Source organism: Bacillus sp. AFS018417, assembly GCF_002560985.1.
GTDB lineage: Bacteria > Bacillota > Bacilli > Bacillales > Bacillaceae_G > Bacillus_A > Bacillus_A rhizoplanae.
Window position 1 is genome coordinate 57,672 of sequence record NZ_NTTM01000003.1, and the last position, 90,850, is coordinate 148,521.

Here is a 90,850-nt window from a genome sequence, read left to right on the forward strand (position 1 = left end):
ATAACGCTCAGCTATATCTGAACAAACAACTGCTTTCGCTAATTGTTCGGCTTCATCTAGAATCATTACGCTCTCAAGCGTCGCTAGTATCATAAGAGACACCTCCGAATACTAATCATATCACATTTATAACGGAACTACTAACTTTGCTTCCCATCTTGAAAACAAATTATAAAGAGATGTGTTCTGCAATATTGTATCTTAATACGGTCCATTTCCCTTTTGATTGTTTTACATAACTCATACACGCATTTTTTAAAGACGTTGTAAACGTAATTTCCTTTGGAACAATCGCATGAAGAATCGCTTTAATTGCATGAGAGTGCGCAACAATAATAATTCGTTTCCCATCATACTGATAAGCAACATCTTTTAATGCAGAAAAACAACGCTCTACAATTTCTTCCTCTGTTTCCAGTCCCTCGACATTCCCATCAGCAATGAGCTGCCTTACTTCATCAACTGGTTTCCCTGACGCTGCACCAAAATTACGTTCCATAAAACGTTCATCATGCTGAATTATATTTATCCCGATCGCATCAGCAATTGCTTGTGCCGTCTCGTGTGCTCTCACTAAGGGACTACTAATGATTACATCCCATGTTTCAGCTCGTAATGCTTCTGCACTCTGTGCCGCTTGTTGTTTTCCAATTTCATTCAAAGGAATATCTTCTCTTCCTTGAATAATCTCTTGAAAATTCCAATCAGTTTGTCCATGTCGTACTAAACAAATTTCCGTCATGCTGTAACTCCTTTTTCCAGAATTCTTTTTCATTGTAACAAAAGTTTCGCATGACGGACACAATTTTTACTTCCAACTAATTAACGTTTTGCTGTTTCATATATTGAAACATATCTATCATTATAGAAGCAACCGATAACTGATTTTGAAACTTAGCTACCTTGTCTGGAATAGTCTTTTTAAAATATTGCATGGCCGCCAATTCAAATGCATCTTTTTCGCTTGGATCTCTAGAAAGTTTCCGATACCAAGACGGTTGCTCCCGAATATATTTCTGTAAATCTTCATTCGACCTTACAAATTCGATGAGTTCTTTTCTCATCACTTTTCCTCCTAATCTTTTTGAAAGAAAAACGGATTATTTTCAGAATTACGCTGCTGTTTTGTTGCCTGGTTCCCTTGAAACTGTTGAATAACTTGCTGCACGCTTCCAAGTGCAGTCGTCATATTCGCTAAATGTTGCTGCACCTGTTCCACATCTAACTTTTTAAAAAACGATACCATTTGTCCCATAAAGTCTCCAGAATTTTCTTCGCGATCTTCTTGTACGGAAGAAGAAGTTGCCTCTCCATTCACCTTATAATGATTCCATACATCATCTTGTTCTCCAAGTAAATACCACTCTTCATAAAATTGTTGCCACGATTTCTTTCCATTTCGAACATCATGAACCATCTTTGGATGCTGGCGCACAAACTCTTTGAATTTTTGAATAGAAGGATGTAAATCTCCTTTTACCACTGTCATTACAATCACCTCACCAGATGTATCTTCTATTATATTGTAAGAAAAAAAAGGCGCATGGTTCGCCTATTTTTAGGCAATTCATACACCTTACTTTTGAATAAAATTTTGTGTATAAAAATTATCATACACTCCAATTCCTAAACCAGTGAATTGTTCGTTTAGTAAATTCTTTCGATGGTCCTCGCTATTTAACCACCCTTGCACTGCCGCAATTCCATCACTATACTGCGTCGCGATGTTTTCTCCTGCTAGTTGGAATGATACATTTCCTTTTTGCAAACGATCACCTAATGTTCCAAACGAAGGCGAATCATGCGAAAAATAATTGCTATCTTTCATATCTTTACTATGTTCATATGCTACTACCGCCGTTTGTTGATCCCATACTAATAATGGAAGGTGATAACGACTACGAATTATATTTGTCAAATCTAAAATTTGCTGTGCATTTCCTTGTTCGACCTGCTTCATTTGCTCTGGTGATAATGGTTGTGGATTCGTTAATTCTCCAGAATAAACAAGTTGATATGGCTTTTGTTTTATTAATGTTTCATCATCCATATAACGAACACCGACAAGCTTATGTGTAAAATGGTCAAAATATAATTGCGCCCACCCTCCTTCTATAGAAACAAGTGGTTGTTCTGTTACTTCAACATCGGACAATTCAAATTGATAACTATTTTTTCCCATTTTAAGTGAAATTTCATATGAAAACGGATTCCTTTTATAAACATCTTCATACTTTTCACCAATATGAAATGGTGAAATATTCACTTTCTCTCCGCCAACATAAATCGTAACAATTTTATGATCTATAATTCCAAACTGCACATAGTGCGATAAGTCTTGATTATATACCCACCATTCATAACCATAAGCAGATGGTTCAATTCGCGCCGGTTCGCCCCAATTCGCTAATAAATTTTCAGGGTCACTACCTAGGAGCTGTGAAATTGTTTCTGGCACACCTTTATTTTCTTTTTTCATTTTCACAATTTTATGCTCTGATTTTAAATGAGGGGATTGTAATATATATTGAGAAACGAGTAATTTCCCGTATAAATCAATCGCTAAAATAAGAATAGTAATTACTATAATACGGAACAACATTTTCAAATTATATACCTCCTGAATACCCATGAAATTGAGGTATACACAAACAAAACTGTTTTTTCTCCATTTTGTGTGTACCACACTATGTTCACTATATCATATTTCTTGCATAAAAGTAGACATTCTACCTTTTCTCTCCATATGAATTGTATTTTTTAACTATTCGTACTATTATAAATTCAAGGGGATTTTACGTTTATTATAAGGAGGCTATTTCATGCAATTTACAAATACGAAACTTGAAGGTACAGTTGTCGACTTCACACTTCTAACTGAGGTAATGGACAAGCATCATTTTGTACTAGCTGGACAATGGGATTACGAGAGAGTTACATACGACTATAAATTTGAAATGCTGAAAGATGTGTATTATTTACGTATACAAGGTTTTGCCATAGAAGGAGATGTTGGAGGACGACATGCCCAAATTAAATTATTGACACCTCTTCTCGGTAAACATTATTATCCACATGGTGTAGAGTACGGGGAAGAAGAAAAATTCCCAAAAAATGTTCTTCAAAAAAGTGAACAATTACTTCAAAACATCGAAAAAGAGTTGCAAGATTTAGCGATTATAGAATAATAAAATGAAACTTCCGTGAATGGTGATCTGCATTCTCCACTCATGATTTGCCCAAACCATGATACTCTCATAAGCAGCGAGGTTCCCCCTTGAAAGAAGGCTTACTACCAGTTACAACAAAAAGAAGATGTACATAACAATACACCTTCTTTTTATTTTGTAAATTTATCTCACTATTCGTAGACAGGAAGCTCCCACCTCAAGACTCAAGGAAATCAAAGAAGACAGGTCATGAATAACTACTAGCATGCGTTCGATTGGTGAGAGCTTTCCATAAGTGTGGGGATGAAGAATCCCCACTTATGAAAGTTTACTTTATTTTGACTGCAAATACGGGGGTAATGCTTGAATCTGTTCTGCATCCTTTTTTCGTTCTTTACGCGCCCATGAGAAGAAAACATACCCAATCACTGTTCCGTACACAATTTCTTGTACAATCTTCATTATAATGCCTCCTGTTTTCTGATCCTCTAGAACAGGAAGCCAATGTAAGAAATCAGGACCTGTAATATTTAAGTTAGATAACGTTCCAGCTGGTACACAAAGTTCCATTGCCTTCATCCATGCACTTGGATCTGTATAGGTCGCAAACAATGGCACATTTGCAAAAATAATAAGTGCACAGGCTGGCGTTAATAACATACCATTAGCAAACATGTAACCGATTTTTTTAATATCACTTAGTGTTTGATATTCTGGTAATGGATTAAATATGGGCCACCACAGCATCATAGCCGCAAAAAATAATACAGCAAGAACAACTGGATGTCCAATTTGGCTTTGCTTTACTGTATCGAACACAACCGGCAAGTGATACATAGAAAATAGTCCGTTAAAAACAAGTAAAGCTACAATAGGATTTGCCCATATATGTAACATCATACGAATGAATCGAAATGATGTTATGTATTGAAACAACCAATTCGGTAATCCAAGTAATAACAGTGGAGGTACAGCCATATACATGATTGCCATTTCAAACATATGTGCACTAAACACAATATGTCCAAGCAAATCAATTGGCCCTCCTTTAACAAAATACAAAAGTAACATACCACTTATAAAATAAAAGATTTTCCGTTTACTTACTTCTTCGCCATTTGGGAAGCGATATCGATACTTTCCAATAATTAAAAGATAACCAATCACAACAGCTAACATAAAAAGAAAAAAGATTGGGCTCCACAGTGCTTCAAAACCAAATATCCATAAGTTGCTCACTTTTTTACACCCTCCCTTTTATAAAGTGAAACTTCCATCAGTGGAGAGCTTTTTCATCTCCCACTGATGGTTAGTTGAACCAATCGAGCTTTTACGGGCAGTTATCCCCCACCTACCTTCCTCGCTTCTCTCTGAATCTTGAGGTGGGGGTCTTACTGCCCGCGAATAGCGGGATAAGTAAAAGGGGATTGATGAAACATTCAATCCCCTTTCTTTTTAAAGCCAAATAAGTGTCGTAAAAGTTAAAATCGTTATTAACCCAACTAGTAAACCTGAATACAAAAACATCGATGGGGCTTCATGCCCTTTATGACTCATATGCATAAAATAATACAATTGAAAAATAACTTGTACAGCAGCTAACAATAAAATAAGTGGTACGGAAAAAAGCGGACTAAATGTTTTTGGATATGCGACTGCTACAAATGCAATGACTGTCAAAAAAATCATTAATCCAAAAGTAATGACTTGATGCTTCATTTCTTCCGCACTTTTTTTTCTGCGATATGCAAGATCAACTTTAGGATTATTTATATTTGTTTGTTTTATTGCCATTGTTTATCCCACCATTCCCATCAAATATACTACAGTGAAAATAAACACCCAAACTACGTCGATAAAGTGCCAATAAATTGATGCAACGTAAAACTTTGGAGCATTGTATAAATTTAAGCCACGCTTCGCATTACGGATTACTAAAGTTAAAATCCAAAGTAGTCCAAATAGTACGTGTAACCCGTGCGTACCAACTAACGCATAAAATGCAGAACCGAATGCACTACTTCTCATCGTATGTTTAAACTCATGAACGTAATGATTAAATTCATAAATCTCAAAGCCTAAAAATCCAACCCCAAGCAATACAGTGATAATAAGCCAAAGCTGCATTTGCTTAAAGTTAAAATTCTTCATATGATATATTGCATAAACACTTGTTAAACTACTCGTTAAAAGAAGCATTGTCATAATGAACACAAGCGGCATTTGAAACATTTCTTGTGATGACGGTCCACCATTTGTTGAATTTTTCAGTGCTAAATATGTTCCGAACAAGGACGCAAATAGTACTGTCTCGCCTCCTAGAAACAACCAAAATCCAATAAATTTATTCTTTCCTTCAAGGGTTGCTTTTTCAGGCTCTGCTGGAAAGGTTTCATTTGTTAATTTTTCCTCTGCATGCATTACGCCTTGCCCCCTTTATCTTCTAAATCTTCTTTATGAATATGGTATCCATGATCATCAATTACAGATCGTAAGAGCATTGCTCCAAATGTAATAATAAGACCAATAATCGCTACTACTAGCCACATTTTCTCTTTCCCCGCGTGCATATACATCGCTCCAAATGCTGCAGTAAATAAACCTAAGGAAATGACAAATGGTAGGAAAGATCCGTTTGGCATGTGAATATCCCCAACCGGTTCTGCTGGCGTCATTTCGTTTTTCCCTTCACGTTTTTCAATCCAGAATGGATCTAATCCACGTACAAACGGTAATTGCTTAAAATTATACTCAGGTGTCGGCGCTGGAATTGACCATTCTAATGTACGACCATCCCAAGGATCGCGACCAGCTTGTTTTTTAGAAAAGGATGTTTTTACAACATTAGCTAACAGTACGATTGTTCCGAGAGCCATAAATACTGCCCCTACCGTACTAATTAAGTTCCCAACTTCTAATCCTTGTCCTGGCAAATACGTAAAATAGCGACGCGGCATACCCATTAAACCAAGGAAGTGCTGAATAAAGAACGTTAAATGAAAGCCAATAAAGAACAACCAAAATGTAATTTTACCAAGCGTCTCATCTAGGAGTTTATTAAACATAAGCGGCCAAAAATAATGAGCACCTGCAAATAATCCGAACACAACCCCACCAACAATTACGTAATGGAAGTGAGCTACAACGAAGTAATTATCGTGAAATTGATAATCAGCAGGAGCTGATGCAAGCATAACCCCTGTCACCCCACCCATAACGAATGATGGAATAAAACCAAGAGCCCACATCATTGGTGTTGTAAAGCGAATGCTTCCACCCCACATCGTAAAGAGCCAGTTAAAAATTTTAATACCTGTTGGAACAGCAATTGCCATTGTAGCTACAGAAAAGATCGCATTTGCTACTGGACCAAGACCTACTGTAAACATATGATGTGCCCATACCATAAATCCTAAAAATCCAATTAATACCGTTGCAAATACCATAGATGAGTATCCGAATAAACGTTTTTTAGAGAATGTCGCGAAGATTTCTGAGAATATTCCGAAAACAGGGAGTATAAGAATATATACTTCTGGGTGACCGAAGATCCAGAATAAATGCTCCCATATAATCGTATTTCCTCCTAAAGCTGGGTTAAAGAAACTTGTGCCAAATAAACGATCTAACATTAACAGGGCTAGGCCTACTGTAAGTGGTGGGAATGCAAATAATATAAGTGCAGATGTTACAAAAGTTGTCCATGTAAACATCGGCATCCGCATATATGTCATTCCAGGTGCCCGCATATTAATAATGGTAACAAGGAAGTTAATTCCTCCTATTAATGTTCCAATACCCGCAATTTGCAAACCAAGGACATAGAAGTCGATACCGTGTCCCTTTGATGCGAGTGATAACGATGCATACGATGTCCAACCTGCATCAGGCGCCCCACCTAAAAACCAACTTAAGTTTAAAAATACGCCCCCAAAGAAAAACAGCCAAAATCCAAGAGCATTAATAAATGGAAACGCAACGTCTCGTGCACCAATTTGAAGTGGTACCGCCGCATTCATCATTGCAAATACAAGTGGCATTGCCGCTAAGAAAATCATTGTTGTTCCGTGCATTGTTAACACTTGGTTGTACATATCCCCAACGAGAAAAGCATTGTTTGGAATCGCTAACTGAAACCGAATAAATAATGCTTCTATTCCCCCGATGATAAAAAATAACCCACCTGCAATTAAATAGAGAATGGCAATTTTTTTATGGTCTACTGTCGTTAAATAATCCCAAATTACAGAGCCCACTCCCTGTTTTTTTGCTACAGAACTCACGTTTTCAACCTCCCCTTCGCAAATAGTTTCTCTTTACTTTTCAACTTTTAATGTTTTTAAGTATGCGTTTAATGCATCTACTTGATCGTCAGTAAGATTACCGTATTTTCCAGTCATTTTGTTTCCTGGTTTCATGCTTTCAGGGTCTTTTAACCACTTCTTCACATTTTCCTCATTATTTTCAGCAATACCTGCAACCATATCACGATCTGCGAAGTTGGCTAAATTCGGTGCAATACGTGCAGTAGGCGGTCTGCTATCATTTGATCCAACAGCATGACAACCGATGCAACTCTTTTCAAAGATTTGTTTACCTTCCTGCTCTTGCGTAGAAGCAACAGCTTTCTTGCCATCTAAGTCCTTCATACTAGCAACCCATTTTTTGTACTCGCTTTCATCAACAGCTTTAACTTTAAACTGCATTAAAGCGTGAGATGGTCCACAAAATTCTGCACAAAAACCGTTATATGTGCCCGATTTGTCTGCTTTAATCCACATTTTGTTCGTATTATCCGGATTCGTATCCATTTTCCCCGCTAAAGATGGGACCCAAAATGAATGTTTAATATCAGAACCCTTTAAATTTAAATACACTTTTTTACCTGTAGGGATGACTAAATCTTGCGAAGTTACTAATTTTTCATTATTGTAAGAAAATTCCCACCAATAAAGATTCGCTGTTACATCAACAACGATTGTATCTTTATCAATATTCTTTTTCTCCATTGCACTAACGTCAGCAAGTTTAAACGTATATGTAACAGTAGGGACAGCCAATACCAATAAAAGTAAAATCGGAATGACTGTCCATATAATTTCTAGCTTGTGATTTCCTTCTACTTGCTTCGGAATATAGTTTTCCTGTCCCTTTCTTTGACGGAAACGCACAATTACATATAAGAAAATAATCGTAACAACAAGAACGACACCAACCATGATTGCACTGGCTAATAACAATAAATCATATTGCATTTTTGCTACTTCACCCTGTGGAATCAAAGTAGATTGAAAGGCTTTACCGCATCCCCCTAACAGTAAAGCCACTAGTGAAACGAGCGAAAGCAATCGCCACTGTTTCTTCATGCAAACAACCCCCACTTTCTTTGTTATTTAGATTGTACTTTATAGTAAGTAAAGTAAATCTCAATGTAAAGAAATCCCCTTATGTCGTTGTCTTAGAAGAATGTTACAACAATCATTGAAATAAATAAGATTGTTAAGTAATTCAAGGAGTATACAAACATTTGCACGGACCATTTGATGTCATCTTTCTTACGGTAGCCATAAAACCCTAACACGATCCAACCGATGTTAAGCAATGTTGCAATTATCATAAATGTTACTCCAAGTGCACTCATATAAAATGGCAGTGGCAATAAGCATACTGTCCAAATCATAATTTGACGTTTTGTAATATCAAATCCATACACAACAGGAAGCATTGGAATACCTGCATTGCGATATTCTTCAACACGTTTCATCGCAAGAGCGAGGAAGTGTGGGATTTGCCAAATAAACATAATTAAGAATAACATCCAAGCAATAGGATGATTCAAACTTGGATCAATAGCTGCCCAACCAATTAAAGGTGGAACTGCTCCTGATACACTACCTACTACTGTATTAAGTGTGTATGCTCTCTTTGTCCATAATGAATAAAGAACAACATATGTGAAAGCTCCAATAAAACCAATAAATGCAGCCATCGGTGTTGTAAGAAGCAAGAATACGAAACCTAATAATAATAGTACAATACCAAATGTTAATACAAAATTTGGTTTCATTTTTCCAGTTACTGTCGGACGATTTTTTGTTCGTTCCATTAAATGATCAATATCACGATCAATGTAGTTATTCAAACTACATGATCCTGCCATAATAAGTGCAGAACCAGCAATTGTGAAAAACATTTTATCCAGCTGATCCACAAAGTTTAATCCATTAAAATGTAGAGCCAACCAAAAACCAGTAAATACCGTTAATGTATTTGAATTTACAATTCCCATTTTTACAAGCGCTAACAAATCTTGTACACGACTTGTTTCCGGCACATCCGTTACGGTTGATTCCTCATGCAATTGACTTGTTGCATGGCTCATCGTTTCAACCCCCTCTAAAACTTTCATCATAATTACTCTGCAATGAGCATTTTATTCGAAATAAAACACTCTTTAGCTTCTATATAACAATATTATTACAGTAGAAATGTTGTTTTATGGTTCTGCTATTAATATACACTTCTCACTCGAATATATTAAAACATATTTCATGAAAAAATTGTGAAGAAAACATGAACTTTTTGTGTCTATGATTAAAAAAGTTTTTCCCTACTCACTTCATAATAGCACGTAATTACCTTTTATAATAAACCATTTTGTCAAATTCCGCATGTATTTCCGTTTATTTATTTATAAAATCCCCTAATTTTGTTAAAATAAGCAATTTATTTTCTGGATTTTAGTATTATTTCATCTTACCTTCTCCTTTCCTGTCCCCCTTTGCTATTTTATAAGATTTTATATATCATAGGACTGTAGTGCATTTCTGTTTCTATAATATTTATTTCATTAAAATATTGCACAATAACTTTAGAATAGAAAGCTGGTGAAAAGGATTGCAACGTTTTATAAAATGGTTAGCAGTCATTACGAGTTTTGATTTATTATGTGTTCTCCTTGGCGGAGCATTAGTTACTAAGACTGGTTCAGGACAAGGGTGTGGTAAATCTTGGCCGCTATGTAACGGGGAATTGCTTTCCTCGCACCTATCAATGCACACAATTATTGAGCTGAGTCATCGCCTTACTTCAGGCTCTGCAGGGATTCTTGTTACACTACTATGTGTCTTAGCTTGGAAATACTACGGACATGTTCGGGAAACAAAAACCCTTGCCATTCTGTCTTTCGCATTTTTAGTAGCTCAAGCACTCATGGGAGCAGCTGCAGTTGTATGGGGACAAGTTCCAGCTGTATTAGCAATTCATTTCGGTATCTCTCTTATTTCATTTGCTGCTGTTATTTTATTGACACTCCTCATCTTTGAAATTGATAAAAAGTTTGATGTCCACTCACTTAATATTGATAAGAAGATGAAATTTCATATTTACGGTGTAACAATTTACAGTTACATTGTTGTCTATACAGGGGCATTGGTACGTCATGAACATGCAAGCTTAGCATGTCCAACTTTTCCATTATGCAGCAGAAACAGTCCATTTCCAACGCAATTTCATGAATGGGTACAAATGGGACATCGATTTGCCGCTACATTAATTTTTGTTTGGATTTTATACGCAATGATTATAGCTATCCGGCAATATAAACAACAAGCTGTTATATATTATGGGTGGATCACAGCATTTGGCCTTGTGATGTGTCAAGCAATCTCTGGTATTTTAGTTGTATTCACAGGGGCAAGCTTAACGATGTCACTTCTACATTCACTCTTTATATCATGCTTATTTGCTGTATTATGCTATTTAGTTATGCTAGCAACACGTAGTAAATCAAACATACAAAAAACAGAAATGAATCATACTACACAGCAAAAGAAACTAATATAATAACTTTTCTATTGCGACAAGTTATTATTTTCAAAAAGCAAAAAGAGCTGCTTGATGCAGCTCTTTTTTATTTTTATCTTTTACAACTGCCAAATGAGTAAGATATGTAAAAAATCGTACACATAGCAGTTTCATCCCACATTAACGGGCCGTAAAAGCCCGATTGGTTCAACTAACCATCAGTGGAGGATGAAGACCCCCCACTGACGGAAGTTTCACTTTATTTTATTGTTCCAATTCAATCAACAAATCACCTGTTTGAATTGCCTCTCCATCTTTCACATACACTTTTTTCACCGTACCAGTAAATGGAGCTTGTACAGTTGTTTCCATTTTCATCGCTTCTGTAATTGCCATGGAATCACCTTTTTTTACTGTATCTCCTTCATTGACTACTACTTTAATTACAGTTCCCGGCATTGTTGCATTAATATGATTTGGGTTTTCGCGATTCCCCTTCACTCGTTGTGAAACTGTTGCTTTGATACTTTCATCTTTTACAACAATTTCACGAGGTTGTCCGTTAAATTCAAAATAGACAACACGTGTACCATCTAATTGTGGTTCTCCAATCGAAACTAATTTCACAATTAATGTTTTACCACGTTCAATTTCCACACCAAGCTCCTCACCAAGCCTCATACCATAGAAGAATGTTGGTGTATCAAGAACAGAGATATTTCCATATTGCTCTGCAACTTTTTGATAGTCCATAAATACTTTCGGATATAACGCATACGCTACAATATCAAACATCGTTACTTCACGACCAAGCTTATGGAATAACTCTTCTTTTACCCCTTCAAAATCAATTGGTTCTAACAGTTCACCTGGTCTTACTGTTAAAGGTTCTTTTCCTTTTAAAATAATTTCTTGTAACTCTTTCGGGAAACCACCGTACGGTTGTCCAAGATCACCAGAGAACATTTCTACAACTGATCCTGGGAAGTCTAATGCGTGACCACGCTCATAAATATCTTTCTCTGTTAAATGATTTTGTACCATAAATAGAGCCATATCACCCACTACTTTTGACGATGGAGTTACTTTAACAATATCACCAAACATATCGTTGACACGGCGATACATCACTTTCACTTCATCAAAACGATCTCCTAAACCGACAGCTTTTGCTTGTTGCTGTAGATTACTATATTGACCACCTGGCATTTCATGCATGTACACTTCTGTATGCGGTGCATTCATTCCACTTTCAAATGAAGAATAATATTTACGAACATCTTCCCAATAATGAGAGAGCTTCTCTAAAGATTTCACATCTACATTCGGTTGTCTTTCATTTCCTTCTAATGCATAGTACAACGTATTAGCGCTCGGCTGAGATGTTAATCCTGCCATAGAGCTTACCGCAACGTCTACAATGTCAACTCCAGCTTCAATTGCTTTCGCATATGTTAATACACCGTTTCCGCTCGTATCATGCGTATGAAGATGAACTGGAATCGATACCGTCTCTTTTAATGCGGAAACTAAATCATATGCTGCATTTGGTTTTAATAATCCTGCCATATCTTTAATACCTAAAATATGAGCACCTGATGCCTCTAACTCTTTTGCTAAGTTTTTATAGTAATTCAAATCATATTTACTGCGCATTGGATCATGGATATCACCTGTGTAACACATTGTTGCCTCTGCAATTTTACCGTTTTGACGTACAGCATCAATCGCAACGCGCATACCTTCTACCCAGTTTAGACTATCAAAAATACGGAATACATCAATACCAGCTTGCGCAGAACACTCTACAAACTTTTGAATTAAGTTATCTGGATAGTTTTTATATCCTACTGCATTTGATGCACGAAGAAGCATTTGGAATAATACATTTGGCATGCTCTCACGTAATTGTAATAAACGTTCCCATGGATCTTCTTTTAAGAAACGATACGCGACATCAAATGTTGCTCCGCCCCACATTTCTGCCGAAAATAAATTCGGTAGCATTCTTGCTGTTGGTTCAGCAATTTTTTCTAACTCTTGTGTACGGATACGTGTTGCTAATAATGACTGATGCGCATCACGGAATGTAGTATCCGTTAATAAAACTTGTTTTTGTTCTTGAACCCATTTTACTAATCCATCAGCTCCGCGCTCATCTAAAATTTGCTTCGTACCAGTTGGAATCGGTTCAGTATATTTCACATTTGGAACGCGCGCTTCTGCAAAAATCGGTTTTTCTTGTTTTCCTACTCCAGGAAATCCGTTGACTGTTACTGTGCCAATGTATGATAGCATTTTTGTACCGCGGTCTTTTCGTTTCGGAAATACAAATAATTCCGGTGAAGAATCGATAAACGATGTATCATATTCTCCTGTTAAAAAGTTCTTATGTTTTACAACGTTTTCTAGAAACGGAATATTTGTTTTAATACCACGAATACGGAATTCCTTTAAATTACGTTCCATTTTAGCTGCTGCTTGTTCAAACGTTAACGCCCAAGTTGTTACTTTTACAAGTAATGAGTCATAATACGGTGTAATAACTGCACCTTGGAAGCTGTTTCCTGTATCTAAACGTACACCAAAACCACCACCAGAACGATATGCCATAATTTTCCCTGTATCTGGCATGAAGTTATTAAGCGGATCTTCTGTTGTCACACGAGATTGAATCGCAAATCCGTGTGTAATTATATCTTCTTGTTTTGGAATACTTACTCTTTCGCTATGTAAAGCATAGCCATCAGCAATCAAAATTTGTGATTGAACGATATCAATGCCTGTAATCATTTCTGTAATCGTATGTTCAACTTGGACACGTGGATTTACTTCAATAAAATAGAAATTGTTTTCTTTTACAAGAAACTCAACTGTCCCTGCGTTCACATAATTGACATTTTTCGTTAATTGAACTGCAGCTTCACAAATACGATTGCGAAGTTCTTCTGAAAGAGACACACTTGGTGCTACTTCTACAACTTTTTGATGACGGCGCTGCACCGAGCAATCTCTCTCATATAAATGAACGACATTACCTTGTTCATCTGCCAATATTTGCACTTCAATATGCTTTGGGTTTTCAACAAACTTTTCAACATATACTTCATCATTACCAAACGCTGCTTTCGCCTCGGATTTCGCACGGTTATATGCTTCTTTTAATTCATCTTCGCTGCGTACGACACGCATTCCACGACCGCCACCACCAAGAGCTGCTTTAATAATAATCGGGTAATCATACGCTTTAGCAAAACTCTCTATTTCTTCAATTATACTTATCGGACCATCACTACCAGGAATGACAGGAATATTGGCTAATTGTGCTTGTGTTCTTGCCTTCACTTTATCCCCAAACATATCTAAATGTTTACTCTTTGGACCAATAAAGATAATACCTTCTTCTTCACAACGTTTTGCAAATTCAATATTTTCTGACAAAAAACCATATCCTGGGTGAATTGCATCAACATGATTGCGTTTTGCGATTTCAATAATACCTTCAATATCAAGATATGCATCGATTGGCTTTTTACCCTCTCCTACCAAATACGCTTCATCTGCTTTATATCGATGATATGAACCGCTATCTTCTTTCGAGTAAATCGCAACTGTGCGTAGTCCTAATTCTGTACAAGCTCGAAACACACGAATCGCAATTTCACCGCGGTTAGCTACTAATACTTTTTGAATACGTTGCAGCTTTTTCATGATTTTCCCCCTCTATTTTTCTATCATTCATAACAACATAAATTTGCCCTGCTTTAGCAGGAATAAGTACCTTACTTCTAGCAGTGGTATTCACTATCCGAAAGTTGCACTTTATTTTTATTCATCATACCTTATTTTTAGACAAATGATAAGCTTTCTGTCCAATTTGTCTCACAAAATTAGTATAGCATAAATTTCAATACGCAACCAAGCTTTTTGTAAAACACATTTAATTAAATGTGATATACTTTTTAATCAAAAACAGAAAAATAGGTCCTTTTTTCTAAAATTATGCACAAAAAGAAGCTTTGTACACTTGTACAAAGCTTCTTTATTTTACAACAACGAGGTGTCTCTCTTGTTTAGGCTGTTGCTGTTGCTCCCGCCCTTGTTGTTCTCTTTTTTCTCTCTGTTTTACAGAGCTAGCTACATTTAATAAAATCCCCATAGCTAGTAAGTTTGCTACTAAAGAAGTACCACCATAGCTAACAAATGGTAAAGGCACACCAGTAAGCGGCAAAAATCCAGTAACTCCGCCTAAGTTTACAATTGCTTGCACACCAATCATACTACCTATTCCGATTGCAAGTAGACTCCCAAAAGGATCTTGACATTTTTGTGCAACTCGAAAAGCACGGACGACTATGACTAGTAAACATATTAAAATAATCGCTACTCCAACGAAACCTAATTCCTCAGATACAATTGCCATAATAAAGTCTGTATGTGGCTCTGGTAAATACCCATACTTTTGGATACTATTTCCTAACCCTCTACCACTTATACCACCAGAAGCGATTGCAACAAACGAATTAATTAATTGAAATCCTTTTCCCTGCGGATCCGCAAATGGATTCCAAAATGTGGTGAAACGTGCGATTTGAACATCTGTTAAAACATTTTTCCCTATGAAATATCCCAAGGGAATCCATATAATAGATGTAAGGGCAATTCGTTTCATCCAAAGTTGAAACGGTATGCCCGAACAGAACGTCATGATTCCAATCGTTGAAAGAATTAATAATGTTGTTCCTAAGTCAGGCTGTTTCAAAATTAAATAAATTGTAATTGCTAAAAAAGCAACTACTCGACCAGCACCGTGCCAAATTGGTCCATCTGTCGTTTGCTTTTTTGCATAGAAACGCGCTAATACAATGATAATTCCTACTTTGATAAACTCTGAAGGCTGCATCCCAAATACCCATGATTTTGCATTGTTTACAACCGTTCCCCATTTTAATACTATTAGCAGCATACCGATGCTACCAACAACAATTAAAACGGTAACCATGCGCTTCCTCCATACTTGAAAAGGAATAAACATGATAACAATCAACCCGATTGTCCCAACTAACATTGCTTTTAACTGCGATCGAAAAAAGTGATCGCTCGTCCATCCATATTTCGGATAATACTTTGTAATCGCAACGATAGAACTGGCACTATACACCATAATGACTCCGAGCACGCATACGATAACAAGAGGAAGCACTAAAGAATAATCTATGGACTTCCAGACTCTTTTCATTCAAAATCCTCTTTCTCTTTTCTTTTTTAACAGTTGTATTCCATATGTATTTGTGTTCTTCCTGCTTTTCAGGAAAATCATTTTTTTGCACAAAAAAGCTCAAACTGATTCAGTTTGAGCTCCTTATTTGAACCAGCTATTATTGTTTGTTTGTAGAAGCTTCATGCAGTGCCGATAGCTCTCGTTCTAATTCTCCTAATATTTCCCTACCTTGCTCTTCCGCAATGAGACCAAGACGAACCGCAAAATCAACTTCACGGGATAAGCCAAACATTTGTGTGTCGAGCACCTCTTCGTATAATGGACATTGCGGCATCGTAAGGTTATCCATTTGCACCTTAATAAGTCTTAGAATTTTCTCTGCATCAGCTTGTAGAAGGGCAAGTGCCTTTTCCTGATGATTTGTTACTGTCTCAGACGTCAAATTGGTTCCCTCCGTTTCCGTCCTACTCTCCTATCCTATCTATTAATATTAGCGATAGTTTTCATAAATTGCAATAGAAACATTTCCTGTGACAATTGTCCCTAGTCCTATTATACTGAAAAGTGGGAGTATAAGACAAATGGGGGAACAATAATGAGTGAAATTTTATTTATTAACGGAAATGTACGCTTTCCAATTACAATTGATCCAAGTGTCTGGATTTTTGATGATCGAAAAGTTGACTTAACAACATACTTTACAAATCCAAAAGAAACAACAAATGAATTAGAACACTATACGAAACAAGCATCTAAACATTGGGATCGTGAAATTAGAGAAGGAGCTATTTTCCCGCCTGTCAATAAAAGCATTGCAAAATTTGAAAAAGAGAAAATCATTACAGGGACATTTGGTATACCGCTCGCTCCCTTTTTACAAAATTCCGAAATTTCCAGCGATGCAACTCATGTAGAAATTCATACAGAAACCGGCATCACAACTATTTCATTACAAAAAGCAAAGGATGCTATTCTCGGCTTTTCTAAAAACGGAAAGCCACTAAAAGAAGATGGTCCTGTTCATCTTTATTTCGGAGATAGCTCTAATATCAATGATCCAATTCGATATATTCGAAAGTTTACCATCGTGTAAAGTGAAACTTCCATCAGTAGGGCCCTCCTCACCAATTGGACTTTTACGGGCCGTTATCCCGCTATTCTCAGGACCTCTTCCGAGAATAGCGGGATAAACAAATAAGAGTGGCTTTTCACCACTCTCTCCTACAATAAATCCGCTGCTAGTTGCGCTAAATTAGAGCGCTCACCTTTCACAAATTTCACATGCCCACTAATTTTTTGTTCTTTAAACTTTTCTACAACATATGTTAAGCCATTATTATATTCATCTAAATACGGATGGTCAATTTGTTGCGGATCTCCCATTAAAACAATTTTACTTCTCTCTCCAACACGCGTTAAAATTGTCTTCACTTCATGTTTTGTTAAATTTTGCGCTTCATCTATAATAATAAACTGCTCTGGGATACTCCGTCCACGAATATACGTTAAAGCTTCCACTTCAATAGAACCCATTCCCGCTAAAATTGCATCTAATTCTCCAGGTTTTTTTGTATTGAATAAATATTCTAAATTATCATGAATAGGTTGCATCCAAGGCCTTAACTTCTCTGCTTTCTCTCCTGGTAAATACCCAATATCTTTTCCAACTGGAACAATCGGTCTTGCTACAAGTAGCTTTTTATACATTCCCAAATCTTCTGTTTGCATAAGCCCTGCAGCTAATGCTAATAATGTCTTCCCAGTCCCTGCTTTTCCAGTTAATGTAACAAGAGGAATATCTTCACGTAGTAATAATTCCATCCCCATAATTTGCTGTACATTTCGAGGACGAATCCCCCAAATTTGCTCATTCGGAAAAATAATCTTTTTTATTTTTTTTCCTGAATGATCAACAATACCGAGAGCTGAGCTTGACCCCCCTAAAGCATCCTTCATCACAATAAATTGATTTGGATAAAACGGATGATTTGCAATTTCAGAAAGAGGCAGCTCTCCTTTTTCATAAAAACGGTTTAAAATCTCTTTTTGTATGTAATACTCTAAAAAGCCCGTATATATGTTTTCTACTTCCGTAACACGGTCACTCAAATAATCTTCAGCTTGTAAATCTAGAGCATCAGCTTTTACTCTTACAAGTACATCTTTACTTACAAGGATGACAGATTTTCCATCTTCTTTTTCTTGCTCTTCTACTGATAAATTTTTGGCAACAGCTAAAATACGATTATCATTTGTTTTTTCTACGAAAATATCTTGTAATTGAACAAATGAACGATGATTTAGCTCAATCCGAAACGTCCCTCCATTCTCGAGAGGAATACTTTCATGCAGTTTTCCAAGTTCACGAAATTTATCTATTAGTTTTGATACGTAGCGTGCGTTCCTTCCAACTTCATCCATATAACGTTTCTTTGAATCTACTTCTTCTAGCACAACAGCCGGAATGACTACATCATTATTTTCAAAAGAAAAAATAGATAACGGATCCTGCAAAAGTACATTTGTATCTAGCACATAAATTTTATTCAACCTGTTACCCCCTGACTCCACCATGAAATTTGTAGAACAAGGGTTTCATCCATATTATGGACGAACCATTGTTATAATTATATGTACGGTATAAACGAGATAGAATAGAAATCACTTGAAATATAAAGTGAAACTTCCATAAGTTGATTTTTTCACCCTCCACTTATAGTTAATTGAACAAGTCGGATGTATGCCAGCAGTTCCCTCACCTACCTTCTTGGTTTTCTCAGAATCTTAAAGCAAGAGGGTTATCACCCGCAAGTAACGGGATACAGAAAAAGGATGAACAACTTTCTTTGCTGCCCATCCTTTTTTTCACACATCCTTCATCGCCGATAAAACTTGGTTATCTAACTTTGCCGCAGCACGAAGATCGTATGTTTTTTCATATTTTGGTTCAATAGCAAGCTTAGCACCGTAAAACATTACGTCACGCACCTCTTGCACAGAAACTTCAATTAAAGTTAATTTAAGCGGAACACCTTCCATCCGCTCTGATTTTATAATCGCTTCACCACTAATAGAATATACAGATTCATTCGCCATAACAGTAAGAACAAGTCCTGCACGATGGCGTAAATTCTCTACAATACGCGAGCGTTGATCCACTGCAAAACGGATAGATTTTTCATCCATTGCATATACCCATGAAATTGCATTTACATTTGGAACATCTTTTTCAAAATCAGTCGTTGCAATTGTGACAATACGTTCTTCACGCAACGCTTGCACTAAGATAGCTGTTAATGTTGGTTCTACTATGTTTGCCATGTTTCCACCTCCATAATCATCCATACTGATTCTGCTCTAACAGGCAATAAGACTCTCATTATAAGAATGTAAGAAACCAAGAAGGTAAGACTCTGCCCGTAGGGTTCAACTAGCCATCAGCAAAAATTCAAGCTCCTCGCTGATAGTTGTTTCACTTTATATAATAACTTATTTTTCGAATTGCGAAAATATTTATTTTTTCTTCTATAGTTCAAAAATATCTAGCACCCATGATATACTAAAGTACGATAGAACTTGTGCTGAGGTGAAGAAATGAGAGTCAAATGTATTCTTTGCGATAAAAAAGAAGATTTAAATGACGAAAATCCAGTGGCGAAACGGCTTCGTAACCGTCCTATTCATACATATATGTGCAAACAATGTACAGATCGGATTACAGAACGTACTTTAGAACGAAAAGCAACAGGGCATTTTAGATTGTATCGTGATAAAACAGTAGAAGATGAATGGTAATCTATTACAAGAAGTATATGCTGAATTTACAAGTGGAATAACCATGGAAATTTTGTTAAAAACAATTGTGCACATAATGTAATACTGGTATTTATTATAGACTTTATTCCTATCGTTAGGGCCATTCGTTTTCCAAAATAGATTTTCCCCTTACCATCTTTCTCTGTTCCTCTTGAACAATGGTAGCAATAAAGTGAAACTTCCATCACCAACCGGGCCCTTGCTATCCTGAAATAGCGAGATAAAACAAACATCACTCTATAGTAGACCGACGTCCATCTCCTATATGATGCAATACTATGTGCAACATACAAATAAGCCCTTATCAAATACGATAAGAGCTTATTTATATTTTTCTGGCTCACGGTTCATCTGATCTAGAAAACAATCGATCAGTTCAAGCGGAAACCTAGTTGATTTCTTTTCCCCTTCTTTTTCATATGTAACAAAATACATATCTTCTTTTTTTTCTACCATAATATGTTTCAACTGATGATCTTCATGTAACATATTATGAAAGAACATATATGTTTCTTGCGCAGCCTCATCATACGGACGAGCTTCTGCAACAATTTTAATCGTTAACCAATTATATATTGCATCTTGCACAGAACGCATCTTCATTACCCCTTTAGCTTGCTTTTTGATGTTTCGCTTGACGCAAACGCAATTTATATATACCAAGTATAATAATCGCTACAACAAGTCCCTCTCCTATTGGTAGAAAGATAGCAAAAAACGTTAAAATAGTACAACCAAGTATTAATACAGTATAAATTACTACATTCTTTAATAAAGGTAATTTTCTAGCAAACCCTAAATTATAAACAATAATGCTAAATATAATAATGGTACCGTAAAGCAACCACATCCCCACTTCTGGATTGACATCTACATTGTACAACTTCGCAAAAAATGACATTTTTTCAAGCACTACACTTTCCCCCTTACTCACGCAGATGAATAACAACTCATTCTATTTCATTTCCAATTTACCTACTATAAGAGTACCCTGCAAAAAAAGTACTGTCCACAACAAAAAGAGAATTTTCAAAAAATAATCACAATAAAAAAGCTGCCTTTTATCAAAAGGCAGCTCTATATTACTTAAGCTTCTACAGATTTCTTTTTCTTAGCAGCTCTTTCGCGCTCACTCTTATCAAGAATCTTTTTACGAAGACGAATTGATTCTGGAGTTACTTCACAGAACTCATCATCGTTTAAGTACTCTAATGATTCTTCTAAAGTCATTAAGCGTGGTTTTTTCATTGTTGAAGTTTGATCTTTCGTCGCAGAACGAATGTTAGTTTGTTGTTTCATTTTTACAACGTTAACTGTTAAATCATTCTCACGTGTATGTTCTCCAACAATCATACCAGCATATACTTCTGTACCTGGTTCAACAAAGATTACACCGCGATCTTCAACTTGCATAATACCGTATTGTGATGCTTTTCCTGTTTCAAGTGAAACAAGAACACCTTGGCGACGTCCACCAACTTGTCCAGCATGTACTGGTTGGTAGCAATCGAATGTATGGTTTAAAATACCATAACCACGAGTTAATGTTAGGAATTCTGTCGTGTAACCAATTAAACCACGTGCTGGAACCATGAAAGTAAGGCGAACTTGACCGTTTCCGTTATTCACCATGTCTAACATTTCACCTTTACGTGCACCCATTGATTCCATAATAGAACCAGTGTATTCTTCAGGCACATCGATTTGTACGCGCTCTACAGGCTCACATCTTACGCCATCAACCTCTTTAATAATTACTTCAGGCTTAGATACTTGAAGTTCATAACCTTCACGACGCATGTTTTCAATTAAGATAGATAAGTGTAACTCTCCACGTCCAGATACAATCCATGCATCAGGAGATTCTGTATTATCTACACGTAAACTCACATCTGTTTCTAATTGTGAACGAAGACGCTCTTCAATTTTACGAGATGTAATATATTTACCTTCACGACCTGCAAATGGGCTGTTATTTACAAGGAATGTCATTTGTAGTGTCGGCTCATCAATACGTAATAACGGCAATGCCTCTTGATGTTCAACTGGACATACCGTTTCACCAACGTTAATGTCTTCCATACCAGAAACAGCTACTAGGTCTCCAGCTTTTGCTTCTTCAATTTCTTGACGTTTTAATCCCATGTAACCAAATAATTTTGTTACACGGAATTGTTTTACACTTCCATCAACCTTCATTAATGCAACTTGTTGTCCTACTTTCATTGTACCGCGGAATACACGACCAACTCCGATACGACCTACATAATCATTATAATCAAGAAGTGCTACTTGGAATTGAAGTGGCTCTTCACTGTTATCGATTGGTGCTGGAATATGATCAATAATTGTATCAAATAATGATTTCATATTCTCTTCTTGGTTTGCTGGATTTGAATCTAAGCTCGCTGTTCCGTTCATTGCTGAAGCAAATACAACAGGGAACTCTAATTGATCTTCACTTGCACCAAGTTCAATGAATAAATCGATTACTTCATCAACTACTTCATCAGGACGAGCAAAGTCACGGTCAATTTTGTTTACTACAACGATTGGAGTTAAATTTTGCTCAAGAGCTTTCTTTAAAACAAATCGTGTTTGTGGCATACAACCTTCATATGCATCAACAACAAGTAAAACACCATCTACCATTTTCATGATACGTTCTACTTCACCACCGAAGTCAGCGTGTCCAGGTGTATCTAAAATGTTAATTTTTTTATCTTCATAATGAATCGCTGTATTTTTCGCTAAAATAGTAATACCGCGTTCTCTTTCTAAATCATTTGAATCCATTGCACGTTCTTCAACGTGCTCATTTGCACGGAACGTCCCCGCTTGACGTAATAATTGGTCAACAAGTGTTGTTTTACCATGGTCAACGTGGGCGATAATTGCTATATTTCGTAAATCTTCTCGTTTTTTCAACATGTCCAACTCCTAGTGTCTTTTTAATCCTTCTCTATTATAAGAGCGAAGGGATACAATGGCAAACAAAATAAAATCAAGGATGAAAATATAGTTGTATTCTCACTTTTGTGAAAGTACAATGAAATTGGAGGGTGAAATATATGGAACAGATTCAATATCGCTTTTTATTCACAGCTATCATTGGCGTTATTTTTATGATTGGTATCGGAATTATGATTGCTGAGAACAGCCCAATCGGTGTTATTATTTGCATTATCGGTACGATTTTTACAATCGGATACGGATTTATAACAAAACGAAAAATGCGTAAACTACGATAACAACAAAAAGTAAGAAGCGATTTTCTATGCCTCTTACTTTTTTGTTTTTTCTATGGATTTTATACTCTTATTGTACATATTGCAATACCTCTTCATATACACCTGGTCTTGCAACGAGAACGCTGCTCTTCTCAATAATTCGAAGTGGATCGCCATTAAAGGTCGTTACTTTGCCTCCAACCTCTTCTACAATAATCATTCCTCCGCCGAAATCCCATGGAGATAACCGAGGCGTCACATATGCATCCAATCTTCCTGTCGCTACATATACCATTTCAAGTGCTGCACAACCATACGAACGTGTTCCTCTTGCCTCTTTTACAAGCTGTGCCATCTTTCTCATATCAAGACGAGGATTATCAGTAAGCCACGTTGCATTTACAGCAATAACTCCTAAGGATACTTGACTCGGCTGTAACAACGGAATTTCTATATCATTACAAAATGCTCCTGCACCCTTTTGCGCATGATATAACTCATCATGAACTGGATCATATACGAGACCAATTTTTCCGATACCGTTCTCATAGATGCCGATTGAAATTGCAAAATTTCGCTTTTGATGAACAAAATTCATCGTACCATCAATCGGATCAATTAACCACACAATCCCATCTGATGAAGCTAACTCATCTCCATATCCTTCTTCTCCAAGAATATAATGTTCCGGAAAGGTATCTTTAATTTTCCCAATAAAAAACTGTTCAATTTCCCGATCCATATTCGTTACTAAATCCGAGGCATTTGACTTCGTTTCGATAATAAGAGATTGCTTCAATGATGAAACCAGGTGCTGTCCAGCCTCTTTTATCCATTGTTTTGCGTACGCATCAATTTCTTTCCACACCTCTTGCATATTTAAACACTCCGATCTGTACAGTTCACAGAAAAAACGAACCCTTTATAAGGTTCGCACCAACTAAATTTTTATACATACACTATTATTACGCTTCTAACCGAATCATTTCAAGTCTTAACACTTCTAATTTTTTCATACATTCTTCTTTTTTCATATCATCATTTTCCATCATCGCATCATATAGAGTTGCTAATTCATAATCTAACTCTAAACGTAACACCGGAATTCTCTTCTCCGCATCTGTTCTTTTTAACGCATTAATTACCTGTCTCATATTCGTTTGCCTCCTCCCAATATTCGTTTGCCCTCAATCGGAAAATTTACTTAATTTTCTGATTTTTTGTTTTATACTATATTATGTGGGATAAATCATCTATGCAACTAATTTGTATTTTTATCTGAAATTTTTTTATAAGCATCTTTTTTATGAATTGTACAAGCTATGCTAGAATAGAAACAAACTAGGAGTTGGGGGAACAACCATGACATCAAAAATTTTCAAAGAAAAAGATTTTACAGTATTCTCTGTGGATGGTCTGGAAGAAAGAATGGCTGCAATTAAAATGAATATTCATCCGAAGTTAGAGGCTCTCGGCGAACAATTTGCTCATTTCTTAACGAAAGAAACTGGTGAATCCTTTTTCTATCATGTAGCAAAACACGCACGTCGTAAAGTCAATCCACCAAACGATACTTGGGTTGCATTTTCAACAAATAAACGCGGATATAAAATGTTGCCACATTTTCAAATTGGATTATGGGGTACACATGCTTTTATATACTTTGGTTTAATTTATGAGTGCCCACAAAAAATGGAAACGGCTCATGCCTTTTTAAAACATTTAAATGATTTAAAAGCAAATATACCAAATGATTTCGTTTGGTCCATTGACCATACTAAGCCTGAGGTAAAATCACATGATACCCTTCAATTAGAAGAGTTACAGAAAATGATCGAGCGGCTATCTACCGTAAAAAAAGCAGAGTTATTAGTAGGAGTTCATATGTCTCCAGAAGAGTTTACAAATCTTACTGATGAACAATTTATCAAAAAAATCGAAGCGACGTTACACTCACTCCTTCCTTTATATAAAATTTGTAATCGATAAAGCAAAACGGACAATACATGTATTGTCCGTTTTTTGTTGTTATCCCATTATAACACTTCATGTTCTATTTTTCAAAATTTTTTTACATTTTCACGATATCTTCTTCTTCTAAATTTTTCGCCTTTTGAATTGTTCGATAAATGGAATAACCACTCACTTCTTGAAATTCTTTGTCGATTTTCTTTTCTTCTGCTTTCCCTGGTACAATCTCTTTAAAATGGCGATACAAACTCATAAGATTTTCTCTCTTCAACCCTTTCTCATAAGCTTGCTCAATTGCTTCATAAAATTTAATTACTGCAACCATTTCTTCCGTTGACCAATCATAATCAATTGGATATTGATATTCCATGATAACACCTCATTTATTCCATTTCGATCTTACTTGTCCCACTCTTTGCATTATACACTATTTCTTATTTTTTACGCATTGACCTTCCTGCGTAAAAAAAAATGATAATTACCATTATTATTTTTCTATACATCTTCCAATATAGGTGATATAATGCTTTTGGTTTGTAGAACATAAAGTGATCATTCAATTAGTAGCGTAGACCTTCTCTCTACTATTGTTTAGTGAAACAGGATAAACATAAAACAAAACTAATAAATATTAATAATAATGAAGAAGGGGTGTATAAGTTGTCCCAATACGAAACACCATTGTTTACTGCTTTAATAGAGCACAGCAAGCGCAATCCAATCCAATTCCATATCCCAGGCCATAAAAAAGGTCAAGGAATGGATCCTGAATTCCGCGAATTTATTGGGCATAATGCATTATCAATTGATTTAATTAATATTGCACCGCTCGATGATTTACATCACCCAAAAGGTATGATTAAACAAGCGCAAGATTTAGCAGCAAAAGCATTCGGTGCTGATCATACATTTTTTTCTGTACAAGGAACAAGTGGAGCAATTATGACAATGGTGATGAGTGTTTGTGGTCCTGGGGATAAAATTCTTGTACCACGTAACGTTCATAAATCTGTTATGTCAGCGATTATTTTTTCAGGTGCAAAGCCGATTTTTATTCATCCAGAAATTGATCCAACATTAGGAATTTCACATGGAATTACTATTCCTTCTGTAAAAAAAGCACTTGAAGAACATCCTGATGCAAAAGGATTACTTGTCATTAATCCAACATATTTTGGTTTTGCAGCAGACCTGCAACAAATTGTCGACTTAGTTCATTCCTATAATATACCTGTTTTAGTGGACGAAGCTCATGGTGTTCATATTCATTTTCATGATGAACTACCGATGTCAGCAATGCAAGCTGGTGCCGATATGGCCGCAACAAGTGTTCATAAATTAGGCGGCTCATTAACACAAAGCTCCATTTTGAATGTAAAAGAGGGGCTTGTAAATGTGAAGCATGTTCAATCTATTATTAGTATGCTTACAACAACTTCAACGTCTTACATTTTACTAGCTTCGCTGGATGTCGCAAGAAAACGTCTTGCAACAGAAGGACGAGAGATTATTACGAAAACAATTCAATTAGCAGAAACAGTTCGAAAACAAGTAAATGATATTGAACATCTATATTGCCCTGGTAAAGAATTACTAGGAACAGATGCAACTTTTAATTATGATCCAACAAAACTCATCATTTCTGTAAAAGAATTAGGAATTACAGGACACGATGCCGAGCTATGGTTAAGAGAGCAGTATAATATAGAGGTAGAGCTTTCTGATTTATATAATATCTTGTGCCTTGTTACACTTGGAGATACAGAAGAAGAAACAAATCTATTGGTACACGCTCTACACGATTTGTCAACTACATTTAAACATATGGCAGAAAAAGGCGTACAAGTACAAGTCGAAATTCCAGCAATTCCTGTACTTGCGCTATCTCCGCGTGATGCCTTTTATTCTGAAACAGAAGTTGTTCCTTTTGCAGAAGCGGCCGGCCGCATTATAGCAGATTTCGTTATGGTCTATCCACCAGGCATTCCAATTTTTACACCTGGTGAAATTATTACACAAGAAAACTTAGACTATATTCAAAAAAATTTAGCAGCAGGATTACCAGTGCAAGGACCTGAAGATATGACATTACAAACATTGCGTGTCATTAAAGAATATAAGCCAATTAGCGAATAACGCCCTTCCCACTTCATATCTTTGAAGTGGGATTTTTTCTTTACAATTATATACCTCTTTATTTTCACAGTATTTTTCTTATGCACCCTTTACTCGCCTATTCATACGATATAAGGTGAAACTTCCATTAGTTTGTTTTTTACTGATGATTAGTTGAACCAATCGGGATCTTAGGTTTTCCTCTTGAATTTCTCAAAACTTTCATCAGTGGTAGTTTGAGGGATTAGACACGTCTCAGTAGCACTCTTCTTTATTTCTTCTTAATTTTTGGGATAAAATCTCACTATCCGTTAATTCCAAATAAAATGAATGTAAATATATAGGTGGGATCTTATGATTGTAATTGGCCGTTCCATTGTACATCCATATATAAAGAATGAAAACGACCCCTTCTTTTCGGAAAAACAACAAATTTTAGAAATCATGACAGGAAATCAAGAAGTATATAATTTTCAATCATTACAAGAGTTAAATTTTGATATAAATATACGTGTTCATATTATTACTTCCGCTTTAGAGTTGTTTCAGAGCGGATTACAATTCCGTACATTTGGGCAATCTTACTGTAATCCTGAATTTTGGGAACGCACTCATTTAGGAGGCTTTCAACTTCGCCCTAATATGTTACCCTCTTTCGCGATTCGTGATATTTTTGTAAATGGTAAAAAATACGGAACAGAATGTGCAACTGCGATGATTATTATCTTCTATAAGTCACTATTAGCTCTATACGATGAAGAAACGTTTAATCGCTTATTTGCAAACTTGCTTTTATATACATGGGACTATGATAAGGATTTGAAACTAATTACAAAAACCGGAGGAGAAATCGTTCCTGGTGACCTTGTTTATTTTAAAAACCCACAAGTAAATCCGGCAACAATTGAATGGCAAGGAGAGAATGCAATTTACTTAGGAAATTTCTTTTTTTATGGGCATGGAGTCGGTGTAAAAACAGAAAATCAAATTATAGATTTGCTCAATCAACGACGTATTCCTTTCGCTTTTTTATCAGCATACTTAACAGACTCTCTAACACGTATAGATAGCCGTATGATGAGTCGATTTGCTTCTGAGAAGAAAATACAAACACAACTTGAACTCATTCCAATTCGAGATGATGCCATTATTGCAACAGTTGGTCATACAACTTCAATTCACTAAAAAACGCCTGCATATGCAGGCGCTTCCTTATTTATTGGGCTTTAGTATGCTCTTTATGCTCACAATCGCATTTAGAGCTACATTTTCCGTATAATACCGTTACTTTTTCATCCTCAAAATGTGCAATTGTGCTCTCACAAACTTGACATACGATAGTTCCCATTTTAAATTTCCCCCTATTATTGTAATCCCCAAGACCTTTTTGTAACCGCTTAACTTTCTGTCTTTATTTTAATATGTTATACTTTTTTCGTCAATAGTTTTTAAGTATGACACATTAATTATTTTTTAATTTTATTAGTATGAAACATTTATAATTAAAAAGCAGCCGTATATTTTATAATTACGACTGCTTTTTAACAATTATTCCTCATATTCAGCATGCACGGATGTAGGTGGTAGCAGAAACTTAAAAAACTCTGCAAGATCTGCTGCTTCTTCACTCGTTTTTAATTTAAAGACAGCTTGTAAATGTTGCACATCCTCAATATCATCCTGTCCAAGGAGAGTTGCTCGACCAGTTTGCATACAAACGACAAGCGGTTTACCAAAAAACATAGTCGTATACACTACACCAAAATCATACCGAGTCTCATTTGTCATGAAACCAAGAAAACGGACTTTTGCTTTTTCATGTTCATCATATAATTTTTCAAACATCGTCTCTCGCTCTCCTTTCTTCTTGGTTTTTCCATATTGTATATATTAAACAAAAAAGGAGATATCCCTTTTTAATTGTCAAAAAATTTACAACAATGTTAAAATAGTGATATATTATGTCATTAGGAGGCTTATTATGCAGGATGCATTCATTAAACTTGTCCCAAAGTCAAAACAGCAATCTATCTCATTAGACGATGTAAAACAACTCTTTCATTATTATAAAACGATTACAGCCAAAACAGGCCAACAAATCGGCTTTACATACTCAAGTACTGCCTTTCCATACGAAATGGTTGATACATCTGACACAACTCTCTATCTAAAGTCTAATCATGAACGCTACCATTCCATTTATGTAGGAATAGGTATAGAAAACGAACAATCTTTTGTGCAAATTACATTACCGCCTTCTGCAACATTTGGGGATAAAGGAAAAGCTAATGAATTTTGTAGATTTTTAGCAAAAAAATTAGAAGGGGAATTACAGCTTTTTAATGGAAGAACAATGTACTTTTATAAACGTTAACCAGTAAAAAATAATAGCTTACTCATAAAAAAGAGCACGCTATTTACAACAGTGAAAAAAAACGCCTCTTTTCTAGAGTGCAACATAATATTGGCAATAATATAAGCTAAATAAAAAAATACAAAAAAGAGCAACACTTTGTAATGCAGCTTATCACGGTCTGATAATAATAATACAATTGAAAATCCGCTCCATATGATGAAATGGAGGAATGAAACCAATGTTATTCTCATGGCATTGCCTCCTTTCGCACGTCCTATTTTATTACAATATATGGGCGCCATAAGAAATCATTACATAATATAAAGAAACACACTTTAACTATCCTAAAAACGAGGATAAGTAAGGTGTGTTTACTTTTTTAAACGAACTATCATATGTAACTAACAGTATATACAGAACTGAAATAAAACAAAACTTCCATCAATACGTTTTCTGCTCATGGTTAGTTAAACCAATCAGGCTTTTACGGGCAGTAAGACCCACCTATCTTCCTCGCTTCTCTCTGAATCTTTAGGTGGGTCTTACTGCCCGTTAATGCGGGATAAAACACATAAGAAATAAGAGGGACTTTAAGTCCCTCTTATTTTTATAATGAAATTTCTTTAATTCTACATTATTATCCAATTTATTGAGTAAAAAAGAGGCATGATACAATTACAAAGCACTTATTAAAGCCATTTTGAAAAACTAAAGGGGAAATTAAAAAGAGTGTTAGTGCCTAAATCTGAAATTAGATTTAGGCTCATTTCTTCTAAATAAAACAACCGCCTCCTAGATACTAGAAGACGGTTGTTTTATTTATCTTATATTATTTTACAATGTGAATTGGCATTCCAAGAGCAACTTCAGCTGCTTCCATTGTAATTTCACCTAATGTTGGGTGAGCGTGGATTGTTTGAGCGATATCTTCAGCTGTCATTCCAGCTTCAATAGCTAAACCAATCTCAGAGATAATATCAGAAGCGCCTGCACCTGCAACTTGTGCACCTACAAGAAGACCATCTTCTTTACGAGTTACAAGCTGTACGAAACCGTCTGTGCTATTTAAAGATAATGCACGACCGTTAGCAGCGAATGGGAATTTAGACACTGCTACTGTCATTCCAGCTTCTTCTGCTTGCTTTTTCGTATAACCAACAGATGCTAATTCTGGATCAGTGAAGCATACTGCTGGAATTCCGATGTAATCAATTGCTGCTGCATGGCCACTAATTGCTTCAACAGCTACTTTACCTTCGTAAGAAGCTTTGTGAGCTAATGGTGGTCCAGGAACGATATCACCAATTGCATAGATATTTGAGACGCTTGTACGGCATTGCTCATCAATTTCGATTAGACCGCGATCAGTCATTTTAATTCCAACTTGCTCAAGACCAATTTCTTGAGTATTTGGACGACGACCTACAGTTACCAATACATAATCAGCTTCAACAGTTTGTACTTCGCCTTTTACTTCGAAGCTAACTGTTACGCCATTTTCAGTTTCTTCAACGCCTTTAGCCATAGCTTTTGTATGGATTGTTACGTTTCCTTTTTTCTGAAGCGCACGTTTTACAACTGTGCTCATTGCTTTTTCGAAACCAGCTAAAATTTCGTCGCCAGCTTCTACTACAGTAACTTCTGTACCGAAGTTAGCATACGCAGTTCCTAATTCCATACCGATGTAACCGCCGCCGATTACAACAAGTTTCTTAGGAATTTCAGGTAAGCTTAATGCACCTGTAGAGTTGATAACACGTTTAGAATATTTGAATCCAGGAATTTCGATTGGTGTAGAACCAGTTGCAAGAACAGCATTTTTAAACGTATACGTTTGAGCTGCTTCTTCAGTCATTACACGTAATGTGTTTGCATCTACGAAGTAAGCTTCACCGCGAATGATTTCAACTTTGTTACCTTTCAGAAGGCCTTCTACACCGCCAGTTAATTTCTTAACTACGCCGTTTTTCCATTCTTGAACTTTTGTGAAGTCAACTGTTACGTTTTCTGCAGTAATACCCATGTCATCAGAATGTTTTGCATTCTCATAACGATGTCCTGCATTGATTAATGCTTTAGAAGGAATACATCCAACGTTTAAGCATACACCACCAAGGTTAGCTTTTTCAATAATAGCTACTTTTTGTCCTAATTGTGCTGCACGAATTGCTGCAACATATCCACCAGGACCTGCACCAACAACGACTGTATCTAATTCAATTGGGAAATCTCCTACTACCATTGTTTATTACGCCTCCATTACTAATAATTGTGGGTCGTTTAATAGACGTTTAATTTGGTTTAATGCTTTCTGAGCAGTTGCACCGTCGATTAAGCGATGGTCAAAGCTTAAAGATAATGCTAATACTGGAGCTGCAACGATTTCACCGTTTTTCACAACTGGTTTCTCAGCGATACGGCCGATACCAAGGATTGCTACTTCTGGGTGGTTGATAACTGGAGTGAACCATTGTCCACCTGCAGAACCAATGTTTGTAATTGTGCAAGAAGCACCTTTCATTTCAGCTGGAGCTAAGCGACCATCACGGGCTTTACCAGCAAGTTCATTGATCTCGTTAGAGATTGTGAAGATAGATTTGCGATCTGTATCTTTAACAACTGGTACTAATAGACCTTTGTCTGTATCAGCTGCGATACCGATGTTGAAGTAATGTTTATGAACGATTTCTGAAGATGCATCATCTAAAGAAGTGTTCATCATTGGGTATTCACGTAATGCAGATGTTAATGCTTTTACAACGTATGGAAGGTAAGTTAATTTAATACCTTTTTCAGCTGCAACAGCTTTGAATTTCTTGCGATGAGCAACAAGTTCAGTTACATCTACTTCGTCCATTAATGTTACGTGAGGAGCTGTATGTTTAGAGTTAACCATTGCTTTTGCAATTGCTTTACGGATACCGCTCATTTTCTCACGAGTTTCTGGATATTCACCAGCTGGAATTGGTTGTGCTTTTGGAGCTTCTTCTTTCGCAGCTGCTGCTGGAGCTTCTGCCGCTACTGGAGCTTCAGTTGCTACTACTTGTCCACCATTTGCAAATGCATCGATGTCAGCTGTTACAACACGGCCGTTTTTACCAGTACCAGCTACTAGACGAATGTCTACACCTTTTTCGCGTGCATATTTACGAACAGATGGCATAGCAATTACGCGCTCATTAACTACTTCTGCAGTTGCTGCTGGAGTAGCTGCTGCTGGAGCTTCTTCTTTTACTTCTTCAGCTTTTGGAGCTTCGGCATGATCGTCACCTTTAAATTTAAGGTTTTCATAACCAGGAGCGTCAAATTTAACAAGAACATCTCCTACTACTGCTACTGTACCTTCTTCTACAAGAATGTCAAGTACTTTACCTTTAACTGGAGAAGGAATTTCTACAACAGCTTTATCATTTTGTACTTCAAGAAGTACATCATCTTCGTTTACTTCATCGCCTGGTTTAATAAACCATTTTACGATTTCACCCTCGTGGATACCTTCACCAATATCTGGTAATTTAAATTCAAATGCCACGGAATTCAGCCCCCTGATTCATATCATTATTATTGGATAATGCAAAAGAAATCAGCATGTGCTAACTTCTTTTGCACATAAAAGTAAAAGTCAAATTAAAATTAGAAGTTCATTACTTTGTTAACAGCTTCTACAATATCCTTGTGGTTTGGTAACCATACACTCTCTGCTTCAGAGAATGGGAATACTGTATCAGCAGCTGCAACACGTACAACTGGAGCTTCTAAGTTTAAGATTGCACGGTCATTGATTTCCGCTACAACGTTAGCTGCAATACCAGCTTGTTTTTGAGCTTCTTGAACTACAACAACGCGGCCTGTTTTTTCAACAGAAGCAATAATTGTTTCGATATCTAATGGTTGAACTGTACGTAAGTCAACAACCTCTAAAGAAATGCCTTCTTTTTCTAGTTCTTCAGCAGCTTTTAATGCAGCATGTACCATAGCACCGTACGTGATAACAGATACATCTGTACCTTCACGTTTTACATCAGCTTTACCAAGTTCAATTGTGTATTCACCTTCTGGTACTTCTTGACGGAAAGAACGGTATAATTTCATGTGCTCTAAGTAAATAACTGGATCGTTATCACGAATTGCAGAAATTAAAAGGCCTTTTGCATCGTATGGAGTAGATGGAATAACAACTTTTAGACCAGGTTGTTGTGCAACTAATCCTTCTAAGCTATCAGCGTGTAATTCTGGTGTATGAACACCACCACCAAATGGAGAACGAACTGTAATTGGAGCAGTCCAACGTCCACCAGAACGGTAACGCATACGAGCCATTTGACCAGAAATTGAATCCATTACTTCGAAAACGAAACCGAAGAATTGAATTTCAGGAACTGGACGGAAGCCTTCAAGTGCTAAACCAATTGCAAGTCCGCCGATACCAGACTCTGCAAGTGGAGTATCCATTACACGGTCTTCACCGAACTCAGCTTGTAACCCTTCAGTAGCACGGAATACACCGCCGTTTACACCAACGTCTTCACCAAATACAAGTACGTTAGGATCGTTTTTCATTTCAACGCGTAAAGCATCAGTGATTGCTTGAATCATTGTCATTTGAGCCATGGCTTACTTCGACTCCTTTTCTTTGTAAATTTCATACTGTTCAGCTAAGTTGTAAGGCAATGTTTCGTACATGATTTCCATTAAATCAGTAACTTTTTGTTTTGGAGCTTGGTCCGCTTTAGCAATCGCTTCTTTAATATCTTCTTTAGCTTGTTCGATTACTTTTTCTTCTTCTTCTTGAGACCAGATGCCTTTGTTTTCTAAGAACGCACGGAAACGTACGATTGGATCTTTTTGTTCCCATTCGTTTTCGATATCTTTTGTACGGTAACGAGTTGGGTCATCACCAGCCAATGTATGTGGACCGTAACGGAATGTTAAAGTCTCGATTAAAGTAGGGCCTTCACCATTTACTGCACGCTCACGAGCAAAAGCAGTTGCTGCGTATACAGCTAATGGGTCCATACCGTCTACTTGGATTCCGTAAATACCTGCTGCAACTGCTTTTTGTGCTACAGTTTTTGCTGCAGATTGTTTTTCTACTGGAGTAGAGATTGCATAACGGTTGTTTTGAACAACGAAGATTGCTGGAGCTTTGAATGCACCCGCAAAGTTCATACCTTCGTAGAAGTCACCTTGAGACGCTCCGCCGTCACCAGTGTAAGTAATTGCAACAGATTTTTTACCACGTAATTTCATACCTAACGCAACACCAGCAGTTTGGATGATTTGCGCACCGATAATAATTTGTGGAGAAAGTGCATTTAAATCTGCAGGCATTTGGTTACCCATGAAATGTCCGCGAGAGAATAAGAATGCTTGGTATAGTGGTAAACCGTGCCATACTAATTGTGGAACATCACGATATCCTGGTAAGATGAAATCTTCTTTTTCAAGAGCAAAATGACTTGCTAATTGAGAAGCTTCTTGTCCAGCTGTTGGCGCATAGAAACCTAAGCGACCTTGACGGTTTAAAGAAGTAGAACGTTGGTCTAATACGCGAGTATACACCATACGACGCATTAATTCTTTTAATTGATCATCAGTTAATTCTGGCATAGCTGCTTCATTCACAACTTCGCCTTTTTCATTTAAAATTTGTAATGTTTCAAATTGAGCTGCGATAGCTTTCATTTGCTCATCAACATTAAATAGGGCCTTTTTTGTTTTAGTACCCATTCCGTTCACCTCTTCCTCTCTTACACCATATTCTTAAACGCTTTCACTAGCTCTCGCTAAAATGAAAGCATAAGCGCGAAAACTGACGCACCATTCATCAGTTATTGAATAATTTGTGCACCTAACAATCTGTACTAATGTTTTTGTTTAAACAAATTAATACAATCTTGATCACGTTTTTTAGTTTACAACTATTCTAATCACCATGTCAATCACTTTGATTTCGAAATTTTTTTCGAAAATCATCGAGGTTTTCTTAACAAATACACGTTTTCAAAATACGATCTGTATTAGTGAACAAAAACCTCCTGTTATATTATTCCCTTTTCACACATATTTTGATCATAGAATAATATGTAAACGATTTACTTCACTCTTATTTTTTGTCCTATGCTAGTAAAAATATGCAGCATCTATCTCCTTTTAGGCAAATAACTATAACATTTTTCTTCTTTCTTCCATACATTATACTAACCGCAGCATTCGCGGAAATGGTAAAGGAGGTCAAACCATGTATAAAGGAGGTCAAACCATGTACGGATACACTCAATGTTATTACCCAACAGCTTGCCCATATCCTACGTATGGATATGGGGGATATGGGGGATATGGGGGATATGGTGGTTGCGGCGGATTTGGAAGCGGCTTTGCTTTAATCGTTGTATTGTTTATTCTTTTAATTATCGTCGGTGCTGCTTGCATCCGTTAATGTAAAATGAAACAACCATAAAAGAACAAGGCTGTTTGGCCTTGTTCTTTATCATGACTTTTTTCATAACCTTTGGTAGACTAAATATGAAAGGAGAGATTGCATATGCTTACAATGAATGATGTGATTCGTGAAGGAGATCCTATTCTACGAACAGTTGCTGAAGAGATAGCTTTGCCAGCAAGCAAAGAAGATGCACATATATTACGAAAGATGATTGAATTTGTTATTAACAGTCAAAACCCCGAAATGGTTGAAAAATATAATTTACGTCCTGGAATTGGTTTAGCAGCGCCTCAAATCGGTGTTTCTAAAAGAATGATTGCTGTTCATGTAACGGATAGAGATGGGACATTATATAGCTACGCTTTGTTTAACCCGAAAATTATCAGTCATTCTGTAGAACGTACATACTTACCAGGTGGCGAAGGTTGTCTGTCAGTGGATCGCGAAATTCCTGGTTATGTGCCTCGTTATACTCGCATTACTGTAAAAGGAACAACAATAGACGGTGAAGACGTGAAACTACGTTTAAAAGGTTTACCAGCAATTGTTTTCCAGCATGAAATTGATCACTTAAACGGCGTTATGTTTTATGACCATATTAATAAAGACAATCCATTTATCATTCCAGAAAATGCAACACCTTTAGAAAGATAAAATGAAACTTCTATCAGTGAGGACCTTTACTGCCCGCTAATAGCGGGATAAAAAATTAGTCTGTTTTCACTGAAGTTAATGAAAACAGACTAATTTTTAAATGGAATAGTTTTCATACCAGTCCTTTATAATAATCCTGCCCACTGCAATCCATGCAGAATACCATCTTCTGCAACATCTTTCGTTACATAATTCGCAAGTTTCTTCAAATCTTCATGTCCATTTCCCATAGCAATTCCTGTCCCTACGGTTTCAATCATTTCTAAATCATTTAACCCGTCCCCAAATGCATAAACTTGTTCTCGAGTGAATCCAAGCTTTTCAATAAATTTTTCAATTCCGTTCGCTTTCGATCCTCCCATTGGAATAATATCCATGGAATACGCATGCCAGCGAATAAAATGAAATTGCGGATAGTCGCTGATAAACTTTTCTTCTTCTCCTGCCCTGCAAAATAAAAGCGTTTGATAAATGTCACGCTTTTCATAAAAACTAGGTTCAAACACAGGATGGCTCATGCGAAGACTAGCAAAGCTTTCTGTTACATAATGATGTGATGCCACCGTTGCTTTCATATCTTTATGATCTAAATAAACAAGAGGATAGCTTGCCTCTTCTGAAAACTTTGTGAAGGCATGTAATGCCTCTGGATGTAAAGGATTTTTATATATAACTTCATCTTCAAATACAACATACTGCCCATTGAAACTTACGTAATTATGAATATTTAGCTCTTGACGAATATCTTCAAACATAAATGGTGCACGTCCTGTCGCAATTGCTACATGTACCCCATTTTCTTGAAGGCGACGTACAGCTTCTTTTGTAGATTGTGGTATTTCCTTGTTATGATCTAACAATGTTCCGTCAATATCAAAAAAGACAATTTTATCGTTCATTTCCATAACCCTTTCTACTTCATCGATTCAAACGTATCGCTTTATGATCTGAATATCTTTTTAAATACTAAAAAAGTATAACATATTGATGAATAAAGCGCTTCTCATCTAACCTTCCTGCCTAACCAGGCATATACTGAAATAAAAACAGTACTACGGTTCAACACATGAATTTTCTTTTCTATTCTATCTCATACTATAAGTTGAACGAAATATTTTCTTATAAGTAGTTCATTTTTTGAAACTTAATTCTTATTGCACATCCCAATAAGATTATTTGCATGTTTTGAGCTAGGAAAGGAAGGGACAATCGTGCTAAAGAAACTGAAGAAAAAGTTAAAAGTATATTGGAACGATTTGCTTCGTAAAAAAACAATTGCTTAAATCGTGCCCCTTTCGGGCTTTTTTCTTCATTCTTATTCGAAAAAACATGAAAATCATAACCGTTTGCTTTATAATAGGTAAAAGATAGCCTAAAACATAGACAAGGAGAGATTGTTTTAATGATTTTTAAAGTGTTTTATCAAGAAAAAATGCTAGAAGTACCTGTACGTGAAAATACTAAGGTGCTATATCTAGAAGCTGAGTCTGAAAGAGAAGTTCGCACAAAATTACACAAGTTCGCATATAATATTGAGTTTATCCAGTCTGTTACTGGTGCTCATCTTGAATATGAAAAGCAATATGCAAATTTCAAATTAGCGGAGAACGTTTAATTTATGAAATTCTTAAAAAATGATCAAACTGCTGTTTTCGCGCTTGGCGGACTCGGTGAAATCGGCAAAAATACATATGCTGTTCAATTTCAAGATGAAATTATTATTATTGACGCTGGGATTAAATTCCCAGAAGACGAACTTCTTGGGATTGATTATGTCATCCCTGACTACACGTATCTCGTACGTAACGAAGAAAAAATTAAAGGACTCTTTATTACGCATGGTCACGAAGATCATATCGGTGGAATCCCTTATTTATTGCGCCAAGTAAATATTCCAATTTACGGTGGAAAACTAGCGCTCGGACTAATTAAAAACAAATTAGAAGAGCACGGATTACTGCGAAAAGCACAATTGTATGAAATTAAAGAAGACGATGTGATTAAATTCAAAAAAACATCCGTTTCCTTCTTCCGCACAACGCACAGCATTCCTGATTCATACGGTATTGTTGTAAAAACACCACAAGGACAGGTTGTTCATACGGGAGATTTCAAATTTGATTTCACACCGGTTGGTGAGCCGGCAAATTTAACAAAGATGGCTGAAATCGGAAAAGAAGGTGTCCTTTGCTTACTATCTGATAGCACGAATAGCGAAGTCCCTCACTTTACGATGTCTGAACGACGCGTAGGTGACAGCATCCAGGATATTTTCCGTAAAGTAGAAGGACGCATTATATTCGCAACATTTGCTTCTAATATTCATCGACTGCAACAAGTTGTAGAAGCTGCAGTAGCAAACAATCGAAAGATTGCTGTTTTTGGTCGAAGCATGGAAGCAGCAATGGAAATCGGACAAAATCTTGGCTATATTCGCTGTCCAAAAGATACAATTATTGAACCATCACAACTAAATCGCATACCAGCAAATCGAGTTGTGATTTTATGTACTGGAAGTCAAGGTGAACCAATGGCTGCATTATCTCGCATCGCTAACGGTACACACCGTCAAATTCAAATTATTCCTGGTGATACTGTTGTATTCTCGTCTTCTCCAATACCTGGGAACACAGTAAGTGTAAGCCGTACAATTAACATGTTATATCGAGCAGGTGCTGATGTAATTCACGGACCATTGACTGACATTCATACAAGCGGACACGGTGGACAAGAAGAACAGAAGCTAATGCTGCGTCTCATTAAACCAAAATATTTCATGCCAATTCACGGTGAATACCGTATGCAACGTATGCATGCAAAATTAGCAAATGATTGTGGCATTCCAGAAGAAAATTGCTTCATAATTGATAACGGCGATGTACTTGCGCTTCGTGAAGATGAAGCAACAATCGCAGGAAAGATTCCTTCTGGTTCTGTTTATATTGATGGAAACGGCATTGGTGATATCGGTAATATTGTACTTCGCGACCGCCGTATTCTTTCGGAAGAAGGACTTGTTATCGTTGTTGTTAGCATCGATATGAAGGAATTCAAAGTGGCAGCCGGACCAGATATCATTTCTCGTGGATTCGTTTATATGCGTGAAAGCAGCGATTTAATCAACGATGCACAGACATTAATTACAAATCATTTAGAAAAAGTAATGGAACGCAAAACGACACAATGGTCTGAGATCAAGAATGAAATTACAGATACATTGGCTCCATTCTTATACGAAAAAACGAAACGCCGTCCAATGATTTTACCAATCATTATGGAAATTTAAATAAAAAGGACAATGCAGCTATATTGGCATTGTCCTTTTTATTATTTCGCTAAAAATATTTCGAATCGATCCACATCATTATCATGACCAATGACTATCAAAATATCTCCAATTTGAATATTTTCTGTCGCACGTGGTGAAACGAGAACTTCCTTTCCACGTTTAATTGCCACAATGTTTAATCCAAACTTCGCACGAATATCTAATTCAATTAACGAATGGCCGTCAATCTTTTCATTCGCAATAATCTCAACGATGCTATGTTCATCTGAGAGTTCTAAATAGTCTAAGACACTACTTGAAGCAATATTATTCGCAATTCGTTTCCCCATATCACGCTCAGGATGAACAATATGGTCAGCGCCGATTTTAGTTAAAACTTTTTCATGGTAATCGTTTTGCGCTTTCACAGTAATATTTTTCACGCCTAATTCTTTTAAAATAAGAGTCGTTAAAATACTTGCATTAAGATTATCCCCAATCGCTACCACAACATGATCAAAATTACGGATTCCTAGACTTTTTAATACCATTTCATCTGTAGAATCGGCAATTACAGCATGGGATGCAATATTTGCAAATTCATTTACACGATCTTCATCCATATCAATTGCCATAACTTCCATTCCTAGCTGCGCTAATTCCCGGCAAATGCTGCCGCCAAATCGGCCGAGACCAATAACAGCAAACTCTTTTTCCTTCGTACTCACACAAATTCCTCCAATAATATTGAATCGTATAAAGCGAAACTTCCATCAGTGGTTTTTTCATCCCTCCAGTGATGGTTAGTTGAACGAATCAAGCTCTTATGAGCAGTTATTCTCTTATCAATTCTTTGTCTCTTCAAAAACTGGATGTAAAGGCTTTACTGCCTTTTGATTAGGATCAACTATCATTGTAGCATATTTTGTAAATTGAAACTTCCATCAGTCAGTTTTTTTCACTCCTCACTGATGATTAGTTGAACCAATCGGGCACATGCCAGCAGTTATCCTCACCTATCTTTCTCGCCTCTCTCTGAATCTTGAGGTGGGGGGCTTACTGCACGTTAATACGGGATAAACATTACAATAAATTCCTCCTCACTCTTATTTCTGTTTTTGAATATAGAAAAATTGTTGTAAATAGAACGCAAGCATACATATTAACATACCGAAGATAAATATGTTTCCAAATGAACTGAACGTCTGAAATACAAACACTAAAGTTTCTTGTCCAAAAAAAGCAAATAGTAACTGTATAAAAGCAAATAATAATGCAAATTGATAGTGCTGCTGATGAAATAAATAATGAGTAGCTCCTAAAAAACCAACAAAAGAAACAATAAATACCCACCATATTTCAAACATCTTTTGCCATCCTACTAGTTCATATCCGTTCACAATAATAGCAATTGCCCCTATGACAAACATCGTTGGAACACTCCAAAATAAAGCCCACTTTCGAAAAAGTAATACCGCTTGCCTGTCTTCTCGTTTATATGCGCAATACGTTAAAAAAGTCGCACTTATATATAAAAGCGATACAATTGTTAGAACAATAATTAACCAAAAATGAAGCTGATTATACTCATTTTCTATATTTGTAACAATTGCAGCTATCAAACCCGGAATGCCGATGCTAGTATATCCCTCAACTAGACCGTTATTCCAAAATACCATATTACAAATTCGAATTCCTAATAACATAAAAATAATGGCACCAAGGATAAATAAAGTCGTTTTATTTCCAACTAAGCTCGTGGAAAAAGCAATTAACCCAACAAATAAGAATAGTACAAACGCATTCATAATTTCTGCAACGGGTGATACATACACTCTCACCCACTCATATGTGTTCGCATAGCTTTCTTTTTTTGCTAAACAATATGTATAGAAACTAACACCAAAATATATTGCAGCTACGATTACATATGTATATAAAAAGAAACATAGTATAGTACTTCCGATTTGCACGCTATCCCCTACCTTTTTTCTCTATGTAACACATTGATTTTACACATTTCTTATGTGAAATGTAAACTAAAAACCTCCCTATCACGAGGGAGGTTTTCCATTATTCAGCTGCTTTTTCAGCTTCATCAAGAACACGATTTACTCGTTTTGTTAGCATTTGCATTCCACTACCACCAGCTTGGAAATGACGCAGCACACCATTTTTATCAAACACATAATATGCTGGCACATATTGATTTTCAAAGGAATCTGTAATCGTATGCTTATTGTCTACTAAAATCGGCTGTACAATACCGTGCTCCTCTGCCACTTCTTTCACTTTTTCAAGATCTAAATCTTCTTCTGAACGCGGCATATGCACAGCAATTACATTTAATTTATTTTTATAGTCATCGCGGAATTCGTTAATGCTCGGCATCGCTTCTTTGCATAAATGACAACTAACAGACCAGAAATGAATCAATGTTGGTTTATCGCCAATTAGTGCTTCCCTTACTACTTCTCCATTTAGTACAGCTGTTGCTCCTTCTAAGGAAGGCATTGGTTCACGTAACTTCATAACATTTCCTCCTTATATATGTAGAGAAAGGCCTAACAACGATTTGTTAGACCTTTTTTCACTCAGTCAAAAAATTAAACGTTTAAAGTTGCTTGACCTGGTTTCCAGTTTGCTGGGCAAAGTCCACCAGTTTGAAGAGCTTGAAGAACGCGGATTACTTCGTCAACTTCACGTCCAATGTTATTATGATGTACAACTTGATACATTAATTCGCCTTCTGGGCTAATGATGAATAGACCGCGAAGTGCGATACCTTCTTCTTCAAGTAATACACCATAGTCACGAGATACTACATGATTTGTATCAGCAGCTAATGGGTATTTCAATTCACCTAAACCGTTTTTCGTACGATCAGTGTTAATCCATGCTAAATGAGTATGAATTGTGTCAGTTGATACACCAATTACTTCTGCATCTAAGTCTTCAAACTCATCATAGCGCTCAGAAAGTGCGATGATTTCTGTTGGACATACGAAAGTGAAGTCCATTGGATAGAAGAAAAGCACTGTCCATTTATCTTGTTTCATAACCTCTTCAAGACTTACTTTACCAAATTCTTTGTTTGGCATAACAGCGTCCATCTCAAAGCGTGGAGCCTGTTTTGCTACCATACGTTCTGCCATATGTATCAACCTCCGTTAAATTTTTAATTATATGTTATCTACTCTTGTATTATATAAGAAGAAATAGTTTTTAGTCAATATTATTTAATAATTATTACAAAATAACTAACTAATAACTTTTTCCCCTACCTACCATTATAAAGTATTGTGCTAGAATTACAAAAAAAATGCACGATAGACCATAAAATTTTTCTTATGTAAAAAGGGAACAAGCCTCAAGCTCTGTTCCCTTTCCATTTTACGTATGTTGTTAAAAAAGTAATCGCTTTTTCAATTGCCGATTCATTCGGCTGTAATTTTGCATGATGTAGACCATATTCAGATTCCACACCGAGCCAAAACATAAAACCTGGAATATCGCGAAGCATGTACCCAAAATCTTCTCCTGTCATTGCTTCTGTGCAGGTGATAACATTCATATCTGTATGTTCGGCCGTAAATTTCATAAATTCCTGTGTTAACGTTTCATGATTATATACTTGGTGATACATCGCTCCATAATCAATATGAGCTGTACATTGAAAAGACGCTTCAATCCCTGCAACAATCGCTTCAATGCGTCCCTTTACTCGTTTCATAGATTCAACAGATAATGTACGAATCGTCCCTTCTAAACGAGCTTTTTCTGCAATAATATTTTGTACTGTTCCACCAGTAATTTTTCCAATTGTAATAACTGCGCTATCTAACGGATTCACATTTCGACTAATAACAGATTGCAGCTGTGTGACAAGGTGGCTTGCTGCAACAATCATATCGTTAGCTGTATGTGGATATGCTGCATGCCCACCTTTCCCTTTCAAATCAATGTATAACTCCGATGTATTTGCAAAAAGCAATCCCTCTTTTGTTGCAATTGACCCGACTGGATATTCAGGTGCAATATGAAGCCCAAGAATCATATCCGGTTTCCATGCTTGAAATTCTTCACTTTGTAATAACGGAAGGGCACCTCCCGGTCCTTCCTCAGCTGGTTGGAAAATAAAAACAAGATGATCGTCAATTCGCTCTGTTGCAAAAGCTGTTAATAATCCAAGACCGATTGTTGTATGAATATCGTGGCCGCATGCGTGCATCATACCTTCATGTAATGAAGCAAATTCATATCCTGTCTCTTCCGTAATTGGAAGCCCGTCAATATCAGCGCGGTAACCAATTGTTTTCTTTGGATTTCGACCATGCACTTTTACAATGACACCCGTTTTCCACGTTTTTACTTCCATATATTCACTTGGAAGAGTATTTATATAATTTAAAATATAATGCTGTGTTTTCCATTCTTGAAAGCCAAGCTCTGGAATTTGATGCAAATCCCTGCGCATTTGTATAAATTTATTCATCATCATCTTTTCACCACCATTGATAAAAAGCGTAAGAGCCTGCAAGCTCTTACGCTTTCTTTTTTTATTTTTCTGGATTCAGTTGACGAAGCTCTTGTTTAATTTCTGTTTTCGCTTTTGTTTTTTCGTCAATTTCTTTAATAACGCGTGCTGGTGTTCCAGCAACAACTGTGTATGGCGGTACATCTTCTGTTACAACTGCACCCGCCGCAACAACTGCACCTTTACCTACTGTAACGCCTTCTAAAACAACTACATTTGCACCAATTACAACATCATCTTCAACAATAACCGGTTTTGCAGAAGGTGGCTCGATAACGCCTGCAAGTACAGCTCCAGCTCCAACGTGACAGTTTTTACCTACTGTTGCACGTCCACCAAGCACTGCATTCATATCAATCATTGAACCTTCACCAATTACGGCACCAATGTTGATTGTTGCATTCATCATAATAACTGCATTATCACCAATTTCGACATGATCACGAATAATTGCACCTGGTTCAATACGCGCTTTAATACCTTTTAAGTCAAGCATTGGAATTGCAGAGTTACGACGATCATTTTCTACAACATAATCTTCAACATGCTTTTTATTTTCATCAAGAATTACCTTAATGTCAGACCATTCTCCAAATAATACACCTGATTTTTTATTTACAAATGCTTGTACTGTTTCTGGGAATGTAATTTCTTTTAAATCCCCTTTTATGTATACCTTTACAGGAGTTTTCTTCTCGCTTTTTTGAATAAACGAAATAATCTCGTTTGCATCCATCATTTTCATGCTTGTTGCCTCCTAAATCCATTTATAATGTTACTCTACCAAACGAAAAGGCTCCTCGCAAGATAATAATCTTATTTTCCCTCTTGAATTTCTTCAATAATTTCTAAAAATGCCTGTACTTGTTTTAACTGTCTAGCCGATTCACTTGTTAATAGCCACGTTTCTCTCGTCAGTTGTACTGGAGTTTTATATGTTTTTTGCTTTACTTCTTTTAAAACAGTAGAGGGCAAAAGTGCATAACCAATACCGTTTAAAACAAGTTGCTTACACGTTTCAATTTGATCGACAACAATTGTACGTTTAGGTGGATTAGAAAATAAACCATACCACCAATTCTGTATTTGTCCATAATATGTAGAATCACTTTTAAATTGAATGAATGGTCTATTAGTGTCTTTTAACATGGAAATATCCTTAATCTCCGTATCAACTAAATACAACTCATCTTCAAATAATTGCTTTTTATATCCTTTATATTCTTGCGTCCCTCGCAAAATTGCAACGTGAACATCACCTTCGTAAAAATGATTTTGCACCTCACTACTCCAGCCTGTAAAAAGAGAAATTTTCACAAATGGATACCTTTGTACAAACATCTTTAAAACTGGCGGTAACCAGTATTGGCCAATAACAGAGGCCACAGCAATCTTTAAAGTACCATATGTTTCCGTCTGAAATGTTGCTAATTCGCTCTTAATTGCTTCTTCCCTCTGTAACATATCTTTAGCATAATTTGCTACTTTCTCGCCTTCCGGTGTAATCGTTAATCCTTTTTGCGAGCGAATAAAAAATTTCATCCCCCATTGTTTTTCCATCGATTGAAGTCTTTGACTAAGCGCTGGTTGTGACACAAATAAGCGCTCAGAAGCTTTTCGCATATTTAACTCTTGTGCTAAGATAACCATCATTTGAAAATCATCAATTTGCAATGTTTTCTCCTTCCTTCGTTACAACTGAACGATAAAAGCGACTTCTTCTTTCACTTGAAGTCGCCTTTTTCAACATTATCGATTAAACCGTCTTACCGTTTTATTTAGTAATTTTAAGATTGCACGACGCGTCAAAATTCCTTCAAAATACCCTTCCTCGTTTTCAACACATACAAACGGATGATCAATCGTCATCTCTAATGCTTTTGCAAATGAATCTTGTAACTTCAGGCGTGGAACATCACCTTTCATCACACTTTCTACTTTCATATCCTCTAATTTTTCAAACTCAATACGCTCTAGTCCTAAAATACCGTCCAAAACCATTGCCGTACTTACTAATCCATGCAGTTTGTACATCGGATCTAGTACTGGAATAGCAGAATAACCAGATTTCACCAAAACAAGTAAAGCATGCTCCAAACTATTTCCAATTTGAACATGTGCTACTTTTTCAGATGAAATCATTAAGTCTTTTACAAAAACTTGCTGAAATTCTTCTTTCGGAATACTAATCATATTGTTATCCCCCACTTTAACCCATTCTAACAAGTAGCAATTGTAAACTAATTGTAAAAACTAATTCATTCAAGCAGTTCTTTATTTTCTCACTTCTATTTTTAGTTTATGACAACGGTTACATATTATTATTCGTCCTTTTGTTTCTCATACAAAATAAATAACCACAGTTCATTTTACCATAGAAACAAAAGAAAAGACTACCGTTCGGCAGCCTTAATATCCTTCGTTTCTCAGACGAGCAAATAAGTTTGTGATTTGTTTATAATGAGATATGTCTGTTTTCTTTCGCCCAGTTTCGATATCAGAAAGTTCAACGGCAAGTATTTCACTCGCATAATTTTGCCGAAACAAAACATCTAGCAATAAGTTTTGTTCCTCTTTTGTTAAATCAATTTCTCTACTCATTTTCTCCTCTCCTTATTCAACTGTCCTTATTCTTTATTATATAAAAGATTTCCCCTATTTAATAGATTGAAAATTCAATACAACAATTATTTCGTGTACCGATTTGCATAGCTAAACGCCGCATAGGCATCTGGCTTAATTTTAGGCGTTAACCCCATCGCTGTAATTTTATTTGTCATATCTAAAATAAACTCTCTCGTCAAACCGTATTTCCCGATATCCAAATGAATTTCCATAACGAATTCAGCACCTTCTTCGCGGTACGGATAAAGAAGCTCCCACAACTGTTGTATTCGCTCAGGCGTAAATAAACAGGCAATCTCTTGGCTAAACTGTGTTTCTAAGTAGATTTTTTCTCGTAAACTCAGTGGCTTTCCCCTTATTGTCTGATGATATAAACAACCCCATGCTCCCTTTCCAACACGATGCAGATGAATTGCTGTAATAAAACGAGTATTATTTTGATGCACTTGTGAATCTGTTCCAATTGACAATCGATACATATTACGCGGTGCACTTTGAATAAAGTAACAAATTCGTGAGAATACAGTTTCAAAGCTCATATGTCGCTCTGATAAATTGTAAAATTGATATTTTCCGTCCATACAGTCACGTCCCTTCTCATAGACAGACTTTCGTATTCTCATTGTATGGGACAGAATAACAAAATATGTCTTACTTATCCTTTATTCGTTTCGATATTCCGGATCGAATATGTACAAAATGGACATTTGAAAATAACATTTTGATTAGATTGCGCTGTTAACACATGTGTAATTTCTGATTGTCTATGACATTTTGGACATACAACAACAGGCATTCTTTCCAATTTTCTCACCTCTTTATCCACTATTTGTGGGCAGTAAAATTCCCATCTCAAGATTATATATTCGGAAAATAACTCCCCGTAAGATTCCAGTTGCTTCAACTAACCATAAGTAAAGAATCTGAAGAAGATAGGTGGGAAATAATTGATGGGAGTTTCACTTTATAGAATATGTTATCAGTGTAGGGACAAGGAACGAATGTTATTCATCTTACATAAAAAAAGAAGGTGCCTTTTTCTTCTTAGGCACCTTCTTTTTATGTATCAAGAAAGAATATCGTAAATCTCGATTGCAACCATATCAATATTATCGAATTGATATACTTGTGGTTTTTCTCCTTGTTGATACACTTCTAGCTCGTACATATCGCTTTTATCAAAATATTTCACGCTACATTTGCGTTCACCGTTCACTTCAAAATAGCGTTGTGCTACTTCGCCGCTTTCAGCTTGTTCTTTTAGACTAACAAGACGAGTTAAAATTCCTTGGAGCAGAGACATGAAATCTCCCCTTTCTCTAATCTTCCTACGAATAGGTTTTGCAGCAGTACTCATTCTATCCGTCATAACTGAAAAAATGTCACACACCTTAGGATAATGGTTATGGGCAAGAAACTCAACTAAAATTTGTCGAAAAAACATATAAAAAGCCGAAATAAATACCTCTACGCCCTTTCTTCCGCACTTAACAGTGTAAAAAACGTTATCTTCATGTTCTTCAAAAGCAGATAAGATAAACAAAGGAGAATTGATCTAGCCTTCAATAGAAAGTGCATCCGTGTTAATGAAAACTTCACTTCATTGAAGTTTTTTACATACAAGACTATAATTGAGATGAGTTAAAGAGGAGGATTTACATGAAGAAAGTAGATGTATATACACAGCCAGATTGTCCACCATGTCAAATTATAAAAGAATTTTTAAAACATAATCATATTACATTTACAGAATATGACGTCAAAAAAGATGCTGCCGCTCGTAATCGTCTTCTATATGATTATGATTCCTATTCTACCCCTACTGTTGTCGTTGATGGAGAAGTTGTAGCAGGCTTTCAAATTGAAAAATTACAACAACTTTTAGAACTAGAACAATAAAAAGGCGACTGCATGAGTCGCCTTTTCCCACGTTACTCGCGGACAGTAAGCTCGCATCAATGGGAGTTTCACTTTATTCTTTTTCGGATTGTCTAATCTCAGATAAAAGCTGTTTATTTTCGTGATACCCCGCCAATTTCCACTTATCACCATCTCTTTGCAGTGTGATAATTTGATATTGATCATTTGTTATATCATGTTCATACACATATAACAAATCATGCTCTTGATTGTATACAATTTTTGTTTTTGATGAAAAAGTAAATGGAGCTTCATTTGTAGGCAATAAATATTGAGCACTTCGTTTTACATCCTGACCATTTTCATCCGTAAAAACTTGAAGGAAATTATCTGTGAAATAAGGGGATAATGTATCAATCATTTTATCCATTGAAAGTCGCTTACCACGAATAGAAAATTGTGCTTCATATCCCTTTCGAATCGTTTCAAATATTTCATTTTGATCAATTTTTGTTTCTTCTTTTCCAAAAACAGTTGTTACACTTTGTCCAATTACAAATGCAGCAAAAAGAAATAGCACAATCCAAATCCCATACTTTCTCATTCTCGCACCCTCCTTGTAAAAAGAGCTTGTCCTTCTAATATTCATTGTAGCAATGATTGTACAATGAAAGAGTGCCTTTCGTTCGTAAAATCTTTACAACGATAGACATCATTCTTATCATAGCTGTCACTATTACCAATTTATGATAAAAACAAACAAAAAAATGCACGAAATATTTCGTGCATTATAATAAAACATCTTCTTCATATAAAAATTCATAAGACAAATCAATAAATAAATAATGCTCATCATCAATAGGAAACGAGAATGTCCGAACCAACTCACCAGTTTCAAGATCCCCGTATAAATCAGACAATCTTCCTTTTTGTTCAAAGCGCAGCTTCATAATGTTTTCTAAAAAGTATGGACGCCAGCTCCAATTCTTCATATAATATTCTGGCATTAACACCCATTCTCCGTCTTTTTTCATGACGTTTCCTGACTTTTGAAAGCCATCTTCGTTACAAATATAAATACGGAAGCTACAATATGTTACTTGTTGACTAAAATTCACTAGCCATTTATTAAAATCTTCTATTTTTCTCTGTTTTGCTAATACATTTCCAACATATTCTCGAAGCGTTTCAGTCAGTTTATACACTTTTTGTAATTTTCGTTTTTCATGCTGAATAAACTGATGACACTCATTACCAAGACGTTCTTTCAAAATGTCTTTATCGATAAAATCTTCTGAAAATTTTTTTAAATGATCGCCTTGATAGTATCTCCCTCCATTTTTCCAAGCGTATTGCAACTGATAGAATGCATCAATATCTTCATACAATAACGTTGCACCAATACGTCTCGCTAAGAGTGATAATGAATATAAAATATCCTGATACGATTGTAACAGTGCCGTTTGACGTAAATTTGTTAAATCCACTTTTAAAATATCCGGAGCTAGCACACTAATTCTTTCAAGGTTACTTGTTCCTGTTCCTACTTTATTAATTGCAACCTGAATGCCATATGTACGATAATACATAAGTAAATGATTAAATTGTTCAATATCTTCTTTAAAGTCATGTTCTGTTATTTCTAATACGATACGATTTAAACGTAATCCTTTCTTTTCATACGTTAATAATAAATGTAGTAAGCTTTCACTTTCATCGCTCATCAGTATATTTGCATTACGATGCAAAAATAATAAAAATGATTGATCTGTTTCTAAATACCGATCCAATGCTTTTCCTAAAATGATATTATCTACTTCAAGTTGAAACTCATCTGGAATCGAATCGTCATGAAAGAATGAGGCAAGACTGTGAATTCCTTCTTCTGTTTGTATGCGTCCTACTACTTCATATCCAATTACAGTATGTTCATCTGCACTAAAAATAGCTTGATAATAAGGAAGGACTTGATCCAAATTACTCATCACGTCTAATGCATCTACCATAGTACTCCCTCCTTTTACTTTTCAAAAATTATAACACGTTATGTAAAAAAAATAATAAAAAAATCCCTTCAGTTTTCCTGAAGGGATTAGAGGGGTAAAATGCTAAGGGGAATTAGCAATTCTACTATGAAGAAAAAAGAGGTCTTAAATATACCCCATAAACAAGTTCCTTGTAAAGGCCCTTTTTCTATCTGTCACAAATTTGTCACAAAAATCCCATCCCTTAAAACGGATATTGATGTAAATGTTGGCCACCATCCATTGTGATGCAAGCTCCATTTATGTACGCAGCTTCTTCAGAGCATAAATAAAAAGCTAGACCAGCAATTTCTTCTGGTGTTCCAAGTCTTCCAAGCGGCACACTTTGTAGTGTTCGCTTTGCTGCTTCTTCAGATATCCACAGCTTATCAGCCCCACCTGTACGCTCAATTGGCCCTGGAGCAATTGCATTAACACGAATTCCATATTTGCGTCCCCACTCAACAGCAAGCGTTCTTGTCATTGCTAATACACCTGCTTTAGCTGATGCAGAATGAATAACACCAGGACCTGCATCCCATGCGTAAGTTGCAACCATATTAATAATTGTTCCTTTTATTCCTTTTTCGATCCAATATTTCCCAATCGCTTGACTACAATAAAATGTACCATTTAACACAATATTAATAACAGCATTCCAACCATTTGGCGATAAATCTTCAGCCGGACAAAGAAAGTTTCCCGCTGCATTATTTACAAGTACATCGATGCGTCCAAATTCTTCATCGATTTTTTCAATCATTCTTTTTATATCCTCAGTATTACGCACATCCATTTGTACAGGTAATACTTGACCTTCAAATTGCTCAATTTCTTTCTTTGCCTCTTCTAATCGTTCTATTGTACGTCCTGTAATAACAACACGCGCTCCTTCTTTCGCAAAACGAGTTGCCATTCCTTTTCCCATTCCACTTGAACCACCTGTAATTACAACTACTTTTTCTTTCACAATATCCCCTCCCAAAAATGAATACATATTCATTTTATCACTTTATCCATCAGAATTCTTTATAAATTTTAATTTTTCTGATATCTTTTAATAAAATATACTATATTCTATCGCTAACAATGAAAGGAAAGGAGAGAAGATAAGTAGCGACTCATCCCAACAAATCACACCCTTCTACTATGATTATTTCCTATCATCTCGCTCATATAAATATGAATCATATAACAAGAAGAAACTTTATCAAAAAAGGTATTCATACACTATTGTATACTTGTATAACGACCGGAGCGGGTTACTATTATGCTAAATATATAGAACCACGCCTTCTCTCTTTTACGTATCATACGATTCATTCTCCACTCATCCCACGTGGATTTAACGGTGTTAAAATGGTTCAATTTAGTGATTTACATTTAGGATATTATTACTCGCTTCAACAACTTTCTAAAGTAGTAACAAAAATAAATGAAAAAAAACCTGACATCGTGATTTTTACTGGAGATTTAATTGATAATTATCAAACATACGCAGATACTCCACTTGTTGCATCAATTTTACAAAATATCATTGCTCCACTTGGTAAATTTGCAATTTTCGGCAATCATGATCATGGTGGATACGGGACGGAATACTATAGTCACATCATGACACAATCTGGCTTTGAGATATTACAAAATATCGAAAAACGCATTCGCCTATTAGATGGAAGTGAAATTTCCATTTTTGGTATTGACGATATCATGCTTGGAAAACCTGACATACACGGAACCTTGCAACAAGCACAAAATAATCTGTATACGATTGCTCTTGTGCATGAACCTGATATTGCACCGCATATTGCAAATTTCCCTGTCAATTTACTACTTTCTGGACATAGTCATGGTGGACAAGTACAACTCCCTTTCTTTGGCGCCATTATTACCCCTACATTTGCAAAACATTATATTGAAGGTTTTTATCATATTAAGCAAAACTATGACTTGTTATTGTATGTTAATCGAGGTCTTGGAACAACCCGTGTACCATTGCGATTTTTAGCAAAACCAGAAATTACACTCTTCACATTACAATCGACATAATAAACGAACTTATTTCGCCTATTTTCCGCACCATTCTCTCTTGTACTCGCTCATCCACGTTATCTTTTCCATATGATAACAATGAGTTCAATGAAGGAGGTTTTAACATGTATCCACAATACCAGCCGATTCCGTTCCGCTCAGCACTAGTTGGTCCAGTCGGAAACTCACGATTTATACCATTTTTCGGATTCCCTTTTTTAGCTGGTCTTGCAGGAGGTTTAATCGGCGGAGCATTGGCATTTGGCCCTAGACCATATTATCCTTGCTACGGCTATGGCGGCTATGGCGGCTTTGGCGGCTATCCTTGTCCAACACCGTATTTTTACTAATGTAAATAGAAACAACTATGGAAAAAGGCCTCATATCGAGGCCTTTTCTCTATATTATATAAATAACTGTAAAACATCAGAAAATGAGTATACCTATTTCTTATCCCGCTATGCTCAGACAGTAAAACTCCCATATCGAGATTTTAAGAAATCCAAGAAGATAGGTAAGCGTTAATTACTGATATGTGCCCAATTGGTGAGAACTCTCCATACAATAGAGAATGAAACATCCACTGATGAGAGTTTCACTTTATCCCGCTATTCGCGGGCAGTAAGACCCCCACTGATGGAAGTTTCACTTTATTCTTCCTCTGTGTGTGTATATGCCATTTGAAAGAGTTTCATTTGACTTTCAATTTCTTGCGCATCATCACTTGCTACATAGTAATATTCTCCACACTCATTTTGTTCACGTGCTTTTACATTATCATCTAAAATCAATTGCAATATATCTTTAATTCGTGTTTTCATATCGAACTCTAGAATTGGAAATGAAATTTCTACACGTTTTTCCATATTGCGCGTCATCCAGTCGGCTGACGATAAAAATAACTTTTCTTCTCCATTATGGTGAAAATAATAAATGCGACTATGCTCTAAATAACGGCCTACCACACTAATGACACGAATATTTTCACTTACACCTAAAATTTTTGGACGTAAACAACAAGTTCCCCTTACAATGAGATCAACTTTCACACCAGCTTGTGATGCTTCATATAGCTTTTGAATAAGCGGCTTATCTGTTAACGAATTCATTTTCGCAATAATATAACCATTTCCATATTGTTTATGATAACGAATCTCTTCATCAATGAGTTCAATAAATTGCTGACGAATATCAAATGGGGCAACTGATAATTGATGAAAATGAGGTTTCATTGTATACCCACTTAAATAATTAAAAAAGTTTGTCGCATCAATACCAAAATCTTTACGCGATGTAATGTATCCAAAATCAGTATATAATTTCGCTGTTGCATCATTATAATTACCTGTACCTAAATGGACAAAGCGTTCAATCTTCCCATATTTTCGTCTTACAACAAGCGTAATTTTACTATGTGTTTTCAAATGGCTAACACCATAAATCACATGACAACCTGCTTTTTCTAATTCTTTTGCCCAGTGAACGTTATTTTCTTCATCAAAGCGAGCCTTTAATTCCACAAGTACTGTCACTTGCTTCCCATTTTCTGCCGCTGTTTTTAAAGCTTTAATAACAGGTGAATCTCCACTTACACGGTATAATGTTTGTTTAATTGCTAACACATCAGGATCTTCTGCTGCGTCTGCTACAAAATCAATGACAGGTTGAAATGATTCAAATGGATGATGCAATAGGATATCTTGTTCTAGAGTTTTTTCAAACACATCTTCTTCATCACCTAAATCTTGAGGTGGCTGTGGAATAAGTGCTGGATAGATTAAATTATCATATGTGGATGCTAACTTCTTATAAAGCGCAAATAAACATGTTAAATCAAGTGGGCCATCAATCATATATACATCTTCATCTTTTACTTCTAACGCTTCATATAATAGAGATAATACTCTTTCATCCAAGTTATCTGTTCCTACCTCTAAACGAACCGCTGCGCCCCATTTTCGTTTTTTTAATTCTTTCTCAATTACTTTTAATAAATCACGTGCACCTTCTTCATGAATAGTCAAATCCGCATTACGTGTAATGCGAAAACGCGTAACAGAAGATACCATATATCCTGTAAATAATTTATGAGTAAAGTTACTAATCACATCTTCTAAAGAAATGAATTTTTGCCTATTATCTTCATTTGGTAAAAAAATAAAACGTTCTAATAATGATGGAACTTGAACGATGCCAAGCTTGGTCCGATTTTCTTCTACTGTTTGTCTTTCATCGTATAAAATTGCAGCTAAATTTAAGCTTTTATTCAATAACATAGGAAACGGTCGATACGCATCAATTGCCACAGGTGTTAACACCGGAAAAATCTGCTCATCAAAATATTCTTCAATAAATTCTCGTTGTTCTTTCGTTAAATCGTGAAAAGACAACAATTCTATTCCTTCTTCCTTCAACGCAGGAATTACAGCATTTTGATAAGTATCATACTGTACTTTCATTAATTCATGTGCCTTAGTTGAAATTTTCCCCAATTGTTGTTTCGGCGTTAGTCCAGCTTTATTTTCTGGTTGATTAAACCCAGCTCTTACCTGATCTTTCAATCCTGCAACACGCACCATGAAAAACTCATCTAAATTTGAGCTGAAGATACTGATAAACTTTAATCTCTCTAATAATGGATTACAGTCATCTTGCGCTTCTTGTAACACTCGCTCATTAAAGGCAAGCCAACTTAATTCACGATTGTTATAATAAGCAGTATCATTCAAATTTATAAGACTACTCTTCACCGTTTCCATACCCCCATCACACTTCCCTCTAAAACTTTTTCAATATAATTTTATTATATTCATTTTAACAAATATCCATTGAAATAAGTGTAAATTTTTTGTAAAGAAGTTCGTACAAATTAACATCTTTCATGAAAATATAATTCAATGTTCGTTTTTAAAACTTTCTCTATCTGTTTTTTCTGTTTTTCCGCCTGTACTTTTTCAGATAATGCTGATTGCTTACAGCAAATATAAAAAGCAAGACCATCTTCGTTTTTTACAATATGAATGGATTCGACAAGATTACGATTTGTCACATTTAATGCTGCAGAAAATTGCAAAATAGACCCTAATAATCGTATTTTTCTTTGTTCGTCTTTTTCAAACCAATCTGTAAATGGTTCTATACATTGTTTAAACAACAATTTCGATTTATAAGAAGCAATTAATGCTAATTTAATTCGTTCTTTATGCATCATGCCATCTATCGTTTTATTTGCTAATAAATAAAATGTATGCTGGCTGCTTGACTCTTCATCAATATATTTTCCAATATTAAATACTTTTGCTGCTCTATGAAGCACAGTCCAATCTTCTTGCGTAAAGGAGATAACCTCTCTTTTTTCTAATTCTTTACAAATAGTCATGGCATTTTTCATAAGTTGCATCACAGCGCTCATATCCATCTCATATTCATGAGAAAGTAAGTATAAGCTTTCTTCCACAACATTGGGATAATAAGTAATCCCAAACGAATTTGTTAATTCTTCATAAAAAACACCTTCTCGTAGTCCTTTTCTACTCAACACAAAAGATGGTGCTTCTATAATAGTTGTTAACGTTCTAAACACTTCTGCTGCCGAAATAATGGTATCAGCTCGATCTTTAGCAAGTCCCTCTAACTTTTGCAGTTCTGTAAATGAAAGTGTTAATAAATGTTCGTGTACATGTTCAATATCTGTTCGCTTCATCTTATATAAATGTAGTCCAGAAATCGGATAAGAAATTAAATTTTGATGAATTTTCACCATATTTCGTGCGCTACCTCCAATTGCAATTAACGGTAATTTCTTCCCTTTAAGCCATGGAAGCGATTGAAACTGATACCATAAATAATTTCTTAATTCCTCAAGTTCTTCCGAAGTTGGTGTATCATGACGAATGAATTGTTGCTTTAATGACAATGCTCCAAACGGAAAACTATAATATTCCACAACCTCTCGATTTCGGAAATAAGTAACCTCTGTACTTCCACCTCCTATATCAACAGTAATTCCTTCTGTAAAAGAGGTAGAGTTCATAACCGCTATATATCCATAACGTGCTTCTTCATACTCTGACAATACCCGAAGCTTAAAGTCAGTGTGTTCTTCAACAAGACGTTTAATTTCCATTTGATTTTTAGCTTGCCGAACTGTTGCAGTTGCTACGCACAATACTTTATGTAACTGGTGAAACCGCGTGCTTTCTTGAAACTGTAGCAAAGTATGTAACAATATATGGATTCCTTCTTCGGTTAGGATACCATCTATTAAATAGTTACGTAAGCGAGCAACTACCTTCGTATTTTCAATCTCTTTGTAAAAACCACCATTTTGTTTTTCATAAATAACTAATCTCATCGTGTTTGATCCAATATCAATAATCCCATATTGTCGTTTCAACGCTTTCGTCATCCTTTTCTCTATATCATTATATCGTTATTTGAAGTTATAAAAACCCGTACAACATAGCGCAAGAGCACTTAAATTCATAAGTAAGAGGGTCTTCTAGATATTTTTCTCTAAATGAAGTAAAGTGAAACTTCCATCAGTGAGGTTTTTTCCCTCCCCCACTGATGGTTAGTTGAACCAATCGGGCGCATGCCAGCAGTTATCCCCCACCTATCTTCCTTGTTTCTCTTTGAATCTTATGGTGAGTGGTCTTACTGCCCGCGAATAGCGGGATAAAGTATTAACTTACTTCAAAGAAAGATATAACTATTATACAAAATAGTTGTTTTTTATTACAACATTGCTTTAATATTGAAAATACGTATAATAATTTTCTACATAGAAGAATTGCTAGCTTTTGTTAGATTATGATACTGTAGACAGGAAAGGAGTGCTAAGATGAAATCTTCACAATCACAGTCTCGTTCCTACAATCAATTTTCGGTCCATCAACTTGCTGAAGCAATTTTCAGTGTCAACCGACATGCAAAATCAGCTACAAATCCGAAATATTTATATTGGTTAAAAAAGACAGCTTTAGAACGACTAATTTCAGAAAAGCAAGCTACGAAAGAAGGTTTACACTTTTCCAAAAACCCACGTTTTAGCCAACAACAATCTGACGTTCTTGTCCGAGCAGGTAATTATTACTTCCATATTCCTCCTACGAAAGATGATTTTCGTAACCTTCCACATCTCGGTAGCCTTGATTGTGCATATCGAAATCCAAAAACATATCTATCCTTAACATCTGCTAAAAAAATGCTCCAGCAGTATATTGGGGAAGAAGCATTTCAACAAGAAAAAAAATTAAGCGAATCCATTCCTTGGTATCGTCGTACTTACACAAAAAAATAAAGAAGCTTTGGNNCCAAAGCTTCTTTATTTTTTGTCTTCTTTTATTTTAATGTTTGCTTGCTTATAAAAGGACAGTTTTTCTTGATTATATTGTTTTGTATATTCATTAAATTTATTTTTTGAAGACTCGATATCTTGATAAGATTGATTTACAGCTTTTACTTTCTCACTAATCGTTTTTAACTTTTCATCTTTTGCTTGCAGCATCGTATACAATTCTTTTTCTAAATTTAATGATTTTTTATAGCTATCATACATTTGTTTAAAAGCATCATAACGGCCTGTATACGCATCTTGTACTTTCTTTGCTTGTTCTTGCAGTTTTTTATCTTCAAGTTCCTTTATATATTTATCAACATCTTTTGTTTCTTCTTGCGCTTTATCTAATGTTTCTTTCTCTTTATCTAATACTTTTTCACGATCTGCATCGTTTTTTATAGCTTGATCTAATTTCTCTTTTACCACTTGATTGTTATCTTTTCCGCCCTCTACAATCTGGCTGTACAATTCTTGTCCTTGCTTTTCTAATGTCTCCAATGTTTTCGCATCTTCAAACATTGTTTTTTCTTGTTTTGCCGCATTCTCAAATGCTACGTATAACTCTTCTTCTGGTTTAGGTCCGAAGCAACCTGCAAGTAAACTCATTGATATAACTGCTACTAGTGCTATCTTTTTATATTTCAACTTCAATTCCTCCTATTTTATATGCGATTATCATGCCAGAAATTTAACGAAAAATGATCTGCTTCATCGTATACTTCGAATTCATACCCCTTTTTACGAAGTTCATCAATGATTGTTTGTAAAGCTTGCACTGTTTGCTTTTTCTCATGCATTAAAACAACTTCTCGTTCTTTATTAACGTGTGAGACAACATTTTGGGTTACTCCATTTGGATTTCCTGGTAATTTCCAGTCTAAAGAATCTACAGTCCAATCCCATTCTTTCATGCCAGCAGACGTCATTTGATCACGTAACGCTTGAGTAAGTCCCGGCATACTTCCATATGGACAGCGAACAAGGGTTGGATGAATACCAGTCACTTCTTTCATAATATCTTGTGCTTGTTTCATTTCTTCGACAAATTTGCCTTCTTTATACAGCTTTGTATAATTATGTGTCATACTATGAACACCCGGATAATTTCCCTCTTTTACTAAGCGCTTCACACTCTCTTTATAAGCTGGAATATTTCCACCAATCATAAAGAATGTTCCTTTTATATCATTTTTCTTTAAAATATCTAAAATTTCCTTTTGAAATTCACTTGGTCCATCATCAAATGTTAAGTATACTACTTTACGCACTTGACCATTATATTTTTCAGGCGCTGCTTTTTTCATTTCTACGTTTGTCTGTTCACTTGCAAACTGAACGGAATTTTCTTGATTTGCAACTGCTTTTGCAGGAGAAGTAATTGATTGAAACAGAAAAAACCCTGCTGCTACAGCACAAATTGCTATAACAACAATAACCAACCGCTTAATTATTGTAGAGCGGTGGTTTGTAACGTCTACCATTCTATCATTCCCTTTCTATCTTTCTATCTCTCTATCTCTATTTGTTCCATTTTACACAGTACAAAGGAATCGATGCAATATTTTCCGATTATTCTCTAATTTTCTTCAAAAGGAAAAGTGTAGAGATCTTTCCTACTCTACACTTTTAATGAGAAATCATTGTGCAAAATATACTGACACATCCATCGTTAATTATATGACGATTAACCATATTTTTAAAGGGATTTGTTACAAAACACACAAGTATTGTAACAAAAATGAAAAAAATGTTTCGAAATAATAATGTTATAATTCCACTTGTTGCATATCTCTATTTTGAAATAATCGCATTTGTGCTAGTTCTAATAGCACTTCAAATAAGTCTCCCTCTAATGGATATGTTGCTCCACCAAATATAAATGTGATGTGTACAATATCATCTTGCAACACTTTTGTTAAATTTTTAGTTATTCGATTCATTAATGTTGATTGTTCGTGCCCGTTAGTGCGGGATAAAGCGATATCCAATTACTTAAAAAAAATTCTTGTTGGTAGTCTCCTACTCCATAATTCCTTTTTATCGTTTTATCAACAGGGCCTGCTTTGTTTGCAATGGTCCATACACTTGTTGGTTATGTTGAAATGTATACGTAGCACGAAGAGGTAAAGAAGGTGATATATTGTTACGCTCAGCCTTTACTTGCAATACTAAACATGCTTTTTCTTTTGGCGACAAATTATCAATGCGCCAACGAACAAGTTGAAAAAGAAATTCGTTTTCCCCACTATTAGACGTTAATGTATTTGGTATATACGATAGTTGATCTCTAATCATATGACTTACGCATATACGAGAAACAGCTTCTTTCCCTTTATTATCCACTTCAATTTGAATCGCAATTATATCTTGAAGTTCATAATAAATAGTGTCTGAAAACGAAGACTGTTGTTTCATATTACACACCGTAAGCGTTACTTCTATTTGAGGAGTGTATTGCTTATAAGCTAAATCCTTGTCATTGCCCCCTGACCATAAAGAAGGTTGTATACACAAAGAAAACTTATCTCGATTTTCTAATTCCCCCCAGTATTTCACCATACAAATTCACCCCACTCTAATATTAAATTTATAATTTTCACACTCTCTACTTTTTCTTCGCGGCCTCCGACAAAAACTTAACCTTTTTATATCCTTTACTTTATATAGTATTCGATAAACGAAAGAAAAAATCATTCTAAAAAAGCTGCACATCATGCACAGCTTTACTGATAAAGTTTCATGTATTCTTTTATCTTATACTAATCATCAGTGGCATATGAAAAACTTTCCTACTGATAAAATTTTCACTTTATATATTGTTTCTCATTCTAGTAGTTTTTAATTTGCTTTATATTGTATAACAATACATAAACAGTTCTCTGTCCTCTCTAGTTCTTACAAGTAAGCTCCATGTCCTTTCGTCACTTCCTATATTATGAATCATTTTCAATAATATGTTTTTAAAAAATATTTTACATTTCTGCATTTCTACAGTTTTTATAATAAGTAACCAATAGCATATTTTTTCACATATATACCGACTAAATATTTTATATGTATATGTTTGTGATCTTTGACTAAAAAGTACATATGTACGACAAAATAATTTTGCCGAAAAAAATTTATTTATCATTTGGTCAAATTTGACTATAATATAATTTATTGTTGATATACAAAGGAGGGTTATGCTTGGAGGAACAAATAACTCAAAAGCAAGCAAGTAATACAAAATTTGTTGTAACAGGATTATTACTTGGAATACTACTGGCAGCAATGGATAACACAATTGTTGCTACTGCAATGCCTACTATTGTAGGTGATTTAGGCGGCTTTGATAAATTTGTATGGGTCACTTCTGCCTATATGGTAGCTACAATGGCCGGAATGCCTATCTTCGGAAAACTATCGGATATGTACGGACGTAAACGTTTTTACATAGGAGGATTACTTCTCTTTCTAATTGGTTCAATGCTTTGCGGCACTGCATCTAGCATTGAACAATTAAGTGTATACCGTGCAATTCAAGGAATTGGCGGCGGTGCTCTTATGCCAATCGCATTTACAATTATGTATGATATTTTCCCAGCAGAAAAACGAGGTAAAATGACAGGACTATTTGGAGCTGTTTTTGGAACGTCAAGTGTATTTGGACCGCTGTTAGGTGCTTATATTACTGACTATATTAACTGGCACTGGGTATTTTATATTAATATTCCATTAGGGATTATCTCGCTCTTTTTAATTACAAAATACTATAAAGAATCTTTACAATATAGTAAACAAAAAATTGATTGGGCAGGTGCTGTTACTTTAATTATTGGTATTGTTTGCCTCATGTTTGCTTTAGAACTCGGGGGTAAACAGTATGCTTGGGATTCCAGCGTAATTGTGAGCTTATTTGCTGCGTTTGCTATTATGATGATTATCTTTTTCTTTATTGAACGAAAAGTGGAAGAACCTATTATTTCTTTCCATTTATTCAGAAAACGTTTATTTGCAGCAAGTCAAGGCGTTGCCTTCTTATACGGTGCAACATTTATTATTTGTACAGTGTACATTCCACTTTTCATCCAAGGTGTTCTTGGTGGATCCGCAGCAAATGCTGGATTAATTTTAACACCGATGATGGTAGGATCTGTTATTGGAAGCCAAATAGGTGGACAGTTATCAACTCGTACAAGTTACCGTAACATTATGATGATTTCTGGTCTTTTCTTTATTCTTGGTATGTATTTATTAAGTACTTTAACAGTCGATACGTCACGTACAATGATTACAGTCTTTATGATTTTAGCTGGATTTGGCGTCGGATTTTCCTTCTCTGTCTTAAGTATGGCTTCTATTCATAATTTAAGTATGAGAGAACGAGGTTCTGCGACATCAACAAATTCTTTCTTCCGTTCACTTGGTATGACACTTGGTGTAACAATTTTTGGTACGATTCAAAATCATGTATTTACAGATCAACTAAAATCTGTTTTCCCGCCAGAACTAGCAAAGATGGCTCCAAAAGGCGGCGATACAAGTTTCTTATTATCTCCAAATGCGACTGAGAAAATGCCGCCACAAATTTTAGATGGTATTAAACATGCACTAGCAACCTCTATCGCTGACACATTTTTATGGGCACTTATTCCTGCAGCTCTTAGCATTGTATGCATCCTATTAATGGGAAAAGAGCGACTAATTGTACCAACAAACAAGAAACAAAAACAAGTTAGTTAACATTCTTCTCTCCTTCTCCTTGTTGAGGAGGAGAATATATTTATTTTAGTAGTTTGATGCTATTGGAGTTGAAACAAAATGAGCATGAAATTAGTCATTCTTGGTTTACTTCTTGAAGGAGAGAAACATCCATACGAAGTGCAACACATTATGAAAGAAAGGCAAATGGATTGTTATATAAAATATGCAAAAGGATCGTTATATTACGCCTTCGAGCAGCTAGAAAAACAGGGAGCTATCGCTGTTACGCATATCATACGTGATACAAATCGTCCAGATAAAACGATTTATCATATTACAGAAAAAGGAGAAAAACTTTTTCATACTCTTTTACTCGAACAATTTCAAGCAAAAAATCATATATATAAACCAATCTATACCGGGCTTGCTTTCAGTCATTTCGGTGACAATCAATGCATTGTGCCGATTCTCAAAAAGAAAATTGAAGAAACACAGACATTTATAACAACGATGCAAAGCATATATATAAATAATAAGACTAGCATTCCTCGTGCACAGCTTTATATTTTGGCAAACGTTATTGATCATGCTTCTGTTGAGTTTCGTTGGCTGAAACAATTGTATAAAGATGCAATGGAAGAAAAACTTTCAGAAATCAATACAAAAGTGGATCATTAAACATTGAAACAGTCACCAAAGAGTGACTGTTTTTTGTATTCATGAAAATGGATTTTCTTAAGCGTTTTTTTCCTTTTTTCTTTTTTGTAACCTCTTCCCCTTTTCATTACAATACGAATATATAAAGTGAAACTTCCATCAGTGGTGGGGGTTCTTCATCCCCCACCTAGCTTCTTTGCTTCTTTCTCAATCTTGAGGTAGGAGCCTTACTTCCCGCGAATAGCGGAATATAGGAGGTGACATCTTACGAAGGATAATTTAATTAAACAATATGGATTCTCTGTATATTACCATTCTTATTTGCAAAACCAAGTCTTATACATGCTAATACTTCGCAGTGAAATTGCATTTCAATCCCATACATTACAGCCAAATGAACAACTAGAACTACTCTCCTATGACCGCTTACTCTTTCATCATGCTCACGATATATATAAACGTATACAGTCTTATTACTATACTCTCTCCCATACATACCCATCATCACATTGGTGGTGGCATTTAGAAAAATTTTCATGTTAATGCAATTAAATGAACATTTTGAAAAAAATAAAATATCAATATTTTAAAATAGTAGACAAAATTTAAAATATTATGTTAGAATGTGTTTCAATATCATATACGCTAGTTACATTCCTTTCCAAAAGGAGATAGGTACACGAAAAAGTTCATTTCGTGTTTAAAAGGGAAGTTTGGTGAAAATCCAACGCGGTCCCGCCACTGTAAGTGCAAAGATTTCTTTCGATATACCACTGTGAAAACGGGAAGGTGATAGAAATCGCTGATGCATGAGCCAGGAGACCTGCCTATTTTAACGGCACTGATAGACTCACGGATGATGAGGAAGTGTTTTTAACGAAAGAGGAGCATTTTCTGCTTCTATGTCTACTTTTCGTTAAATGCATTTCCGAGTAAACGGAAATGCTTACTTATATTTAGGGGAGGAAATCAAAATGACAATTCAAACAAGTAACTTAGGGTATCCGCGAATTGGATTACATCGCGAATGGAAAAAAGCTTTAGAAGCCTTTTGGGCAAACAAAGTGGATGAACAACAATTTGTGAAACAAATGAAAGAGGTTCGCCTTCAACATGTAAAAGTACAACAAGAAAAAGGAATCGATCTCATCCCAATTGGTGACTTTACATATTATGACCATGTCCTTGATACAGCATGTATGCTTGGGTTTATCCCATCACGTTTTTCAAAGTATACATCAGAGCTTGACGTATACTTTGGTATGGCACGCGGTTCAAAGGATCACGTTGCTTCTGAAATGACGAAATGGTTTAATACAAATTATCATTATATCGTTCCAGAATATGAGGAAGGCTTACATATTTCTCTTAAAGAGAATCGTCCACTTCGTTTATATGAAGAAGCAAAACAAGAACTTGGCGTTGATGGTAAACCAGTTATATTAGGACCGTATACGTTTTTAAGCTTAGCAAAGGGTTATAAAAAAGAACACTTCTCAAACATTTTACAAAAATTAATACAGCCATACATTCAATTGTTACAAGAATTACAAGATGCTGGCGTACGCTGGGTTCAAATTGATGAACCTATCTTTACATCCCTATCAAAACAAGAAATTGGTATAGCGAAAGAATTATATGAAACGATTCGTAAAGCTGTTCCAAATATATCTATTATGCTGCAAACGTATTTTGATAGTATAGAAGAAAACTATGAAGAGATTATTTCATTCCCGGTTACTGGTATTGGACTTGATTTTGTACACGGTAAAGAAGGTAATTTGCGTGCCCTACTACAATATGGATTCCCATCTGATAAAGTATTAGGTGTTGGCTGTATAGATGGTCGTAACATTTGGAGAGCTAACCTGGATGAAATCCTTTCTCTTTTCAATACATTACAAGAAACTATACAACCAAAAGAATGGATTATACAGCCGTCTTGTAGTTTACTTCATACCCCTGTTGACAAGACGATTGAAACACACCTTGAAAACGAATTATACGATGTGCTTGCTTTTGCAAATCAAAAATTAGAAGAGCTTACTATTTTACAAAAAGCTCTCGTTCATGGAATAGAAAATACTTCTGATGAATTACAAACATATCGAAATGCTCACGAAGCAATTCAGACTTCTGCAGTTCGTAATCGTAAAGATGTACAATCTACACTATCAGCATTACAAGAAGAAGACTTTTCTCGTCCTCTTTCATTTAAAGATCGCTACAACTTACAGCAAAAAGCACTGAATTTACCGTTACTTCCAACGACAACAATTGGTAGCTTTCCGCAAACACAGGAAGTTCGTCAAACTAGAAAACAATGGCGTAGCGGTGACATCTCAAATGAGCAGTACGAACAATTTATTGAAGAAGAAACAAAAAAATGGATTCAATACCAAGAAGAAATTGGTCTTGATGTTCTCGTTCATGGCGAATTTGAGCGAACAGATATGGTAGAATATTTCGGTGAAAAACTTGCTGGTTTTTCCTTTACAAAAAATGGATGGGTGCAATCGTACGGTTCTCGCTGTGTGAAACCTCCTGTTATTTATGGTGACGTTGCGTTTATTAATGGTATGACAGTAAAAGAAACAGTATTTGCACAAAGTTGTACTAATAAAGTTGTCAAAGGCATGCTAACTGGTCCTGTGACAATTTTAAATTGGTCTTTCGTTCGTAACGATATTCCAAGAAAGGACGTTGCTTACCAAATTGCACTGGCACTTCGACATGAAATTAAATTACTTGAATCATCTGGTATTCGTGTTATTCAAGTTGATGAACCTGCACTGCGTGAAGGACTGCCGTTAAAAGAGAAAGATTGGGACACATATTTAACATGGGCTGTTCAAGCATTCCTCCTTTCTACTTCTTCAGTGGAAAACGAAACACAAATTCATACGCATATGTGTTATTGTAACTTTGAAGATATTGTGGAAGCGATCCATCAGCTTGATGCAGATGTTATCTCTATTGAAACATCAAGAAGCCACGGGGAGTTTATTGATACATTAAAAGAACATCCGTATGAAAAGGGGATTGGACTTGGTGTATATGACATTCATAGTCCACGTATTCCAAGTATAGATGAAATGTATACAATTGTAGAACAATCATTAAAGGTGTGCGATCCAAAATATTTCTGGATTAATCCAGATTGCGGCTTAAAAACAAGAAAAACAGAAGAAGTTATTCCTGCATTAGAACATATGGTAAAGGCAGCTGTAAAAGCTCGCCAACTTTTGCAAGCAAATGCACGATAATAAAGTGAAACTTTCATCAGTGGGGGTTTTCTTCATCCCCCACTGATGGTTAGTTGAACCAATCGGGCACATGCTAGCAGTAAGCCCCCCGATTTTCTCTGAATTTCGGGGAGCTTACTGCCCGTTAATACGTAATAAAAATTAGAAAACTACTGCCCTTTGGACAGTAGTTTTCTAATTTTATTAAAAGAACACTAACCTACTTCATAGAACGATGGAAGATCTACTCTGCATTCATAATTAATCATATACTTGTGCATAAAAACCACTACACCAACGTAATAACTAATTCTCTTCAAAAAACAATTCATATCTTATCTTATACAAGGCATCTACTGAAGGTTCTTCTAAGGGAATTGCTTGCACAGTCACTATATACTCTCCTGACGGAACGAGAAAATGAAGTTGATTTGCTAGCACGCTGCTTATAAACACTCCTTCTTGTAACACTGTGAATGGAGCTGATACCGTTCGTATTGCTTCTTTTTTTTCTACAAATTTCTGAGTAAATACCATTACTTCACACGTATAATCAGATAAGGCCTCAAATATAATTGTTCCTTCAGCCTCAGCATAGCCTCTTTCAAAATCTTTATCCATCCAATCTACATGCGGAGATGTCATACCTTGATTCATTACTATCAATTGTGCATAAGAAATTGTTAACTCCACTCTTTTCACTCCTTTTTCTATTAAGTGATGCGAAGCAATATATTATTTCACAACAAATTTCACACGTGTTCCATCTGGGTATTGATCTAACTTATTACCAACCCATGAACCAGCACCTCGATTATCTGCGGGATTAATATATTCAATGTGCGCTCCTTTCCCACCTTCCTTACACATCGCCATCGGCCATTCATCACGGTCATAGCCTTTTTTGGGCGGGTATGGAGCTAGCGATTGTTTCCTTCTATCCGCAGCTCCATTTCGATCAATTGTACAAATGTTAGAATGCCCTTCTTGTATTGCGTTTGCAATATGTTTTCCTGTTTCCGGATATCGTTCTTTCGGAAACTCAAGAATTTGGTCGTACGATACCTCTTTCTTGTTCTCTGATGCTGGCGTTATCAGAACTTTGTATACTCCAATTAATACAGACAGAATTGCAATGATTGTAATCAAAATGCCTTTTACTTGTTTCATCCGGCTTACATCCTCCATTTTCTTCCTCTCATCCTTTCATTATAACAAACTTCATATTCTTATGTTTTCAGACATTATTCTATATTCCTAGCTTCTTTTCCATCAATAACATGCCATTTTGTGCAACTTTTCACTAAACATGTAGAAAACTTTCAACCTTCCGACATTTTTTTTCAAAGGAAGTATAAAACAAAAAATGGAATTGGTATACATGATACTTTTTAGGGAGGAAATGTCATGAGCGGAACATATAAAACAAAAGATGTCACAAATAAAACGGGAATCCCCAAAAATATGGTTCGTAAATATAGCCAACTTTTAGAACAACATGGCTATTTTATTGATAAAACTGCTGAATCTCGCACGTATAAAATGGATGATTTACGACTATTAAAAATGATTCACGAACGAGCTGCTACATTGGAAGAAGATATTATGGAAACGATTTCATTTATACTAAAAGAAGAAGAGTCTCCACCCGATTCTCCTGCTATTGTAAAAGAAGATACAGATGTAAAAGAAAATACAGACCTACAACTCAAAGAGCAAAGCCTGAAATTTGAAGAATTTATGCACAAGTTAGATATGCTTGCTCAATTAAACGAAGCAATTATTCATCAAAATTCTACCCTTATTACACAGAATCGTTTAAAAGACGAAAAGCTAAATGAATTAATGCACCAAGTATACGTAAAAGAATCCAAACAAGAGGAAATGTTACAAAATCTTGTAGATCACGCAGCAGAAACTGATGCGCTGCAAAAAGAAAAAATGGATTTACTTATGAATCATATGTATAAACGTGAATCCAAACAAGAAGAAAAAATGAACAAACTTATGAACCAAGTTTATAATAAAGAAAGCAATCGCGATGCTCAGCTTATGCAAGTTATTCGAGAAATTCAAGAAACAAAACGATTAGTTGCTGCTTCACAAGAACAAAGTTTATTTAAATCATTTAAAAGTCTATTCATTCGATTTAAATCTGAAAAAACGGGAGAAATGAATAAATAAAAGTTACCATACCTCGGTAACTTTTATTTTTTATGTACTATGTTTTGCACCGCAACTGGTAAAGTAATAATCGCTTCCGTTCCTTTACCTATTTCACTTTTATATACAAGTGTACCATTATGAGCTTGTAAGATACTAAAGGTAACCATTAATCCAAGTCCTGTCCCCTTTTCTTTCAATGAATAATAGGGTTGTCCAAGTCTCTCTAACTGCTCTTTTGTCATCCCAACACCGCTATCTTTGACACGAATAACAATAGATTCATCTTTTTGCAATGCAGTCACTTTTAAATACCCTTTATTTTCTTGAATTGCTTCAATGCCATTTTTTACAACATTCATAATCGCTTGTTTTAATTTTGTTTTGTCACCTATAGTATATAAATTCTCTGCAATTTCAACCTGTAGATATACACCTCGCATTGCAGCAAAGGAAGACATTAACGTCGTCATTTCAATAAGCTGTGCTGATAAACAAATATGTTCTTTCTTATCAATTTGCGGCCGAGCTAAATTTAAATAGTCTGAAATAATCTGTTCTGCCCGATCTAATTCGGCCAAAACAAGACGCATGTATTCTTTATTCTTAACATCTTCTGTACCTTCTAACAATTGAATAAATCCACGCACAACTGTAAGTGGATTACGAACTTCATGGGCCACGCTTGCTGCTAACTCGCTGACAATATTTAATTTCTCAGACTTTTGCATTTCTGTTCGTAACATTGCATTTTCATATAAATACTCTGTTAAATACACTTGGAATGTCATCGTCATAATCATAATAAAAGAGGCAAATATGTATTCGCTATACAAATAAGACATCATTGGCGTAAAGCCCTTTCCTAACAACAAACCAAATATTTCAAATCCTAAAGAAATGAGTGTATAAAAAGATGCCAACATAAAAGATAAAACAATTTTTTTATTTTTCGGAAACGCACTCCATTTTTTAGACAATAAAAAAGGGATAACAGAGATACAAATAATTTCTAATAACCGAAGCCAGCTTAAACCATTCAGAAATCCATCGTATAAAATAGCCATTACAGCCGGAATCATACCAACTGAACCACCATACAAAAACGCACTAATTATTGAGATTTGATGGAAATCATAATTACAGGTTTCCCCAACACAAATTGGATATGTCATTGAAAGGATAAGCGTAATTGTTGATAATAATACAATAAAGTAGCGATTGGGCTTTTGAAGCATGCTTTGATAGCGATTTAAACGAATTGCTTCATACAAAAATAACGGCAAAATAATGATAGCAACTTGAATTATTAAATCACGGATAAGTCCCATCCCCTCATCCCCTATATTTATTTTGATACGATTATACCATTTTATTGGCAAATTTGTTTTATTTTTTAGATTATTCTTAATATTTCTGTAAACATTTTGTGGAAATTTATTCACAAATGTTACAACTTTTCAAAATGATTGTAAACCATGTATCAAATTGTCTCTGTACAAGATACAATAAATACAGGTTAAGAAATCGATTGGGGGAAAATAAAATGACAGGAACTGCGCTCGTCTTAAACGAGGAAAATCTTGTTGTACTAGAAAATGTTGAGAAATCGGTGTATAAAAAATTACAAGAGCAAACAGGTACAAACAATTGTGCATGCTCTATAAACAACTCAGTAATACATCTAGGAAAAGTTTCTTCCGTTCTTTGGAGTGAAGACGAAATCGATTGGGAATACGGTTATTAAACAAAAGGTCGCTTTTTAGCGACCTTTTTTATTTGTAGCTTTTCAAAGCGATTGTATGATAAATATGATACAATAAAAAGAAATTTTGCAACGGAAGAAAGGGAGACAAAATGGAACAATTTATTAATCCACGTGTAAAGGATATTCAAATTTCTGGAATCCGCCAATTTTCTAACATGATTCAAAATTATGATGATCTTATTTCATTAACCATTGGACAACCTGATTTCCCAACTCCTTCTTTAGTGAAAGAAGCTGCTAAGCGTGCTATTGTAGAAAATTTTACAAGTTATACACATAATGCGGGTTTGTTACAGCTTCGAAAAGCTGCTTGTGATTTCTTAAAAGAACGCTATAATTTAGTATATTCTCCGGAAGATGAAACAATTGTAACCATCGGGGCAAGTGAAGCAATCGATATTGCCTTTCGTACGATTTTGGAAGAAGGAACTGAAGTAATCTTACCAGCCCCTGTCTACCCAGGCTATGAACCTATTATTCGTCTATGCGGTGCAAAACCTGTTTTTGTAGACGTCCGTGACACAGGATTCCGCTTAACAGCAAAAGCAATCGAAAAAGCAATTACAAACAAAACCCGTTGCATCGTATTACCATATCCATCAAATCCAACTGGCGTAACATTATCAGAAGAAGAACTCAAAGAGATTGTTTCAGTATTAAAGGATAAAAATATTTTTGTTCTTTCCGACGAAATTTACAGCGAACTTGTATACGAGAATAAACATATATCTATTGCAAATTTTCCAGAAATGCGAAATAAAACGATTGTAATTAACGGTTTATCAAAATCTCATTCTATGACAGGATGGCGCATTGGTTTTTTATTTGCACCAAACTTTTTAGCAAGTCAAATTTTAAAAGTACATCAATACAATGTTACATGTGCAACTTCAATTGCTCAGTATGCAGCAATTGAAGCATTAACAGCAGCAAAGGACGCCCCCCGTATGATGCGTCATCAATACAAAAAGCGTCGCGATTATGTATACAACCGTCTTGTACAAATGGGATTAACTGTTGAAAAGCCAACAGGAGCGTTTTATCTATTCCCTTATATCGGGAATTTAAACTCCTCTTCTTTTGATTTCGCAATTGAACTTGTGAAAGAAGCTAAACTTGCAGTTGTTCCAGGTTCAGCATTTTCCGAATACGGTGAAGGGTACATTCGTATTTCTTATGCTTATAGTATGGAAATGCTGAAAGAAGGCTGTGACCGTTTAGAAACGTTTCTACAACAAAAAAACTAAGAGGAATACCCTTTCCCCTTAGTTTTTTTGCATTTATACTATCTTTTTTTCTCTTTCCAACCATCTCTTATGACAAAAAAACCAAATAATCCAACTGTTATCCAGCCAACTAATGTTACCACATATTGAATGAAATTGATTAGTCCATCTAATGCATAAATAGAGAAATAATGAAAACCTGTTGTTAATGATTGGTCCATTACTCCAGCAAGTACTGTCCATAACCAACCAACAATAACCGCAAAGAAATACTTCATTGATTTATCCATCTTCTTCACCTCCTGTATATTATTGTATGTTTACCATACAACTTAGCTCTGGGTGAGAAGACTACCTTTATAAATATTTCATTTTATAATTTGTTTAAATTAATCTTATCTATACAATACCATCTTAGATTCTATTTCAATATTTCATTGCATGTTTGACGTTTCATCAATTTATGAGGAATAATAATACACTTTGGTGAAGTTTCACAATGTTCAACTTTATCAACTAAATATCTCGCTGCTTCGTAGCCCAACTGAAAAATATTTACATCGACTGTTGTTAATGGTGGATTTGCTATTTCAGATAATAATACGTTATTAAAACTAACAATAGAGATATCTTTTGGCACGGAAATTCCCTTTTCTGATAAAGCACTTAATACACCTAATCCAATTAAATCATCCGTTGCGATAATAGCTGTTGGCTGTGCATCAAGTGTCATAAGTTCTTCTACCGCTTTTTGACCACTTTCTCGTAAAAAACTAAGATTTAAAACATACTCAGCTGGCAAAGAAATATCAGCTAATTTTAATGCGTCTGCCATTCCAGCGAGGCGATCTTTTGTAACGAGTAGATCCGAATCACCACCGATAAAAGCAATTCGTTTATGTCCAAGTGAAATTAAATATTCTGTTACTTCTCGTGCGGCTGCATAGTTATCATTATCGATATATGTAATCTCTTCTTTTCGTTCATATGGTTTCCCAATGAGAACAAATGGGAAATTTTGACTGTGTAAATATTCTAAAATACGGTCATTCATACGGGAATATAAAAGAATAATGCCACCGATTTGCCTTCCTTGCACCATTTTCACAACACCATTAAAAATCTCTTCTTCCGTTTCTCCAGTTGACATATACAATGAATATTCTTCTCCATGTGCAAATGAGCTAATTCCTCGAATAACTTCTGGGAAAAATGGATTTTGAAACGCTTTACTCGCAGAGCTTGGCATAACAAGTCCAATCGTTTTTGTTGTTTGATTTGCAAGACTTCTCGCATTTAAATTCGGGTGATATCCTAATTCAGCCATCACTTTACGAACGCGACGTTTTGTTTTCTCACTAATGCTCGGGTTATCAGCAATTACACGTGAAACCGTAGAAGGAGCAACATTTGCTTTTTTTGCCACATCTTTAATTGTAACTGTCATAAATTTGTTCCTCCTCTCTTTTTTATCTACATGATTTATACAAGTTACCTCTATTTTTATCCCGCTATTAGCGACAGTAAGCCCCCCACTAATGGAAGTTTCACTTTATTCCATTCATAAAAATTTCTATTAATGTAAATCTATATCTATATTCTCCCTCTTCATGTATTGTAAGGGATAGAACCTTATTTTCCTATACTATATACTATTTTTTTAAAAATTACCCTGTTCTTATGTTATATAGACCGATATTCCAATTAAAAAAGATAAATGAGACATAAAGTCCCATTTATCCCTTCGTTCCCCCAGCTGTTAAACCAGAAATAAAGTATTTTTGCAAAGATAAAAATAAAATTGAAATTGGTATCGCAATCAATACCGACCCTGCTGCAAATGTTGTAAACTCATTACCGAATTTTTTCGCTACCATTTCGTATAATCCAACGGCTAATGTATAATTTTCTGGTGTACGCAAAATAATACTCGCTAAAATAAAATCAGTAAATGGACCGATAAAGGTAAACAGCGCTACAACCGCAATAATTGGCTTTGCCAAAGGCATAATAATTTGCCAAAAAATACGAAAATGCCCTGCTCCGTCCATACGGGCTGACTCGTCTAATTCTTTTGGAATTGTATCAAAGTATCCTTTCATAAGCCACGTATTCATTGGAATTGCACCGCCAACATAAATTAAAATTAATGCTAGATGTGTATCAATTAATCCTGTCAGCTGTGCTAATATATACAATGCAATTAATGCTGAAAAGTTTGGAACCATTTGAAGAATTAAAAACGTTAGTAACCCATTCTTTCTTCCGACAAAACGATATCTCGAAAAAGCATATGCTGTAAAACTAATTGACAATACAGAAAAAATCATTGTCAAAACACTAACTTTCAACGTATTTTTATACCAAAGTACATAGTTACTTTGCGAAAGATCCAATAGTTTTCTGTAATGATCCAGCGTTGCATTTTTAGGAATTATACTTGATCCCGACAAACTATCCCCAGGGTTAAACGAGGAGCCTATAATCCATAATAATGGATAGAAAATAATAATACACATAATGAAAATTACGAAATAACTTAATGAAAGACGTAACATCTTCTGTCGTTTTATATTCATTTACATCATATCCTCTTCTTGGAATGATTTTGTTCTTTTAAATTGCCATAAAGCAACTGAAATAACTATTACCGATAAAATCATCGTTAGTGCTGCTGCTTTTCCATATTGAGCTGATGTCATCGTTAACTTATAAATCCAAGAAATTAAAATATCCGTTCCACCTGCATTTTGTCCCGCTACAGCTGGACCACCACCATTAAACAGATAAATAATACTGAAATTATTAAAGTTGAATGTATATTGCGTAATTAAAATAGGAGCAGTCGCGTATAAAACGAGCGGCAATGTAATTTTACGAAATTGTTGCCAAGCTGTCGCACCGTCTACCGTAGCAGCTTCATACAATTCACCTGGAATCGATTGCAGTATACCTGTCGTCATCGCAAAAATAAAGGGAAATCCGAGCCATGTTTGAATAAAAATTAAAGCGATTTTCGACCAAAATGGATCTGTCATCCAAGCAATGTTTTCGATTCCAAATAGAGTTAACACTTGATTATTAATTGCTCCAAATGATTCATTAAACATGCCAGCAAATACGAGAATAGATACAAACGCTGGAACAGCCCATGGTAAAATAAAGATTGTACGAATTACCGCTTTTCCTTTAATACTCGGTTGATTTACTAAAATCGCTAAGAAAATACCAAGTGCAACTTGTAATGTCGTTGCGACGAAGGTCCAAATCACAGTCCAAGAAAATACACTTACAAATGTGTCTCGCCACATTGGCAATGTAAAAATATCAACAAAGTTTTTAAACCCAACCCACTCTACAAGTTTTGCAGGAGGAGAATGATATAAGTCATAATTTGTAAATCCAATTAATAGGACGAAAATAATCGGAAGTACAACAACAAAAACTAATAGAAGAAAACCTGGTGAAACCATCAAATAGGGAAAACCTTGATCTAATAAATGATGATATTGTTCTTTCACAGAGTTTAGTGATATTCCTACATCACGCTTTTTCCCGTTTTGATACGCATCATATAAATTGAAGGCATATACACCTAGTCCAAATGCAATAACGATAATTGCTAAAATACCTTTTACTAATAGAAAAATAGAGTGATCACGAGGAACTTCTGTACCGAGCGTTACAATTCCCCACAACCCGATATTTAACAAATCAGCAAATGCTACAAAAAACGAACAAGTTAATACTAGAAAAATGATACCTTTTACATATTGTTTATTGTACAGTTGCCCAATACCTGGAATAATAGACAACGCCGCCGCTGTTTTTCGGTGTTTTGAACCGTTTACTGCGTGTGTTGGTTCAAAGGATGTTTGCATAGTTCTTCCCCCTTTTTTCTTCCCCTTGGAAGGAGGAGAATTCGTGCCTTTTGTTTACAAAAGACACGAATTCTATATTATTTTTTCTTACTATGATTTGCTTCAATGTTTCCTTTAATTTGTTTCACAGCCTCATCAAGTGCCGCTTTTGGTTCTTGTTTACCTGTTACAACTAATTGCAGCGCATCACCAGCTGGTTTCCAAACTTCTTGCATTTCTGGAATATTCGGCATTGGAATACCATTTTCGGCTTGTGTCACTACTGCTTTTGCAGCTTCGTTATTTTTAATAATTGGATCTTCCATAACTGATTTCACTGGCGGAATTTCTTTTGTTTTTTCAAAACGAATTTTTGCATTTTCTTCATTTGTTACCCAATCAGTGAATTTTGTTGCCAAATCTTTGTTTTTAGAGAAGCTTGTTACATGCCATCCTTTTACACCAACAAATGTTTTCATCGGCTGGCCATTTGGTAATTTTGGCATTGGAGCTACACCATAATCAACTCCTGCTTTTTCCATCGCCTGGAATGCCCATGGACCATTCATAATAGAAGCAGCTTTTCCTTCATTAAATAATCCATCTGCAGCTGGTCCGCCAGACTCACCAATAATTCCTTCTGGAAATAGTTTTTCTTTATACCATTTTTGAATATATTCTGCACCTTGTACTGCACCGCTATTATTTAATCCAATATCGGCTACATTTGGTTGTCCGTCTTTCTCACCAAATACATAACCGCCCATACCAGCCATAAATGCATTTGCAAAATAGAAGTTATCTCCTAATGCTAAAAATCCATATTTTCCGTTCTTTGTAAATCCTTTTGAAAAATTAAATAGTTCATCCATCGTTTCTGGTGCTTTTGTCATTAATTTTTTATTGTAAATGAATACAGGTGTTTCAATCGCTTTCGGTAAACCATATAATTTTCCATCATATGTTTGCGCTTTTAGTGACAAATCAGTAAACTTATTTTTAACAGAATCATCCACTTTCATCTCAGAAAGTAACCCCTCTGTCGCTGCATCCCCAATTTGATCATGCGGTAATGTTACAACATCCGGCCCTGTACCAGCTGGACCATCAAGACGAAGTTTTTTTAATTGTTCTGTCATCTGAATCTCGACAACTTTTACTTTTACATTATATTTCTTTTCAAAACTTTTTACGGCTGGATCTAAACCAACACCTTTTTTCTGATCTTCCCAAACAAGAAGATCATAATCTTTCTTCTCCTTGCTCGCTTCCTTTTTCTCTGAATCTTTCGGTCCGCATGCCGATAACATACCGATTGCCAAAGCTGAAACTGTTAATAAAGATAACGCTTTTTTCTTCATCCCTTAATACCTCCCCAAATTATGTATATGGTACTCTAATCAATGAAAACGTTTGCAACTAATAGTTTAATAGAAGCACAAACAACTTTTCAATCTATGAAAACGTTTGCGCTATTTGTCTATTATTATACATACATTTATATGTTTTGCAAATATTATTTTTCAAAAAATTTACGCAGCTATTCTTTATATTCATTGACTTTATATGGAATGCGTACTACCCTTATAAGCAATATTAAAATTATATAAAAAGCAATCGTTTGCAATATATTCTTATTTAAAGAACTAGTAAAGGAGAATATTTTATATGATTAAAGAAGCAATATACCATAGACCAAAAGATAATTACGCATACGCTTACAATGAAAAAACACTTCACATTCGGCTACGTACGAAAAAAAACGACGTAGATGTAGTATCCTTCATTTATGGTGATCCATATGAATGGCAAGATGGGAAATGGTTAACAAAAAAAATACCAATGAAAAAGAGCGGCTCGACGGATTTATTTGATTATTGGTTTGTATCAATTGAACCGAAATTTAAGCGTTTACGATACGGATTCGAACTGAAAAGTAGTACTGAAACTATCGTTTATACAGAAAGAGGCCTTTTCTCTGAAGCACCTACTGACGACGTCGGCTATTACTTTTGCTTCCCATTTATACATGAAAAGGATGTTTTTACGGCTCCCCCATGGGTGAAGAATACAGTGTGGTATCAAATTTTTCCAGAACGATTTGCTAATGGAGATTGTACATGTAATCCAGCAAACACTCTTCCTTGGGGCAGCGCAGATCCAACTGCAACAAATTTTTTTGGCGGGGATTTCGTCGGCATTATGAATCACCTTGATTACCTTGTAGAACTTGGTATTTCCGGCATTTACTTTACCCCAATCTTTACGGCACATTCTAATCATAAATATGACACGATTGACTATATGGAAATCGATCCTCAATTTGGGACAAAAGAAACATTTCAGAAGCTTGTGGAAGCATGTCATCACCGCGGTATAAAAATTATGCTAGATGCCGTTTTTAATCATAGTGGATACTTTTTCGATAAATTTCAAGATGTTCTTGAAAAAGGAGAACACTCTTCCTACAAAGACTGGTTTCATATTCATGAATTTCCAATTGTAACAGAACCTTTTCCTAATTATGATACATTCGCTTTTACACCGTATATGCCAAAACTAAATACAACTCATCCAGACGTAAAAGAATACTTACTAGAAGTAGGACGTTATTGGGTACGAGAGTTTCACATTGACGGCTGGCGACTTGATGTAGCGAATGAAGTGGATCATAGCTTTTGGCGTGAATTCCGCAGTGAAGTAAAGGCGATTAATCCTGATGTCTACATTTTAGGCGAAATTTGGCATGACGCTCTTCCATGGCTACAAGGCGATCAATTTGATGCCGTCATGAGTTATCCTGTTACAAATGCTCTTCTTTCTTATTTTGCAAATGAAACCATTCGGGCAAATGATTTTATACATCAAATTACCGAATCTCTTCATTCATATTCCATGAATGTAAACGAAGCTGCTTTTCATCTACTAGACAGCCACGATACACCGCGAATTTTAACAACCTGTAAAGGCAATAAAGAAAAAGTAAAATTACTCTATGTATTCCAACTCTCTTTCATCGGTTCACCATGTATTTATTACGGTGATGAAATTGGAATGGACGGGGGAATGGACCCAGGTTGCCGAAAATGTATGATCTGGGATGAAGATAAACAAGATAAAGAATTATTTCAGCATATACAAACATTAATTTTATTGCGGAAACAATATAAAGCCTTTGGCGGGCACGGTTCATTTCAATGGATTGAAGCCAACAACAAACACAATTATATTTCTTATACAAAAACATACGGAAAAGAAACAATATTATTTGTTTTAAATCCAACAAATAATGAAATTACAGCTCCGATACCTTTTCGTATTGGTGGTAAAAAAATTGTAAATCTGTATACAAAAGAAGAGTTTTCCGCTGAAACAAACTCATTACTAGTTACACTTCCACCATATGGATTTTCCATTTTAACATGGTAAAGCTTAAAAGCCTTGTATAGAAAACAAGGCTTTTACTTTATACCAGCACATCCCTCATCGTGACTTGTCATTCTAATTGAAAAACAAGAGAGACCTGTCTCCAAGCCTCTCTAATATCTACTTACATATTTCTCATTTCAATTTATACGCCCGCGTTTCATAAGGCTGTAAAATAATATTTTCAATTGATTCATCCTGCACATCATAATTGTGTATCAATAAATCTACATTACTGTACGCTATCTCCTCCGGTAATTCAAATACACATGAATCCTCAGTAAAGTTTGCAATGACAAGTAATTTCTCATCTTTCCATGTTCTTACGTAAGCAAAAATAGATGGATGGTCTTCTAGAATTAAATCATATGTACCATACACAATTATTTCGTGCTTTTTACGAAGTTCAATCAATTTCTTATAATAATGAAAAATAGAATTTGAATCATGTAATGCCTGCTTCGCATTAATTTCTTTATAATTAGGATTTACTTGGACCCACGGCTTACCTGATGTAAATCCAGCATGTTCACTGTCTTCCCATTGCATCGGTGTCCGAGCATTATCGCGTCCTTTAGCATAAATAGATTGCATCACCATTTCGTGATTTTCACCACATTCACTTACTTTTTCATGGTACATATTCAACGTTTCAATATCACGGTATTCATCAATTGAAGCAAATTGGACATTTGTCATTCCAATCTCTTCTCCTTGATAAATGTAAGGAGTTCCTTTCATCATATGAAGTACCGTCGCTAACATTTTCGCTGACGGAATACGATACGTTTTATCATTACCAAAGCGAGAAACAACACGCGGTTGATCATGATTATTCCAATACAAACTATTCCATCCTGTATGTTCTAATGCTTTTTGCCACTTTGTTAAGTTCTCCTTTAATGCAACAAGCGAACATGGCTTTACATCCCATTTACCATTCTCTCCAGAATCTAAATCCATATGTTCAAACTGAAATACCATCTGTAATTCCTGACGATCTTCAGCTGTATAAAGCTTCGCCTCTTCCGTTGTTACACCAGGCATTTCACCAACTGTCATAATATCATATTGAGATAACACTTCTTGATTCATTTCATGTAAATACGTATGAATATTAGGTCCATTCATAAAATATTGATGACCCGATACATACCCCTCTGCTTCTGTATTCACAGCTGGTAATCCCTCTACTTTTGAAATAAAGTTAATGACATCCATTCGAAAGCCGTCAATTCCTTTGTCCAGCCAAAATTTCATCATCTCATAAATCTCTTTGCGCACATGTTCATTATCCCAATTTAAATCTGGTTGCTTTTTTGAAAATAAATGTAAGTAATATTCATCTGTTGTTTCATCATACTCCCAAGCAGATCCACTAAAAGCAGCTCCCCAGTTATTTGGCTCTTTTCCACTTTTTCCTTCACGCCAAATATAGTAATCTCGATATGGATTATCCTTTGACTTCCGGGATTCAACAAACCAATTATGTTCATCTGAAGTATGATTGACAACTAAGTCCATCATTAATTTCATATTACGTTTATGCATTTCATCCAACAATTCATCCCAATCATTCATCGTCCCAAACTCATCCATAACCTTACGATAATTACTAATATCATAACCGTTATCATCGTTTGGAGATTCATAAACTGGTGATAACCAAATTACATCTATCCCTAGTTCTTGTAAATAATCAAGCTTTGAAATAATTCCGCGAAGATCACCAACTCCATCACCATTACTATCCATAAAGCTACGCGGATAAATTTGATATACAACACTTTCTTTCCACCATTGTTTCTCCATCATGCTACCCCATTTCATAATTTAATCGCAAAACAGGCGCAAACGTTTTCATTAGTGAATGATAACAGATTTTGAATAAAATGAAAACAATGCTTACATTTTTTGTATGGCCTAAAAAATATAGTTAGAGCTCTTTTAATATTAAAAACACACTATTTTTGTGTATATTTTCTTAAATTTATGAAAACGTTTTAATTTTTTATTTCTTTTTTTTACGCATTCATTTATAATAAAATTAAAGAAAACGTTTGCATACTTTTTGGCTAGGAGGAAAAGTCATGGCAGAACTAAAATTAGAAAACATTTATAAAATATATGATAACAATGTAACTGCAGTCACCGACTTCAATTTACACATACAAGATAAAGAATTTATTGTATTTGTCGGTCCATCTGGATGCGGAAAATCAACGACATTACGAATGGTTGCTGGTTTAGAGGATATTTCCAAAGGGGAATTCTCAATTGATGGCAAGGTAATGAATGATGTTCCTCCAAAAGATCGCGACATTGCAATGGTCTTTCAAAACTATGCTCTCTACCCACATATGAGTGTTTACGATAATATGGCATTTGGCTTAAAACTTCGCAAAATACCAAAAGACGAAATTGATCGTAGAGTGAAAGACGCAGCCCGTATTTTAGGACTCGAAGAATATTTAAATCGAAAACCAAAAGCATTATCTGGTGGACAACGACAACGTGTCGCTTTAGGACGTGCCATTGTTCGTGATGCAAAAGTCTTCTTAATGGACGAGCCGTTATCAAACCTGGATGCAAAATTACGTGTATCGATGCGCTCTGAGATTTCTAAGCTTCATCAAAAACTTGGAACAACAACCATTTATGTAACACATGACCAAACAGAAGCTATGACGATGGCATCGCGCCTTGTCGTTATGAAAGATGGAAAAATACAACAAATCGGAACGCCAAAAGAAGTATATGAAACACCAGAAAATGTTTTCGTTGGCGGATTTATTGGCTCTCCTGCGATGAACTTTTTCCATGGCCAATTAACAGAGAATCATTTTGTAATAAACAATAAAGTAAAAATTAAAGTACCAGAAGGAAAAATGAAACTACTGGATGAACATGGTTACATTAACCAAGAAATTATTTTAGGCATTCGCCCAGAAGATATTCATGATGAACTTTTATTTTTAGAAGCTTCCGAAGGTACAACATTTACAACGCGAATCGATGTTGCTGAACTATTAGGTGCAGAATCTATTTTATATATGAAACTTGGAAATCAAGATTTTGCAGCTCGTGTTGACGCAAGACATACTTTTACACATGGTGATCAGATTAACCTTGCTTTTGATATGAACAAAGCGCACTTCTTTGACGTAAAAACAGAAAAACGTATTCGCTAAATAAAAAAAACCGTCCACAGATAAATTGGGGACGGTTTTCAACTTATTATACTAAAGATTCTACTGTATGAAGTGACTGTTCCTTTGTACTGATAACACCAAAAATAGGAAGATCAGTCAATCTCACTTCTTCTTGCTGTTTCATAAAAGATGACCTCAGCTGTTTTATTTCTATCCAGACGTCATTTATACAAAGTGCATTGGAATCGTTCTCTTTTTCATGAGAAAAAATCGGATCTATTTTATATAATCCGGCATTATTAAACAACATATCGATTCTGTTATAGGCTTCAACTGCAACTTCTAAAACATGTTGCCAATCACTTCGCTTACTCATATCATGAGTAACAAAAAGTGCCTCGCCACCTAAATCTACAATTTCCTCCACTGTTGCTTGTCCATTTTCCTCATCAATATCTGTCACAATTACCTTTGCACCTTGCCCTGCCAACAAAAGAGCTGTGTTACGACCAATGCCGATGCCTCCGCCTGTTACAACGGCAACCTTTCCTGCTAGCTTCATCGTCATTTCCCCTTCTGGTTAGTCTCAACGTCATACAGTATACTCCTTTTTTTGAAGCATCCGCAAGCAGGAAAAGATAGATACATATAATGTAATCGCTCACTTTCGAATTTTCTCTTTTTTCTTACTATTATACTGATCAAAAACTAGACCAACAAAAATAAGAATTCCCCAAAATAATAAACTTTCTCCTGTCATTTCGCTCCCTCCCAATGTGAAGAAACATGAACTCTTTATTATAAATAATAACATTTTCCTAATTTTCAGTCTATTAATCATAAAAAAGCGCGCCTTTCCAGGACGCGCCATCAATATGGAGGGTACTATATAGGAGATGCCTGTCCTATATAAATTCTATTATACCAAATTAAATATATCGAATTTTGTAAAAATTTAGACTGGATAAAAATATTTTTATAATTCAAGTTGATTTTTATTCAGTCATTTCCTATTTAATCAAATTCCATAGTATCCTCCATTGTGCTGACAAAATCTTTAATGTTAGTATGACTAGTTCTTTCATATTTCCCCTGTACCAAATTATACAAACAAATTTTTTTCAAATTTTAAAAAGGGAAGCAACTGCTTCCCTTTCTCTAAACAACACCCATAACTTTAGTTTTCACTATAAGATCATGAAAACCTCTATTATCACTTCTAACCAACATCATGTATATATTACATATCATTGGAATACCAAGAAACAAAATATTCGGTACTAACAATACAATAAACCTCATTGTTAAAATTCCTAGCGTTAACTTTTCACGTGTAAGCGATACAAGTTTTGTACGTGTAACTTTTTTCCCTAGTGTATATCCATTCCAAATAAATGGTAGAACAATAAAATAAAGCGCCATTAATAAAAATGCAAGCCCAAAGTCATAACGGATGTCTCCTGAACTTACATTAAAACGATTCAAAATCGCTTTATAGTTTCCGGTTGTAATTGCAACAATGGCACCATACAAAACAGAAATGAAAAACATATCGATCATTGCAGCCCCTAGACGGTTCATAACAATCACTGGTTGATGTATTTTCAGCTTCATGCTGTGTCGACTCCTTTTTTCTATCCTTTATTAACCGTTTCATCGTATCATGTCTAAAAACAGTTGTAAACAACTCATAAATTGGTGTTTTATTTTCTTTTCCTGTAAAATATGTATCAATCACATTTCAGAAGGAGGAGCTCATATTGAAACGATTCATCATCGTTTGCTCTCTCGTATTTTTAACTAGTTGTGCAACAAATTTTAATCCATCTCATTACAACATTGGGGATGAATATGAGCTCATTAATGTTTCCGGTAATGCACTAGAACTTTTCCCTAAAACAGACGCCTTGTACGCCTCTCAATATATTCCACCAGAAATTGTAGAAATTGCCTGGAACGACAATTATATTTTAGCAAAACAAACAGAGCAAACAGATGACCCTAATAACCCCGATGCTTCTATTACTAATCAAGCGACAGAAAATTATTGGATTATCGATTTGAAAAATAACCGCCGGTTTGGTCCCTATACAAAAAAACAATTTGAAGAACAAAAACAAGAATTTCGTCTCCCTGAACAACTCCAATTACAAAGTGTAAAAACTTACCTTACAAAAGAAAAACAACAATCTTAAAAAAGGTCAAATGAGATATTTCATCTGACCTTTTTCTCTTTATTTTCTTTATAAAACAACATTCTATAAACAATGGTTCCAAACATAATACAAAATAATAACAGTAATGCGTGTTGAATCGATACAATGTGCAGTTGTAAAATGCTTTGAACTCTGTCATTATAACGATAATAGCCCCATCCGTATAAAAAGACGAATACGATTATAAGTATATAAATCTTATGTTTATAGAAATAATGTGCAATACCCATTCCAAATCCAAATAATGCTCCTACATATACCAGTTCATATAGAAGATGAGGAAGTGATAGTTGCTCGATTCGTTGTAACATACATAATAATCCTATTTGAAAGCAAGCGGCTATAATAACCCCGACCAAAACCGTGAATATTCTCACGGATTGTCTCTCCTTTCACTCTATTCACTTCATTATATTCACGAAGTAATAAAACGAGCAGGCCGTTGCCGGGAATTGTATTATATGAAAAGAGTTTGTATATCTTTCCAACCGTATGCAAGTTCTTTTATGTATAATTCTTCAATATCTTTCTCATCTACAAAAGAAGCTTGTAACGCTTCATAAAAATATTTAGACGGATTGTTCGCTACTACCCAAACAAGCATAGAACGATATCCATTCTTATATAAATCTGCTGCCACCGCTTTTATCAATCTTTTTCCAAGTTTGTTACGCTGATATGCCCGTAAAATATATATCGCATATAACTCTCCGTCATACTCATATTTACCAGTTCGCTCTTTCCCACCATCTGCAAAACCAATTATTTTCCCATCAATTGTTTTGGCAACATAAACATGCGACTGCTGCTTCTGTAATACTTGTTTCCACAATGCTTCTCGTTTCTCATACGATTTTTTATCTAACACATCTTTTGGCATAATGCCTTCATATGTTTCTCTCCAACTATCAACATGAACGCGTGCAAGTTCTTTTGCATCATGTAGATTTGCTTTGACAATATACATTACGTTTACTTCTCTCTCCTTTGATTATACTCTATATGTTCTTGTTTCATCGTTATAACAGCTCCGCAATTTTTACATACTGCCACTTCTGCTGTCATTTCTGCAAACGGAACAATATAACTTCCAATATTGCTTTCTATATAAGGTGACATAGTACCTGTTTCTATTTCTTTATTACCACATACGTAGCATCCCTTCTGCATTTTCATTTCCCTCCTAAACGCTATATGTATATAAATTCTCTACAAAACGACATATTTCCTGTCCTACTAACAATTAAGAAAAAACCATTTCACTGTTATAGTGAAATGGCAAATGTTTGTGGTTCTGCTACTTTCTCATGTGTATCGCCTGTTGCAAGTACATCTGTTGTAAAAGAAATCCTTTTTATTTTTTCATTATTATCACTTAGTAAAAGACCAATTAACCCTTCCCTTATTTCACCAGAACTATAATCCTCTCTCGTTATATTTTTTGTACCAACAAATGTGTCTTCTGCATATAAGAAGTTTTGCGCTGGCACATGAAATTGTTGCGTTTCATTTACAGTTACATCATTCATAGAAAAGAACTGCATCTCTTTGTCTCCTGTATTTTCAACCTTATATGTAATTTCAACATATTTAGCAGTATCACCAATATCTTGTCCACTTAATGATGCATACCATTCTGCCTCTTTTTGGTCCAGTGTCTCACCTAAACGACGTTGTACTTCTTCTGGACTTAATTTTGTATACATTTCCAACGTCTCTTTTGTTTCATCTTCCATATTCGATAGTGTAATAACTCTCACATTTTCTACATAGATTTTCATCGTTCCAACTGTAAATGTTTCATTTACATGTTTGATTTGTTCTAATTTTAGAGTGCCCCAATTTTTTTCTTTAATCTCTTGTCCCACTTTTGTTAATTGTATGCCGCCGTATTCATTCGTTTCTGGAATGGTCTGTTTCTTCGGCTGCTTCACTTTTTCATGCTGAGCACAACCACTTAAAACAATAACAAAACTACATAAAATACAAAATACGTTCCATATTTTCATTGTCTTACTCCAATCATTACATGCTATGAAACAACCATTAAATATAACTATACTAATTATTTTCTCTCTAAATATAAAGTGAAACTTCCTTCATTGAGGGTTAGTTGAACCAATCGGGCTTTTACGGGCAGTTATCCCCCACCTATCTTCTTTGTTTTTTTCTGAATCTTGAGGTGAAGGTATTACTGTCCGTTAATGCGGGATAAATAAATGAGATAACTCTTCATTATTACACTTCAACTGAGAACAATGCAATACAGGACTAAAAAGATTCTGTATTTAATGTCCTTAATTTTTTATTAATAAGTTGTCTAATCCTTGTCTTTTCTGCTATTTTGAAAATATAATCTACTTTGAATATAACTACACATTCCCCAACTTTAATGGTGTACCTAGATGCAACTATGTATTGCTTATATTAAGAAAAATACAAGAAGTTACTTTAGAAGAAACAGAGTATTATCAAACGGTGAAACTCTTTTTGAAGATCGAGGGAGACTATTTCATACAGAAACAAAACCAGCTAATGAACACATTAGCTGGTTTTGTTTCTTATAGTGCTTCTATAAATAACGCTGCTCCCATACCGCCGCCGACACAAAGAGAAGCAATTCCCTTTTCAAGTCCTTGTCTTCTTAATTCATGAATCAAGCTTACTGTAATACGTGCACCTGTACATCCAATTGGATGTCCAAGACTGATTCCACTACCATTTACATTCACTTTTTCACGATTTAAGCCCAATTCTTTTTCTACTGCTAAATATTGCGCAGCAAATGCTTCATTAATTTCAAATAAATCCGCATCGTTTACTGACCAATTTACATTTTCCAATCCTTTTCGAATTGCTGGTGCTGGACCGATTCCCATAATTTTAGGATCTACCCCTGCCATAGAGTATCCTACGATTCTCGCTAACGGTTGCAGCCCTTTTTCTTTCGCTTTTTCTTCACTCATTAGTACTAACGCTGCGCTTCCGTCATTAATACCCGATGCGTTTCCTGCGGTTACTGTTCCACCCTTACGAAAAGCTGCTTTTAAACCCGAAAGTTTTTCTAACGTAATATCTGCACGAGGATGTTCATCTTTGGAAACAACAATCTCTTTTCTACGTTCCTTTATCGTAATCGGCACAATTTGCTCGTCAAAATAGCCCGCTTCGATTGCATGAATGGCACGTTGATGACTTAATACTGCTACTTCATCCTGTTCTTCACGTGAAATTTCATATTGCTCAGCAAGATTTTCCGCAGTTTCACCCATCATAATATGATTCGTTGGATCTTCTAGCACTTCCCACACCATATCACGAATTTCTCCGTGTTGTAGTCGTTGTCCCCAGCGGTTCTCTTTTAATACATATGGACTAGAGCTCATTGTTTCTACTCCACCTGCAACAACAACATCACTTACACCTAATTGAATTTGCATTGCTGCTGAAATTAATGCCTGCATACCCGAAGCACATTGACGCTGAATTGTGTAACCTGTGACTGTATCAGGAAATCCCGCCATAAGCGCTGCTGTTCTTGCTGTATTTGCCTCATCTGTTCGTTGAATACAGTGACCTAAAATCACTTCATCTACTTCGTGCGGCAAAACACCGCCTTTTTTCACAGCTTCCTGTAATACAGGAACCATTAGTTCAGTCGGTTTTACATTTTTGAAAGCTCCTCCAAATGTTCCAATTGGTGAACGAACTGCAGCTGTAATGACTACATTGCGCATCTTGTACTTTCTCCTCTCCTATGTACCCTAGTGAATTTTTGGATGGAATAACATAAGATGTATATCTATATCTATTATATTATGAGGTAACTAAAAAATCAAAATATTTAATATAATAAAAATAGAAAGAAGGTTCATTCTTCTTCCTACTCTGTTAATGCTAATAAAAATTTTTGAAGGATTTTTTCTGTTGTTGTATTTAATTTCGGTAACTTATCAATTGGAAAATATCGAATGTCTACCCCTTCTTCATCACATTCTATTTCACCATATACGTGATGTGCTTGAAAGGCATTGATTACATTATAAATTTCGTCTCCATGCGGATAACGATAATATAAATCCTGTCCAGAGAGCACACCAAGAAATTGTAAGAAATCTGCTTTTAAACCTGTTTCTTCTCTTAATTCTCTCTCTGCTGTTTCTTCAATTGTTTCTCCTAGCTCCATTGCTCCCCCTGGCAATCCCCAATCATATGTATCAGAACGAAGTTGTAATAATACTTCATTCTTTTCATTTAAAACAATAATTGCTGAGCCTACTATAATAAGTGGTTTTGTTCCAACTAATTCCCTCAGTTCCTGTATATACCCCATTATATAACTCCCCTTTCTTTTCCTCTCCTATCATAGCAAAATTCCTTCTTTATTTGTTTGATACATATAAAAATATTTTCATAAAGCGAAACTTCCATCAGTGGGAGTTTTCCCCATCCCCCACTGATGGTTAGTTGAGCCAATCGGGCTTTTACGGGCAGTTATTCCCCCATCTATCTTCTTTGCTTCTCTCTGAATCTTGAGGCCCGTTAATGCGAGATAAACAAAAAAAGAAGCTAATTCACATTAGCCCCTTTCTTCCTTATTATCTAGCCTACACGGCTCTCATATTTTACTTCTTCAAATGCTCTTTCAATTTCTTCATCTCGGTAATGTACGTATGTAAAACGTCCTAATTCTACTAAACGCGCGATTTCACGCAACGCTTTTGCTTGTTCATACTCTTGTTTTATGGAGACATGAACATAAAACTTCATAAGAGGACGCTCATACAAAGGTTCACCTACTTCCACATATACACTTTCTATCCCTTGTACAACTTGAGCATAACTCGCAAACTGATAAACAGCTTCACGATCTGAAACAATTTTAAATGTATACATGTTTTTTCCCCCTTTTCTTTTTACTATAACAAAAAGTGGATATATAAACGTGTCGAAGTGTGACTATTTTCTGACTTCTTTCAATCAATTTTTTATTTTCCCGGCCAACACACAGCTGCTAATAAAATGAAACTTCCATCAGTGTTTTTTCATCCCCCATTGATGGTTATAACCAATCGGGCACATGCCAGCAGTTATCCCCCACCTATCCTATCTTCTTCATTGCTCTCCGAATTTTAAGGTGGGGGATCTTATAAACAAGTCGTTCCAAAGAAAGTACTCATAATCACAACATTTTCGATTATCTTACTACATATAATTCCACTGTTAAAAAATCTAACAACAAGAACACTAAATATATATAATTTAATATTACTGTTTATCATAAATCATCCTATTGTAAATATAATAATTTCTTATCAACTTATGTTGTGACATGATAAAAAACTACGCTAAATGATAGTTAATTTGTCCATACATATTCTTTATTTTCACATAAAGTATTGATATAGACATTTTCTATAGTTCATAAAGGAGAGGGTATTGTTGTGTTTTTATTATTATGAGCGCCGTCGAAAAAAACCCCAATATACAGAAAAACAATCTGCATCTGGATCTGGGTCTAAATCTGGATCTGAATCTGGATCTGAATCTGAATCTGGATCTGATCCACAAGAAGAAACTACAAAAAAACATACACACAATCACAATGTTGCTCAGATTTCAGACAGTGGAAATTCCCGCGTAAATTTAAATGTAGACTCTGATTTAGATTCTGAAACAGCTTCTTCGAATCGGCAGTCTACTGATGTAGAACAGGGGCAGGAGCAATCACAAGAGCAGGGACAAGGGCAAGCACAGGGACAAGGACCAGGGCAAGGGCAAGCACAGGGACAAGGACAGTTGAATACAGATGTTACAAACCAATTATTAGCGGCTTTGCTCCCATTTTTAACAAATGCATTAAATAATTCCGCTCAATCCTCACAAAATTACGCAAATCAAAATTATCCAAATCAGAATTACCCAAATCAGAATTACCCAAATCAAAATTACTCAAATCAGAATTACCCAAATCAAAATTA

Annotated in this window: 96 protein-coding genes, 1 pseudogene and 1 riboswitch (1 of these 98 running past the window's edge); of the genes and pseudogenes, 27 read left to right on the plus strand and 70 right to left on the minus strand. The window is 35.4% G+C overall.

From position 1 onward, the window contains the following. From CN326_RS01690 to CN326_RS01710, 5 genes are all read right to left on the minus strand, one after another. Positions 1-93: the start of a YlbF/YmcA family competence regulator gene (locus tag CN326_RS01690; RefSeq protein WP_098305608.1), read on the minus strand. 360 nt of this gene lie to the left of the window's left edge; 93 of the gene's 453 nt are visible here — the first part of the coding sequence; it begins with the start codon at positions 91-93; its stop codon lies off the left edge, out of view. A gap of 76 nt (positions 94-169) precedes the next feature. After that, on the minus strand, positions 170-742 hold the full coding sequence (locus CN326_RS01695; protein WP_098305610.1) for a histidine phosphatase family protein: 573 nt from the start codon (positions 740-742) through the stop codon (positions 170-172). Between the two features lie 76 nt (positions 743-818). Further along, positions 819-1,064, minus strand: a complete 246-nt coding sequence (locus tag CN326_RS01700) for a YlbE-like family protein (RefSeq protein ID WP_098305612.1) — start codon at positions 1,062-1,064, stop codon at positions 819-821. An 11-nt stretch (positions 1,065-1,075) separates the two neighbouring features. Then, a complete protein-coding gene (locus CN326_RS01705) occupies positions 1,076-1,489 on the minus strand; it encodes a YlbD family protein (protein WP_098305614.1) in 414 nt (137 codons plus the stop codon). Between the two features lie 87 nt (positions 1,490-1,576). Further along, positions 1,577-2,608, minus strand: coding sequence for a CAP domain-containing protein (locus CN326_RS01710; protein WP_098305616.1), 1,032 nt, complete (start codon positions 2,606-2,608; stop codon positions 1,577-1,579). Positions 2,609-2,822: 214 nt separating this feature from the next. Here CN326_RS01710 and CN326_RS01715 point away from each other — a divergent pair, with 214 nt between their 5' ends. Beyond that, entirely contained in the window at positions 2,823-3,188 is a 366-nt protein-coding gene (locus CN326_RS01715; protein WP_098305618.1) for a YugN family protein, read from the plus strand. A gap of 315 nt (positions 3,189-3,503) precedes the next feature. Here CN326_RS01715 and ctaG read toward each other — a convergent pair whose 3' ends face one another. The 6 genes from ctaG to cyoE all read right to left on the minus strand — a co-directional run bounded on the left by ctaG (position 3,504) and on the right by cyoE (position 9,552). Next, positions 3,504-4,409: a cytochrome c oxidase assembly factor CtaG gene (gene ctaG / locus CN326_RS01720; RefSeq protein WP_098305620.1), complete on the minus strand. Its 906-nt coding sequence runs from the start codon at positions 4,407-4,409 to the stop codon at positions 3,504-3,506. Between the two features lie 216 nt (positions 4,410-4,625). Next, positions 4,626-4,964 carry a cytochrome c oxidase subunit IVB gene (gene ctaF, locus CN326_RS01730; RefSeq protein WP_098305622.1) on the minus strand — a complete coding sequence of 113 codons (339 nt, stop codon included), beginning with the start codon at positions 4,962-4,964 and terminating at the stop codon, positions 4,626-4,628. 3 nt (positions 4,965-4,967) lie between these two features. Beyond that, positions 4,968-5,591, minus strand: a complete 624-nt coding sequence (locus CN326_RS01735) for a cytochrome (ubi)quinol oxidase subunit III (protein ID WP_098305624.1) — start codon at positions 5,589-5,591, stop codon at positions 4,968-4,970. After that, a complete protein-coding gene (ctaD, locus tag CN326_RS01740; RefSeq protein WP_098305626.1) occupies positions 5,591-7,453 on the minus strand; it encodes a cytochrome c oxidase subunit I in 1,863 nt (620 codons plus the stop codon). The genes CN326_RS01735 and ctaD overlap by 1 nt, the downstream gene beginning before the upstream one ends. Before the next feature lie 33 nt (positions 7,454-7,486). Then, positions 7,487-8,536: a cytochrome c oxidase subunit II gene (coxB, locus tag CN326_RS01745; RefSeq protein ID WP_098305629.1), complete on the minus strand. Its 1,050-nt coding sequence runs from the start codon at positions 8,534-8,536 to the stop codon at positions 7,487-7,489. 92 nt (positions 8,537-8,628) lie between these two features. Further along, on the minus strand, positions 8,629-9,552 hold the full coding sequence (gene cyoE, locus CN326_RS01750) for a heme o synthase (protein ID WP_098305631.1): 924 nt from the start codon (positions 9,550-9,552) through the stop codon (positions 8,629-8,631). 515 nt (positions 9,553-10,067) lie between these two features. On the opposite strand from cyoE, the gene CN326_RS01755 reads away from it, so the two are divergent. After that, a complete protein-coding gene (locus CN326_RS01755; protein ID WP_098305633.1) occupies positions 10,068-11,015 on the plus strand; it encodes a COX15/CtaA family protein in 948 nt (315 codons plus the stop codon). A gap of 225 nt (positions 11,016-11,240) precedes the next feature. Here the strand turns inward: CN326_RS01755 and pyc are convergent, their stop codons facing one another. The 3 genes from pyc to CN326_RS01770 all read right to left on the minus strand — a co-directional run bounded on the left by pyc (position 11,241) and on the right by CN326_RS01770 (position 16,639). After that, positions 11,241-14,687 carry a pyruvate carboxylase gene (gene pyc, locus CN326_RS01760; protein ID WP_098305635.1) on the minus strand — a complete coding sequence of 1,149 codons (3,447 nt, stop codon included), beginning with the start codon at positions 14,685-14,687 and terminating at the stop codon, positions 11,241-11,243. 331 nt (positions 14,688-15,018) lie between these two features. Further along, positions 15,019-16,215, minus strand: coding sequence for an FtsW/RodA/SpoVE family cell cycle protein (locus CN326_RS01765; protein WP_098305637.1), 1,197 nt, complete (start codon positions 16,213-16,215; stop codon positions 15,019-15,021). Positions 16,216-16,354: 139 nt separating this feature from the next. Beyond that, positions 16,355-16,639, minus strand: a complete 285-nt coding sequence (locus tag CN326_RS01770; protein WP_098305639.1) for an Fpa/YlaN family protein — start codon at positions 16,637-16,639, stop codon at positions 16,355-16,357. A gap of 153 nt (positions 16,640-16,792) precedes the next feature. Here CN326_RS01770 and CN326_RS01775 point away from each other — a divergent pair, with 153 nt between their 5' ends. Further along, a complete protein-coding gene (locus CN326_RS01775) occupies positions 16,793-17,290 on the plus strand; it encodes a molybdopterin-binding protein (protein WP_098305641.1) in 498 nt (165 codons plus the stop codon). A 128-nt stretch (positions 17,291-17,418) separates the two neighbouring features. Here the strand turns inward: CN326_RS01775 and CN326_RS01780 are convergent, their stop codons facing one another. Next, positions 17,419-18,747 (minus strand): PhoH family protein, encoded by a 1,329-nt coding sequence (locus CN326_RS01780; RefSeq protein ID WP_098305643.1) that lies wholly within the window; start codon positions 18,745-18,747, stop codon positions 17,419-17,421. A gap of 315 nt (positions 18,748-19,062) precedes the next feature. Next, positions 19,063-19,518 carry a pyridoxamine 5'-phosphate oxidase family protein gene (locus tag CN326_RS01785; protein WP_098305645.1) on the minus strand — a complete coding sequence of 152 codons (456 nt, stop codon included), beginning with the start codon at positions 19,516-19,518 and terminating at the stop codon, positions 19,063-19,065. A 273-nt stretch (positions 19,519-19,791) separates the two neighbouring features. Between CN326_RS01785 and CN326_RS01790 the strand changes: the two genes are divergently transcribed. After that, positions 19,792-19,992 (plus strand): YlaI family protein, encoded by a 201-nt coding sequence (locus CN326_RS01790; protein WP_141524951.1) that lies wholly within the window; start codon positions 19,792-19,794, stop codon positions 19,990-19,992. A gap of 342 nt (positions 19,993-20,334) precedes the next feature. Here the strand turns inward: CN326_RS01790 and CN326_RS01795 are convergent, their stop codons facing one another. From CN326_RS01795 to typA, 3 genes are all read right to left on the minus strand, one after another. Next, a complete protein-coding gene (locus CN326_RS01795; protein ID WP_098305647.1) occupies positions 20,335-20,610 on the minus strand; it encodes a hypothetical protein in 276 nt (91 codons plus the stop codon). Positions 20,611-20,623: 13 nt separating this feature from the next. Beyond that, a complete protein-coding gene (locus CN326_RS01800) occupies positions 20,624-20,926 on the minus strand; it encodes a YlaH-like family protein (RefSeq protein ID WP_098305649.1) in 303 nt (100 codons plus the stop codon). Between the two features lie 173 nt (positions 20,927-21,099). After that, positions 21,100-22,944 (minus strand): translational GTPase TypA, encoded by a 1,845-nt coding sequence (typA, locus tag CN326_RS01805; protein ID WP_098305651.1) that lies wholly within the window; start codon positions 22,942-22,944, stop codon positions 21,100-21,102. Positions 22,945-23,084: 140 nt separating this feature from the next. On the opposite strand from typA, the gene CN326_RS01810 reads away from it, so the two are divergent. Then, entirely contained in the window at positions 23,085-23,264 is a 180-nt protein-coding gene (locus tag CN326_RS01810; RefSeq protein ID WP_098305653.1) for a DUF5325 family protein, read from the plus strand. Between the two features lie 67 nt (positions 23,265-23,331). On the opposite strand, the gene CN326_RS01815 is transcribed toward CN326_RS01810, so the two are convergent. Together CN326_RS01815 and CN326_RS01820 are read right to left on the minus strand one after the other, a co-directional pair. Further along, on the minus strand, positions 23,332-24,120 hold the full coding sequence (locus CN326_RS01815; RefSeq protein WP_098305655.1) for an inositol monophosphatase family protein: 789 nt from the start codon (positions 24,118-24,120) through the stop codon (positions 23,332-23,334). Positions 24,121-24,208: 88 nt separating this feature from the next. Further along, positions 24,209-24,397, minus strand: a complete 189-nt coding sequence (locus CN326_RS01820) for a hypothetical protein (protein ID WP_035429204.1) — start codon at positions 24,395-24,397, stop codon at positions 24,209-24,211. A 208-nt stretch (positions 24,398-24,605) separates the two neighbouring features. On the opposite strand from CN326_RS01820, the gene CN326_RS01825 reads away from it, so the two are divergent. Next, positions 24,606-25,232, plus strand: a complete 627-nt coding sequence (locus tag CN326_RS01825; RefSeq protein ID WP_098305657.1) for a YktB family protein — start codon at positions 24,606-24,608, stop codon at positions 25,230-25,232. A gap of 82 nt (positions 25,233-25,314) precedes the next feature. Here CN326_RS01825 and CN326_RS01830 read toward each other — a convergent pair whose 3' ends face one another. Then, a complete protein-coding gene (locus CN326_RS01830) occupies positions 25,315-25,584 on the minus strand; it encodes a UPF0223 family protein (protein ID WP_098305659.1) in 270 nt (89 codons plus the stop codon). A 290-nt stretch (positions 25,585-25,874) separates the two neighbouring features. Here CN326_RS01830 and CN326_RS01835 point away from each other — a divergent pair, with 290 nt between their 5' ends. Both CN326_RS01835 and CN326_RS01840 read left to right on the plus strand, forming a co-directional pair. After that, complete coding sequence (locus tag CN326_RS01835) at positions 25,875-27,350, plus strand: aminotransferase class I/II-fold pyridoxal phosphate-dependent enzyme (protein ID WP_301287713.1); 1,476 nt, start codon at positions 25,875-25,877, stop codon at positions 27,348-27,350. Positions 27,351-27,683: 333 nt separating this feature from the next. After that, a complete protein-coding gene (locus CN326_RS01840; protein WP_098305663.1) occupies positions 27,684-28,514 on the plus strand; it encodes a protein-glutamine gamma-glutamyltransferase in 831 nt (276 codons plus the stop codon). A 31-nt stretch (positions 28,515-28,545) separates the two neighbouring features. Here the strand turns inward: CN326_RS01840 and CN326_RS01845 are convergent, their stop codons facing one another. Together CN326_RS01845 and CN326_RS01850 are read right to left on the minus strand one after the other, a co-directional pair. After that, positions 28,546-28,677 carry a GapA-binding peptide SR1P gene (locus CN326_RS01845; RefSeq protein ID WP_098305665.1) on the minus strand — a complete coding sequence of 44 codons (132 nt, stop codon included), beginning with the start codon at positions 28,675-28,677 and terminating at the stop codon, positions 28,546-28,548. Between the two features lie 200 nt (positions 28,678-28,877). After that, the gene (locus CN326_RS01850) at positions 28,878-29,174 is read right to left on the minus strand and encodes a DUF3055 domain-containing protein (RefSeq protein WP_098305667.1); all 297 of its coding nucleotides are present in this window, start codon (positions 29,172-29,174) and stop codon (positions 28,878-28,880) included. A 136-nt stretch (positions 29,175-29,310) separates the two neighbouring features. Between CN326_RS01850 and CN326_RS01855 the strand changes: the two genes are divergently transcribed. Next, positions 29,311-29,703, plus strand: coding sequence for a DUF1885 family protein (locus CN326_RS01855; protein ID WP_098305669.1), 393 nt, complete (start codon positions 29,311-29,313; stop codon positions 29,701-29,703). Here CN326_RS01855 and CN326_RS01860 read toward each other — a convergent pair. The 5 genes from CN326_RS01860 to pdhA all read right to left on the minus strand — a co-directional run bounded on the left by CN326_RS01860 (position 29,700) and on the right by pdhA (position 35,415). Further along, positions 29,700-29,936 carry a hypothetical protein gene (locus tag CN326_RS01860; protein WP_098305671.1) on the minus strand — a complete coding sequence of 79 codons (237 nt, stop codon included), beginning with the start codon at positions 29,934-29,936 and terminating at the stop codon, positions 29,700-29,702. The genes CN326_RS01855 and CN326_RS01860 overlap by 4 nt on opposite strands. Positions 29,937-30,514: 578 nt before the next feature. Further along, positions 30,515-31,927 (minus strand): dihydrolipoyl dehydrogenase, encoded by a 1,413-nt coding sequence (lpdA, locus tag CN326_RS01865; protein WP_098305673.1) that lies wholly within the window; start codon positions 31,925-31,927, stop codon positions 30,515-30,517. Between the two features lie 6 nt (positions 31,928-31,933). Continuing rightward, positions 31,934-33,217, minus strand: coding sequence for a dihydrolipoamide acetyltransferase family protein (locus CN326_RS01870; RefSeq protein ID WP_098305675.1), 1,284 nt, complete (start codon positions 33,215-33,217; stop codon positions 31,934-31,936). Positions 33,218-33,318: 101 nt separating this feature from the next. Next, complete coding sequence (gene pdhB, locus CN326_RS01875; RefSeq protein ID WP_098305677.1) at positions 33,319-34,296, minus strand: pyruvate dehydrogenase complex E1 component subunit beta; 978 nt, start codon at positions 34,294-34,296, stop codon at positions 33,319-33,321. Between the two features lie 3 nt (positions 34,297-34,299). Then, entirely contained in the window at positions 34,300-35,415 is a 1,116-nt protein-coding gene (gene pdhA, locus CN326_RS01880) for a pyruvate dehydrogenase E1 component subunit alpha (RefSeq protein ID WP_098305679.1), read from the minus strand. A 583-nt stretch (positions 35,416-35,998) separates the two neighbouring features. Between pdhA and CN326_RS01885 the strand changes: the two are divergent. Beyond that, positions 35,999-36,124 (plus strand): annotated as a pseudogene (locus CN326_RS01885) (YjcZ family sporulation protein); the annotation flags it as partial. Positions 36,125-36,229: 105 nt separating this feature from the next. Beyond that, complete coding sequence (gene def, locus CN326_RS01890) at positions 36,230-36,784, plus strand: peptide deformylase (protein WP_098305681.1); 555 nt, start codon at positions 36,230-36,232, stop codon at positions 36,782-36,784. A 125-nt stretch (positions 36,785-36,909) separates the two neighbouring features. Here the strand turns inward: def and CN326_RS01895 are convergent, their stop codons facing one another. Then, positions 36,910-37,683 carry a Cof-type HAD-IIB family hydrolase gene (locus tag CN326_RS01895; RefSeq protein WP_098305683.1) on the minus strand — a complete coding sequence of 258 codons (774 nt, stop codon included), beginning with the start codon at positions 37,681-37,683 and terminating at the stop codon, positions 36,910-36,912. Positions 37,684-38,186: 503 nt separating this feature from the next. Between CN326_RS01895 and CN326_RS01905 the strand changes: the two genes are divergently transcribed. Both CN326_RS01905 and rnjA read left to right on the plus strand, forming a co-directional pair. Further along, a complete protein-coding gene (locus tag CN326_RS01905) occupies positions 38,187-38,399 on the plus strand; it encodes a DNA-dependent RNA polymerase subunit epsilon (RefSeq protein ID WP_098305685.1) in 213 nt (70 codons plus the stop codon). 3 nt (positions 38,400-38,402) lie between these two features. Then, the gene (rnjA, locus tag CN326_RS01910; protein WP_098305687.1) at positions 38,403-40,070 is read left to right on the plus strand and encodes a ribonuclease J1; all 1,668 of its coding nucleotides are present in this window, start codon (positions 38,403-38,405) and stop codon (positions 40,068-40,070) included. Positions 40,071-40,111: 41 nt separating this feature from the next. On the opposite strand, the gene CN326_RS01915 is transcribed toward rnjA, so the two are convergent. From CN326_RS01915 to CN326_RS01970, 12 genes are all read right to left on the minus strand, one after another. Continuing rightward, positions 40,112-40,780, minus strand: coding sequence for a potassium channel family protein (locus CN326_RS01915; protein ID WP_098305689.1), 669 nt, complete (start codon positions 40,778-40,780; stop codon positions 40,112-40,114). A gap of 378 nt (positions 40,781-41,158) precedes the next feature. Continuing rightward, positions 41,159-42,025 (minus strand): cytochrome C oxidase assembly protein, encoded by an 867-nt coding sequence (locus tag CN326_RS01920; RefSeq protein WP_098305691.1) that lies wholly within the window; start codon positions 42,023-42,025, stop codon positions 41,159-41,161. A gap of 100 nt (positions 42,026-42,125) precedes the next feature. Then, positions 42,126-42,584: a TlpA disulfide reductase family protein gene (locus tag CN326_RS01925; RefSeq protein WP_098305693.1), complete on the minus strand. Its 459-nt coding sequence runs from the start codon at positions 42,582-42,584 to the stop codon at positions 42,126-42,128. A gap of 74 nt (positions 42,585-42,658) precedes the next feature. After that, complete coding sequence (locus tag CN326_RS01930) at positions 42,659-43,207, minus strand: peroxiredoxin (protein ID WP_098305695.1); 549 nt, start codon at positions 43,205-43,207, stop codon at positions 42,659-42,661. 215 nt (positions 43,208-43,422) lie between these two features. Continuing rightward, on the minus strand, positions 43,423-44,553 hold the full coding sequence (locus tag CN326_RS01935; RefSeq protein WP_098305697.1) for an N-acetyldiaminopimelate deacetylase: 1,131 nt from the start codon (positions 44,551-44,553) through the stop codon (positions 43,423-43,425). Positions 44,554-44,611: 58 nt separating this feature from the next. Continuing rightward, on the minus strand, positions 44,612-45,334 hold the full coding sequence (dapD, locus tag CN326_RS01940) for a 2,3,4,5-tetrahydropyridine-2,6-dicarboxylate N-acetyltransferase (RefSeq protein WP_098305699.1): 723 nt from the start codon (positions 45,332-45,334) through the stop codon (positions 44,612-44,614). Between the two features lie 71 nt (positions 45,335-45,405). Beyond that, positions 45,406-46,263, minus strand: a complete 858-nt coding sequence (locus CN326_RS01945) for a transcriptional regulator CcpC (RefSeq protein ID WP_098305701.1) — start codon at positions 46,261-46,263, stop codon at positions 45,406-45,408. 75 nt (positions 46,264-46,338) lie between these two features. Beyond that, entirely contained in the window at positions 46,339-46,782 is a 444-nt protein-coding gene (gene cbpB, locus CN326_RS01950; RefSeq protein ID WP_098305703.1) for a cyclic-di-AMP-binding protein CbpB, read from the minus strand. A gap of 216 nt (positions 46,783-46,998) precedes the next feature. Next, a complete protein-coding gene (gene abbA, locus CN326_RS01955; RefSeq protein WP_098305705.1) occupies positions 46,999-47,190 on the minus strand; it encodes an antirepressor AbbA in 192 nt (63 codons plus the stop codon). Between the two features lie 86 nt (positions 47,191-47,276). Further along, a complete protein-coding gene (locus tag CN326_RS01960) occupies positions 47,277-47,795 on the minus strand; it encodes a ribonuclease H-like YkuK family protein (RefSeq protein ID WP_098305707.1) in 519 nt (172 codons plus the stop codon). A gap of 74 nt (positions 47,796-47,869) precedes the next feature. Beyond that, positions 47,870-48,019 (minus strand): hypothetical protein, encoded by a 150-nt coding sequence (locus CN326_RS24455; protein WP_098305709.1) that lies wholly within the window; start codon positions 48,017-48,019, stop codon positions 47,870-47,872. A gap of 261 nt (positions 48,020-48,280) precedes the next feature. After that, positions 48,281-48,517 carry a YkuJ family protein gene (locus CN326_RS01970; RefSeq protein WP_020059327.1) on the minus strand — a complete coding sequence of 79 codons (237 nt, stop codon included), beginning with the start codon at positions 48,515-48,517 and terminating at the stop codon, positions 48,281-48,283. 356 nt (positions 48,518-48,873) lie between these two features. On the opposite strand from CN326_RS01970, the gene CN326_RS01975 reads away from it, so the two are divergent. Further along, entirely contained in the window at positions 48,874-49,113 is a 240-nt protein-coding gene (locus tag CN326_RS01975; RefSeq protein WP_098305711.1) for a glutaredoxin domain-containing protein, read from the plus strand. Positions 49,114-49,186: 73 nt separating this feature from the next. Here the strand turns inward: CN326_RS01975 and CN326_RS01980 are convergent, their stop codons facing one another. The 3 genes from CN326_RS01980 to fadH form a co-directional block, all read right to left on the minus strand. Then, entirely contained in the window at positions 49,187-49,678 is a 492-nt protein-coding gene (locus CN326_RS01980; protein ID WP_098305713.1) for a DUF3993 domain-containing protein, read from the minus strand. Between the two features lie 184 nt (positions 49,679-49,862). After that, on the minus strand, positions 49,863-51,080 hold the full coding sequence (locus CN326_RS01985) for an EAL domain-containing protein (protein WP_098305715.1): 1,218 nt from the start codon (positions 51,078-51,080) through the stop codon (positions 49,863-49,865). Positions 51,081-51,303: 223 nt separating this feature from the next. Next, on the minus strand, positions 51,304-52,068 hold the full coding sequence (fadH, locus tag CN326_RS01990) for a 2,4-dienoyl-CoA reductase (RefSeq protein ID WP_098305717.1): 765 nt from the start codon (positions 52,066-52,068) through the stop codon (positions 51,304-51,306). Positions 52,069-52,280: 212 nt separating this feature from the next. Here fadH and CN326_RS01995 point away from each other — a divergent pair, with 212 nt between their 5' ends. After that, the gene (locus tag CN326_RS01995; protein WP_098305797.1) at positions 52,281-53,147 is read left to right on the plus strand and encodes a metallophosphoesterase; all 867 of its coding nucleotides are present in this window, start codon (positions 52,281-52,283) and stop codon (positions 53,145-53,147) included. 107 nt (positions 53,148-53,254) lie between these two features. Continuing rightward, positions 53,255-53,479 (plus strand): hypothetical protein, encoded by a 225-nt coding sequence (locus CN326_RS02000; RefSeq protein ID WP_098305719.1) that lies wholly within the window; start codon positions 53,255-53,257, stop codon positions 53,477-53,479. Between the two features lie 300 nt (positions 53,480-53,779). Here CN326_RS02000 and CN326_RS02005 read toward each other — a convergent pair whose 3' ends face one another. After that, the gene (locus CN326_RS02005) at positions 53,780-55,888 is read right to left on the minus strand and encodes an RNA degradosome polyphosphate kinase (protein WP_098305721.1); all 2,109 of its coding nucleotides are present in this window, start codon (positions 55,886-55,888) and stop codon (positions 53,780-53,782) included. Positions 55,889-55,998: 110 nt separating this feature from the next. Continuing rightward, positions 55,999-57,537, minus strand: a complete 1,539-nt coding sequence (locus CN326_RS02010) for a Ppx/GppA family phosphatase (protein ID WP_098305723.1) — start codon at positions 57,535-57,537, stop codon at positions 55,999-56,001. Between the two features lie 435 nt (positions 57,538-57,972). Between CN326_RS02010 and CN326_RS02015 the strand changes: the two genes are divergently transcribed. Beyond that, positions 57,973-58,431: a YkyB family protein gene (locus CN326_RS02015; RefSeq protein ID WP_098305725.1), complete on the plus strand. Its 459-nt coding sequence runs from the start codon at positions 57,973-57,975 to the stop codon at positions 58,429-58,431. A 24-nt stretch (positions 58,432-58,455) separates the two neighbouring features. On the opposite strand, the gene CN326_RS02020 is transcribed toward CN326_RS02015, so the two are convergent. From CN326_RS02020 to CN326_RS02035, 4 genes are all read right to left on the minus strand, one after another. Beyond that, positions 58,456-59,076 carry a YkyA family protein gene (locus CN326_RS02020; protein ID WP_098305799.1) on the minus strand — a complete coding sequence of 207 codons (621 nt, stop codon included), beginning with the start codon at positions 59,074-59,076 and terminating at the stop codon, positions 58,456-58,458. 56 nt (positions 59,077-59,132) lie between these two features. Beyond that, positions 59,133-59,951, minus strand: coding sequence for a peptidoglycan-N-acetylglucosamine deacetylase (locus CN326_RS02025; RefSeq protein ID WP_176524510.1), 819 nt, complete (start codon positions 59,949-59,951; stop codon positions 59,133-59,135). 285 nt (positions 59,952-60,236) lie between these two features. After that, positions 60,237-60,410: a hypothetical protein gene (locus tag CN326_RS24460; protein WP_176524511.1), complete on the minus strand. Its 174-nt coding sequence runs from the start codon at positions 60,408-60,410 to the stop codon at positions 60,237-60,239. 97 nt (positions 60,411-60,507) lie between these two features. Next, positions 60,508-61,029, minus strand: a complete 522-nt coding sequence (locus CN326_RS02035; RefSeq protein WP_098305729.1) for a hypothetical protein — start codon at positions 61,027-61,029, stop codon at positions 60,508-60,510. Between the two features lie 630 nt (positions 61,030-61,659). On the opposite strand from CN326_RS02035, the gene CN326_RS02040 reads away from it, so the two are divergent. The 3 genes from CN326_RS02040 to metE all read left to right on the plus strand — a co-directional run bounded on the left by CN326_RS02040 (position 61,660) and on the right by metE (position 67,079). Next, positions 61,660-63,195 carry an MDR family MFS transporter gene (locus tag CN326_RS02040; protein WP_098305731.1) on the plus strand — a complete coding sequence of 512 codons (1,536 nt, stop codon included), beginning with the start codon at positions 61,660-61,662 and terminating at the stop codon, positions 63,193-63,195. A gap of 78 nt (positions 63,196-63,273) precedes the next feature. Further along, positions 63,274-63,834: a PadR family transcriptional regulator gene (locus tag CN326_RS02045; protein WP_098305733.1), complete on the plus strand. Its 561-nt coding sequence runs from the start codon at positions 63,274-63,276 to the stop codon at positions 63,832-63,834. A gap of 635 nt (positions 63,835-64,469) precedes the next feature. After that, positions 64,470-64,658: riboswitch (cobalamin riboswitch) on the plus strand. Positions 64,659-64,787: 129 nt separating this feature from the next. Further along, positions 64,788-67,079, plus strand: a complete 2,292-nt coding sequence (gene metE, locus CN326_RS02055) for a 5-methyltetrahydropteroyltriglutamate--homocysteine S-methyltransferase (protein WP_098305737.1) — start codon at positions 64,788-64,790, stop codon at positions 67,077-67,079. Between the two features lie 285 nt (positions 67,080-67,364). Here metE and comJ read toward each other — a convergent pair whose 3' ends face one another. Together comJ and CN326_RS02065 are read right to left on the minus strand one after the other, a co-directional pair. Next, positions 67,365-67,751: a competence protein ComJ gene (comJ, locus tag CN326_RS02060; RefSeq protein ID WP_098305739.1), complete on the minus strand. Its 387-nt coding sequence runs from the start codon at positions 67,749-67,751 to the stop codon at positions 67,365-67,367. 42 nt (positions 67,752-67,793) lie between these two features. Then, a complete protein-coding gene (locus CN326_RS02065; RefSeq protein ID WP_098305741.1) occupies positions 67,794-68,228 on the minus strand; it encodes a NucA/NucB deoxyribonuclease domain-containing protein in 435 nt (144 codons plus the stop codon). 237 nt (positions 68,229-68,465) lie between these two features. On the opposite strand from CN326_RS02065, the gene CN326_RS02070 reads away from it, so the two are divergent. Beyond that, entirely contained in the window at positions 68,466-69,242 is a 777-nt protein-coding gene (locus tag CN326_RS02070; RefSeq protein ID WP_098305743.1) for a DUF3967 domain-containing protein, read from the plus strand. Positions 69,243-69,265: 23 nt separating this feature from the next. Here CN326_RS02070 and CN326_RS02075 read toward each other — a convergent pair whose 3' ends face one another. After that, the gene (locus tag CN326_RS02075) at positions 69,266-70,552 is read right to left on the minus strand and encodes an ATP-binding protein (protein ID WP_098305745.1); all 1,287 of its coding nucleotides are present in this window, start codon (positions 70,550-70,552) and stop codon (positions 69,266-69,268) included. A 215-nt stretch (positions 70,553-70,767) separates the two neighbouring features. Here CN326_RS02075 and CN326_RS02080 point away from each other — a divergent pair, with 215 nt between their 5' ends. After that, positions 70,768-70,968, plus strand: a complete 201-nt coding sequence (locus tag CN326_RS02080) for a hypothetical protein (protein ID WP_098305747.1) — start codon at positions 70,768-70,770, stop codon at positions 70,966-70,968. 110 nt (positions 70,969-71,078) lie between these two features. Further along, complete coding sequence (locus CN326_RS02085; protein ID WP_098305749.1) at positions 71,079-72,236, plus strand: aminotransferase A; 1,158 nt, start codon at positions 71,079-71,081, stop codon at positions 72,234-72,236. Positions 72,237-72,274: 38 nt separating this feature from the next. Here CN326_RS02085 and CN326_RS02090 read toward each other — a convergent pair whose 3' ends face one another. From CN326_RS02090 to CN326_RS02110, 5 genes are all read right to left on the minus strand, one after another. Next, complete coding sequence (locus tag CN326_RS02090) at positions 72,275-72,505, minus strand: hypothetical protein (protein WP_098305751.1); 231 nt, start codon at positions 72,503-72,505, stop codon at positions 72,275-72,277. Positions 72,506-72,636: 131 nt separating this feature from the next. Next, on the minus strand, positions 72,637-73,662 hold the full coding sequence (locus CN326_RS02095; protein WP_098305753.1) for a LacI family DNA-binding transcriptional regulator: 1,026 nt from the start codon (positions 73,660-73,662) through the stop codon (positions 72,637-72,639). A gap of 289 nt (positions 73,663-73,951) precedes the next feature. Then, positions 73,952-74,794 carry a maltosaccharide ABC transporter permease MalD gene (gene malD / locus CN326_RS02100; protein ID WP_098305755.1) on the minus strand — a complete coding sequence of 281 codons (843 nt, stop codon included), beginning with the start codon at positions 74,792-74,794 and terminating at the stop codon, positions 73,952-73,954. Then, positions 74,795-76,096, minus strand: a complete 1,302-nt coding sequence (locus tag CN326_RS02105; RefSeq protein WP_098305757.1) for a carbohydrate ABC transporter permease — start codon at positions 76,094-76,096, stop codon at positions 74,795-74,797. Between the two features lie 77 nt (positions 76,097-76,173). Beyond that, on the minus strand, positions 76,174-77,436 hold the full coding sequence (locus tag CN326_RS02110; protein WP_098305759.1) for an extracellular solute-binding protein: 1,263 nt from the start codon (positions 77,434-77,436) through the stop codon (positions 76,174-76,176). Positions 77,437-77,743: 307 nt separating this feature from the next. Between CN326_RS02110 and CN326_RS02115 the strand changes: the two genes are divergently transcribed. Next, positions 77,744-79,504 carry an alpha-glycosidase gene (locus CN326_RS02115; RefSeq protein WP_098305761.1) on the plus strand — a complete coding sequence of 587 codons (1,761 nt, stop codon included), beginning with the start codon at positions 77,744-77,746 and terminating at the stop codon, positions 79,502-79,504. Between the two features lie 132 nt (positions 79,505-79,636). On the opposite strand, the gene CN326_RS02120 is transcribed toward CN326_RS02115, so the two are convergent. Continuing rightward, positions 79,637-81,331, minus strand: a complete 1,695-nt coding sequence (locus tag CN326_RS02120) for a glycoside hydrolase family 13 protein (RefSeq protein WP_303745190.1) — start codon at positions 81,329-81,331, stop codon at positions 79,637-79,639. A 260-nt stretch (positions 81,332-81,591) separates the two neighbouring features. On the opposite strand from CN326_RS02120, the gene CN326_RS02125 reads away from it, so the two are divergent. Then, the gene (locus CN326_RS02125; protein WP_098305765.1) at positions 81,592-82,692 is read left to right on the plus strand and encodes an ABC transporter ATP-binding protein; all 1,101 of its coding nucleotides are present in this window, start codon (positions 81,592-81,594) and stop codon (positions 82,690-82,692) included. 46 nt (positions 82,693-82,738) lie between these two features. Here CN326_RS02125 and CN326_RS02130 read toward each other — a convergent pair whose 3' ends face one another. The 3 genes from CN326_RS02130 to CN326_RS02140 all read right to left on the minus strand — a co-directional run bounded on the left by CN326_RS02130 (position 82,739) and on the right by CN326_RS02140 (position 84,267). Next, positions 82,739-83,215, minus strand: a complete 477-nt coding sequence (locus CN326_RS02130) for an SDR family NAD(P)-dependent oxidoreductase (protein ID WP_141524952.1) — start codon at positions 83,213-83,215, stop codon at positions 82,739-82,741. Between the two features lie 99 nt (positions 83,216-83,314). After that, the gene (locus CN326_RS02135; protein ID WP_098305769.1) at positions 83,315-83,413 is read right to left on the minus strand and encodes a flagellar motor protein; all 99 of its coding nucleotides are present in this window, start codon (positions 83,411-83,413) and stop codon (positions 83,315-83,317) included. 398 nt (positions 83,414-83,811) lie between these two features. Beyond that, on the minus strand, positions 83,812-84,267 hold the full coding sequence (locus tag CN326_RS02140; protein WP_098305771.1) for an RDD family protein: 456 nt from the start codon (positions 84,265-84,267) through the stop codon (positions 83,812-83,814). A gap of 146 nt (positions 84,268-84,413) precedes the next feature. Here CN326_RS02140 and CN326_RS02145 point away from each other — a divergent pair, with 146 nt between their 5' ends. Further along, positions 84,414-84,848, plus strand: coding sequence for a DUF3997 domain-containing protein (locus CN326_RS02145; RefSeq protein ID WP_098305773.1), 435 nt, complete (start codon positions 84,414-84,416; stop codon positions 84,846-84,848). A gap of 20 nt (positions 84,849-84,868) precedes the next feature. Here the strand turns inward: CN326_RS02145 and CN326_RS02150 are convergent, their stop codons facing one another. The 7 genes from CN326_RS02150 to CN326_RS02180 all read right to left on the minus strand — a co-directional run bounded on the left by CN326_RS02150 (position 84,869) and on the right by CN326_RS02180 (position 89,765). Beyond that, on the minus strand, positions 84,869-85,180 hold the full coding sequence (locus tag CN326_RS02150; protein ID WP_141524953.1) for a hypothetical protein: 312 nt from the start codon (positions 85,178-85,180) through the stop codon (positions 84,869-84,871). Between the two features lie 146 nt (positions 85,181-85,326). Next, positions 85,327-85,836, minus strand: coding sequence for a GNAT family N-acetyltransferase (locus CN326_RS02155; RefSeq protein ID WP_098305777.1), 510 nt, complete (start codon positions 85,834-85,836; stop codon positions 85,327-85,329). Positions 85,837-85,841: 5 nt separating this feature from the next. Then, positions 85,842-86,039, minus strand: a complete 198-nt coding sequence (locus CN326_RS02160) for a hypothetical protein (RefSeq protein ID WP_098305779.1) — start codon at positions 86,037-86,039, stop codon at positions 85,842-85,844. Positions 86,040-86,134: 95 nt separating this feature from the next. After that, positions 86,135-86,878, minus strand: coding sequence for a hypothetical protein (locus CN326_RS02165; RefSeq protein ID WP_098305781.1), 744 nt, complete (start codon positions 86,876-86,878; stop codon positions 86,135-86,137). Between the two features lie 552 nt (positions 86,879-87,430). Further along, positions 87,431-88,606, minus strand: coding sequence for an acetyl-CoA C-acetyltransferase (locus tag CN326_RS02170; RefSeq protein ID WP_098305783.1), 1,176 nt, complete (start codon positions 88,604-88,606; stop codon positions 87,431-87,433). Positions 88,607-88,752: 146 nt separating this feature from the next. Continuing rightward, positions 88,753-89,202 (minus strand): NUDIX hydrolase, encoded by a 450-nt coding sequence (locus CN326_RS02175; RefSeq protein WP_098305785.1) that lies wholly within the window; start codon positions 89,200-89,202, stop codon positions 88,753-88,755. Positions 89,203-89,471: 269 nt separating this feature from the next. Then, complete coding sequence (locus CN326_RS02180) at positions 89,472-89,765, minus strand: DUF3928 family protein (protein WP_098305787.1); 294 nt, start codon at positions 89,763-89,765, stop codon at positions 89,472-89,474. A 546-nt stretch (positions 89,766-90,311) separates the two neighbouring features. Here CN326_RS02180 and CN326_RS02185 point away from each other — a divergent pair. Further along, positions 90,312-90,850, plus strand: a 539-nt coding sequence (locus CN326_RS02185; RefSeq protein WP_218007835.1) for a hypothetical protein, incomplete at its 3' end; no start/stop codon positions are given.

What these genes read in the sequence shown, in the direction of transcription:
- CN326_RS02115 (WP_098305761.1), top strand. Translation starts at nt 77,744, where the DNA reads ATGATTAAAGAAGCAATATACCATAGACCAAAAGATAATTACGCATAC.
- lpdA (WP_098305673.1), bottom strand. Translation starts at nt 31,927, where the DNA reads ATGGTAGTAGGAGATTTCCCAATTGAATTAGATACAGTCGTTGTTGGT.
- CN326_RS01995 (WP_098305797.1), top strand. Translation starts at nt 52,281, where the DNA reads ATGAATCATATAACAAGAAGAAACTTTATCAAAAAAGGTATTCATACA.
- CN326_RS02165 (WP_098305781.1), bottom strand. Translation starts at nt 86,878, where the DNA reads ATGAAAATATGGAACGTATTTTGTATTTTATGTAGTTTTGTTATTGTT.
- CN326_RS01715 (WP_098305618.1), top strand. Translation starts at nt 2,823, where the DNA reads ATGCAATTTACAAATACGAAACTTGAAGGTACAGTTGTCGACTTCACA.
- CN326_RS02075 (WP_098305745.1), bottom strand. Translation starts at nt 70,552, where the DNA reads ATGGGACTTATCCGTGATTTAATAATTCAAGTTGCTATCATTATTTTG.
- CN326_RS02010 (WP_098305723.1), bottom strand. Translation starts at nt 57,537, where the DNA reads ATGACGAAAGCGTTGAAACGACAATATGGGATTATTGATATTGGATCA.
- CN326_RS02070 (WP_098305743.1), top strand. Translation starts at nt 68,466, where the DNA reads ATGAGCGGAACATATAAAACAAAAGATGTCACAAATAAAACGGGAATC.
- CN326_RS02000 (WP_098305719.1), top strand. Translation starts at nt 53,255, where the DNA reads ATGTATCCACAATACCAGCCGATTCCGTTCCGCTCAGCACTAGTTGGT.
- typA (WP_098305651.1), bottom strand. Translation starts at nt 22,944, where the DNA reads ATGTTGAAAAAACGAGAAGATTTACGAAATATAGCAATTATCGCCCAC.
- CN326_RS02065 (WP_098305741.1), bottom strand. Translation starts at nt 68,228, where the DNA reads ATGAAACAAGTAAAAGGCATTTTGATTACAATCATTGCAATTCTGTCT.
- metE (WP_098305737.1), top strand. Translation starts at nt 64,788, where the DNA reads ATGACAATTCAAACAAGTAACTTAGGGTATCCGCGAATTGGATTACAT.
- CN326_RS02125 (WP_098305765.1), top strand. Translation starts at nt 81,592, where the DNA reads ATGGCAGAACTAAAATTAGAAAACATTTATAAAATATATGATAACAAT.
- CN326_RS01970 (WP_020059327.1), bottom strand. Translation starts at nt 48,517, where the DNA reads ATGTCTCTGCTCCAAGGAATTTTAACTCGTCTTGTTAGTCTAAAAGAA.
- CN326_RS01905 (WP_098305685.1), top strand. Translation starts at nt 38,187, where the DNA reads ATGATTTTTAAAGTGTTTTATCAAGAAAAAATGCTAGAAGTACCTGTA.
- CN326_RS01930 (WP_098305695.1), bottom strand. Translation starts at nt 43,207, where the DNA reads ATGGCAGAACGTATGGTAGCAAAACAGGCTCCACGCTTTGAGATGGAC.
- coxB (WP_098305629.1), bottom strand. Translation starts at nt 8,536, where the DNA reads ATGAAGAAACAGTGGCGATTGCTTTCGCTCGTTTCACTAGTGGCTTTA.
- CN326_RS01960 (WP_098305707.1), bottom strand. Translation starts at nt 47,795, where the DNA reads ATGGACGGAAAATATCAATTTTACAATTTATCAGAGCGACATATGAGC.
- CN326_RS02005 (WP_098305721.1), bottom strand. Translation starts at nt 55,888, where the DNA reads ATGGAAACGGTGAAGAGTAGTCTTATAAATTTGAATGATACTGCTTAT.
- CN326_RS01775 (WP_098305641.1), top strand. Translation starts at nt 16,793, where the DNA reads ATGAGTGAAATTTTATTTATTAACGGAAATGTACGCTTTCCAATTACA.
- CN326_RS02110 (WP_098305759.1), bottom strand. Translation starts at nt 77,436, where the DNA reads ATGAAGAAAAAAGCGTTATCTTTATTAACAGTTTCAGCTTTGGCAATC.
- CN326_RS01785 (WP_098305645.1), bottom strand. Translation starts at nt 19,518, where the DNA reads ATGGCAAACATAGTAGAACCAACATTAACAGCTATCTTAGTGCAAGCG.
- CN326_RS02135 (WP_098305769.1), bottom strand. Translation starts at nt 83,413, where the DNA reads ATGACAGGAGAAAGTTTATTATTTTGGGGAATTCTTATTTTTGTTGGT.
- CN326_RS01830 (WP_098305659.1), bottom strand. Translation starts at nt 25,584, where the DNA reads ATGGAATATCAATATCCAATTGATTATGATTGGTCAACGGAAGAAATG.
- def (WP_098305681.1), top strand. Translation starts at nt 36,230, where the DNA reads ATGCTTACAATGAATGATGTGATTCGTGAAGGAGATCCTATTCTACGA.
- CN326_RS02150 (WP_141524953.1), bottom strand. Translation starts at nt 85,180, where the DNA reads ATGTTACAACGAATCGAGCAACTATCACTTCCTCATCTTCTATATGAA.
- CN326_RS01985 (WP_098305715.1), bottom strand. Translation starts at nt 51,080, where the DNA reads ATGGTAGATGCATTAGACGTGATGAGTAATTTGGATCAAGTCCTTCCT.
- CN326_RS01845 (WP_098305665.1), bottom strand. Translation starts at nt 28,677, where the DNA reads ATGGGAACTATCGTATGTCAAGTTTGTGAGAGCACAATTGCACATTTT.
- CN326_RS01925 (WP_098305693.1), bottom strand. Translation starts at nt 42,584, where the DNA reads ATGAAGTTACGTGAACCAATGCCTTCCTTAGAAGGAGCAACAGCTGTA.
- cbpB (WP_098305703.1), bottom strand. Translation starts at nt 46,782, where the DNA reads ATGATTAGTATTCCGAAAGAAGAATTTCAGCAAGTTTTTGTAAAAGAC.
- CN326_RS02025 (WP_176524510.1), bottom strand. Translation starts at nt 59,951, where the DNA reads ATGGTAGACGTTACAAACCACCGCTCTACAATAATTAAGCGGTTGGTT.
- CN326_RS02160 (WP_098305779.1), bottom strand. Translation starts at nt 86,039, where the DNA reads ATGCAGAAGGGATGCTACGTATGTGGTAATAAAGAAATAGAAACAGGT.
- CN326_RS02095 (WP_098305753.1), bottom strand. Translation starts at nt 73,662, where the DNA reads ATGACAGTTACAATTAAAGATGTGGCAAAAAAAGCAAATGTTGCTCCT.
- CN326_RS01735 (WP_098305624.1), bottom strand. Translation starts at nt 5,591, where the DNA reads ATGCATGCAGAGGAAAAATTAACAAATGAAACCTTTCCAGCAGAGCCT.
- cyoE (WP_098305631.1), bottom strand. Translation starts at nt 9,552, where the DNA reads ATGAGCCATGCAACAAGTCAATTGCATGAGGAATCAACCGTAACGGAT.
- CN326_RS01705 (WP_098305614.1), bottom strand. Translation starts at nt 1,489, where the DNA reads ATGACAGTGGTAAAAGGAGATTTACATCCTTCTATTCAAAAATTCAAA.
- CN326_RS02045 (WP_098305733.1), top strand. Translation starts at nt 63,274, where the DNA reads ATGAGCATGAAATTAGTCATTCTTGGTTTACTTCTTGAAGGAGAGAAA.
- CN326_RS02085 (WP_098305749.1), top strand. Translation starts at nt 71,079, where the DNA reads ATGGAACAATTTATTAATCCACGTGTAAAGGATATTCAAATTTCTGGA.
- ctaF (WP_098305622.1), bottom strand. Translation starts at nt 4,964, where the DNA reads ATGGCAATAAAACAAACAAATATAAATAATCCTAAAGTTGATCTTGCA.
- CN326_RS01850 (WP_098305667.1), bottom strand. Translation starts at nt 29,174, where the DNA reads ATGTTTGAAAAATTATATGATGAACATGAAAAAGCAAAAGTCCGTTTT.
- pdhB (WP_098305677.1), bottom strand. Translation starts at nt 34,296, where the DNA reads ATGGCTCAAATGACAATGATTCAAGCAATCACTGATGCTTTACGCGTT.
- pyc (WP_098305635.1), bottom strand. Translation starts at nt 14,687, where the DNA reads ATGAAAAAGCTGCAACGTATTCAAAAAGTATTAGTAGCTAACCGCGGT.
- CN326_RS02180 (WP_098305787.1), bottom strand. Translation starts at nt 89,765, where the DNA reads ATGTATACATTTAAAATTGTTTCAGATCGTGAAGCTGTTTATCAGTTT.
- CN326_RS01980 (WP_098305713.1), bottom strand. Translation starts at nt 49,678, where the DNA reads ATGAGAAAGTATGGGATTTGGATTGTGCTATTTCTTTTTGCTGCATTT.
- CN326_RS02130 (WP_141524952.1), bottom strand. Translation starts at nt 83,215, where the DNA reads ATGAAGCTAGCAGGAAAGGTTGCCGTTGTAACAGGCGGAGGCATCGGC.
- CN326_RS02170 (WP_098305783.1), bottom strand. Translation starts at nt 88,606, where the DNA reads ATGCGCAATGTAGTCATTACAGCTGCAGTTCGTTCACCAATTGGAACA.
- CN326_RS02175 (WP_098305785.1), bottom strand. Translation starts at nt 89,202, where the DNA reads ATGGGGTATATACAGGAACTGAGGGAATTAGTTGGAACAAAACCACTT.
- CN326_RS01895 (WP_098305683.1), bottom strand. Translation starts at nt 37,683, where the DNA reads ATGAACGATAAAATTGTCTTTTTTGATATTGACGGAACATTGTTAGAT.
- pdhA (WP_098305679.1), bottom strand. Translation starts at nt 35,415, where the DNA reads ATGGGTACTAAAACAAAAAAGGCCCTATTTAATGTTGATGAGCAAATG.
- CN326_RS02120 (WP_303745190.1), bottom strand. Translation starts at nt 81,331, where the DNA reads ATGAAATGGGGTAGCATGATGGAGAAACAATGGTGGAAAGAAAGTGTT.
- CN326_RS01695 (WP_098305610.1), bottom strand. Translation starts at nt 742, where the DNA reads ATGACGGAAATTTGTTTAGTACGACATGGACAAACTGATTGGAATTTT.
- CN326_RS01795 (WP_098305647.1), bottom strand. Translation starts at nt 20,610, where the DNA reads ATGCGTTCTGTGCAAGATGCAATATATAATTGGTTAACGATTAAAATT.
- CN326_RS02015 (WP_098305725.1), top strand. Translation starts at nt 57,973, where the DNA reads ATGAAATCTTCACAATCACAGTCTCGTTCCTACAATCAATTTTCGGTC.
- CN326_RS02080 (WP_098305747.1), top strand. Translation starts at nt 70,768, where the DNA reads ATGACAGGAACTGCGCTCGTCTTAAACGAGGAAAATCTTGTTGTACTA.
- CN326_RS02105 (WP_098305757.1), bottom strand. Translation starts at nt 76,096, where the DNA reads ATGCAAACATCCTTTGAACCAACACACGCAGTAAACGGTTCAAAACAC.
- CN326_RS02155 (WP_098305777.1), bottom strand. Translation starts at nt 85,836, where the DNA reads ATGTATATTGTCAAAGCAAATCTACATGATGCAAAAGAACTTGCACGC.
- CN326_RS01860 (WP_098305671.1), bottom strand. Translation starts at nt 29,936, where the DNA reads ATGAGAATAACATTGGTTTCATTCCTCCATTTCATCATATGGAGCGGA.
- dapD (WP_098305699.1), bottom strand. Translation starts at nt 45,334, where the DNA reads ATGAAAATGATGGATGCAAACGAGATTATTTCGTTTATTCAAAAAAGC.
- CN326_RS01975 (WP_098305711.1), top strand. Translation starts at nt 48,874, where the DNA reads ATGAAGAAAGTAGATGTATATACACAGCCAGATTGTCCACCATGTCAA.
- CN326_RS02140 (WP_098305771.1), bottom strand. Translation starts at nt 84,267, where the DNA reads ATGAAGCTGAAAATACATCAACCAGTGATTGTTATGAACCGTCTAGGG.
- CN326_RS02035 (WP_098305729.1), bottom strand. Translation starts at nt 61,029, where the DNA reads ATGGTGAAATACTGGGGGGAATTAGAAAATCGAGATAAGTTTTCTTTG.
- CN326_RS24460 (WP_176524511.1), bottom strand. Translation starts at nt 60,410, where the DNA reads ATGAATCGAATAACTAAAAATTTAACAAAAGTGTTGCAAGATGATATT.
- malD (WP_098305755.1), bottom strand. Translation starts at nt 74,794, where the DNA reads ATGAATATAAAACGACAGAAGATGTTACGTCTTTCATTAAGTTATTTC.
- CN326_RS01810 (WP_098305653.1), top strand. Translation starts at nt 23,085, where the DNA reads ATGGAACAGATTCAATATCGCTTTTTATTCACAGCTATCATTGGCGTT.
- CN326_RS01840 (WP_098305663.1), top strand. Translation starts at nt 27,684, where the DNA reads ATGATTGTAATTGGCCGTTCCATTGTACATCCATATATAAAGAATGAA.
- rnjA (WP_098305687.1), top strand. Translation starts at nt 38,403, where the DNA reads ATGAAATTCTTAAAAAATGATCAAACTGCTGTTTTCGCGCTTGGCGGA.
- CN326_RS01935 (WP_098305697.1), bottom strand. Translation starts at nt 44,553, where the DNA reads ATGATGATGAATAAATTTATACAAATGCGCAGGGATTTGCATCAAATT.
- CN326_RS01765 (WP_098305637.1), bottom strand. Translation starts at nt 16,215, where the DNA reads ATGAAAAGAGTCTGGAAGTCCATAGATTATTCTTTAGTGCTTCCTCTT.
- CN326_RS02020 (WP_098305799.1), bottom strand. Translation starts at nt 59,076, where the DNA reads ATGAGTTTACTTGCAGGTTGCTTCGGACCTAAACCAGAAGAAGAGTTA.
- CN326_RS02090 (WP_098305751.1), bottom strand. Translation starts at nt 72,505, where the DNA reads ATGGATAAATCAATGAAGTATTTCTTTGCGGTTATTGTTGGTTGGTTA.
- abbA (WP_098305705.1), bottom strand. Translation starts at nt 47,190, where the DNA reads ATGAGTAGAGAAATTGATTTAACAAAAGAGGAACAAAACTTATTGCTA.
- CN326_RS01815 (WP_098305655.1), bottom strand. Translation starts at nt 24,120, where the DNA reads ATGCAAGAGGTGTGGAAAGAAATTGATGCGTACGCAAAACAATGGATA.
- CN326_RS01700 (WP_098305612.1), bottom strand. Translation starts at nt 1,064, where the DNA reads ATGAGAAAAGAACTCATCGAATTTGTAAGGTCGAATGAAGATTTACAG.
- CN326_RS01855 (WP_098305669.1), top strand. Translation starts at nt 29,311, where the DNA reads ATGCAGGATGCATTCATTAAACTTGTCCCAAAGTCAAAACAGCAATCT.
- CN326_RS01820 (WP_035429204.1), bottom strand. Translation starts at nt 24,397, where the DNA reads ATGAGACAGGTAATTAATGCGTTAAAAAGAACAGATGCGGAGAAGAGA.
- CN326_RS01790 (WP_141524951.1), top strand. Translation starts at nt 19,792, where the DNA reads ATGAGAGTCAAATGTATTCTTTGCGATAAAAAAGAAGATTTAAATGAC.
- CN326_RS01825 (WP_098305657.1), top strand. Translation starts at nt 24,606, where the DNA reads ATGACATCAAAAATTTTCAAAGAAAAAGATTTTACAGTATTCTCTGTG.